Below are 113,727 nucleotides of genomic sequence, written 5' to 3'. Positions count from 1 at the left end.
CCTGCAGGCGAGCACCCGCCCCGCTGCGGCGCCGAGCACGTCGGGCCGCAGGGCCCAGCGGCGGGCCCGCTCCACGGCGGCGACGCCGCGCATCCGCTCGAAGGACTCGGCCGCGGCGTCCACGACGGCCCGTGACGGGCTCTGGACGGCTTCCTCGATCAGGTCGAACACGTCGGGATCGTGGGCGTCCGCGAGGTAGCGCAGGGCCGTGCCGCGCGCCCCGTCGGAGCCGTTGCGGGCGGCTTCGAGGATCTCGGCGCGGTCGTCGGGCCCGGCGACCGCGCTCAGGCAGCGGGCCGCGGGCACATGCAGGACGGCGCCGCGTTCGAGCCCTTCCTGCGCCCAGTCGAAGACGGCCTGGACGCTCCAGCCGGGGCGTGGCCCCGATGGCCGCATCTGGCGTTGCCAGCGGTCGAAGGATCCCTGCTCACGGGCGGCCCGCACGCGGGCGCCGACAGCCTGCCGCGGATCCTCCTCCCACAGCCGCCAGGGCCGGGGTTCGTAGGCGTCGCGCACGACGGCGGCAAGCTCTGCCTCGCCCTCCGCGTCCGAGGGGAATCTGGCGAGCACGGGCTCGGCGAGGGCGCGCAGGCCCGCGTCGTCGTCCCGCATCGCCAGCTCGTCCAGGGCCCAGGCCCAATTGGTGCCGAACGCCGCGTACCTTCGCAGCAGTTCGAGGGCGTCGTGCCTGCCGTAGGAGGCGAGGTGGCCCAGGACCGCGAGTGCGAGGCCGGTGCGTGAGTCGTCCGTGTTCAGGACGTCCTCGGCATCGAAGAGATGCCGCTCGATCTCGTCGATACCGCCACGCAGATCGAGATAGAGCCTGGCGTAGTACAGGGAGCGGTTCTCGACCTGCCAGTCGTGGCGTGGGTCGTGGAGCACACAGGTCTCAAGGGCGGCGAGCGCCTCGGATCGGGGTGCGGTGAGTGCGTGCAGGGTGCCGTCACCGCGGCCCCTCTGCAGCAGGCCGAGCAGCGTACCGCTGGGCGCTATGACCGGATCGAACATGGGAAACAGCCTCACATCAAGCGTCGACGCAACCGGGAATCGTGAATTACCTGGCCGTGCGCCAACACGTCGGGCCGCCCGCCGTCTCTTGCTTGGTGTAGACCATCTTCCTCTGCCTCTCGTCGGTGGCCCGTAGTGATCCCGGACGGGAGGTCCGGGGGCGAGCCGCTCACGGTCCGCGCGGTGCGGCGTCTCCTGCCCCGCCGTCGCGTCCGTGAATCACGTCGTCATGATGACCCAGCGGTTCAACCCGCCGCGACCACATTTCCAGCGCCCCCGTTGTTGCTGGTCAGCTACCCCGTTCAGGCCGCCCCGAACAGCTCGAGCAGCTCCGTCTTGGCGAACATCCGGGCGGTGTCCACCGCCGACGGTGTGCCCGCGGCCGGATCCGCGCCCGAGTCGAGCAGCGCCCTGACCACCGCGTCCTCGCCCTTGAATACGGCACCGGCGAGCGGGGTCTGCCCCCGGTCGTTGGCACGGTTGGCGTCGCCGCCCCGCTCCAGGAGGGCCCGTACCGCTTCCGCGTGGCCGTGGTAGGCGGCGAGCATCACGAGGGAGTCCCCGCTGTCGTTCGTGAGGTTCGCCGGAACTCCCGCGTCCACGTACGCGGCGAGGGCCGCGGTGTCGCCCTGGCGCGCCAGATCGAAGATCTTGGTCGCCAGCTCCACGACTTCCGGGTCGGGGGCTTCACTCATGGACCGGACCGCCTTTCGACTGCGGGGTGACTCGGGGGTCGTACGGCGACCGGTGCAGCCGTACGGGTGAACCGACAGGCTACTGCCCGTCCGGGCACATGACCGGGCACACCCGCGGCAAAGATCATCAAGGAACCCGAACACCCCCCGGATCCACTCCCGGGTGGCCCAGTAGACCCCCGCCATTCGAGGGAATTCCGGAAAAATTCCCCCATTTGCACCTTTTATCGTATGGATACATGCTGTGAACCTGGAACAACTCATGGTGACTGTCCCCACCAACCAGGAGAACCGTCATGATCCTTTCCATCTCGGGCGTCGTGCTGCTCGGCATCATCGTCTTCCTGTTCTTCCGCAAGGACGGCCTCAAGGCGTCCCACGCTCTGGTCTGCGCGCTCTTCGGCTTCTTCATGGCGGGCACCGCCATCGCCCCGAGCATCAAGGCCGGCAGCGCGAGCCTGGCGAGCCTCCTCGGCGGGATCAAGTTCTGACGCCTCCTGCCCCCTGTAGTACTTCGTTCGCACCAACTGGAGACTGACGTGGCCCGGCGCCCCCTCCCCCGCATCCTGAGCAACGGAACCGCCTCGATCGCCCGGAGCCGGGAGTTCGCACGGTCGGCCGCCGACAACGCCACCGACGTCCTCCACCCGCTGATCACGATCACTCGTGGACTGCGCCGGCTGGCAGCGGCCGGGCGGCGCAAGTGGGCCGACACCCCCAAGGACCGGCGCGGACCGCTGCTGTTCCTCGTGGCCTCCGTCGTCCTGGTCGTGGCCCTCATTCCGTACGGTCCGCTGCTCGCCGCCATCTGCCTGATGGCGGCCGCCGCGTGGACCGGCAGGGAACGCACGGCGCCGGCGCCCACCGGCCCCGACGAGGCGCAGACCCAGCGGCTGCAGTCCCTCTACGAAGCGCTCGTCCCGTACTTCTCCGTCCCCGAGGACCCCGCGCCGCTCTTCGCGCACGGCGGCGAGTGGGACAAGGCCCTCACGTCGTACGAGTTCGACGACAACGGACGTGTCTCCCGTCTGGTGGTGCGCTACCCCGCGTACTTCACGGACGGCGAGCCCGAATCGCGCGCACGCATCGAGCAGCTGCTGCACGCGAAGGCGGGCCGTGGCCGCGAGTACCACTTCGAGTGGGACGAGGAGGGCAACCAGCTCACGGTGAACGTGCTCCCCCCGCTGCCCACCGACATCGCCGCCCAGCGGTTCGTCACGGCCCCCGGTGAGACCGTGCTCGGCTTCACCGACCCCACCGGCGTCCAGCGCACCCTGCCCGTGACGGACGGCGACGAGCAGCGCGACGTACCCCCCGTCGTCTGGCGCACGGGCCCCCGCTCCACCGAGCCCCACCTCCTGGTGGTCGGCGAGCCCGGCAGCGGCACCACGACCCTGCTGCGCTCCATCGCCCTGCAGGCCCTGCTGCACGGCGACGTCCTGATCATCGAGGGCAGCGGCATCGGCGACTACGCCTGCCTGACCGGCCGTGACGGCGTCCTGGCCATCGAGTGCGGGCTCGCCGGAGCCCTGGCGAGCCTGGAGTGGGCCGCGCACGAGACGGAGCGGCGCCTGATCTCCGCCAACCGCGCCCGGCAGGCGGGCCACCCCGCCCCGGACGACACCAAACGGCCCCTGTGGATCATCCTGGACCGCCCCAGCGTGCTCGGTCACCTGGCCGCCGCTGACGGACGCAAGGACCCGCAGTCGCTGCTCCAGGTGCCGCTGCGGCACGGCAGGGCGGCCAGTGTCACGGTCGTCGTGGCCGACCAGTTCGACAGCCTGGAGGCGCTGAGCGATCCGGTGCGCCAGCACACACGCGCGCGCGTGGTCCTCGGCCCCACGACGCTCGACCAGGTCGAGGACATCCTCGGAGTACCGCCCCGCACGACGCCCACGTCCGACGTCCCGCCCGGCCGCGGCTACGCCCGGCTCGGCACGGGCCAGGTGCACCGGCTCCAGGTGCCCGCGACGCCCGATCCGTACGACGACGCGACGAGTGAGTCGCACCGGCAGGCGGTGACGGAGCTGCTGCCCGCACGGAGTGCTCCGGCCGACGCGGACGCCGACACCGAAGCGGGCATCGGCACCGGCACCGGCACCGGCACAGAGACGGCCGAGGCCGTGGAAGCAAACGAATCCGACACCGCGGCGACAGAATCCGCCACGAAGCCGGAGCCCGTGCCCGCCGAGAGCTGACCGGAGCCGGTCCTCAGGCCACGAAGGCCCGCGACGCGTCCACGCCCGAGCCCGCCCCCGTCTCCACCAGGCGCGCGGCCGCCGCGAGGCGCGCCGCCGCCTCGTCCGCCACCGCGCCTCCCACGGTGAACGGCAGCCGCACATACCCCTCGAAGGCCCCGTCCACCCCGAAACGCGGCCCTGAGGGGACCCTGACCCCCACCCGCTCGCCCACTTCGGCGAGGCGGGAGCCGGAGAGGCCTCCGGCGCGCGCCCACAGGGTCAGGCCGCCCGCCGGTACCGCGAACTCCCAGTCGGGCAGTTCGCGGCGGACCGCGGCGACCAGGGCGTCGCGGTTCTCACGGGCCTGGTCCCTGCGCACCCGCACGGCCGACTCCCAGCCGCCGGTGCTCAGGAGCCAGTTCACGGCCAGCTGTTCCAGGACGGGGGTGCCCATGTCGGCGTACGCACGCGCCGAGACCAGGCTCCGGATCACATCGGGAGCGGCCCGCACCCAGCCGATGCGCATGCCCGCCCAGAACGCCTTGCTCGCCGAGCCGACGGTGATGACGGTCGAGCCCGCCGGGTCGAAGCCGCAGACGGGGCGAGGCATCGTCAGGCCGTCGTCGAGCTCCAGCTCGACCATGGTCTCGTCCACGACGACGACCGTTCCCGCGGAGCGCGCGGCATCGACGAGCTTGCGCCGCTGGTCCTCGTCGGCGAGCGCGCCCGTGGGGTTGTGGAAGTCCGCGACCACATAGGCGAGGCGGGGGGCGGCATCGCGAAGGACCTGCCGCCACCGGTCCATGTCCCAGCCTTCGAGCCCCTCGGACATGGCGACGGGGACGAGGCGGGCGCCCGTCTCGCGCATCAGTTGCAGGATGTTGGCGTACGAGGGGGACTCGACGGCGATGCGTTCGCCGCGCGGCGCGAACAGGTGGCAGATCGCGTCGATGGCGCCCATCGCCCCGGTCGTGACCATGATCTGTTCGGGCATCGTCGGGATGCCGCGCGCGGTGTAGCGCTCGGCGAGCATCTGGCGCAGCGCGGGCAGACCGGCCGGGAAGTCTCCGTGGGTGTGCGCGTACGGAGGCAGTTCCTCCAGGGCGCCCTGCACGGCGCGGGTGAGCCAGGGCTCGGGAGCGGGCAGCGCCGCGCAGCCCAGGTCGATCATGGAGCCGAGCGCCTCGGGCGGAAGGGGTTCGAGCCCGCGCGCGGGGAGGGGGTTACCGGCCGGGACCGCGGTCCAGCTGCCCGCTCCCCTGCGGGACTCCAGGAAGCCCTCGGTGCGCAGTGCCTCGTAGGCGGCGGCGACCGTGGTCCGGCTGACGGCGAGGGACACGGCGAGCTCACGCTCGGCGGGCAGGCGCGCGGCGACCGGGACGCGGCCTTCGAGGACGAGCATGCGGACGCCGTCGGCGAGGGCGCGGTAGGCGGGCGGGCGGCGCGTGCCGGGGCCCGCGGGGCGCGTCTGCTGCGAGGTGAGCAGCCGGGCGAGCTGTGTGGCACCCACCGCTGAAGTCCACTGAGCCATGATTCCCAGTCCACCTTCCTGGAATTGGCCATGGTTGGCATCCCGTTACGAGCCACAGAGTGTCATGTGTCAGGCCACTATCACCAGCAGGGGGGCCATCTCTTGTCCACGCCGAAGCCACATAAGCCGTCGCACCTCGCACGCCGGCTGATCCAGCTGTACGTCGGTCTGGCGCTGTACGGCGCGAGCTCCGGGCTCCTGGTGGTGTCCGGCCTCGGTCTCGAACCGTGGAACGTGCTGCACCAGGGCCTCGCCGAGCTGACCGGGATGTCCATCGGCGTCGTCTCGATCTTCATCGGGGCCGCGGTGCTGCTCCTGTGGATCCCGCTGCGGCAGCGTCCCGGGCTCGGCACGGTGTCCAACGTCTTCGTGGTCGGCCTGGCGATGGACGGCACCCTGGCCCTGCTGCCGGACGCGCACGCGCTCGGCGCCCGCATACCGCTCCTCGTGGCGGGGATCGTCCTGAACGGCGTGGCGACCGGGCTCTACATCTCGGCGAAGTTCGGTCCCGGACCGCGGGACGGCCTGATGACGGGCCTGCACCAGCGCACCGGCCGTTCGATCCGGCTGATGCGGACACTGGTCGAGGTGGCGGTGGTCGCCACCGGCTTCGCCTTCGGCGGCACGGTGGGCATCGGAACGGTCCTCTACGCCCTTGCGATCGGCCCGCTGGCCCAGTTCTTCCTGCGCCTCTTCGCCGTCCCCGCTCCATCCGGGGAAGAGCCCGTGGTCGCCGACGGTCAATCGGAGCAGGCGATACTGCAGCGGTGACCACGCACGTACGCCATCCCTACCTCGACCATCCGGGGCCGCTCCCCTTCGCCCACCGCGGCGGGACGGCGGACGGCCTGGAGAACACCGCCGCCGCGTTCCGGCGCGCGGTCGACCTGGGGTACCGCTACATCGAGACGGACGTGCACGCCACATCGGACGGCCTCCTCGTGGCCTTCCACGACGCGACGCTCGACCGCGTGACGGACGCGGCCGGGCGGATCGCTGACCTTCCGTGGAACGACGTGCGCCACGCGCGCGTGGCGGGCAGCGAGCCGGTGCCCCTCTTCGAAGAGCTCCTGGAGACCTTCCCCGACGTCCGCTGGAACGTGGACGTCAAGGCCGAGCCCGCCCTGCTCCCGCTCCTCGAGCTGCTGCGCCGCACCGACGCCTGGGACCGCGTGTGCGTCGGCTCGTTCTCCGAGGCCCGCGTGGCACGGGCCCAGCGGCTCGCGGGCCCGCGCCTCGCCACGTCCTTCGGTACGCGGGGAGCGGCGGGCCTGCGGCTGCGCTCGTACGGCGTGCCCGCCCCCGTGCGCCGCTCGGCGGTGTGCGCGCAGGTGCCCGAGACGCATGCCGGGATCCGGGTGGTGGACCGGCGCTTCGTACGCGCGGCCCACGCGCGCGGGCTGCAGGTACATGTGTGGACGGTCAATGACGCCGATCGCATGGCCGCTCTTCTCGGCCTCGGAGTGGATGGCATCATCACTGATCACATCGAGACGCTGCGCGAAGTGCTGAAGGACCGGGGAGCCTGGGCCTGACCGCCTTGAGGGCGGCAGCGGACCACGGGGACCAATGAGGGGGCACGGGTGGGCACCGACACCGTGCGTACGGCACCACCGGACGACGAGAGCGCCGCCGCGCGGCGGCGCGAGCAGCACGGCTGGTACATCTACGACTGGGCGTGCTCGGTCTACTCGACCAGCGTCCTGACCGTGTTCCTCGGCCCGTATCTGACGGAGATCGCCAAGTCGGCCGCGGACGGCGACGGATACGTCCACCCGCTGGGCATCCCGGTCAGCGCCGGGTCCTTCTTCGCGTACGCGGTGTCGGCATCGGTGATCGTGTCGGTCTTCGTCATGCCGCTCGCGGGCGCCGCAGCCGACCGCACGGGCCGCAAGAAGCCGCTGCTCGCGGTGGCCGCCTATGTGGGGGCCGCGTCGACGGCCGGCATGTTCTTCCTGGACGGCGACCGCTATCTCCTCGGCGGCTTCCTGCTGATCGTCTCCAACGCCTCGCTCGCCGTCTCGATGGTGGTCTACAACTCCTATCTGCCGCAGATCGCGCCTCCGCACGAGCGTGACGCGGTCTCCTCACGCGGATGGGCGTTCGGTTACGCGGCGGGCGCGCTCGTCCTGGTGGCGAATCTGGTCCTGTTCCTGGCCCATGACACCTTCGGTGTCTCGGAGTCCACGGCCGTGCGCATCTGTCTGGCGTCGGCGGGTGTGTGGTGGGGCGCCTTCACGCTCGTACCGCTGCGGCGGCTTCGCGACCGCGAGGCGCCGCCTTCGTGGTCGTCCTCACAAGGATCGGCGCGCGGCTGGCGGCAGCTGGCGTCGACCGTGCGCGACATGCGCCGCCATCCGCACACCCTGGCGTTCCTGCTCGCCTATCTCGTCTACAACGACGGCGTGCAGACGGTGATCTCCCAGGCGTCCGTCTACGGCTCCGAGGAGCTCGGCCTCGACCAGTCCACGCTGATCGTGGCGGTTCTGCTCGTGCAGGTGCTCGCGGTGGCGGGGGCGCTCGCCATGGGGCGCCTCGCACGGACGTACGGAGCCAAGCGCACCATCCTCGGCTCGCTCGTCGCGTGGACGGTGACGATCGGGGCCGGGTTCTTCCTGCCCGCGGGCGCGCCGGTGTGGTTCTTCGTGCTCGCGGCGGGCATCGGTCTGGTGCTCGGGGGTTCCCAGGCGCTCTCACGGTCCCTGTTCTCGCATCTGGTGCCTGCGGGCAAGGAGGCCGAGTACTTCTCCGCGTACGAGATCAGCGACCGCGGCATGGCCTGGCTCGGGCCGCTGATCTTCGGCCTGACGTACCAGCTCACGGGCAGCTACCGGGACGCGATCGTCTCGCTCGTGGCCTTCTTCGTGATCGGTTTCGCCCTGCTCGCGCGGGTACCCGTACGGCGCGCGATCCGCGACGCGGGAAATCCCGTACCCGACAGGATTTAGCAACTGAAGCCAAAGGGCGGTAGTGTACGCGTTTGGCTTACCAGGCGGACCGTTACTGCGCGCTCAAGATTGAGAAACGCAGGGTGACATCCTCTGTCAGATGTGACATACCGGGCGCTGGTGGGTACAACAAGGGGCGGCATACGACGGCGACGCATGACCCTTAACGGGAATCTTTACCGCCGACCGGACGTTGACCGGATGACGACGACAGCGACACCTGTCCTGTGGGCGACAAGCCCGGGAGGCACGATTCATGAGTGAGCGAGCTCTTCGCGGCACGCGCCTCGTGGTGACCAGCTACGAGACCGACCGCGGCATCGACTTGGCTCCGCGCCAGGCCGTGGAGTACGCATGCCAGAACGGACATCGATTTGAGATGCCGTTCTCGGTAGAGGCAGAAATCCCGCCGGAGTGGGAGTGCAAGGTCTGCGGGGTCCAGGCACTCCTTGTAGACGGCGACGGACCTGAGGAGAAGAAGGGCAAGCCTGCGCGTACGCACTGGGACATGCTCATGGAGCGCCGTACTCGAGAAGAACTCGAGGAGGTCCTGGAGGAGCGCCTCGCGGTTCTCCGTTCAGGGGCCATGAACATCGCGGTGCATCCGCGGGACTCCCGCAAGTCCGCCTGACGGCGAACTGAACAACACCGCACACGAAGTCCGGGGCCACTGCTCAGCAGTGGCCCCGGACTTCGTGCTGTGCACGGACTTCATACTGTGTGCTCTCAGGCCGCCCGCGCGGGCGGCCTGAGAGCCAGCTCAACGCGGCGGGAGCTGCGGGTCGTCCGGGTGCCGGTAGCGGTCCTGCCGTTCGTCGTCCCTGATGACCTCGCCCTGGACGACCTTGCCGTCCGGGCGGTGCATGCGCGCCTGCTGGAACGCGTCGCCGAGACCGCCCTGTGCGGCCTCACGGACCTTGCGCTCGAAAGTCTTCTCCGCCGTACGACTGACAACCTTCTGGACGGGAGGGACGAGCAGGAGCAGTCCCAGGGCGTCGGAGATCAGTCCCGGCAGGATGATCAGCAGGCCGCCCAGCATCGTCAGGGCGTTGCCGCCGCCCCGCTCGGAGGAGTTGGGCGCCAGACCGCTCTGCTGCTGTTGCACGGCCTCGCTCAGCTCGCGGAAGGCCCTGCGGCCCGCGTGCTTGATGACCATGCCGCCGAGCACGACACCGGCCACGAGCAGCAGGAAGACCGTCAGTCCGCCCGCGGCGCCCGCCACCACGGTGAGCAGCCAGATCTCGAGGACCAGCCAGGCGGCGATGCCCAGCGGCAGGAACCTCAGGACGCGGGAGCGCCGGGGCCGGGCGGGTCTGGTGGGCGATGCGCCAGTCGTCATGGTTCCAGTGTGCCTGGGCCCGGCTCAGACCGGCGTAAGGAAATGATCAACAAGCGACCGCCGGAGCGGTGGTCAGGAGGTCTTGGGATCCCTCGGAGGCTCCTGCGCCCCCGCGGTCTCCTTGCGGCCCAGCGGTTCGGCGTCCTTGCGGTCCGGCACTTCGGTGTCCTTGCGGTCCGGTGCTTCGGTGTCCTCGCGGCTCGGCGGCTCGGCATCCTTGCGGATCGGCGCTTCGGCGTCCTTGCGGCCCAGCGGCTCGGCATCCTTGCGGCCGAGGGCGTCGGTGTCCTTGCGGCCCAGCGCGCGTCCCACGCGGCCCACCCGCTCCCCCACCCCCCACGCCGTGACGCGCCACAGCGCCTCGGCGACGATGTCCTGGCTCATCTTGCTGTCGCCGAGCTCCCGCTCGACGAAGGTGATCGGCACCTCGACGACGTGATAGCCCGACTTGATCGCCCGGCGGGCCAGGTCGACCTGGAAGCAGTAGCCCTGCGAGGCGACCTCGCTGAGGCCGATGCCTTCGAGGGTCTCGCGGCGGAAGGCGCGGTAGCCGCCCGTGACGTCGCGGATCGGCACGTCGAGCATCATCCGGGAGTACGTACTGCCGCCGCGCGAGATGAGCTGGCGGTACTTGGGCCAGTTCACGATCCGGCCGCCCGGCACCCAGCGCGAGCCGAGGACCAGGTCGGCGCCCTTGAGCGCGGTGAGCAGCCGGGGCAGCTCCTCGGGCTGGTGGGAGCCGTCGGCGTCCATCTCCACGACCACGCCGTAGCCGTTGTCCAGGCCCCACTGGAAGCCCGCGAGATAGGCCGCGCCGAGGCCTTCCTTGCCCTTGCGGTGCAGTACGTGGACGTGGTCGTCCTCGACCGCGAGCTCATCGGCGATCTTGCCGGTGCCGTCGGGGCTGTTGTCGTCGGCGACGAGGATGTGTGCCTCGGGCACGGAGACCCGGACACGGCCGACGATGGACTGGATGTTCTCCGCCTCGTTGTAGGTCGGAATGATCACCAAGGCCATGCCGAGCGGGCCGAACTGCCTCCCCTGGTCACCGGTTTCGGAGACCCCACCGCCGTCGTTCACTACTGCCCCTTCGTTCGTACGCAGAGGACCACCATAGTGGCCGCTTCCCGCACGGCCACGACGGCACGGGTGGTTGAGGGGGAGTACTACGGATCGGGGCCCGGCGCCCTTCGGGCCGACCTGGGGCCCGCTGGCTGCGGGTCGACCGAAAGCCGTTGTCTACTGAGCGTCCGGGCCCGACCCGGGTCACACCTGCCGACCCGGTGGAACGTTCCCTCGCATCCGCGGCGCGGGCGCTGGACCTGGCTCCCAGTGGTGGTGCGCCGGTGCGGCACACCACCCATGGCCCAGCGGCGTTCGACGTTTGCGTGGAGATTCTCCGGTCGGACGTCCTTTGGTGGACCCGGCCGAACCTACCGGCCTACGGCGGCGTTCTGTCAATAGCCGTTTGACCTGGGGCGATTCCAAAAACAGCCAGGTCAGTGCCGAGGATACCCAGGTCGCGCGACGCGACAACCGACCGCGATCGGCGGTACGCACCGCCGGGACATCACTCGTCCGGCCCTACGAAGACCGGTTTTCCGAAGACGACCGTGCGCAGGCAGACGGGGAGTTCGACGCCGGGGGTCAGGTCGGGCAGACCGGGGGTTCCGGAGCGCGGGTCGGTCGACCAGCGCGCGACACGGTCGTCCGGCGCCTGAACCACCAGTTCCGGGGTACGCCAGACGGCGTAGTCGGCGGGAGCCCCCGGCACCAGGACGCCCCCGTCGTCCCGGCCGACGGCCCGCCAGCCGCCCCGGGTGTGGGCGGTGAACGCGGCCCGCACCGAAACACGGTGTTCGAGGTTCTGATGGAACGCGGCGGCACGCACGGTGCCCCAGGGGTCGAGCGGCGTGACCGGGCTGTCGGATCCGAAGGCGAGCGGGACGCCGGCGCGCAGGAGGGCCGCGTACGGGTTGAGGGTGCGGGCCCGCTCGGCGCCCAGGCGTTGGACGTACATACCGTCCTCGCCGCCCCACAGGGCGTCGAAGGCGGGCTGCACGGAGGCGGTGAGGCCCAGTTCGGCGAAGGCGGCGATCGTCTCCGGGGTGAGCATCTCGGCGTGCTCCACGCGGTGCCTGGCGGCCCGGACGCGGGCCAGGCCGACCTTCTCGGCGGCCGCGCGGACGCCCTCCACGACCGAGGTCACCGCGGCGTCGCCGATGGCGTGGAAACCCGCCTGGACCCCTGCCTCGGTGCAGGCGACGACGTGCGCGGTGACGGCGGCGGCGTCCAGGTAGGCGGTGCCGGTGTGGCCGGAGTCGCTGTACGGCTCGTGCAGACAGGCGGTGTGCGAGCCGAGGGCGCCGTCGACGAAGAGGTCACCCGCCGCCCCGACGGCCCCCAGTTCCTTTGCACGGGCGACGCCTTCCTCACCCTGCTGCGCCCAGTAGCCGACGACGCGAGGACCGGCCTCGTCGGCGGCGAGACGAAGCAGACCCGTCAGGTCGTCCTCGCTGGAGATCTCAGGACCCGCGCACTCGTGCACGGAGCCGATACCGAGGGACGCGGCGTGCTTCAGCGCCGCGCGCTGGGCCTCGGTGCGCTGCTGCGGGGTGACGGCGCCGAGGGCGGTGGCGCGCACGGCGTGGTGGGCGTCGGCGGTCAGCGGCGCGTCCGCGTGGAAGCCGGTGCGCCCGGTGACGCCGGGGACGAGGTCGAGAAGGGCCGTGGTGACGACGGCCGAGTGGACGTCGATGCGGGAGAGGTAGAGAGGACGGCCGCCGGTCGCCTCGTCCAGCTCCGCGCGCGTGGGCGGGCGGCCGTCGGTCCAGCGGGCGGCGTCCCAGCCGTGCCCGAGGAGCACGCGGTCGTGCGGCCGGGCGGCGGCGTGTCCGCGTACGAGAGCGAGCGCGTCGTCGAGGGAGCGGGCACCCGTCAGGTCCAGTCCCGTCAGGGCGAGTCCGGTCGCCGTGGTGTGCACGTGCGCATCGGTGAACGCAGGGGTGACGAGTGCTCCTTCGAGGTCGACGACCTCGTCCACGCCGTCGGCGAACGCGTCGGCCGCGCCCTCGGATCCCACCCAGGCGACGTGCCCGCGTTCGACGACCATGGCCGTGGCGAACGGATCGGCGGGGCTGTGGACGTCTCCGCCGCGCAGCAGCACGGTGCGGTGGCCCTCAGGGCCGTTCTGGGGGGTGGTGCTCAGGCTCATGGGACCAGTTTGGCCCCTCCTTGTGCGGGCCCCGCGCAGGGGTCGCCCACGGGCGGCTCAGACCTGCGGGGGCCTGGCCTCGTACGGAGTGGAGAGCACGACCGTCGTCCGGGTGGAGACGCCGGCGAGTGCGCGCAGGCGGCTCAGCAGGTGTTCGAGGTCCAGGGGGGTCGCGACGCGCACCTTGAGGATGTAGTTCTCTTCGCCCGCCACGCTGTGGCACGCCTCGATCTCCGGGACGCCCGCGAGGCGTTCGGCGATGTCGTCGGGCGCGCTGGGGTCGAACGGCTTCACCGAGATGAACGCCGTGAGCGGCAGGCCGACGGCCTCCGGGTCCACGACCGCGGCATAGCCGCGCACGACACCGCGCTGCTCCAGGCGGCGCACACGCTGGTGCACGGCCGATGTGGACAGGCCCGTGGCCTTGCCCAGGTCGGTGTAGCTCATCCGCCCGTCCTTGACGAGCAGCTGCACGATCTGTCGGTCCAGCTCCTCCATGCGCTGAACCTACAGGGCTCTTGATCCCTCCGGATACCTGTTGGCACGACGGCGGCATCTTCTCCGGGCATGTGACGAACGCCACATACCTGTGACCGTGTCCAAAGGGATGCCACGATTACCTCTACGACGGGACGGGAAGTGCTTGCTGTGGTCGAGGCCGCAGCGCCTTCTCGGCCCACCCAAGGGGGAGAATCCCATGCAGAACTTGAAGCGCCCCGGTCGCTCTGCCCGCAGTAAGCAGCAGCGCTCCGATGAATCCGCGTCGGCACTCGTATCGGAGGGCGTCGAACCGGTTGAATCCGAGTTCGACGCGTACGACACCTTCGAGATGTACCGGGTGACGTGCCCGGACTGCGCGCAGCCGATCGCGCTCCTCGCCGACGAGGACGTCCTGCCCGAGCACGCGCTGTGCGCCACCCGGTGGAACCCGTTCGGCCTCACGGTGTGTGCGGGCACGGGCCGCGCCGCGGCCGAGGCGGAGCCCGCGGACGAGTCGATGGAGGCTCAGGAGCAGGACACGGCGCTGCTGTTGACGCTCCCTCAGGGACTCGACTGGCGCACCCAGCCCTTCTCGCACGTCGGCGGCCAGAGCTCGCGCCCGCGTCGCGTGCCCGAGCAGGACCGGCGCTCCGCGGCCTGACGCCTACCAGTAGCTGCCCTGCACCATGGCCGCCAGGCTGGCGTGGTGCAGGATCAGCGTGTCCGGATGCTCGGGGATCGCGGCCTCGCCGAAGTGCACCTGGCGGTAGGCGACGCGCAGCATGACGACGGCGTGCCGCAGCGCCGCGTACAGCGTGTGGAAGTCCATGGACCGCGGTGTGTGGCCCGTGAGCCGTGCGTAGCGCTCCTCGATGAGGTCGCGGCGCAGGAAGCCGGGCAGGCCCTCCTGCCCGAAGCTCACCGTCAGGTCCTGGAAGAAGCGGTGCAGGTAGACCATCCAGCCGAGGTCGACCTCGCGGGGTGCGAGCGCCGCCATCTCCCAGTCCAGTACGGCCGCGGGGTCGAAGCCGTCGTAGATGACGTTCCCGATGCGTGCGTCGCCCCAGTTGAGTACGGTCCCGCCCTCGTCGTCCGGCCACCACTCCTCAAGGCGCTCGAAGGCGCTCTCGATGAGGGGTGAACGGGGCAACCCCTCGACCACCCAGTCGTAGTAGGCGCGTTGGGCGGTGACGTGGCGGCGCAGCGGGCTGCCTTCACCGGGCAGGGTGAGGAACTCGGCCTCCGCGACGGGCGCTTGGTCGTGGAGGTGTGCGATCAGGCGGATCGAGGTTTCTTCCAGGTGAGCGCGTTCGGCGTCGCTCGCCGCGTGGAGCCAATTCCCCTCGTACGTATAGGGCATGACGTCCGGCGGTACGCGCCCCTCGACTCGTTCCATGACGAAGAAGGGCGCGCCGAGCGGCTCCGGATCCTCCTCGAGCCACAGCACGCGCGGCACGGGCAGGTCGGTGTGCTCGGCGACGAGTCGCATCGTGCGGTGCTGGCGCGGCAGGTCGTAGACCGGGAAGATCGTGTACGCGGCCGGGTCGGCGGCGACGCGCAACGCGCATGCTCTCAGGGGTGGTTGCGGGTGTTCGATGTCGAACAGGAGGGTCTCGCTCGACATGCCGTTGGACTCGGGGACCCGTACGCCGGTGGCCTTGGCGCCGGGCAGTCGCGCGCCGAGCCAGGCCGTGAGCCTGCGGGCGAGCTCCTCCGGGTCGCGGGTGGTGGTGCGGGGGCGGGGCTGACGGGGTGCTGTCGGCATCGCGGGACTCCTCTCAGGGCGCGACCGATTCGAAGCCGGTGAAGCCGCTCGGGTCGTGGCGGCCGAAGCTGCCGTGCTCGAAAATGCCGTACCCCGTACGCCCGTTGAGCGTGAAGCGGGCGGCATGGTCGATGACCCCGTACGCGGCCCTCGGGTGCGCCGCGGGGTCGGACAGGTCGTAGTCGCGGCGGTCGGTCCAGCCACGCCCCTGCCAGGTGCCGTGCTGCCAGTCGTCGGCCGGCGGATAGCCCGCGCCCACGGCGAGCGGCAGGGAGGCGAGTACTTCGACGCCGAGCTCCACGGGCTTGCGGTCGTCGGGGTCGGTGAGGTGGATGACGGCGCGCTCGGGGTGGCGGGTGCCGGGGCGGTAGGTGATGTCGGTCTGGGGCCAGCCGAGTTGGCGGTCACGCACGCCATGCCGGACGAGTGTCGCCTCGTTGAGGGACCGGTGGCCGTCCGCGTCCTCCTGGGCGATGACCATCAGGAAGCGGTCGTCGAAGCGCACCGGGCTCCAGATCCAGTGGAAGCCCTCGGTGCCGAACTCCTCCTCCAGGCGCCCGCGTTCCTCCCCGAGGATCGGCCGCACGCCCCAACTGCGATCGCGGGTCGCGGTCCACTGCCCCGCCGTCACCGTTATGTCCTCGCCGCCGACCCGGATCACACCGGAGCAGCCACCCGCCTGGACGAAGCGACGCCCTTCGAGGGAGAGCCGGTCGCCGCGCCGCTGAATGTGGTGCGGCTCCCAGAGGGCAGGGAAGTCCGCGGTCCACGTGATGTCGTACGAGAGCGACGCGGGGTCGTCGGGATCGGCGGCGCACCTCAGGCGCAACCGCCGCAGCGGTTCCTCGACGGTGATGGTCAGCGGGCCCACCGAGAGGTTCATCCGGTCGTCGCCGAGCGCGTCCGACGCGCGCACGGCATGGAGTGTGTCGCCTCTGCGCAGAGTGGCGTACGCGTCGATCACACCCACGTTCGGGTAGACGCCGAGCCCGAGGATGAGGAGGGAGCGCCCCTCGTGGTCGAAGAGGTGGAAGATGCAGCGGTCGTAGGCGTTGCGGTCGCCCGTCGCGACCTGCTTCATGGACAGCGGCACCTGATGGATCGGGTACTCGTCGAGCGGGACGGGACGGTCGTCTGCCACGGTCAGCCTCCCTGGGCGCACGGCAGTTCGCGAACGCGGGGCGAATTCCACTGCCCCGACAAGGAGTTGACGGTACGTCAGACTGCCTGACGGAGCCAGAGACGTGCCGGTCCGCGTCCACCGGGCCGCGGGCGCGCGCGGATCGCGCGCACGCGGAGGGTCGCACGCATGGCGCGGATGCCGGGTGACGCGGGGCGCCCCGGGCGTGCCGCGAACTGACGCTCGAATCCGACGGGCGGTGACCTGTCCCCCGCGGGGCGCGTTGGCCGCATATGACCACCCCCACGCCGATGCCCATGGCGCACCCGCCGACCGGCCGACGCAGGCGCACCCTCCTGACGGTTCCCCCGGCCGCCGAAGAATCGGTTCCCCAGAATCCTCAACCGCCGCAGCATCCCCATCCGCCGCAACACCATCAACCGCCCCAGCAGCACCCGCAGTCCCAACAGCCGCACCCCCAGGACCCGCCGATCTACCGCGCCCTCATCCGCAACTGGGCCGAGCGCGGCAAGACCCTGCCGGGCCGCCACGACCCGGAGTGGGCGAGGCTCGCGGCGCCCCCGGTCAGGCTCGGTCAGTTCAACGCGTTTCGGGACCCGCGAGGTGACGGGCGATGACCATCCGCTGGATCTGATTGGTGCCCTCGACGATCTGCAGCACCTTGGCCTCGCGCATCAAGCGCTCCACCGGGAAGTCCGCGGTGTAGCCATAGCCGCCGAGCACCTGCACGGCGTCCGTCGTGACCTTCATCGCGGCGTCCGTGCACAGCAGTTTCGCCATGGCCGCCTGCTTGGAGAACGGCCGGCCCGCGTCGCGCAACCGCGCCGCGGAGAGATAGAGCGCCCGCCCCGCCTCGATCTGCGTCGCCATGTCCGCGAGCATGAACCGAAGGCCCTGGAAGTCCGCGATCGGCCGCCCGAACTGCCGCCGCTCGGTGGCGTATCGAAGCGCCTCGTCGAGCGCCGCCTGGGCCACTCCGACGGCACAGGCCGCGATGCCGAGCCGCCCCGAGTCGAGCGCGGAGAGCGCGATCGCGAAGCCCTGTCCCTCCTCCCCGATGCGGCGGGCGTCGGACACCCGCACCCCGTCGAAGTGGATCTGGGCGGTGGGTGAGCCCTTCATGCCCATCTTCTTCTCCGGCTGCGCCGCGTTCAGGCCCTCGGCGTCGCCCGGCACGAGGAACGCGGAGATGCCGCGGGCGCCTTCGCCGCCGGTGCGGGCAAGGACGGTGCAGAAGTCGGCGACTCCGCCGTGCGTGATCCAGGCCTTCGTGCCGCTGATCACCCAGTCGTCGCCGTCACGGACGGCCTTCGTCCGCAGGGACGCGGCGTCCGAGCCGGACGCGGGCTCGGAGAGGCAGTACGCCCCGAGCAGTCCGCCGCCGAGCATCGCGGGCAGGTGCTCGGCCTGCTGCTCCTTGGTGCCGTAGCCCGCGAGCGCGTGGCAGGACAGGGAGTGGACGCTGACGCCGAGGCCGACGGTGAGCCGGGCGGCGGCGAGCTCCTCAAGGACCTGGAGATAGACCTCGTACGGCTGGTCGCCGCCGCCGAACTCACTCGCGTACGGAAGTCCGAGCAGTCCGGAATCGGAGAGGAGGGTGAAGACCTCGCGCGGGAAGTGCCCGGCCTCCTCCTCCTCGGCCGCGCGGGGGGCTATCTCCCGCTGGACGAGATCACGGACGAGCGAGAACAGGTCTCGCGCCTCGTCTGTGGGCAGCTGACGGTCCACCGGCTGCTGCAACGTTCGCTCAGGCATGGCGCTCGCATCCTCCCTTTCGGCACTGCGGCGGACCCGCGGGGTAGTGCGGGCGCCACCGTGTCTCACGGCCCGGCCAGTGGTGCCCTTCCGGGTCGCGGAAGGCGCTGTGACCAGCGGCTCTGGCGCGTTGAGTATGCCCGATCGGGGGCTGCCAGTCACTAGTTAACGACCGCTTACTCAAAAGATAGCCGACGTCCGCAAGAGGGGCGCGGAATTGGTCCGAACCATTGACCCCACTGGTCTAGTCCTCCTAGAGTCCAGCCGAGCGCTTTACCGCGTTCATGCCAATTCAACGTTCACTGACGTCGGCTGGCACCCGCAGGTCAACAGCACCATGTCCCCCCATGCGCCCTCTCCCCCCACGAGGAGAAACGATGCTCAGACCGCACCTTCCCCGCGCCCCCTTCCGGGCGCTCATCGCCACCGCGTGTTGCGCCGTGCTCGGCGGAGGTCTGCTCGCCGGAGCGGGCACCGCCGCTGCGGGGCCCGACAACGGATCCGTCAAGGCCGCGAGCTCGCAGGCCGCTGTCGGTTCCAAGGCCGCAACCGGTGCGAAGGCCGCAGCCGGTTCCAAGGTCGTCGGGTACTTCACCGAATGGGGTGTCTACGACCGGAATTACCACGTCAAGAACATCGAGACGTCCGGCTCGGCCGACAAGCTCACGCACATCAACTACGCCTTCGGCAACGTCCAGGGCGGCAAGTGCACGACGGGCGACGCCTACGCGGCGACCGACAAGGCGTACACCGCCGACCAGTCCGTGGACGGCGTCGCCGACACCTGGGACCAGGACCTGCGCGGCAACTTCAACCAGCTGCGCAAGCTCAAGAAGCTCCACCCCGACCTCAAGGTCCTGTGGTCCTTCGGCGGCTGGACCTGGTCCGGCGGCTTCACCGAGGCCGCCAAGAACCCGGCCGCGTTCGCCCAGTCCTGCTACGACCTGGTCGAGAACTCCAAGTGGGCCGATGTCTTCGACGGCATCGACATCGACTGGGAGTACCCCAACGCCTGCGGTCTGACGTGCGACACCAGCGGGCGCGCCGCGTACAAGGACCTGATGTCCGCGGTGCGTTCGAAGTTCGGCGGCGACAACCTCGTCACCGCGGCCATCCCGGCCGACGCCGAGGAGGGCGGCAAGATCGACGCCGCCGACTACGCGGGCGCCGCCCAGTACGTCGACTGGTACAACCCGATGACGTACGACTACTTCGGCGCCTGGGACGCGAAGGGCCCGACCGCCCCGCACTCACCGCTGAAGGCGTACGAAGGCGCGCCCAAGGCGACCTGGAACACGGACTCCACGATCAAGAAGCTCCAGGGTCTCGGCGTCCCGTCCGACAAGCTGCTGCTCGGCATCGGTTTCTACGGCCGCGGCTGGACGGGTGTCACGCAGAAGGAGCCCGGCGGCACCGCGACCGGGGCCGCCGCGGGCAAGTACGAGGCGGGCATCGACGACTACAAGGATCTCAAGGCCAAGTGCCCGGCCAACGGCACGGTCGGCGGGACCGCGTACGCGCACTGCGGGAACGACTGGTGGAGCTATGACACCCCGGCGACCATCGCGGGGAAGATGGACTACAAGAACCAGGCGGGCCTGGGCGGCACCTTCTTCTGGGAGCTCAGCGGCGACACGGCGAACGGCGAGCTGATCAAGGCCATCAACTGATCTGCCGCGCAGGGTGATCGGGGCGGGAGCCGGATGGCTCCCGCCCCTTCCTCATGGCCGCGGCGGGGCGGGGAACGACGGCTCGAACTCCTCGATGACGCGCAGGGTGTCGCCCAGGGTCCGCACGAGCAGGTCGCAGACCGTCTCGCGCGCGAGGCCCCGCACGCCGATCCAGTCGAGCGTGACGCCCTCCACACTGCACAGCCAGCCGAGCAGTGCCGTGCGTGCGAGGTCCGGGATGTCGCGGCGGCCGTACGCGCCGTCGGCGATCGCCCCGATCAGGGCCGCGCGCACACCGTCGCGGATGGCCTGCACCTCGGCGTCGAAGCCGACACCGCCGCTGACGATGGTGCGGTACGCCGCCTGATGGTGTTCGGCGTAGCGCAGATAGCCGTCGATGGTGCTGTGCACCCGCTCCACGGGCGGCAGGTCGTCGTGGCGTCCGGCGCGCGCGACCAGTTCCGCGACCGAGTCCTCGATGATCGCGAGGTAGTAGCCGCGCTTGGACTTGAAGTAGTAGTAGATCAGCCCCTTGGCGACGCACGCCTGTTTGGCGATGTCGTCCATCGAGAGTGCGTCGTAGGACGTGTCGGCGAACAACTTCCGCCCGATGGTGATGAGTTCGGCGCGGCGCGCCACGGAGCGATCGGTGCCGCGCGCCTGCGGGCGGGCGTCCACGGGACGGTCGGCGCCGCACTGTTGACTATTATTCAATTTCGGCCCTAGTCTCCAACTGCCTCGGGTATCCGCAGTATGGCAGAAGCACGCCACCTGCCGGTTCTGCGTCCTTGGGCGCTCTCTCACGCACTCCCCCTACGCACGTGGACCGACGTACGGGAGAAGACTCATGAGCGCAGCGCGCACCCCTTCGCGCGAAGGCAGAACCTCCTGGAAGAAGACGGCCGTCGTGGCCCTGCCGGCCGTTCTGGCCGTCGGCGCGATGGCCTCCGTGATGGCCGAGGGCGCGCTCGCCGCCTCCTTCGCCGTCTCCGGCACCAGCTTCCAGGTGTCATCCGGCAAGCTCACAAGCCAGGGCCTGTCCTCCTACGTACAGACCGACCGGGACATCGACGGCAAGGGGCACCCCGTGGCGCTCCTCGGAATCGGTGACGCGACCCTCTCCGACATCTGCCAGGCGGCCGAGGTCAAGACCCCGGTGGGCACCGTGGTGTTCAAGCTGACCGCGGGCGGCTCGGCGGGCGAGGTCACCGCGAGCAGTCTCATCATCGACGGCGAGGACCTCCAGGGCGACGCCCGCTTCGGCACCGCCGAGATCGGCCGGGACGCCTCGACCCTCGACGAGGTGTCCGGAGTCAAGGGCGAGAAGGGGAAGTTCGGACTCCAGGCCGGGGACATCACCGTCTCCGGGGTGAAGTCCCACGCCTGGTCGGCGACCGGCGGGAACTTCCGGCTCAAGGGCATGAAGCTCGACGTCAGCGTCGGCGGCAAGAAATGCTTCTGACCGGCGGCCGAAGAGCCAAAACCGCAGCCAGAACCGCAACCGGAACCGCGGCCGGATTCGGCATCGGCGCGTGGCGCAGGGACGGCGGCGGCTGGCTCGACGAGCGCCTGCCCCTGCCGGAAGCACGCCGGGTGCTGCGCGGGTGGCGGCGCACCCGGCCGTTCTGGGGCGGTCTTCTGCTCGTCCTGGGCGGCGCCGAGCTGCTCCTCGTGCCGCTGTCGCCGCTGACGGTCCTGGTCAGCCTGGGGCTCGGCGGACTCGCGGCGATCGGCATCGGGCTCGCCCTGATCGCCGCCGGGATCTTCCTGTGGCTCCTGCCGCACGCCCATCACTATGTGAGCGTCAACGCCCTGATCCTGTCGGTGCTCTCGTTCGCCGCCACGAATCTGGGCGGGTTCCTGGTGGGCATGGTGCTCGGCATCGTGGGCAGTGCGATGGGCTTCGGCTGGACGCCGATGCCCCAGGAGACAGGCGAGGACACGAACGAGGACCCTGAGCGGCCCAAGGTGCGGGACGGGCAGGGCGTACGCACGCTCGGTGTGCTGCTTCCGGTGGTCATCATCGGGGCGACGCTGTGGGATGGCACTCCGGCGCGTGCGGAGCCCGGCGACGCGATCGTGGCGGCGCGGACCCCGCCGACGGTCACCACCACGCTCTTCTCGCCGCAGGGTTTCCTGCTGGCAGGCGTACGCGAGATCCCCACGGCCGACGGGCCGTTGAAGGTCATGGTGCTGCGGATGAAGGCCGCATCGCTCACCGACTACCGGCTCACGACGCGCGACGGGAGCGATGAACTCGCCCTGGACGCCGACACCTTGGACCTGAGCGGCTCCGTCACGCTCTACCTGACGAAGTTCAAGGGCTGCCTGGAAGGCCTGCTCTGCCTGACCTTCACCCCCGACAGACTGCCGGTGCCGCCCGTCGTGCCGCCGTTCGTCTTCATGACCGACGTACAGGCCGAACAGGCCCTGGTCACATCGGACTCGATCGTGGCGGGCGGACTCACCCTGAAGGCATCGGCATGATCCAGATCCAGGCCGCCCTCTTCTGGGCGTACGCGATCGGCGCGACGTTCGCTCTCTCGGCGGGCCGGCAGTTGCAGGTGTGGGAGCGGATCAACGCGGGCGAGGGGCCGCGGACGCGCAGTCGCGCCGCCCATCCCTATCTGGCGCTCACCACGCTGTTCGCGGCGGTCCTGATGGTGCCGACGGGGCTGTTCCTGCTCTGGCAGAACCCCGCGTGGGCGACGATGCACGTCGCGGACGGGCACGACGGGGTGTGGGCGGGGTTCGTGCTCTTCTACGCGGGCGGCATCCCCGTGGCCGCGATCCTCGGGTTCCTGGTGGCGCAGGGGCTCGTCCTGGTCGGGGCGGGCTACTGGGCGTATCTCCAGTGCGTGGGCGGGTACTTCCTGCTCTTCGGAACCCTGATCCACGGCTGGGACGGCAGGGGGTACGAGCGGTTCCTCTCCCCGTCGGCACGGGACTTCGCCGGCTGGCGGCAGGACAGCGTGGTCAACCACGTACTGGACTTCCTGACGTCAGGGACGTTCCTCGCCCTGCTCCTCTTCGGCGCGGCCGTGATCGGCACGATGCTGTTCACGGAGATCGGCTGGCTGATGGAGGGCTGGTCGCTGCCCGGTGCGGACGAGGACCGCAAGGTGCACCGGTTCCTGGCGATCGCCATCGCGGCGGCCGGGGTCTACGGCCTGCCGTTCGTCGGGGCACTGATCGCCAACGTCCTGGTACGGCTCCTGGGCGGGTGGCTCGGCCTGCCGCTGTTCGCGGTCCTCGCGGGGCTCGCGCTGCTGTCGCGGCGCTCGCCCGTGCGATGGCTCTACGGCCTGGTGGGTGTGCCGCACCGGCACTGGCGGGCGGACCTCGATCCGGCCCCGGACCGCGACACCCGAGAAGATCCTGAGACCTGGGTCACAACAGACCGGTCTGCGTGACGAGCATGGCGAGGACGACGACGAGCGTCCAGCCGAGGACGTGCTCAAGGACCTTCGGGCCGTCTTCCTCGGGGCCGCCGGTGCGCGTGGTCGCGCGGGTCCGTGCGGTGGCGGTGGCTGTGGCAGCGGTCATGGCATCACTCGATACGTATGCGTCACGCCTCTCGACGCGACGTCCGGCGGTGGACTCCCCCCACTGACCCATCCACCTTGCCATCGGATTCCGCGGTCGCGGGAGAGAGGTTGGTCACTTACCCGCCGGATCCCGTACAACTCGGGCCCTGGGTCGTGCGTCTCACTAACTGCGGCGGGGGCACACCCCCAGGCGCACCCCCGCCGACTCGTTCGCGCGACCTTCTGACCGAAAGGTTCCCGATGAGCAGCACGTACCGGACGCACCGCCCCAGAGCACGGATCGCCCTCGCGGCCGCCGTCACCGTGACCGCGGCCCTGACCGGCACGGTGTCGCAGGCCGCTCCGTCCGCGTCCTCGGCACCCTCTGGATCCGGGGCACCCACGCCCGGCGCACCCGGCCTGGGCGACCCGATGTTCCCGCTGGACGGGAACGGCGGGTACCGCGTCGACCACTACACCCTGGACTTCGACTGGCAGGCCCCGAAGACGCCGTTCGAGGCGACGGCGACGATCAAGGCCACCGCCACGCAGTCGCTCTCCCAGTTCAACCTGGACTTCGGGGGCAACACCCTGCACGGCGTGAAGATCGACGGCACGACCGCGCGCACGTCCCGCGCCGGGGACGAGCTGACGGTCACGCCCAAGTCCCCCCTCGCCAAGGGCCGTACGTTCACGGCCAAGGTCACGTACACCGCCGACCCGACACAGACGCGGCACCGCGACGACGCCATCGAGGACTACGGCTGGATACCCACCGCCGACGGCACGGTGGTCTATCCCCAGCCGAACGGAGCGCGGCTGATCTTCCCGGCGAACGACCACCCCAGCCAGCGGGCGCCGATCACCTTCCGCATCACCACGCCGAAGGACCGGACGGCGGTCGCGAACGGCAAGCTGGTCGACCGTTCGGAACGCCCGGGTGACCGGGTGCGCTGGACGTACGACTCCGAACAGCCCCTTTCCACGCAGCTGGTGCAGATGGCGGTCGGCAAGTTCCAGCTGGTCGAGGGCAAGGGCCCGGGCGGTCTGCCGCTGCGGGACGTCGTCCCTGACGCGCTGGTCGAGCCGACGGCCGAGTACCGCAAACTGACCCCGGACCATCTCGCCTGGCTCCAGGAGAAGCTCGGCCCCTACCCCTTCAACCGCTACGGCCTCCTGGTCGGCGACACGGACCTGGGTGTCGCCCTGGAGACGCAGACGCTCTCGCTCATCCCGAAGGCCGACCTTCTGGGCACGAAGGTCGACGCCGAGCGGAACATGGTGCACGAGCTGACCCACCAGTGGTTCGGCGACAGCGTCGCCCTGAAGAGCTGGTCCGACCTCTGGGTGAGCGAAGGTCACGCCCGCTTCTACGAGCGGATGTACTCGCAGGAGCACGGCGGCGACAGCTTCGAAGCCGCCATGAAGACCGCCTACGCGGCCCACGACCAGTGGCGCCACGACTACGGCGCCCCCGCCGAGCCGACCGAACCGAACCTCTTCAAGCGCATGCGCTACGACGGCTCGGCCCTGGTCCTGTACGCCCTGCGGGAGCGGGTCGGCGACGCCACGTTCCAGAAGATCGAGCGGGCATGGGTGACCGGCTTCCGCGGGAAGACCGCGAGCACCCAGCAGTACATGACCCTGGCGTCGAAGGTCTCCGGCCAGGACCTGGACGGCTTCCTGCGTCCCTGGCTGTACGGCTCGAAGACACCGCCCATGCCGGGTCACCCGGACTGGGTGGTGGACCCGGTCCAGAGCTGAGGCGGCTGCCCGCCATCCGGCGGCGGCGTTCGTGTGAAGTACGCGCTCGGACGCTTGTGCGGCGGAATCCGCGGCTGCTCCACGGGTACGGTGGTGCCTCGTCGAGCTGGGAGGTCTTATGACGGACGACGAGCAGGAGCAAAAACGCCCCGAGTTGCTGGGGACGGAGATGCGCGAGGCAACGCTGCCCGACGGCTCTCACGCGGTGATCGTCGTGAAGGCGGGCACACCCCAGAACGAGGTGGACGAGAAGGCGGCCCGACTCCGGCGGGGCGCACCCGAGGGCAAGTAGCCCCGCTGATCACTCGATGGCCCCTTCCCACGTGGGAAGGGGCCATCGGCGTTCCCGTCAGTGAATCCCCACGTCGGCCAGCGCCGCCTTCTGCTTGGCGGAGAGCTTCACCGGGAAGTACAGGTAGCAGACGCCACCCGTCCCGGAGACGACCTTGCCCGCGGCGTTCTTGCGCTTGGTCCTGAGCCAGATGTTCTCCCACTCGCGCCGCTTGTAGACCCGGCGCACCGCCGTGTTGCTGGGCGACGCCGGATCGTTGGCGATCACGTCTCCCTTCGACGTGAACCCGATCACCGTCATCAGGTGGCCCGCCGTGCCGTAACCGGCGCCCGTCAGCTCCTCCTTGAGGAACGACTGGGACGTTATGGCCGGGATGCCCGCGGCGATCAGTGACTCCAGTTCGGTGAGTGAGGTGAGGCGGGTGACGACGCCCTGGAGGTCCTTGTACGTCGACGCGTAGGCCGCGTTGAAGGGCCAGTTGCCGCAGCCCTCGTACTGGTAGTCGAAGGTGTAGCGGGCCGCGTGGCACACCTGGGGGTCGGCGTAGGACGGGTCGACCCAGGCGAGGTCGGCGGGGGTCGGTTTGCGGCCCCAGGACTCGATGATCATCTGCGAGGAGGTGGGACTGCACCAGGCCTCGCCGCCGTTGTCGTACTCCGGATACTGCCCGGCGTGGGTCTCCTGGGAGTAGCGCGGGACCTTCAGCTCCTTGGTGAGCTTCGGCTTGGACGCCGGGACGGTGAAGCGGTCGGGGACGGCGGACGCCATCGCGCCGAGCCGCCACACGGTGGGGGTCACCGTGGCGTCCGGCTTGCGGTACAGGGTCAGGCGCAGGCGGTACGAGGCCAGGCGCAGGCCCGTCGTCGTGTCGTTGATGGAGAAGGTGTCCGTCCAGATGCTCGACTTGTTGTCGCTCTGGCCGTCGACCGACGTGCGGCGGATGTCCTTCTCCAAGTCGTCGCCCGAGGTCCAGCGGCCGAGGACGTACCAGGGAGTCTTCGCCTTGTCCGAGTACGTTCCCTGGAGCTCCACCTGGAGCCACGTCCCGGTGGGCGTGCGGGCGTTCCAGGAGGCGACGACCTCCGTGGCGGGGACGTCCGGACGGTGCACGGGCGAGGTCCACTGGGCGTACTCCCAGGTGGCGGTCTTGCCGGTGTGCGGATCGGCGTAGTCGGTGCGGCCCGCCGCCTCGGCGATCTCCACGCCGGGGCGGGCGCCGGACACGGCACGGGTGCCGTTCGCGGTACCCGCGCTCCAGTCGGCGTGCGAGACCCAGAAGCGGTTGCTCACCGGCCGTTTCGCGCGCGCGGCGCCTTGGCGGCCGCCCGCGGCGAGCGCGGGGCTCACCGTGGCGGCCACCGCTGCCACGGCCGCGGCAGCGGAGAGGACGGTTCTGCGGGACATGTCATCAGCTCGGTCCATGGCGGGACCCCCAGTCGACGTGGGTTCCGGACGGATCCGGAAGGGGCAGGTCAGATGCACGGCGGTAGGCCAACTATGGCTGCTCCACGCCGACTTCTGCCAGCGCTGTGACCACCACCGCGTCCGCCAATATTGGCCTCGACCACTGGCGTGAGCAGGGATGGCGCGCGGAATGGACAATTCCGCACCCGTACGCTGGATGCGCCGCGCCCGTACGCTGGACGCGATGACCGCACACGCCACTCCCCTGCCCCGTGTCGCCGAGGACCTGCTGCGCCTGCCGCCCTCCTGCGGCCCCGTCCGCCTCGTCGCCGTGGACGGACACGCGGGCTCCGGCAAGTCGACCTTCGCCGACCGCCTCGCCGAGGCCCTGGGCGGCGCGCCCGTCCTGCGGCTCGACGACATCGCGAGCCACGACGAGCTGTTCGGCTGGACGGACCGGATGAGACAGCAGGTCATCCTGCCGCTCTCGCGCGGCGAAGCGGCGCGCTATGAGACGTACGACTGGCACGCTCGCCGCTTCGGACCCGCGACCCGCACCCTGCCGCCCGCGCCCGTGGTCCTCATCGAGGGCGTCGGCGCGGGCCGCCGCGCGTTGCGCCCGTTCCTCGCGCGGCTGCTGTGGATGGAGTTGCCCCGCGAAGAGGCCTGGGGACGGGGGCGCCATCGGGACGGGGCGGTCCAGAGCGACTTCTGGGACGGATGGGAACCCGCGGAGCGCCGGCACTTCGCGGAAGACCCTTCACGACCTTTTGCTCAGTCTTTGGTGCGACAGTGCCGCAAGGGATATGAGGTGCTACAGGGCCCGAATGAGACGGATACACAGCGTCAGTCCGTCACACAGAGTGAGGGACCAGAGGCAGTGTGCTGAACCTGCGGAAAGCGACTTCCGGAAGTTCTGGCGAGTTTCCATGAGTGCCTCAACTCGGCTTGACCGAGGGCCCTTACAGGACTTACGTTCTCAATGTGCGGCCTTTCGAGACCGCCCGCAGACTCGAAGCCCCCGGTTGTTCCCCCGTGATCGGGGGCTTCGTTCTGCCCTCCGGCCCCACATTCCGGGCGCCGTGAGCCGTCTTTTGCTCACCCTCGGTGACGACGAGGTCCCCCCTCACCTGCCCGATCCCGCAGTGCGGCACCCTACGGCCGAGCACTCCCTCGCAGGTACGATGCCTTTCGGTGCGACTTACGGACGGCTGCTCTGCGCACCGGTTCAACGTCCGTCCGCAGCACGGCGGTTCAGCGAAGTTGCCGACGGACACCGGTCCGGCGGTACACAAACGGGGGCACGGTTTGTGGGGGACGTGATGGACTTCGACGCGGTGGGCTCACCCGCCCCGGCCGACCTCGCCTGGCTGAGGGGCGTCGACGCCTACACGATGGGCGCCTATCCGCAGGCGGAGGAGGAGTTCCGGGCGGCGGTGCGGATGGATCCGGGGATGGCCGACGGCTGGCTCGGACTGCACGCGCTGCGCATCGACACGACGACGGCGCTGCTCCGGATGTTCCAGCACCGGGACAGGTTCGGGGAACAGCGCACCCGGCACGGGCGCACGCTCAACTCCTGGTACTGGCTCGGCTGGTGGGTCCAGCCCGTCCTGGAGAGCACGCGCGATCTGCTGCTCGCGCACGCCTCGCACTGGCTGGACGGACGCCACGTCCCTGAGCTCGACCGGGCGTTGGCCGGTCTGCCGCCGGTCGACGCGGATCCGCAGGTGCGGTTCCTGCACGCCTGCCGCTCCTACCTGGTCAAGGACTGGGAACAGTTGGTCCGGCACACGGACTCGCTGATCGACGACGCGATGCTGGGCATCGAGGCCGGCCTCTTCGGCGGCATGGCCCGCGTACGCCTGGAGATGTACGGCCAGGCCGAGCCGCTCCTGTCCGCCGCGCTGATGCGCTGTCGCAGCGAGCAGCCGCAGCGCAAGGAACTGCGCTACTGGCTCGCCCGCGCGCACGAGGGCACGGGCCGCTCGGCTGCGGCCCTGCCGCTCTACCGCGCGGTGCACCGCGTCGATCCCTCCTTCATGGACACCTCCGCGCGGCTCGCCGCGATCTCGGAGGGCGACGGGTACGACGAGGTCACCGACCTGGCGGCGATCGCCCTGACCGGCTTCGGGCAGGACGCGATGGAGGGACCCGACGGGATCGATCCGCTCTTCGGCACCGAAGGCCGTGATCTGAAGGTCACCGAGCCCGACCTGCCCGCGGGAGGCGGCCCCTCCGAGTCCGACTCCGTGCGCGAGAAGGCCGTGATCCCCGTCCAGCCAGGACCGCGGCTGCCGCCGGGCCCCACCGATCCCGCGCTCCTGGAGGCCGCCCTGGCCGAACTGGAGGGGATGGTCGGCCTCGAACCGGTGAAGCGCCAGGTCAAGGCGCTCTCCGCACAGCTGAACATGGCTCGTCTGCGGGCCGCGCAGGGGTTGCCCGTACAACCGCCGAAACGACACTTCGTTTTCTCCGGCCCCTCCGGCACCGGCAAGACCACGGTGGCCCGGATCCTGGGAAGGGCGTTCTACGCCCTGGGCCTGCTCGGCGGCGACCATCTGGTGGAGGCGCAGCGCGCGGACCTGGTCGGCGAGTACCTGGGCCAGACCGCCGTGAAGGCCAATGAGCTGATCGACTCGGCGATCGGCGGCGTCCTCTTCGTCGACGAGGCGTACTCCCTCTCCAACTCGGGCTACGGCAAGGGCGACGCGTACGGCGACGAGGCCCTCCAGGTGCTGCTCAAGCGCGCCGAGGACAACCGCGACCACCTGGTGGTGATCCTCGCGGGCTACCCCGAGGGCATGGACCGTCTCCTTGCCGCCAACCCCGGACTGTCGTCACGCTTCACGACCCGCGTGGACTTCCCCTCGTATCGCCCCCTGGAGCTCACCTCCATCGGCGAGGTCCTGGCCGACGAGAACGGCGACGTGTGGGACGAGGAGGCCCTTGACGAGCTGCGTTCCATCAGTGGGCATGTCGTCGACCAGGCGTGGATCGACGAGCTCGGCAACGGCCGCTTCCTGCGCACGCTCTACGAGAAGAGCTGCGCCTACCGCGACCTGCGGCTCACCGGCTATCCCGGCGATCCGAGCCGTGACGACTTGTCGACTCTGCGGCTCCCGGACCTGATGCAGGCGTACGGCGAGGTGCTGTCGGGGCGGGGGCCGCAGGACCCGCCGAGGGTCTGAGGCTCCCCGCCCCGGCCGCTCACACCAGGGCGCCGTCCCTGGTCTTCTCGGGCTTCCGGGGCGCCGAGATCCGGTGCGCCGGGTCGCGGACCTCGCCGACCAGGAGCTCCAGTACGTCCTCGAGGGCGACGAGGCCGAGCACCTTGCCCGACGCGTCGGCGACCTGCGCCAGATGCGTCGCGGCGCGGCGCATCACCGTCAGGGCGTCGTCCAGGGGGAGTTCGGCGCGCAGCGTCGTCATCGCGCGCCAGACCTGCTGCGGCACCGCGCGGTCCGTCTCTTCGAGGTCAAGTACGTCCTTCACGTGCAGGTAGCCCATGAAGGCGCCGTTCTCCGCGCGCACCGGGAAACGGGAGAAGCCGGTGCGCCCGGTGAGCTCGATGACCTGCTCGGGGGTGACCGACGCGCCCACGGTGACCAGGGACGCCCGGTCGAGCAGCACGTCCGTCACCGGGCGCGAGCCCAGCTCCAGGGCGTCCTCAAGGCGCTCCTGCTCCTCGGGTTCGAGCAGTCCCGCCTGGCCCGAGTCGCCGACGAGCCGGTTGAGCTGCTCGCTGGTGAAGACGGCCTCGACCTCGTCCTTGGGCTCGACCCCGAAGAGCTTCAGGACGAGCCGTGCGCACGCCCCGAGCGCCACCGTGACCGGACGGCAGAGGCGGGCGAAGGCGACGAGGCCGGGGCTGAACCAGAGCGCGGTCTTCTCCGGGGCGGCCATCGCGAGGTTCTTGGGGACCATCTCGCCGACGACGAGGTGGAGGAAGACCACCACGGCGAGCGCGATGGCGTACCCGAGCGGATGGATCGCCCCCTCGGGGATGTGCGCCGCCTCGAAGACGGGCTCCAGGAGATGCGCGACGGTGGGCTCGGCGACCGCGCCGAGCGTCAACGAGCACATGGTGATGCCGAACTGGGCGGCCGCCATCATCTGCGGCAGGTGTTCGAGGCCGTAGAGGACCTGGCGGGCCCGCTTGGTGCCGAGCGGCTCGATCTGGCTGCGGCGCACGGAGACGAGCGCGAACTCGGCCCCCACGAAGAAGCCGTTGGCGAGGACGAGGAGGAGGGCGAGCAGGAGTTGGAGCAGACTCATCGGGCGGCCTCCGCCACGCTCATGGCCTCTGTGGCCTCTGTGGCTTGCGGGGCATCCGTGGCTTGTCGGTTGTCCGTGGCTTGTGGGTCATCCGTGGCTTGCGGGGCCCGTACGAGCCGTACCCGCTCGGCGCGGTAGTGGTCCACCTGGCGCACCGCGAGCCGCCAGCCCGGGAGTTCGGCCCGGTCGCCGGGGACGGGGATGCGGCCGAGCAGATCGGCGACGAGTCCGGCCACGGTCTCGTAGGGCCCCTCGGGGACGTCGAGTCCTATCCGCTGGAGTGTGTCGACGCGGCAGCTGCCGTCGGCGTCCCACGCGGGTCGGCCGTCCTCGGCCGGCGCCACGGCGAGTTCGGGCAGGTCGAGGAGGTCGTGCTCGTCACGGACCTCGCCGACGAGCTCCTCGACGATGTCCTCCAGGGTGACCACGCCTGCGGTGCCGCCGTACTCGTCGACGACGACGGCTATCGGCTGCTGGCTGCGCAGCCGCTCCAGGAGCTGCCGCACGGGCAGGGTCTCCGGGACCAGGAGCGGCGTCTGGGCGATGCGGCTCACGGGCGCTCTCAGGCGCTCGTGGGCGGGGACCGCGAGGGCGTCCTTGAGGTGCACCATGCCGACGATCTCGTCGATGCGCTCGCGGTAGACGGGGAAACGCGAGAGCCCGGTGGCGCGGGTCAGGTTCACCACGTCCTCGGCGGTCGCCGACGTCTGCAGCGCGCTGACCTTCACCCGCGGGGTCATGACGTGCTGCGCGGTCAGCTCGCCGAGGGAGAGCGTGCGGACGAACAGCTCCGCGGTGTCCTGTTCGAGGGTGCCCGCCTGCGCCGAGTGCCGGGCGAGTGAGACCAGTTCGCCGGGGGTGCGGGCCGAGGCCAGCTCATCGGCGGGCTCGACGCCGAACAGCCGGACGAGCCGGTTGGCCGTGGTGTTCAGGAGGGAGATCACGGGCCTGAAGAGGCGCGAGAACACATGCTGCGGGCCCGCGACGAACCGCGCGACCTGGAGCGGCTTGGAGACCGCCCAGTTCTTCGGGACCAGCTCGCCGATCACCATCTGCACGGCGGACGCGAGGAGCATGCCGACAACCACGGAGACGCCCGGTACGGCGCCTTTGGGAAGGCCGGTCGCCGTGAAGGGGCCCGCGAGCAGATGCGCGAGGGCCGGTTCGGCGAGCATGCCGACCACGAGTGAGGTGATGGTGATGCCGAGCTGGGTGCCGGAGAGCTGGAAGGACAGCTCCTTGAGGGCGCCGACGACCGTACGGGCCCGTCGGTCGCCGTCGGCGGCGGCCTTCTCGGCGTCCGGGCGCTCGACGGTGACGAGCCCGAACTCGGCGGCCACGAAGAAGCCGTTGGCGAGAATCAGCAGGAATGCCGCCCCGAGAAGCAGCAGGGAGGTGGTCATGCCGCCGCCTCCCTGGTCTGACCTGTCCCGGTGTGTCGGGAGGGGGCGGCGCATGTACTACAGGACGAACCGTCCATCGCCGGAGGGAGTCACTCCTCGGGTAGCAGGAGCCCCTGTGGACCGGGCGGGCCCGACAGAGGCGGGGCGGCACACCATGCGTGCCCCGCCACCAGATTAATCAAGACCCGGCCATAAACGTCAGCCCTGCGGGGCGCGGGCCTCGGCGAGGGCACGCAGCGCACGGGCGTCGCTGATGGCCCGCTGCTTGGCGATGCCCGGCTGGATGCCCATGACGGGGAGGCTGGTGCCGTCACTGAGGTTGAGGAACACCCACGGGTCGCCCGGGCGCAGGTTGACCTGCACGATCTCGGCCCAGTCGAGGCGCCTACTGGTCGCGATGTTGACGACCGTCACACCGGATTCCTCGGCGACGACCTTGGGCCTGCTCAGGAGCGCGAGCACACCGAAGAGCAGCGCCCCGGTGAAGATGAAGCTGATCCGCTCCCCCGTGCTGAGGCCCGGGATGAGCTGGGAGATCACCGTGAGGACCACGAGGATCGCGGCGCCCGCGATGAGCAGCACGGCCCTGGTCCGGCCGGGCCGGAAGGTGACGGGCAGGGCGGGGGTGTCGGTCTGGTCGGTCTGGTCTGTCATCGCCGGGGTCTCCTGCCGGGTCATCAGAGGCGGCAGGCGTGGATGGCCGTGGTCAGGATGGCCCGCGCCCCGATGGCGTACAGGTCGTCCATGATCCGCTGGGCCTCCTTGGCCGGGACCATGGAGCGGACGGCGACCCAGCCCTCGTTGTGCAGGGGCGAGATCGTCGGCGACTCGAGGCCCGGGGTGAGGGCGACGGCCTGCTCCAGGTGCTCGGCACGGCAGTCGTAGTCCATCATCACGTACGCCCGGGCGACCAGGACGCCCTGCAGGCGGCGCAGGAACTGCTGCACCTTCGGGTCGTCGGTGTCCGCGCCGGTGCGCCGGATGACGACCGCCTCGGACTTCATGATCGGCTCGCCGAACACTTCGAGGCCCGCGTTGCGCAGCGAGGTGCCGGTCTCCACGACGTCCGCGATGACCTGGGCGACGCCCAGCTCGATGGCGGTCTCGACGGCGCCGTCCAGGTGGACCACGGAGGCGTCGACGCCGCTGTCCGCGAGGTGCTTGGCGACGATGCCCTCGTACGAGGTGGCGACGGTCTTGCCCGCGAGGTCCGCGATGGTGTTCGCGACGCCGGGCTTCCCGGCGAAGCGGAAGGTGGAGCGTGCGAAGCCGAGCGGCAGGATCGTCTCGGCGTTCGCGCCGGAGTCGATCAGGAGGTCCTGGCCGGTGATGCCGATGTCGAGCTTGCCGGCCGAGACATAGATCGCGATGTCCTTGGGCCGGAGGTAGAAGAACTCGACTTCGTTGTCCGGGTCGACGAGGACGAGCTCCTTGGACTCCTTGCGCTGCTGGTATCCGGCCTCATGGAGCATCGCCGACGCAGGTCCGGACAGTGAACCCTTGTTCGGGACGGCGATGCGCAGCATGAGGACGGATTCCTTCGCGTTGAGGGGAGTTGGGGTACGGCGGGCGTACGGCTACGGCTCAGAGGTGGGCGTACACGTCGTCGAGGGAGATGCCGCGGGCGACCATCATCACCTGCACGTGGTAGAGGAGCTGGGAGATCTCCTCGGCGGCGGCTTCCTTGCCCTCGTGCTCGGCGGCCATCCAGACTTCGGCGGCCTCCTCGACGACCTTCTTGCCGATGGCGTGGACGCCCTTCTCGACGAGCTCGGCGGTGCGCGACGTGGCGGGGTCGCCGTTGGCGGCCTTGTGTTGGAGCTCGGTGAAGAGCTCCTCGAAAGTCTTCTTGGACATGATGGCGCTTACTTTACGCGGCTTCCCCGCTCCGTTCACCGCCAGGGTTCGGAGATCGTACGCAGCGTGGTCGCGGTGGCGACGGCGGCGGTGACCGCCTCGTGCCCCTTGTCCTCGTGCGAGCCCTCGATGCCCGCCCTGTCCAGGGCCTGCTCCTCGGTGTCGGTGGTGAGGACACCGAATCCGATGGGCACCCCGGTGTCCACCGAGACCTGGGTCAGGCCCTGGGTGACGCCCTGGCACACGTACTCGAAATGCGGGGTTCCGCCGCGGATGACGACGCCGAGCGCGACGATCGCGTCGTAGCCGCGTCCCGCGAGGACCTTGGCGACGACCGGCAGCTCGAAGCTGCCGGGCACGCGCAGGACGGTGGGCTCGTCGATGCCGAGCTCGTGCAGGGCGCGCAGGGCGCCGTCGACGAGGCCGTCCATGACCTTCTCGTGCCACTGGGCGGCGATCACCGCGACCCGCAGGTCTCCGCAGTTCTTCACGCTCAGTTCGGGTGCACCTTTGCCGCTCACGCGCTTCTCCTGGTTCTTGGTTCTCGTGTGCCGGTACTTACTGGTTGCCGCAGGCGGACACCTCAGGGGTGTCGAGCCAGGGCAGGTCGTGCCCCATCCGGTCCCGCTTGGTGCGCAGGTAGCGGAGGTTGTGCTCGCCCGCCTGGACCGGCATCGGCTCGCGTCCGGTGACCTTCAGGCCGTGCCGGATCACCGCGTCGGTCTTGTCGGGGTTGTTCGTCATCAGGCGCACGCTGCGGACGCCGAGGTCGTCCAGGATCCGCGCGCCCGCTCCGTAGTCCCGGGCGTCGGCGGGCAGGCCGAGTTCCAGGTTGGCGTCCAGGGTGTCGCTGCCGCGCTCCTGGAGCTCGTAGGCGCGCAGCTTGGAAAGGAGGCCGATGCCGCGCCCCTCGTGGCCACGGAGGTACACCACGATGCCGCGTCCCTCGTCGGTGATGCGCCGCATCGACGCTTCGAGCTGCGGGCCGCAGTCGCAGCGCAGGGAGTGGAAGACGTCGCCGGTCAGGCACTCGGAGTGGATGCGGACCAGGACGTCGTCGCCCTCGCCGATCTCGCCGTGGACGAGGGCGACGTGCTCGACGCCGTCGACGGTGGAGCGGTAGCCGTACGCCGTGAACTCGCCGAAGGCGGTCGGCAGGCGGACCTCGGCCTCGCGGCGGACCGTCGGCTCTGAGCCGCTGCGGTAGGCGATCAGGTCCTCGATGGAGATGATCGTCAGGCCGTGCTTGCGGGCGAACGGGATCAGCTCCGGCAGACGGAGCATCGTGCCGTCCTCGCCCGCGATCTCGACGATGGCCCCCGCGGGGCGCAGACCGGCGAGCCGGGCCAGGTCGACCGCGGCCTCCGTGTGGCCGTTGCGCACCAGGACGCCGCCCGACTTGGCGCGCAGCGGGAAGATGTGGCCGGGGCGTACGAAGTCGGTGTGCTGGTACGTGCCCGACGCGAGCATCCGGAGCGTCGTGGCGCGGTCCGCGGCCGAGATGCCGGTGGTGACGCCGTGCGCGCCGCTCGCGTCGACGGAGACCGTGAAGGCCGTCCGCATCGACTCGGTGTTGTTCTCGACCATCTGCGGGAGCTGGAGGCGGTCGAGCTCGTCGCCCTCCATGGGTGCGCAGATCAGGCCGCGGCACTCGCTCATCATGAAGGCGATGATCTCGGGCGTCGCCTTCTCGGCCGCGATGACGAGGTCGCCCTCGTTCTCGCGGTCCTCGTCGTCGACGACCACGACGGGCCGTCCGGCGGCGATGTCGCGGATGGCCGCCTCGACGGGGTCGAGGGCGAGGTCCGAGGCGTCTTCTTCGTGACCCGTGCTGTACCAAACAGGTGCCGCAGTCATGCCGGGGCTCCTTCCATGACGGGCTGCGAGGACGCGGTGCGCGACCGCAGCCACCAGTCGCGCATGCCCCACAGGACGAGCGCGAGGTAGATGACGTACACGAGGCCGGAGAAGGCCAGACCACTGCTGAACGCGAGCGGGACGCCGACCACGTCGACGAGGAGCCAGGCGAACCAGAACTCGACGAGCCCCCGGGCCTGGGCGACCATCGCGGCGAGCGTGCCGACGAAGATGTAGGCGTCGGGCCAGGGGTTCCAGGACAGGTCGGGTACGGCGGCGAACAGGGCGCCGACCGCGAGCGTGCCGACGGCCGTGCCGCCGAGCAGCACCCCGCGCTCCTTCCAGGTCGCGAACCGGACGGCGATGGAGCCGTCCTGCGCCTGCTGCTTGCCGTTGGTCCACAGACGCCAGCCCCACAGGGCCACGCCGATGACGAGCAGCTGCTTGCCGACACCGCCGGAGAGGTGGGCGGAGGCGTAGGCGCCGACGAGGATGACGCCGGAGAGGAACTGGGCGGGCCAGGTCCATATGGAGCGCCGCCAGCCGAGCGCGAGGGCGATCAGGCCGACGGTGTTGCCCACCATGTCGGACCAGATCACGTGCTGCCCGAAGGCCGTGAAGGCTTCGGAGTTGAGCCAGTTCACTTCGTGGCCTCCTGAACGGGAGCGGCAGCCGGAGCAGCGGGGGTGACGCGGTCGCCGAGCATCCGCTCGACGTACTTCGCGATGATGTCCACCTCGAGGTTGACCGGGTCGCCCGGCTGCTTGATGCCGAGCGTGGTCAGGGCGAGGGTGGTGGGGATGAGGCTGATGGTGAAGTAGTCGTCTCCGGCGTCGACGACCGTGAGGCTGACGCCGTCGACGGTGATGGAGCCCTTCTCCACCACGTAGCGGGAGAGGTCCGCGGGGAGCGAGATCTTGACGATCTCCCAGTTCTCGGAGGGCTTGCGGTCGACGACGGTGCCGACGGAGTCGACGTGTCCCTGCACGATGTGTCCGCCCAGGCGGTCGCCCACGGCGGTGGGCCGCTCCAGGTTGACCCGCGATCCTGCCGCGAGCGCGCCGAGGCTGGACCGGTTCAGGGTCTCGGCCATCACATCGGCGGTGAACTCCGCGCCCTCGTGCTCCACGACCGTCAGACAGACGCCGTTGACCGCGATGGAGTCGCCGTGCTTCGCGCCGTCGGTGACGACGGGGCCACGGACGCGGAAGCGCGATGCGTCGTCCAGGTTCTCGACGGCGGTGATCTCGCCCAGCTCTTCGACGATTCCGGTGAACACTTCAGTGCTCCTTCGCTACGAGGGTCGCGGTGACGCGCAGATCGGGGCCGATGCGGACGGTCTCGCTCACGTCGAGCCGCAACGCTTCGGTGATGGTCTTGATTCCGCCGCCGGTGAGAGCTGCGGGGCCCGCGCCGAGCAGGACGGGGGCGAGATAGGCGATGACGCGGTCGACGGCGCCCGCGGCGACGAAGGCTCCGGCGAGCGTCGGTCCGCCTTCGAGGAGCACGGAACGCACCCCGCGCGTGTGGAGCTCGTCGAGGAGGGCCGGGATGTCCAACCCGCCGTCCGCGCGCGGGAGTCGCACCGTCTCGGCGCCGCCTTCCGGGGTGACGTTCTCGGCGACGGCGATGAGCGTGGGTGCCGCGTCGTCCAGGACGCGGGCGCCGGGCTCCACCGCGGTGCCGTTCGTGTCGACGACGACGCGCAGCGGCTGTACGGCGCCTTCGACGCCCCGCACGGCGAGGTGCGGGTCGTCGGCGCGCTGGGTGCCGGAGCCGACCACCACCGCGTCGCACTCGGCGCGCAGCCGGTGGACGTCGGCGCGGGCCTGGGAGGAGGTGATCCAGCGGCTGCTGCCGTCGGCTGCGGCGATACGGCCGTCGAGCGACGCGGCGTACTTCCAGGTGACGTGCGGGCGGCCGAGCCGCACGGACGTCAGCCAGGCGGCGTTGCCCGCCGCGGCCTCGTCCGCCAGGAGGCCCGATCGCACGTCGACTCCGGCGGTACGCAGTCGCTGCGCTCCCCCGGTGGCGGCGGGGTTCGGGTCGCCGACCGCGTAGACGACGCGGGCGATCCCGGCGTCGATGAGCGCCTGGGCGCAGGGGCCGGTGCGTCCGGTGTGGTTACAGGGTTCGAGGGTGACCAGTGCGGTGGCGCCGCGGGCCTGTTCGCCGGCCGCGCGCAGGGCGTGGACCTCGGCGTGCGGGCCGCCCGCGCGCTGGTGGTAGCCCTCGCCGACGGTCTCTCCGGAGGCGTTGATGATCACGCATCCGACGACCGGGTTGGGGCTCGTGGCGCCGAGACCGAGCGATGCGAGCTCGACGGCGCGACGCATGGCCGCGTGCTCGGGCTCGTTCGCTGCTACTGCGGCTGCGGTGGCCACCGGGTCCTCCTGCCTCAAGGGGCACGGACTCCGGGGCCTGTCGATGACGACAGAATGTACGGACTGCGACACCGGGAGCGACGCCGGAAACGAGACCTCTCCCTGGAAACCCGGAAACCGGGTATCCCAAAAACAAGCCACTCGGCGACGAACACGAATGCCCGCCCGCCGCGCACTGCCTCCCATCCGGACTTTCACCGTCGGTCCAGGAATTTCACCTGGTCAACCGGCCGCTGGAAGCGGTCGGGTCGCGGACTATAACCGCCGGTTCGGAATTACACCGACCCCGGAGTGCGCTGCTTTTGGTACAGAGCCAGTCTGCCACGCCTGATCGGCGCCCATGCGGGCAAGCCCCTGTGGCCTGGCTCACAGCGGCCGGGTGGCGGCCCGGTCAGTGGCGTGGCCCGAAAAGCTCGTCCTGTGCCGCGTCCCGTGCGGCGAGCAGCGCGCCCCGCAGTACGGCGGCTCCGCCGAGGGCGCTCGCCCTGATCTCCGTGTGCAGCGGCGACATCGCGGTGACGCGCTTCATCACCCGGGCGGCGAGTACGTCGCCGCCCGCACGGCCCACCTCGCCGCCCAGGACCACGCAGCCGGGGTCGAGGATCGCGGCCATGGCGGCGGCGCCGACGGCGATCCGGTCGGCGGCCGCGTCGAGGAAGGCCTCATGTCCGGTCTCGACGGCGTGGCGGACCACGTCGGCGGCGCTCGCGCCCGGCTCCAGGACCCTGTGTGCGGCGCCGAGCTCACACAGCGCGGCGGCGCCGACCAGCGAGTGGAGGCCGCCCTCGCAGGCGGTGGCGGACGGCAGCATGTCCGTACCGGGCACCGGCAGGAAACCGATCTCCCCCGCGCCGCCCGACGCCCCGCGGCGCAGTTTCCCGTCGAGTACGACGGCGGCGCCGACGCCCTCACCGAGCCAGAGGAGCACGAAGGTGTCGCGGTCGTGGGCGGCGCCGTCGCGCTGTTCGGCGCGGGCGGCGAGGTTGGTCTCGTTCTCCACGAGCACGCGTGCCGGGAGCCGCTCCTGGAGGGCGCCCGCGAGTCCTCGGTGCCAGGCGGGCAGCGAGGTGGTGTCGCGCAGTTCCCCGGTGGCGGGGTCGATGAGGCCGGGCGCGCCGATCCCCACGGTGTGCAGCCGCCGGACGCCGCCGTCCCGTGCGGTGCGCTCGACGAGGGCGACGGCCCGCTCGACGGCGGGTCCGGTGCCGCTGTCGCCGCCGATGGGCGCGGAGGCCTCGGCGAGCACCGCGCCGAGCAGGTCGGTGACGACCACGGAGACGCCTTCGGTGCGTACGTCGAGCGCGGCGAGGTGAGCCCGGTCGGCGACGATCCCGTACAGCCGGGCGTTGGGCCCGCGGCGCTGGGCACCCGCCTCCCCCACGACCGCGATCAGGCCGGAGCCCTGGAGGCGCTCGACCAGGTCGGCGACCGAGGGCCTCGACAGGCCGGTCAGCTGCTTCAACTGGTTGGCCGTCAGCGGTCCTTCGCGCTGCAGAAGCCCCAGGGCGAGCCGGTCGTTGATGGCCCGGGCGGTGCTCGGTGATGCGGGCATGCCGGGATCCTTCCATAAACCTGCTAACTATCAGGCAGGGTTCCTGATAGTTTACGTCGCCGTAGCGGGACGGTACCTCGGGAGGGGCGGAGCATCGATGAGTGAAGTGGTCCTTGACGCAAGGCAGTTGAAGCGGGCGCGGTACGCCGTGGCCGCCGTTTTCTGTGTGCACGGCGCCGTCACCGGCTCCTTCGCGACACGCGTGCCCTGGATCCAGGAGCACGCGGGGCTCAGCGCGGGGCTCCTCGGCCTCGCCCTCGCCTTCCCCGCGATCGGCGCCTCCCTCGCGATGCCGCTCGCGGGCTGGGTCAGCCACCGCTTCGGCGCGCGGACGGCGCTGCGCGGCCTTCTCGCCCTGTGGACGATGGCCCTGATCCTGCCCTCGCTGGCGCCGAATCTGCTGACCCTCTGCCTCGCCCTGGCCGTGTACGGCGCGACGGCGGGCATGTCGGATGTGGCGATGAACGCCCTCGGTGTCGAGGTCGAGACCCGCATGAAGAGGTCGATCATGTCGGGCCTGCACGGCATGTGGAGCGTCGGCGCCCTGATCGGCTCCGCGGCCGGCACGGTCGCCGCCCACCTGGGCGCGGACGCCCGCCTGCATCACGCGCTCGCCGCCGTGGCGCTCACCGCGATCGGCCTCGTCGCCTGCCAGGGCGTGCTCGATCTGCAGGCGGCGCCCGAGGAAGTGGCGCCGCCACGGTTCTCGCTGCCGCCCAAGTCGGCGCTCCTGATCGGTGCGGTCGGCTTCTGCGCGGTCTTCGCCGAGGGCGCGAGCCTGGACTGGTCGGCGGTCTATCTGCGGGACGTCCTTGACACGTCGGCCGGTGTCGCCGCCGCGTCCACCACCGGCTTCACGCTCACCATGGCGATCGCGCGGCTCGCGGGCGACGCGGTGGTCAACCGCTTCGGCTCGGTCCGCACGGTGCGCGTGGGCGGCGTGGTCGCGGCGCTCGGTGGCCTTCTCGTGGTGGTGGCGCCACATCCGGCGATCGCCATGTGCGGGTTCGCGATGCTCGGGCTCGGCATCGCGGTCGTGGTGCCCCTCGCGTTCGCGGCGGCCGGGCGCAGCGGCCCGAATCCGAGCCAGGCCATCGCGGGCGTCGCCACCATCACGTACACATCGGGCCTGATCGCCCCGTCGGCGATCGGCACGCTCGCCGACGCGACGAGCCTGGTGGTCTCCTTCGGCCTGGTGACGGTGCTCGCCTGCGGGCTCGCGGTGTTCGCGGGGGTCCTGCGTACGGAGGGCGGCAAGGCCACGGCGGTCGAGCACGCGGACGCGGCGGCGCCCGGCCCGCGCCCCTGAGCCCGCCGCCGCATCCGCCCCGACGGGTAGCCGAACTTACGCGGCACTAACATTGCGCTGATCTTTCAGGTCATTCTCACGGGTCGTTCCCGGACACGGGCCATACCCCGACACGGGTCAGCCCCGGTCACGGGGCATACCCACAGCTCGGCGCATAGAAGGCGGAACAGAACCATGGATCTCGGCGTGCGCTGGAGACTGCACGGCGACGGGCGCACCCCCGCGCCCGGAGCCGTCGTCCGTCCCGACGAGCGGCTCTCGTGGCCGCGGACCATCGGGCTCGGCGCCCAGCACGTCGTCGCCATGTTCGGCGCTTCGTTCGTGGCGCCCGTCCTGATGGGCCTCGACCCGAACCTCGCGATCATGATGTCGGGCGTCGCGACCGTCATCTTCCTGCTCGCCACGCGCGGTCGGGTGCCCAGCTATCTGGGCTGTTCGCTCTCCTTCGTGGGCGTGGCCGCCGTCATCCGCGCGCAGGGCGGCTCCTCCGCGACGGTGACGGGCGCGGTCTTCGTGGTCGGCGCCGCGCTGTTCCTGGTGGGCCTCGCCGTCCAGAGGTTCGGGGCGCGGATCATCCATGCCGCGATGCCCCCGATCGTCACCGGCGCCGTCGTCATGCTGATCGGCTTCAATCTGGCGCCGGTCACCGCTTCCACGTACTGGCCGCAGGACCAGTGGACGGCGCTCCTGGTGATGCTGTTCACCGGTTTGGCCGTGGTGTGCCTGCGCGGATTCTGGTCGCGCGTCGCGATCTTCCTGGGGCTGATCTTCGGGTACGTCCTGTCCTGGGTCCTCGACCTGACCTTCGGCAAGATCAACTCGGCGGACGGCTCGGGCAAGGTCGTCGACCACTGGCGCCTCGACCTCTCCGCCGTCGGCAACGCCGACTGGATCGGACTGCCGTCCTTCCACGCGCCGAGCTTCGAGTGGTCGGCGATCCTCGTCGCGCTGCCCGTCGTCATCGCGCTGGTCGCGGAGAACGCCGGGCACGTCAAGGCGGTCGGCGAGATGACCGGCGACAACCTGGACGGCAAGCTCGGCACGGCGATCTCCGCCGACGGCGCCGCGTCCATGCTCTCCACGGCGGTCGGCGGCCCGCCCAACACGACGTACTCCGAGAACATCGGCGTGATGGCGGCGACCCGCGTCTACTCCACGGCCGCGTACTGGGCCGCCGCGGGCTTCGCCCTGCTCTTCGGCCTCTGCCCCAAGTTCGGCGCGGTCGTGGCGGCCATCCCGGGCGGCGTGCTCGGCGGCATCACCGTCATCCTCTACGGCATGATCGGCCTGCTCGGCGCCCAGATCTGGATCAGCGCCGGGGTGGACCTGCGCAATCCGCTGAACCTGGTGCCTGCCGCGGCGGGCATCATCATCGGCGTCGGCGGTGTCTCGCTGAAGATCACGGACAACTTCGAGCTGAGCGGCATCGCGCTCGGCACGATCGTCGTGATCACGGGCTATCACGTCCTTCGCGCCTTCGCCCCGCCGCACCTCAAGTCGCAGGAACCGCTCCTCGACTCGGGCACGTCCTCGTACGACGACGCCGACGAGGTCCCGGAAACGGGCGCCGACGACTCTCAGCCGGGCGCCAAGTAGCAGGCCCTCCCCCAAAGGCACACACGGTCGCCGTTCCCTCGTTCTGGGGAAGCGGGCGGTGCGGCGGCACTCCGGCCCGCCCCGTGCTGGGAACCTGCCACCATGGCGCAGCTGGAGCGGTTCGCGGAGTGCACAGGCCCGGCACACGGGGTTGACGGCGTGGTGACGCGGATGCGCGCGCTGGGCGCCGGCTTCCCCTCGGGCGACGGGGTCGGGGTCTTCAACCGGGTCTATCTCTCGGTCACCGAGGAGGTCGCGCGGCAGGTCGAGAGCGGCCGTTTCCCGGACGCCGGAGCCGCGATCACGCTGGACGTCCTGTTCGCCGAGCGCTACCTGACGGCGGTCGACACGGTGGCCGCGGACCGCCGGCCGCCCGCCTGCTGGCGGCCGCTGTTCGAGCTCCGGCGCCATCCCGGCGTACGTCCCCTGCAGTTCGCGCTCGCGGGCATCAACGCGCACATCGGGCACGACCTTCCGCTGGCCGTCGTGGACACCTGTCGCGCACTCGGCTGCGAACCGGCGGACCTGGAGGACGAGTTCGACCGCGTGGGCGACATCCTCGTCTCACTGGAGGAGCGCATCCGCGAAGACCTCATGCCGGGCCCCGACCTCTTCCAGGTCGCCGACCCGCTCACCCATCTGCTCGGCTCCTGGAGTCTGGAGCGGGCCAGGGACAGCGCCTGGGCCACGGCACTGGCGATGCGTGCCCTGCACGACCTGCCCTCCGTCGCCGGGGCGTTCCGCGACCGCCTTGACGGAGCGGTCGGCCTGGTCGGCCGGATGCTCCTCACGCCCCTACCGGACTGATTCGGCCGCTTCGCGAGGGTCGCCGGATAACTCCCTTCCTGCCGCTGTACGTTGACGGCAGCGACCCCGGATGTGAAGGAGCACCAGCATGCCCACACGACTCGGACTCAGCCTCCCGCAGGGCCGGCAGTACAGCATCGGACGTGACGTCCCGGCGGTGGCCCGCGCGGCCGAGGAGATCGGGTACGAGAGCCTGTGGGTCTATGAGCGCGTCCTGTTCCCCGAGCCCGCGACACAGGGTCTGTACGGCATCGAGGGCCTGCCCTGGCCGGACACGTACCGCTCGGTGCCCGACCCGCTGATCACACTGACGCTGGCGGCGGCGGCCACGGAGCGGGCGCGCCTGGGCACCAGCGTCCTGGTCGCCCCGCTGCACGTGCCGTTCCAACTGGCGCGCTCCCTTGCCACGTTGGACGCGGCGAGCGGCGGCCGCGTCGTCGCGGGCCTCGGCACGGGCTGGTCGCACGACGAGTACGCGGCAGCGGCAGTGGCCCCCTTCAACAAGCGCGGCAAGGTCCTGGACGAGCTGATCGACGTCTGCCACGCGGTCTGGGGCCCGGACCCGGTGTCGTACGAAGGGGAGCTGACCACGATCGCGCCCTCCGTGGTCGGCCCGAAGCCCGCCCGTCCCATCCCGATCCTGCTGCCCGCCAACAGCCCCCGCGCCCAGCGCAGGCTCGTGGACCGCGCCGACGGCTGGATGCCGGTCGCCATGGGCGCCAAGGCGCTGGCCGAGCAGGCTCAGGCGCTGAAGGAACTGGCCGCCGAGCGGGGGCGCACCGCACCGGTCCAGAGCGTCCTGCGGGCCAACGCGCAGTACACCGCGAAGGCGCACGAGGGCGAGAAGCGCTCCCCCTTCCAGGGCAACGTCGCGCAGATCGTCGAGGACCTGGAGGCACACGCCTCGGTGGGCGCGGTCGAGGAGATCCTCATCGAGCTCCAGGGCAGCACGCGGGACGCGCAGGAGCTGAAGGATCTGGCGGCGGAGGTGTACGAGGCGGCGCGGGCGGCCGGGGTGTAAAGCGCCCCATAGGGGCGCGGGGAACCGCGCGACAGCCACGACCGGACCGCCCGGCGGATTCCCCCCGCGCCCCAAGGTGGGGCGGCGCTGCCTGTCAGTCCTCCGGCAGCTCGACGGGAGCGATCTCGTCGTACACGTCGCCGGGCCCGGGGTTGGTCGCGTCGGTCGCACCGCCGAAGTGGTGCATCACGCCCCACACCGCGTTCAGCGCCGTCTGCACAGCGCCCTCGGCCCAGCCCGCGGTCCAGGAGATGTCGTCACCGGCGAGGAAGATGCCCCGCTTGTCCTCGGGCAACGAGCCCTGCATGAAGTGCGTGAACAGGCGCCGCTGGTAGCGGTAGTGACCGGGCAGGTTCGCCTTGAAGGCGCCCATGAAGTAGGGCTCGTTCTCCCAGGACACGGTCACCGGGTTGCCGATGATGTGCTTGCGGATGTCGACCTTGGGATAGATCTCGCCGAGCGACTTGAGCATGACCTCCATGCGCTCCTGTCCCGACAGCGGCAGCCACTTGAGGCTGTCGTCGCACCAGGTGTAGGAGAGGCAGATGACGGCGGGCTTGTCCGGCCCGTCGTCGAGCAGGTAGGTACCGCGCGTCATCCGGTCGGTGAGCGTCATCGACATGACGTCACGGCCGGTCTGCTCGTCCTTGTCCAGCCAGAAGGGCCGGTCGACCGGCACGAAGAGCTTCGAGGACTCCATGTAGTGGGTCCGCTCCATCGCCGTCCAGTGGTCGATGGGGAAGAGCGTGTCGTCGCACGCGATCTTGGAGAGCAGCATCCAGGACTGGGCGGTGAAGATCGCCGCCCGGTAGGTGCGGATGTCGCCCGAGGAGTCGGTGACGGTGACGCGGTTGCCCGCGGTGCGGTCCAGACGGGTCACGGCGGGCTTCGGCACACCGCCCTCGTGCAGCGAGCTCAGGGACGTGCCGAGCCCCCAGTGCACGATCTTCTGCGGCTCGCGGTCCCACATCCGCAGCGGCAGCTGCTGGCTGCCGCCGACGATGCCGCGGTGGTGGTCGTCGGCCTCGGTGTAGACGACGCGCAGAATCTCCAGGATGGAGTTCGGGAAGTCGGTGTCCCAGCCGCCCGTGCCGAAGCCGACCTGGCCGAAGATCTCGCGGTGCCGGAAGGACTTGAAGGCCTCGGAGTCGCAGAGGAAGCCGTAGAAGGTCTGGTTGTCGAGCTTCTCGACGAGCTTGGACCAGATCTCGCGGATCTTCGGTACGTCGCGCTCGCGCAGGGCGCGGTTCATGTCGGAGAAGTCGGCGCCCTCCTCCAGGCAGGAGTTCCAGGCGTTCATCACGTCGCGGTAGACCTGCGGCAGGTCGTCGACGGAGGTGGCGTAGTGGGACTCGCCCTTGAGGTCGACGACCGTCGAGGGGGTCGACTCCGCGAGGGGGTTGGGGAACGGCTGGGTCTTGAGGCCCACCAGGTCGATGTAGTGCTGGAGCGCCGTCGAGGACGGCGGGAAGCGCATCGCGCCCATCTCGGCGGTCAGGTCGCCGTCACAGCCCTCGAACCCGACGGTGCGCAGCCGGCCGCCGATCTGGTCGGCCTCGTAGACGACGGGCTTGAGGCCCATCTTCATCAGTTCGTACGCCGCCACGATGCCGGAGAGGCCACCGCCGATGACCGCGACCTCCGTGCCGTGCTCGGTCGCGGGTATCTGGCCCAGGCCCGCCGGGTGGGCGAGGAAATCGTCGTACGCGTACGGGAAGTCCGGACCGAACATGGTGATCGGCGGCTGCGCGTCGGTGTGCTGGACGGCGGTGGGCACCGTGGACGTCATGGGGTACGGACTCCTTGCGGGAACGGCAGAACAGAAGAAGAAGGGGAGGCTCGGGGCTTCGCGAGGGGAGGGTCAGGTCAGGGACGCGTACAGCCCCGGGCGGCGGTCGCTCAGATAGGGGTTGGCCTCACGCGACGCGGCGAGGAAGACCGGGTCCGCGTCGGCGAACACCAGCTGCTCTTCCCGGCCGGCACGCGTGCGCGCGACTCCGTCGGGTCCTGCGAGCGTGGAGAGCCCGACGAACTCGAACTCCCCCTCCTTGCCGACCCGGTTGACGTAGGCGACGTACATCTGGTTCTCGAAGGCCCGCACCGGGACGACGGACTCGGCGACGAACTGGAAGGGGTGCATCTGGGCCGTGGGCACGAGCAGCAGGTCGGTGCCCGCGAGGGCGTGCGCGCGGACGTTCTCGGGGAACTCCACGTCGTAGCAGATCATCAGGCCGATCCGCAGACCGCCCAACTCGGCCTGGACGACGGCCTGTTCACCAGGGGTGAAGGAGTCGCGCTCGAAGCAGCCGAAGAGGTGGGTCTTGCGGTAATTGGCCAGGCGCGCGCCGTCGGGGCCGATCAGCTGGACGGAGTTGAAGACCTGCTGGCCGTCCCGCTCCGGGTAGCCGTAGGCGATCGCGACGCCGTGGCGTACGGCGCTCTCGGCGATCGCGGCGGCCGATGCCCCGTCGGCGGCCTCGGCGAGGCGCGGCACGTCGTCGCCGATGGCGTACCCGGTGAGGTACAGCTCGGGCGCCACCAGGAGGCCCGCGCCCGCCTCGGCGGCACGGGCGGCCGACTCGTCGAGCGCCTTCAGGTTGGCGGCGACGGAGCCGGGGCGGCCCGAGCTCTGGAGCAGGGCGGTGCGCAGCGGGGGCATGGCGGACCTCGGGGCGTACGAAGGGGCTGATGGGGATCGTTTAGACGGTACGGTCGACGGCCCTGGCCCGACAAGGCGCGAGCGTTGCGGGCCGCTGCTCGATCTGTTGCGCGTGTGGGGCCCTGATCGGTGATTCGTTGCGTGGCGGCATGCGACCGGGGTCGTAGCGTTGTCCACCGCCCGGCGCAGGGTGCGTGGGTGCCGCCCCCGCCGCATGGGGGAGGCGGATTGCCGCCCGTGGCCGGACGTGCCGGGACCCCCTGCCGCGAGAGCGTGATCTCGCCCGGAAGGACCGGGTGAACGGCCCGCATCAGGAGGCCACCAGTGAGCCGCGACGCAAGCACCGGCAGCCACACCCCTGCCCGCTTCACCAGCACCAGCACCCGCAGCCGCAGCCGTGTGATCGCCATCGGAACCGCCCTGCTGATCTGCGCCGGAGCCGCGGGAGCGGCCGTCGCCGCGGACGACGACGGACACGGCAACGGCGGACACGGCGACGGCGGGGCGCGCCAAGCCGCCGAGAGCCGCCCGCACATACAGAAGCGTGAGGCCGCCGCGCTCACCGGCACCGCGAAGCTGTACCGCAGGACCACCGAGGACGTGACGTTCACCTTCGACGCCCACCTCGCGCGGCGCCACAATATGCGCCCGGACAAGGCGACGGGCACCTTCCGCTTCGTCCACCTAGACAAGCCGGGCGGCAAGGGCGGCTGGGCCGAGGGACGTATCGACTGCCTGATGACGGGCGGCAAGGTCGCCACGGCCACCGGGATCATCACCGGCACCAACCTGAAGGACATCAAGGGCGGCCGGGTCGGCTTCAGCGTCCACGACCAGGGCAGGCACGACCGCGTGGGCTACAGCTGGGCCGCGGTGGGCGGCCCCGACGGGACCAAGAAGCTGACCAAGTGCACGAGCTCGGCGCCCTTCGAGAAGGTCAAGAAGGGCACGGGCGACTTTCGCGTGCGGCCCTGGCACCTGACGTACCCGACCGGCTGACAGGCGCCGGGCCCACCCGTACGGGGGTCGGGCGGGCCCGGCGTCTCCGCCTCACGAACCAGCCGTTCCCCGCCGCGCGGCGGAGGCGGACACCCCTCTCGCGCACGATGCACCGGGCGCCGGTCCAGGGGAGTGTGGATCACGCCCGGGAGGACCGGGCGGACCACAGCCAGACGGGGGCCACACATGCACCGCCGCTCCACTCTCATCCGGATCGTCGCCGTAGGCGCCACGTTCCTCGCGCTCGCCGGAGCCGCGGGCTCCGCGACAGCGTCGGACGCACCGCATCCCGGGCGCGAGGCCGCCGCCGTGACCGGAACCGCCAAGCTGGACCGGCCTCCCGGCGACAACGCCACCATCACGTTCGACGCCCATCTGGACGCGACGGACAAGAACGACCCGGGCAAGGCGCACGGCACCGTCAAGCTCAGCCACTACATGGAGAACCCCGAGTTCGGCGGCTCCGCCGAGGCCCGCGTGGACTGTCTGCTGACCGGCGGAAAGGTCGCCACGGTGTCGGCGGTCATCACGAAGGCGGACGGCGGCCTCAAAGGGGCGGTCGGCAAGCGCGTCGGCATGACCGTCCACGACCAGGGCGAGCAGGACCGCTTCGGCTACAGCTGGGCCATGGTCGGCATCCCGAACGACCTGCCGGACGACATGCCCAAGTGCGTGAGCGCGGCCCCGTTCGACAAGACCAAGCCGGGCAGCGGCGATCTCCACGTACGCCCGATGGATCCGCGTCCTTAAGGGGCGCGGGGAACTGCGCCACAAGCCACAGCGGACCCGCCCGCGGCCCAGGGTCTAAGCAGGCGCCCCGGAAGAGAACCGCCGCATCAAGGGCGAGAGGACGAGGACGGACTTCGTCCGCTCGACGAAATGCTCGCCCGCGATCCGCTCCAGTACGCGCTCGAAATGCCGCATGTCAGCGGCGAAGACCTGGACGACCGCGTCCGCCTCCCCGGTGACGGTGGAAGCGGACGCGATCTCCGGATACCTCTCCAGACCCCGCCGAATCGCCTCCGGCGAGGTGTTGCGACGGCAGTAGATCTCGATGAACCCCTCGGTCTCCCAGCCGAGCGCGGCCGGGTCGACCCGCACGGTGAATCCCGTGATGGCGCCCGTCTCCCGGAGCCGGTCCACGCGCCGCTTGACGGCGGGCGCGGAGAGCCCGACCAGCTGGCCGATGTCGGCGTAGGAACGGCGGGCGTCCTCGGCGAGGGCGTGCACGATGCGTTCGTCGAGATCGTTCAGTCGCACTGGGGGTGGATCACTTCTCTGCGGAGGCCAATCGGGAGCGGCTCATGCCGTAAAGGAAGTAGAACACGAGGCCGACGGCCATCCAGACACCGAAGACGATCCAGGTGATGGAGTCGAGGCTGAACATGTTGTACGCGCAGAATCCGAAGCCGAGCACCGGGAAGAGCCAGCCGAGCGGCACCCGGAACGTGCGCGGCATGTCCGGGCGTGTCCGGCGCAGCACGATGACCGCGATGTTGACCAGGCCGAAGGCGAAGAGCGTACCGATGCTGGTGGCGTCGACGAGCTTGCCGAGCGGGATCACGGAGGCGAGCGCGGCGCAGAACAGCGACACGATGACCGTGTTCACGCGGGGCGTGCCCGTCTTCCTGCTGACCTTGCCGAACACCTTGGGGACCAGGCCGTCGCGGGACATGGCGAACAGGACGCGGGTCTGGCCGTAGAGGACGGTCAGGACGACGGACGCGATGGAGATGACCGCGCCAGCGGCGAGCAGCGTGCCCCAGAAGCTCTGGCCGCTGACGTCGTTCATGATCGCGGCGAGCGTGGCCTCCGAGCCCTCGAAGTCCTTCCAGTTCCAGGCGCCGACGGCGACGGCCGCGACCAGGACGTAGAGCGCCGTGACGATGATCAGCGACAGCATGATCGCGCGGGGCAGGTCGCGCTGCGGGTTCTTCGCTTCCTCACCGGCGGTGGAGGCGGCGTCGAAGCCGATGTACGAGAAGAAGAGGCTCGCGGCGGCGGCGCTGACGCCGGCCGTGCCGAGCGGCATGAAGTCGGAGTAGTTGCCGGACTTGAAACCCATGAAACCGATGGTGCAGAAGAGCGCGAGCGCCGCGATCTTCACGATGACCATGATCGTGTTGGCCCGCGCCGACTCCTTGGCGCCGCCGAGCAGGAACACCATGGCGAGCAGGACGACGATCAGGCCGGGCAGGTTGATGAAGCCGCCCTCGCCGGGTGCCGAGGAGAGCACGTCCGGGATGGTGACGCCGATGGTGCCGTCGAGCAGCTCGTTGAGGTACTCGCCCCAGCCGACGGCGACGGCGGCGACCGAGACGCCGTACTCCAGGACCAGGCACCAGCCGCAGACCCAGGCGACGAGTTCACCCATCGTTGCGTACGCGTACGAGTACGAGGATCCCGCGACCGGGATGGAGCCCGCCAGCTCGGCGTAGGAGAGCGCGGAGAAGAGAGCCGTGAGGCCCGCGAGCACGAAGGACAGGGTCACGGCGGGCCCGGCCTTGGGGACGCTCTCGCCGAGGACGACGAAGATGCCGGTGCCGAGCGTGGCGCCGATGCTGATCATCGTCAGCTGCCACATGCCGAGGGAGCGCCGCAGCGAGCCGCCTTCACCCTGGCCGCCCTCCGCGACCAGGAGTTCCACCGGCTTGCGCCGCATCAAGCGGCCGCCGAACCCCCTGGCCCCCGAGGGGTTCGGGCGGCCTTGCGGGGGTGCGCCTTGGTCGAGCACGCGTGGCTCCTTCATCGCTGCCGGTCAGGGGCGGCGGGACCCGCGGCAGCTCCCACGCATGATCGGGGACCGCCGAGCAGGCGGGCCCCGCCACACCACGTACAGCGGATGACTCTATGAGGCGAGCTTCACATACGTAATGGAGCAACCTTGCGCGGCCCCGCACGATCGTTGCGTACTTCCCCTCCCCGCGGGTCTTCGTTGCGCGGTCCGATTCGTCCGTTGCGTGCCGGGGCGCCCGGCACGTGGTTGACACTTCGTCAGATCTGCCTCATCGTGCACCCCGGTCGAGCCGAGCGCGCACCGCAGGACGGTCGAGAGGGAGGCAGCAGGCCATGGACCTCGATGTGCTGTACGAGATCGACGTACCGAAGCCCTGGCACGGACCCCATCCGCACGGCCAGCGCACCGCCGAGCAGCGTGCCTACCGCGAGGCCGTGGAACAGATCCGGCTCGCGGACCGCGTCGGCTTCCGCACGGTGTGGGCCGTGGAGCACCACTTCCGCGAGGGCCGCTCGCACTGCCCCGCGCCCGAGGTCCTGCTCGGGCATCTCGCGGCGCTCACCGAGCGGATACGGCTCGGCTTCGGCGTCACGCTCACCCCCTTCGGCTTCACTCCCCCGCAGCGGATCGCGGAGAAGGTGGCGGCGGTGGACGTGCTCTCGGACGGGCGCGTGGAGTGGGGCACGGGACGGTCGACGCCCATGGAACAGACGGCCTTCGGCGTCGACCGCGAGCAGTCGCGGTCCGACTGGCGCGAGGCGATCGAGATCGTGACGGGCATGTGGCGCGAGGAGTACTTCGCCTACGAGTCGGAGCGCTTCACCTTCCCCCGGCGGATGGTCACCCCCAAGCCGGTCCAGGACCCGCACCCACCCTGCTGGATGGCGGCCACGTCCCCCGGTTCGGCGGAGGTGGCGGGCGCGGCGGGCCTCGGTCTGCTCTCCTTCTCGATCATGCAGCCGCTCGACGCGATGGCCCGCCAGGTCGCCGCCTACCGCGCGGCGGCGCGCACACCCGCGCCGATCACGGACGTCACCACGGACCGCGTCAGCGCGTACACGCTGGTGCACGTGGCGGACCGCCCCTCGCAGCGGGTCTGGGACTCGGTGGCCTGGTGGTACCGGAACCTGGCCCAGTTCACGCTCGACTGGGAACTTCCACACCTGACCCCCGACGAGCGCGAGCGGACCTTCCCTCTGCTCACCCCGATCATCGAAGGGAGCGTCCCCGTCGAGGAGTTCAACGACGGCGACATGATCCTCATCGGCGACGCGCAGACCATCGTCCGCAAGGCCAAGCGCTACGCCGACCTCGGCATCGACCAGCTCATCTGCTACGTCCAGTGGGGCTACCTGGAGCACCAGGAGATCCTGCGCACGATCGAGATCCTGGGCAAGGAAGTCATCCCGGAGCTCGCGTCGTACCGGCCCCGGCGGGCGACACCGTGAGCGAACCGCTCGACACCTCCCCCGTCCCCGACTACGCCGCCCTGCACCGCCTGGACGGCCGCGCGTTCATCCTGCTCGGCGCGGGCAACGGCATCGGCCGCCAGACGGCGCACGCGCTCACGGCGGCGGGCGCGCGGGTCCTGTGCGTGGATCTCGACAAGGGCCGCGCCGAGGCGGTCGCGGCCGAGACGGGCGGCATCGCGTACGTCGCCGACGTGACGCGGCGCGAAGAGATGCGGGATCTCTTCACTTACGCGCGCCGGGAGTTGGGCGAGATCGGCGGTGTCGTCGACATCGTCGGCATGGCCCGCTACACGCCGCTGGACGAACTCGACGACGCGTCCTGGGACTGGCACTTCTCCCTCGTCCTGCGGCACGCCTGGCTCGCGGTCCAGTACGGCGGCGAGGCGCTCGCCGAGGCGGGCGGCGGCCCCCTGGTCTTCGTGGCGTCGGTCTCGGGCCTGACGGCGGCGCCCCTGCACGCCGCGTACGGCGCGGCCAAGGCGGGCCTGATCTCCCTGGTCCGCTCGGCGGCGGTGGAGTACGGCCCACGCCGGGTGCGGGTGAACGCGGTGGCGCCCGGCGTCGTCTGGACGCCGCGTGTGGCGGGCCTGATCGGCGAGGAGGGCCGCGCGCGGAACGCCCGCAACGCCCCGCTCGACCGCGTGGCCGAGACCTCGGACATCGCCTCCGCCCTGCTCTTCTTCGCCTCGCCGCTCTCCTCCTACGTCACCGGACAGACGCTCGTCGTGGACGGCGGGGTCGGCGTGAAGTTCCCCTATCCGACCATCGGGGGCGCGCGGTGAGGGAGTTCGTGCGCGGTGCGGCCTGGTGGACCGAGGACGGCCGGGTGGTGCGCGCCGACCCGGCCGACCGGGAGCGGCTGCCCGGGGACACGTGGGAGCGGGCGGGTGTCCCGGCCGGGGTGCGGCTCGAGTTCACGGCGCGCGGAGTGAGCGCGGTGGAGATCGCGTACACCGCCACTGCGCCATCCACAGCGGACTCGTATCGCACGGCGCCCGCGGTGTTCACGCTCCTCGCGGGCGAGGCCGCCATCGACACGCCCGCGTGCCCCGGCGACCAGCGCCGGACGCTGATCCATCTCCCTCACCCCGACGGCGAGTTCACCCTGCACCTGCCGGAATCGCTCCGACCCGCCCTGCACGGAGTGCGCCCGGTCGACGGCACCTTGACGCCTGCCGCCCGTCGTCCGCGCTGGCTCGTCCACGGCGACTCGATCGCGGAGGGCTGGTCGGCCACGCGGCCCCATCTGGCGTGGCCCGCGCTGGCGGGACGGGTGCTCGGCGTGGATTCGGTGAACCTCGGATACGCGGGCGCGGCGCGCGGAGAGCTCGCGACGGCCGAGCAACTCGCCTCGCTGGAGGCCGACTTGCTCACCGTCGCCTTCGGCACGAACTGCTGGTCGCGTACGCCGCATTCGGCGGGGCTGCTGTACGAGACGGCGCGGGCGTTCCTGGACCTGGTGCGCCAGGGCCACCCGGACGCTCCCCTCCTGGTCGTCTCCCCGGTCGTGCGCCCGGACGCCGAGACGACACCGAACACCCTCGGCGCCACACTCGGGGAGCTACGGACCGCCGTGGAGCGGGCTGCACGGGACGCGGGGGCGGACCTGCTGCCGGGCGCCGGGCTGCTGCGCGCCGGGCACTTGGTGGACGGGGTGCATCCGGGCGACGCGGGCCACGAGCTGCTGGCGAAGGCGGTCGTATCAGCGCCCCGCGAGAGCGCGGGGCGCTGCGCGACCGGTCACAACGAACCCGCGGACGAGTGGCACAGCTCCCCGCGGGCCCGGCCTGACCCGAACGAGAGGCCCTAGCTCCAGCTGGCGTGCAGAGGCTTGCCCTCCGCGTAGCCCGCGGCGCTCTGCACACCCACGGTCGCCCGCTCGGCGAACTCCGCGAGCGAACCGGCACCGGCATACGTGCAGGAGGAACGGACACCCGCGATGATCGAGTCGATCAGGTCCTCGACACCGGGACGCTCCGGGTCCAGGAACATCCGCGAGGTCGAGATGCCCTCCTCGAAGAGCGCCTTGCGGGCACGGTCGTACGCCGACTCCTCGCTCGTGCGGTTCTTCACAGCACGCGCCGACGCCATGCCGAACGACTCCTTGTAGAGGCGGCCGTTGGCGTCCTGCTGCAGGTCGCCCGGGGACTCGTACGTCCCGGCGAACCACGAACCGATCATGACGTTCGACGCACCGGCGGCCAGCGCCATGGCGACGTCACGGGGGTGCCGGACACCGCCGTCGGCCCACACGTGCTTGCCGAACTTGGCGGCTTCGGCGGCGCATTCGAGCACCGCGGAGAACTGCGGGCGGCCGACGCCGGTCATCATGCGCGTGGTGCACATGGCACCGGGGCCCACGCCGACCTTGATGATGTCGGCACCGGCCTCGATCAGGTCGCGTACGCCCTCGGCGGCGACGATGTTGCCCGCGACGATCGGCACCTGCGGGTCGAGCGCGCGCACGGCCTTCACCGCGGCGATCATCGACTCCTGGTGGCCGTGCGCGGTGTCCACGACGAGCGTGTCGGCGCCCGCGTCGAGGAGCTGCTTGGCCTTGGTCGCGACGTCGCCGTTGATGCCGACGGCGGCGGCGATGCGCAGCTTGCCGTTGGCGTCCAGGGCGGGCGAGTAGAGGGTCGCGCGCAGGGCGCCCGTGCGGGTCAGGATGCCGGCGAGGCGGCCGTCCTTGCCCACGGCGGGGGCGTAGCGGCGGTTGGCGGCGTCCAGCTTGTTGAAGGCGTCGCGCGGGTCGATGTCCGCGTCGAGCAGCACGAGGTCCTTCGACATGACCTCGGAGATCTGGGTGAAGCGGTCGACGCCGTTCAGGTCCGTGTCGGTGACGACGCCGACCGGCTTCTGGTCGGCGTCCACGACCACGGCCGCGTTGTGCGCGCGCTTGGAGAGCAGGGCGAGCGCGTCGGCGACGGTCTGCGTGGGGGCCAGGACGATGGGGGTGTCCAGGACGTGGTGGCGCGTCTTGACCCAGGAGATGACCTCGGTGACGACCTCGATCGGAATGTCCTGCGGGATCACGACGAGACCGCCGCGGCGGGCGACCGTCTCGGCCATCCGGCGCCCGGCGATCGCGGTCATGTTCGCGACGACCAGCGGGATCGTGGTGCCGGTGCCGTCCGGGGCGGAGAGGTCCACACCCTGACGCGATCCGACGGCGGAGCGCCGCGGCACCATGAAGACGTCGTCGTACGTCAGGTCGTACGCAGGCTGGATGTCATTGAGGAAACGCACGTGCTGCTCATCCCAGTCGATCAGAGGTGGCCCCCGGACAGTTAGGCCGAGGGAAAAGCACGTACTTCAGTGTCCCATGTCCGGGGCGATGTGCCGCCTGGGATGATCACCCAGGCGGGGCGCAGGAGCCCTGGTCGGATCCTCCAAGAACCGGCCACGACGGTCACCGTCCGCTCAGGCGTGCGTGCCGAGCGCGAGGACGACCTCCAGGCCCGTCCCGCGTTCGCGCGCGTACGCCACCGCGTCGGTGAACACCTCCTGGGCGACGATCCACTCCTGGGGGGCCGCTTCGGCGTACTCCTGCCAGCCGGTGACGACGAGCAGCCGGCCGGGTGCGGTGGGCGCCCACCCCAGGTCGGTGAGGCAGTCGGCGAGCGCGTCCCAGTTGCGCCCGAACCAGTCGGGGAGCTCCAGCGCGCGGGCGCAGCGGTCCATGAAGGCCGCCTTGTCGCTCACCCCGCTCAGGTCGAGCGAGACGGTGCTCAGGCCGGCGGCGCGTACGGCATCGAGGACGGGTGCGAGCGGTTCGGGGGCCTGTGGTTCGGGGGCCTGTGGTTCGGGCGTCATCTCAGTACCGCCTTGAAGGACGCGTAGTGGTCGTCGGTGTAGTAGGTCTCGCCGTCGCTCCCGGTGACGATCCGCCGTGCGCCCCGGTCGCGTTCGCCGGGGGTGCGCACGGTGTACTCGCGGTAGTGGCCGCGCCGCTGCCTGGGCAGCTCTCCCTCGAAGTTGCCGAAGACGGAACCGTCCTTGGCGTACGGGAAGGGCCCGCCGTCATCGATGAGCCGCAACGTCCCCCGGGCCTCGGCGGGCAGCCGGTCGACGGGGACGGTGGCCATGCCTTGGGCCCAGGCGGGCGCGGAACGCCGCGCCTCCCCGCCACCGTCGGAGGAACATCCCGTGACGAGGACCGCGAGGCAGACGAGCAGCGCGGCCAGCACGCGAGGGACCAACCGGGTCAGCATGCGACAGATGCTGCCACGAGCCCCCGCCAGGGGCGCGGGGAACCGCGCGCCCGGCCACAGCGCACCCGCAGCAGCTCAGCTGCCGTCCGGGTCTTCCCGATCCAGCGCGGGATGCGGAGTAGCCCCCCTGACCAGCAGCTGATCAGCGGCAGCGGTATCGGTGACCAAGCTGGTGACAAGCCCGGAACGCAGCACCGCGTCGATCGCGGCGGCCTTCCGCTGCCCACCGGCGATGGCGACCACCTCGGGAATCCGCCGGAGCCGGTCCGCCTCGACGGTGATGCACCGCTCCCCCAGATCACGCCCGACCCGACGCCCCTGGGCGTCGAAGAGGTGCGCGGACATCTCCGCGGCCACGCCGAGCGACGCGTAGTGCGCGCGCTCCTCGTCGCTGAGCATGTCGTGGACGGTGGAGATGCCGGGCTCCCAGGAGCCGATCGAGACGGCGGCGACGGTGACCTTGTCGAAGTACTCAAACGCCCGCGCGATCCCGGTCTGGTTCCGCAGCGCGGCGGCCGTGGCCGGGTCGGGAAGCAGCATCGGCGCGTAGATGGGGTGGGCCTCGCCGCCGGACACCTGCGCGGCACGCCGTACGGCCTCGACCGAACCGCGTTCGGCGGTCCCGGCGTCGTACACGCCCGTCAGCTGCACCACGGTGCACGGCGGCAGCTGGTCGAGGGCAGCCGCCATGTGGATGGTCGAGCGCCCCCACGCGAGACCGAGGACATCGCCTTCGTTGACCAGCTCGCCGAGCAGATCGGCCGCGACCTCGCCGAGGTTCTCGGGATCGGGCGACTCGTCGACCTCGTCGACCGCGGTGGGCGACTCGACGACGACCGCGTGCCGCAGGCCGTAGCGGGCGCGCAGCGCGTCCGAGCGCTCCGCGTCCAGCTCGGCGGGCACACGGATCTCGATCCGTACGAGATCACGCTCGAGGGCCGTCTCCAGGACCCGGGCCACCTTGAAGCGGCTCACGCCGAACTCCTCGGCGATCTGGATCTTGGACTTGCCCTCGAGATAGAAGCGGCGGGCCATGGCCGCCGCCTGCACCAGCTCCGCGGGTCCCATCCGCATGGCTGACCGGCCGCCCGTCGACACGACGATCTCCTCACTGTCATTTAAAGACTGTCAATTCAAGCAACTGCCGTTCACACATTCACACGCATACGCATTCACACCCGTTGGTGCGGCTTCGCGCGCATGGCCGCAGCACAACGGGGTTCGCCGTTCATCCTTGCAGATCCGACGTACTTGATCAGCCCCGGAGGACGGCGTTCATGTTCTTGTGGCTCAGTGGCCGCACGCCCATGCCGCCCCGGCCGTCGCCCCCGCCGCTTGGGTGCGCAGTGCACGTACCGCCGCCGCCGGGTCGTCCGCCCCGTACACGGCGGAGCCCGCCACGAAGACGTCGGCGCCGGCCTCGGCGCAGCGCTCGATGGTCGCCGCCGAGACCCCGCCGTCGACCTGGAGCCAGAGTTCGAGGCCGTGCTTGCTGATCAGCTCACGGGTGCGGCGAATCTTCGGCAGCATGATGTCGAGGAACGCCTGCCCTCCGAAGCCCGGCTCGACCGTCATGATCAGCAGCATGTCGAGCTCGGAGAGAAGATCCTCGTACGGCTCGATGGGCGTCGCGGGCTTCAGCGCCATGGAGGCGCGGGCGCCCTGGGCGCGGATCTCACGGGCCAGACGGACGGGTGCGGCGGCGGCCTCCGCGTGGAAGGTGACCGATCCGGCGCCCGCTTCGACGTACTGCGGAGCCCAGCGATCGACGTCCTCGATCATCAGATGGCAGTCCAGCGGCGTATCCGTCGCCCGTGCCAGGGACTCTACGACCGGTACCCCCAGAGTGAGGTTCGGGACGAAGTGGTTGTCCATGACGTCGACATGAAGCCAGTCGGCGCCTTCGACCGCTGTTGCCTCCTCGGCAAGACGGGCGAAATCCGCGGACAGGATGCTGGGGTTGATCTGCACGGCCATGCCCCAAGACTGCCATGCCTGGCGCCGGTTGCCCTCCGCGGTCCGAAGCGTGAGCCCACGGACTCCTCTGACCATGGACCGCGTGCCATGCTGGGCGGTCCACCGGCACCACGTGGGGCAGCGGGGGTAGCCATGCCAGACGAACGGTCGGACGGACAGCGCCAGGCGGGACGGGGCGCGGCCCGGCTGGTGTGCGGGCGGCGCGCCAAGTGGCTCGTGGTGCTCTTCTGGCTGGTGGTGATCGTCGCCGCCGCGCCGCTCGCCCAGAAGCTCACGGACGCCCAGGACAACCAGGCGTCGTCCTGGCTGCCCGGTTCCGCGGAGTCCACGCGAGTCCTCAAGACCTCCGACGAATTCCGGCCCGAACAGATCCCCGCGATCGTCGTGTACGCCCGCGAGAGCGGGCTCACGGTCAAGGACCGGCTGCAGATCGCCAAGGATGTCCGCCGGCTCGGGCACCTGCGCGCGCACGGCATCCGCGGCACGGAGACGCGCGGCCCCCTCTTCGACACGAAGCAGATCGCGGGCGCCGACGCCGCCAGGGCGGCGCAGGTCTTCGTGCCCATCACCATGGGCACGAAGGGCTGGGAGCGGATCGCGCCCGCCGTCGACTCCATCCGTGCGGGCGTGGGCGGAACCGGCGAGAGCGCCGACGGCCTGGAGGTGCATGTCACCGGGCCCGGCGGTACGTCCGCGGACTTCTCCGAGGCGTTCGACGGCCTCGACTCGACGCTGCTCCTCGCGGCGGGCGGCGTCGTCGTCGTGATCCTCCTGATCACCTACCGCAGTCCGGTACTCCTGATCGTCCCGCTGGTCTCGGTGGTCGTCTCCCTCTTCACCGCACAGGCGCTGATCTACCTGCTCGCGGAGCACGCGGGCCTGACGGTCAACGGCCAGAGCGCGGGCATTCTGACGGTCCTCGTCTTCGGGGCGGGGACGGACTATGCCCTGCTCCTGGTCGCCCGCTACCGCGAAGAGCTGCGCCGGCACGACGACCGGCACGAAGCGATGCAGCTGGCCCTGCACCGGGCGGGCCCCGCGGTCATCGCGTCGGGCGCCACGGTCGTCGTCAGCATGCTGATGCTGCTCGCCGCCGACATGAACTCGACGCGGGGCCTGGGCCCCGTCGCCGCCATCGGTGTCGCGGTCGCCCTGATCGCGATGCTGTCGCTGTTCCCCGCGCTCCTGGTGGTCTGCGGCCGGTGGCTGTTCTGGCCGGTGATCCCGCACAACGGCTCGGCCGAGCCCACCGAGCGCGGTGTGTGGGCCCGCACGGGCAGCCGCATCGCCCACCGTCCCCGCCTGACCTGGACCATCACGGCCGTGGCGCTGGCCGCCCTGGCGCTCGGCCTGACGCAGCTGCGGGCCGAAGGGATCAGCAACGCGGACTCGTTCACGGACAAGCCGGACTCGATCGTGGGCCAGGAGGTGCAGGCCGAGTACTTCGACGCGGGCAGCGGTGACCCGCTGGTGATCGTGGCCAACGCGGACCAGGGCGACGCGGTCCGCGCCGTGGTCGCCCGGACCAGCGGGGTGGTCCCGTCGAGCATCGTCGTACCGCCGGGGACGAAACCGGAGTACGAGGGCAAGGTCCTGTTCGAGGCGACGACGACCGACGCCACCGACAGCGGGGCGGCCAAGCGGACCGTGGAGCGGGTGCGCGACGCGGTGCACGCGGTGCCCGACGCGGACGCGCGGGTGGGCGGCAACACGGCGGCCATCCTCGACATGGACCGCGCCACCACCCACGACAACAAGCTGGTGATCCCGCTCGTCCTCGCGGTCGTCCTGCTGATCCTCACCCTGCTGCTGCGCGCCCTGGTCGCGCCGCTGCTCCTGATCTCGACGGTCGTTCTCTCGTTCGCCGCCGCGCTCGGGATCAGTGCGCTCGTCTTCCGCCACGTCTTCGACTACGCGGGCGAGTCCACGGACTTCCCGCTCTTCGTCTTCGTGTTCCTGGTGGCGCTCGGCATCGACTACAACATCTTCCTGTCGACCCGCATCCGTGAGGAGGCGGGCCGACAGGGCACCCGTGCGGGCGTCCTGACCGGCCTGGCCGCGACCGGCGCGGTCATCACGTCGGCGGGCCTGGTCCTCGCGGGCACGTTCGCCGCGCTCGGCACGCTCCCGATGGTGGGATTCGCCGAGATCGGCTTCGCAGTCGCGATCGGCGTCCTGCTCGACACCTTCATCGTACGGTCCGTCCTGGTCACGGCGTTGTTCCTGGACGTGGGGCCGAAGGTGTGGTGGCCGCATGCCCTGAGCAAGGACCCGGCGCTCCGCACTCCGGCGGCGACGGCGGGCAGTCCGAACTCAGGCAGTCCGCACTCAGGCGGTGCTGCGAACTCAGGCGGTGCGCCGGATCAGCGCTAGGTACATCGCGTCCGTGCCGTGCAGATGCGGCCACAGCTGGAGGTCGGGGCCATCACCCAGGGCCGGGACGCCGGGCAGCAGCGGGCGCGCGTCGATCAGTTCGGCGGCGCCCCCGTGCTGCTTGAGCACGTCGTCGACGACGGCGCGCGTCTCCGCGAGATGCGGTGAACAGGTGGCGTAACCGACCACGCCCCCGACGCGCACGGACTCCAACGCGGTACGCAGCAGACCCCGTTGGAGCGGCGCGAAGCCCTCCAGGTCCTCCGGGCGGCGCCGCCAGCGGGCCTCGGGGCGGCGGCGCAGGGCACCGAGCCCCGTGCAGGGCACGTCCATCAGGACACGGTCGAAGGTGCCGGGCTGCCAGGGCGGCCGGGTGCCGTCGGCGGCGATGACCTCGTACGGGCCGGGGTTGCCGCGCAGGGCCTGCGCGACGAGGCGGGCCCGGTGCGGCTGCTTCTCGGCGGCGAGCAGGGCCGCGCCGCGCTGGGCGGCCAGACCGGCGAGCATGGCGGCCTTGCCGCCGGGGCCCGCGCATCCGTCGAGCCACCTCTCGTCGCGCCCCTCGACCGGGGCGTTCGCGAGTGCGATCGCGACGAGCTGGCTGCCCTCGTCCTGGACCCCGGCACGGCCCTCGCGCACGGCGCCGATCGATCCGGGCTCGCCGCCCTCGCTGAGCCGCACGGCGTACGGCGACCAGCGTCCCGGCAGCGCGGAGTCCTCGCCGACCGCGTCGAGGAGTTCATCGGCGGTGGTACGTCCTGGCCGGGCCACCAGGGTCACTTCGGGCCGCTCGTTGTCGGCTTCCAGAAGATCCTCGATGCCCGCACGTCCGCCGCCGAGCGCGTCCCAGAGCGCGGAGACGACCCAGCGGGGGTGCGAGTGGACGACGGCGAGGTGGTCCTCGGCGTCCTCGTCGTAGGGCGGCGCGACCTTCTCCACCCAGCCGTCGAGATCGTCGGCGGCGACCTTGCGCAGGACCGCGTTGACGAACTTGGCCCGCCCGTCACCGAGCACCACACGCGCCAGCTCCACGGAGGCGGAGACGGCGGCGTGCGTCGGGATGCGCGTCCCGAGCAACTGGTGCACGCCCATGTTCAGGACGTCGAGGACCGGCGGGTCGACCTCGCGCAGCGGCCGGTCGATGCAGGCGGCCACGATCGCGTCGTACGTTCCCTGCCTGCGCAGCGTCCCGTAGACGAGCTCGGTGGCGAGCGCGGCGTCACGCGCGTCGAAATCGCCCTTGTCGCGGGCCTTGCGCAGGAGCGGCGGCAGGACGAGGTTCGCGTAGGCGTCGCGCTCGTCCACGGCCCGCAGCGCCTCGAAGGCGAGGAAACGGACGGGGTCCTTCTTGGGACGGCGGTGGGGCTTTCCGGGCTTGCCGGACTTGCCCTGCTTCTGGGGAGGCCGGCCGGGCTGGTCGTTCAAAGGTGCTCCGCTATTGGATGGGGCGAACTGATTCAGCGTACGTCGGTGGCGCCGAGGCGCTCGTCCGGGGCGATCCGCACCCCGCGCGCCCAGTCGGCGCCGCGCATCGGCTTCTTGCCCTGCGGCTGGACCCAGAGCAGCTCGACGGCGTGCGAGCCGGTGCCGACGTAGACGTTGTTCTTGGCGGCGGCGAGCTCGCCGGGCGCGAGGTCGGTGCGGTCGGCGACGGGAGCGGCCTGGATGATCTTCAGGCGCTCCCCGCGGAACACGGACCAGGCTCCGGGCGCCGGGGTGCAGCCGCGCACGACGCGGTCGACGCGGAGTGCCGGGGCGGCCCAGTCGACCTGGGCGTCCTCGACGGTGATCTTCGGGGCGAGGGTGATGCCGTCGGCGGGCTGCGGTACGGCCTTCAGGGAGCCGTCCTCGATGCCGTCCATGGTGGCGGCGAGCAGTCCGGAACCCGCGAAGGCGAGGCGGGTGAGCAGGTCACCGCTGGTGTCGGTGGTCCTGACGACCTCGGTGACGGTGCCGTACACCGGCCCGGAGTCGAGTCCCTGCTCGATCAGGAAGGTGGAGGCCCCCGTGATCTCGTCCCCCGCCATCACGGCGTGCTGGACGGGCGCGGCACCGCGCCAGGCGGGCAGCAGCGAGAAGTGCAGGTTGACCCATCCGCGGGCCGGGACGTCCAGGACGACCTTGGGCAGCAGTGCGCCGTAGGCGACGACCGGGCAGCAGTCGGGCGCGATCTCGCGAAGGCGCGCCAGGAACTCCTCGTCGCGCGGCTTCGCGGGCTTGAGCACCTCGATGCCGGCTTCCTCCGCGCGCTGGGCGACGGGGCTCGCGATGAGCCTGCGGCCACGCCCCGCGGGAGCGTCGGGCCGGGTGACGACGGCGGCCACCTCGTGCCGGTCGGAGGCGATCAGGGCGTCCAGGGCGGGGACGGCGACCTCGGGGGTGCCTGCGAAGACGAGCTTCATCGGTGGCTGTCGGCCTCTCGGACGGAAACGTGCGGGCAGCGCACCAGTCTATGAGCCGCTCCGCCGGGCCGCTCCCCGCGGGGCCGCCCGTGCATGACCGGCTTGTCCTCGGTGCCGCTCACCTGGGGGCGTACGCGCGGACACGCGCCCCGTGCATATGCACATACGCCCCTGCACCGTGACCCCACACGAACTAGCGCGTTGGTCAAGAAAGAGTTGACCACAACGGGCCGCTGACGGGCCCGATCCTTTTCAACGCCGGTTCGAGAGGCTTGTTCATGGCCGACCACGCAACCCACGACGCCCAGGCACGGGCCAGCCTGCATCTCCTGGTTCGGGACATCGAGCGGGTCCGCCGGCAGGTGGACGCATTGCGTACGCTCACCGCCCAGCTCGGCAACGTCTACCGCCCGCGCCGCTCGAGCCCCTCGGCGGGCTTCGTCGTGTACGGGCGCGCCCCCGCCCCGACCGTCCGCCTCGCCCAGGAACTGCGGGACAGCGTCGAGACGCTGGTCACCGCCGCGGTGGACTTCGACCGCTCGCTGGGCTTCTCGTGGGACGCGGTGGGCTCGGCCCTCGGGGTCACCAAGCAGGCGGTGCACCGCCGTTACGGCGCCCGCCGGGCCACGGCCCAGGCGGCGGCGGACGCGGAGCGCGCCACGGAGGTGGTGCCCTCTCCCACGACCGCCCGGCCCCCGGTCCCGGTCGGCGCCCCGCTCCCCTCGGTCCCCGCGGCCCGCGCGATGCCGACCCAGCCCACCGCAGGCAGCCCCGCCCTCCGCGAGGACCCCCGCCCCAACGCGTTCCCGGGCCCACGCAACGGCTGACCACACCAACGGCGACGGCTGTCTCCACCGGGTCCCCCACCCGGCGGGGGCAGCCGTTGCCGTTGAGGCCCTATGGCGGACCGCCCCGCGGCGGTCAGGCAAGCCAGCCTCAGAGCACAGGCGCAGGTTCACCCCAGGCCCAGACCCCTACCCCCCTCCCCCGGAAGGGGCGACAAGACCTATCCAATATCCAGGGGGTCGACCCGAATCCGAACCGGCTCAACGGCCCCCCGGGCCATCCGCGCGGCCTGCGCCACCTTCAGCGAAGCGGCGAGCGCGGCCCCGCTCCCCGGCGGCACCCGGATCAGCACCCGCTCCCACCGCTCCCCGACCGGCGCCGACCCGGCCCGCCGCGCGGGCCCGGGCCCCGCGTCCGGCACCGGAACGGGCCCCAACACCACCGCGTCCCCCGGAAGTTCGGCCCCGGCGAGAAACCCGGAGAGCGCCTCCGACGTCCCCGCCACCGAGGCCATCCGCGACACGGGCGGAAACCCGAGCTCGGCCCGCTCGGAAAGCTCGCGCACCGCGTGCCCCACGGGATCCCACCGCACAAGCGCCTGCACGGGCCGCAGAGTCGGCTCGGCGACGACCACCACGGTCCCGCCAGCCCCCTGCGGCCGCACCAGCGAGGCCGCGCCGATCCACCGCCGCAACGCTTCCTCCCCGGCCCGCAGATCGGGCCGCCCCAGCATGGCCCACCCGTCGAGCAGCAGAGCCGCGGCATAGCCGCCCTCGGCGACAGGCTCCGCCCCCGGCGTACTCACCACCAACGCGGGCGTCCCCGCCACGGTGTCGAGCACCTGCTCCCGCCCCGAGGTCCGCACCGGCACCGCGGGAAACGCCCGCCCCAACTCCTCGGCCGTACGCCGCGCCCCCACCACCTGCGCCCTCAGCCGGAACCCCCCGCACTCCCCGCAGTGCCAGGCGCCTTCCTCCACGCCGCACCAGCCGCACCACAGCCCACCGCCGTCCCGCGCCTCCAACGGCCCCGCACAGCGCCGGCACCGGGCGGGCTCCCGGCACCTGTCGCACGCGAGCCGGGGCACATATCCCCGCCGAGGCACCTGTACAAGGACGGGCCCGTGCTTCAGGCCCTCCCGCACCACGTTCCAGGCAAGGGTCGGAAGCCGCGCGGCCCGGGCGGCCTCGTCCCGGGCGAGGTCTCCGTCCCCCACGGTCCGTACGAGCGGCGCGGCCCCCCGCACCTGCTCACGATCGGCGACGAGCGGCGCGGCCCAGCCACTCTCCACCAGCTGCGCCGCCTCGACCGTGCAGCTCCAACTCCCCAACAGAAAACCGCACTTGTCCCGCGAGGCCCGCAGCTCGAGCACCTCACGGACATGCGGGAAGGGAGCATTGTCGTCGCTGTGACTGGCGTCGCCGTCGTCCCACACGGCGACGAGCCCAAGATTCCGTACGGGGGCGAACATGGCGGCCCGGGTGCCCACCACGGCCCGCACGGCCCCGCGCCGCACGGAGAGCCACTCCCGATACCGCCGCTCCTGCCCCACATCAGCGGTGAGCAGTGCGTGCTGTCCCGCCCCCATCAGCCGGGTCAGCGCCGCATCGACCCGCGCGGCGGGCCGCCCGGCGGGCACCACGACAAGGGCGCCCCGCCCCGAGGCGAGAGTCGCCTGCACGGCCCTGGCGATCTCCTCGGCCCACTCCGGCCCGGGAAGAGCGGTCCACACGGCCCGCGGCGCACCCCCCGAGGCGAGCGCCCCGAGAAACTCCGCCCCATGCCCGTACCGCCGCCAGGACCCCACTTCAGGCGCACCCGGAGGAGCCGGAACCTCCCCGGCCTTCCGCGCCTCAGCCCTCGCGTGCCGGGGCGGAACGGCCAGCTGCAACACATCGGCAAGGCTGCCCGCGTACCGATCGGCCACAGCCCGAGCAAGCCCGAGCAACTCAGCCTCAAGCACAGGCTCAGGCGAAACGACCTGCGCCAGAGCGGCCAGGGGCCCGGAGTAATCCGACTCGGCGACCCTCTCCACGAGGAACCCGTCGATCAGCCCCCCGCCCTCACGCCGCCCACCCCGCACATTCCGCGCCCCGGCCCCGAACCGCACCCGAACCCGCACCCCGGGCTGCGCCTGCTCGTCCAACTCCTCGGGCACCGCGTAGTCGAAGTACCGATCGAGATGCAGCACACCTTTGTCCACGAGCACCCGAGCCACAGGCAAGCTCTTGGCCAACGGAGCCCCCCGCCACGTCCGCGGCTTGGCCCGGGGCACATCGGCCTTGCGCACCGCTTCCCGAATGAGCGCAAGCTGCTCGTGCTCAGGCGCTCCGCCCCCGGCGCCCTCAGCCTCACCCGACCCGTTCTCCCTGCTCACAGCTGCATTCCTACCAGACCGCACTGACACCCGGCCGGTCGCAGGCACCGATACGGACGGCCAGGACCGGCCACCCCGGTGGCCGGTTAAGCCCTCTCGACAGAGATCCAACCGTCGGGTTGCCTTCCACATCGGAAACGGAAGCGCAGGTCAAAGAGGAAACGGGAAACACCGCCCACGGCCTTGCTCGTGTCACCGACTGGCACGACGCTGGCATCCGCCGACGGGTGCCCACGACACCACGAAGGCATGGGTCAGAAGGGGGTTCATGTGCAGGAACAGTCAGCGGGGTTCGGAGCCGAACTGCGCCGCCACCGCATCGCAGCCGGTCTCACGCTCACAGAACTGGCCGCGGCAGTCCACTACAGCAAGGGCCACATCAGCAAGGTCGAAACCGGCTGGAAACGGCCCACCCCAGAACTGGCCAGACTCTGCGACGTGGCCCTGCACGCCCGCGGGACCCTGGCCTCACTCGCCCCGGTGTTTCCGACGCCTCCGGGGGACGCGCGGGAGGAAGAGAGGGTGGACAGCGCCGCACCGCCGAGCAGGCGCCACGTCATGGCCACTGGCGCGGCATCTCTCCTGGGCATCTCGGAATTCTCCGGCCTCTCCAAGCCGCCCGACGCACTGGGGTCGAACCTCCTGGAGATCTCCTACGCCTTGTTCGACCAGTACCGGCGTCTGGGCCAAATGTCCCCGCCGAGCAGCGTCCTGCCCACCCTCGCCGAGCAAACGCACTCCTTGTACTCACTCGCCGTCCGCGCCGGCCCCCGCACGGCTCGGAAGCTACAGGGGCTCGCCGCCCGTTACGCGGAGTACGCGGGGTGGATGGCGGAGGAATCCGGAGACGACGAGGCTGCCCTGCGCTGGACGGACCATGCCGTCGACCTCGCCGAAGTCGCCGGCGATCACGACCTCGCCTCCTACGCACTCGTACGTCGCGCCTTGATCACGTACTACAAGGGAAACGCCGCGGACACGATCGCGCTGGCCGCGCGCGCACGCTCGCAGCGCCTCCCCGACCGGATCCGCGGACTCGCCGCCCAGCGTGAAGCACAGGGCCACGCCCTCGCGGGTGACTACGACGCCTGCATGCGCGCGCTCGACGAGGCCCGCGATCTCCTGTCCTCGGGCAGGCGCGACACCGATGCCCCGACCCTGGGCACCACTCATCTCGGGGACCCCGCCGCCATGATCACCGGCTGGTGCCTCGTGGATCTCGGCAGGCCGCGGGATGCGGCAGAGCATCTGGATCGCGAGTGCGCCGCCATTCCCGGGCACGCCCTGCGTACCCGGGCTAGGTACGGCGTGCGACGCGCCCTCGCACACGCCGTCGCAGGCGAGTTCGACCACTCCTGCGAGTTGACCGGCCGTCTTCTGCAGACCACGGACTGCGTGGGTTCGGCGACCATCGCCACCGATCTGCGTCGGCTGGCGCGCACTCTGGCACGCCATCCGCGCCGTCCGGCCTTTCTGGCCATCGCCCCCCAGCTCAACGCCTCGCTGACGCCCGTCGGGGCCTGAGGAGCACCTCCACCCACCCGCTGAGACGGAAAGGCCATTTCGCTATGTCCGATGTCTTCGTCAACTACCGCACAGGGGACGGCGATCAGACCGCCACCACCCTCCACAACGCGCTCACCGCGCGGTTCGGCACAGGCCGGATCTTCCGTGCCAACAAGTCCATCCCGCCCGGTGCGTTCTTCGACGAGGAGCTGACGCGCGGCGTGCGCCGCAGTGGCGTTCTCCTGGCCGTCATCGGCCCCGACTGGATCGGTCACCCCGCTCTGCAACGCCGGGAGGACTGGGTGCGCAAGGAACTCCTTGAAGCGTTCCGGTGCGGCATCCCCGTCGTACCCATCCTTGCCGGACGGCGCACCGAACGCCCCACGAGAGACCAGTTGCCAACGCCCCTGGCCCGCCTCGCCGACTGCCAGACGCTGCGGTACGACAACCAGAACGACGCGTACGACATCCAGCGCATCGGTGACGCGCTCATCGATCTGATCCCGGAACTCGCGAGGGCCGAACAGGCCGGGACAACCACTACCGCCGGGACGGACACCACGCAGAACAACGTGGGTACGGTGCAAGGCGGCACCGTCGTCCAGGCCGGCACCGTGAACGGCGACGCGGGCACTGTCATCAAGGGAGGAGCCCAGGGTCCGGTCCACACCGGCACCGGCAATCTGTACAGCAACTCGGCCCACGTGACCGGTGACAACGCGATCTCGACGTTTGTCGCGGGCGACAACCACGGCGGCATCCGGCAGGACTTCGACGCGTCTCGCCGACGGGACAAGGACGACGAACGGTGAGCGGCGACTCCCGTACGGATTTCTCCGGTCCGGCGCATGCCGTCAACAGCGGTTCCGGGAACATGAACGTCACGTTCAAGATGGAGAACCCGGCGGAAGGTCCAGCGGAGAACCTGCTCAAAACCCCACCCACCGCCCGTCGGCGTGTGGCCGAGAGTCAACTACGCCACCTGCAGCAGCAGTTCTCCCGCCCCGCGCACATCAACTCCGCGTACGACATCCTGGAGTCCAGGAACATTCTCTTCCTGGACGGGGAGCCGGGCAGCGGCAGGAGTTCCGCTGCTCGCGTCCTGCTGTGCGAACTTCCCCGCGGTACAGGGACGTACCACGAACTCACCACCGAGTCCGACGAGGGAAAGGCCCCGCACCTCCCGGTGGACTTGATCGGCGAGCAGGACAAGATGCTCCTCGATCTCTCCGCCGCGAACGAGCGGTTGTGGAACACCGTCCAGGCGCAGCTGTGGGATTTCTACCACGCGCTCCAGAGCAAGCACGCCCATCTGGCTGTGGTGCTCCCGAAACTGCGGCCGGACCAACTGGCCCCCGAGTTCATGACGTTCCGCAAGAGGATCGCGCCACCCGACCGGCTGGATGTCATCGTCCGCCACCTGCGCTGCGGCGGCCTCGACACCAGGATCTGCGACCCGCCTCCCCCGGCTCTGCTCTCCTTCATGGAGACGAAGCCCTCCATGCGGGAACTGGCACGGCTGGCGGTCCGGATCCTGGAGATGGACGCGGCCGAGCACGAAGCGGGCGCCTTCGGTGCCTGGTGCGAACAGGCCGTCGCGGAGCAGACCGATCGCGGCCCGGAGGTCGCCGAACTCGTTCCCCATGTGCGCAAGGGACCGCAGCGCGCCCTGCTCCTTACCTCAGCGCTGCTCCATGGTGCGCGGGCCGAGGCCGTGCACGTGGCTACGGCAGCCCTGCTCTCGGTTGCCAAGTCCCCTGCCGAGGTCCGCCCCCTCCTTGAGCATCCCGGACTCGACGAACGTCTGGAGAAGATCGACGCCGTCTCGGACGGTGCCTTCCGGGTCCGTTTCGAGAGGCGCGGCTTCGCTCAAGCCGTGCGGCGGCACTTCTGGACCACCAGGCCGGACCTCAGAGATCCTCTGCGTTCCTGGGTCTGCCAGATTGTCGGCCTCCCGGAACTCACCGACGCCGACCGCGAGCAGCTCGTCCGCCGCTTCACCGAACTGTGTCTGTCGACCGAAGACACCGGAGAGTTGATCCGCCTCGTCAAGGATTGGACCGATGCACCGGCACGGAACTACCACTTGCGAGCCGCAGCGCAACTGCTCGAACAGAGCATCCTCAGCGAAACTTGCGGCGGGGAATTCAGGTCCCGGATCTACGAATGGTCCAAGCAACGCCAACTCTCCGCCAGTCTGCGCCACGTACTCGTCGAAGTCTGCGAAAAGGTCATGTCGGTACGCCACCCGGAGGCCGCGCTGGTCCGGTTGCACCACTTGGCCCGTAACGAGCAGTGCCCGGGGATCGCTCGTGAAAGCCTTCTGCGCTACGTCACCAACGACCCTGAGGACCTGCGGCTCCACCTGCGTCTGTTGGACCGCCTCACTGTCCGGTCCTCCGACGCCCACCGGCAGCCGGACACCGATCTGTTCCTCGATCTGACGGCTCCGACAAGGCTCCCGAAGCCCTTCCTTCGCTCCTCGACAACCCGAAACTGGCTCACGGCGGGGTGGGCCGCCGCCTTCGACCACGCCGAGCCGGAGCGCTGGACCGCTTGCGCCGGGACATGGATCTCCGCAGCCGACGCCACAAGTGACCACGCCATAGCGAACCGGCTCTTCGATGTCCTGGTGGCCGCGGCGGGGACCCGGTACGCGCTTCTCAGTCGCCTCTACGCGTCGGCCCGGCAGCACACCCGGCCCGAGCTCTCGGCGCTGCTCCTGCGAAAGATCAACGAGGCCCAGGCCCAACGCGTGTCACGAGACTCGACCATGCCGCGACATCAGGAGGCAGCCCTCTCATGAGCACCGGACAGAAGACGGTTTCGACCTTCCTCACCCTCATCTGCGCACTGCTCGTCCTCATCCTCGGTCTCTGCCTCGACTGGCCGTTCTGGGTGTGGCCCACCGCCGTCGCCTTTCTGCTGTCCGTCCTGGCGGTGGCCGCAACAACCGCGGCACGGGCGCGCAGGCGGGACCCGTTCCCACCCGGCACAGTGCCCGAGCGGCCCGTGCCCCCGGTCGAGCGCCGCGAGGTGTACGTGGATCGGATCTCCCTGCCCAGCCGGTTCCCGGACTACGACTTCTTGTTCTCGGCCACCGTCCGTTGGTGCCCGGCGGACGCGTCGGCCGACGTCTCGCTCATCAATGCGGGCGCCCTGGCGATGGACGCTGTCATCGAACGTGCCCGCGCCGTGACGTCGTGCCGCAAGCCCTTCAGAAGCTCCCTTGTCCAGCACGAGCTCAGCGGTGCGCTGGGAGTGATGGAACCGGCCCCCGGCGGGCACATTCGCGCCATGGCCCTGGATGTCGTGCTCGTGCTCCCGGACGAGGACCAGCAGCGCCTGGACCGTCTCGCGGCCATTCGGAAGAACGAGGATCTCTGGGAACACGAGCGCAACTACGAGCGCAACAAACGCGAGTACCTCGGCGGTGACGTCCTGCGGGACACCGGCAGCGCTGTCGTGTGGTGGCTCGCGAAGAACGACGACCACGTGGAGAAGGCGGTCAACGACATCGGCATGCTGGCCCGCCTCACGTCCGCCGCCAACAACGAAGACGTCGCCGAGCCGTTCCGGCATCTCGTACCGGAGGCCTTCCCACCGATCACGCTCCCGGAGCCGGAATCTGACGCCTTCGGGAAGGCGTTCGAAGAGCCCCTCGCTCAGAAGGTCCCCACGGAGCCGAGCGCCGCGGAAGCGTTCACCGACTTCGTAGGACGGTTGGGACGCACTCCGGGCGACGAGGAATGCCTGATGCTGGCCGAGCTGGTGGCCATGAACATCGAGGACTGGGACGAAGAAACCGCCCAGGAGATACGTCGCCGCTTCGCCGCGCAGCCGGCCGCCGGGGCAGCGTCCCCGAACGGATCCGACCCGGCTGCGCCCTCGATCGGATCCTGACCACGCTGCCCCGTCGCCGCAACAGACCGGGGCCCGGCCCTCCCGTAGGAGAGCCGGGCCCCGAAGCCTGGAAGGGGGAGCCTTAGAGCCCCGCAGCCTTCCGCAGAGCATCCACCCGATCCGTCCGCTCCCACGTGAAGTCGGGAATCGCCCGGCCGAAGTGGCCATAGGCAGCGGTCTGCGCGTAGATCGGGCGCAGCAGGTCCAGGTCGCGGATGATCGCGGCCGGGCGCAGGTCGAAGACCTCGGCGATGGCGGCCTCGATCTTGTCGGTGTCGACCGTGGCCGTGCCGAAGGTCTCCACGAACAGGCCCACCGGCTCGGCCTTGCCGATCGCGTAGGCGACCTGGACCTCGCAGCGCGCGGCGAGGCCCGCGGCGACCACGTTCTTGGCGACCCAGCGCATCGCGTAGGCGGCCGAGCGGTCGACCTTGGACGGGTCCTTGCCGGAGAAGGCGCCGCCGCCGTGGCGGGCCATGCCGCCGTACGTGTCGATGATGATCTTGCGGCCGGTCAGGCCCGCGTCGCCCATCGGGCCGCCGATCTCGAAGCGGCCTGTCGGGTTGACCAGGAGGCGGTAGCCCTCGGTCTCCAGCTTGATGCCGTCTTCGAGGAGCGCCCGCAGCTCGGGCTCGACCACGAACTCCCTGATGTCGGGGGCGAGGAGCGAGTCCAGGTCGATGTCCGACGCGTGCTGCGAGGAGACGACGACCGTGTCGAGGCGGACGGCCTTGTCGCCGTCGTACTCGATGGTGACCTGGGTCTTGCCGTCGGGGCGCAGGTACGGGATGGTCCCGTTCTTGCGGACCTCGGAGAGGCGGCGCGAGAGGCGGTGCGCGAGGTGGATCGGGAGCGGCATCAGCTCCGGCGTCTCGTCGCACGCGTAGCCGAACATCAGGCCCTGGTCGCCCGCGCCCTGCTTGTCGAGCTCGTCCTCCACTTCTCCGCGGGAGGCACCCTCGACGCGCTTCTCGTACGCCGTGTCGACGCCCTGCGCGATGTCGGGGGACTGCGAGCCGATGGACACCGAGACGCCGCAGGAGGCGCCGTCGAAGCCCTTCTTGGAGGAGTCGTAACCGATCTCGAGGATCTTGTCGCGCACCAGCTGCGCGATCGGCGCGTACGCCTTGGTCGTCACCTCGCCGGCCACGTGCACCAGGCCGGTGGTGATCAACGTCTCCACGGCGACCCGGGACTTCGGGTCCTCACGCAGAAGGGCGTCGAGAATGGTGTCGCTGATCTGGTCAGCGATCTTGTCGGGGTGACCCTCGGTCACAGACTCCGAGGTGAAGAGACGGCGGGACACATCGCTCCCTGTGGTTGCAGCGGCTGCTGGCTGATCATTGGTGGACGGCCGGGAGCTGCGCCCGGCGTCGTCCGAGACCAGTTTATCGGTCGCACTCGGCCGCCGGAGCACGTGTCTCGCCACTTGGGAGCGCTGTGACCTGCGGCACTGCATTGTGCGGTACGACGATCGTTCTCCACCAGAGGGCCTCACGCCCGAATTTCCCGGGTTTGAGGCACCCAGTGGGACGAATCTGACATTCGAGCCCAGGTTTTCGTGCCTGTTTCAGTGAGGCTTGGGCAGGGGACTTCTTCTGGCTTCTTCCGGGCCCTTCCGGCTTGTCGCGGCTTCTTCCGGGGATCACCGGATCTTTTTCAGGAATTCTTCGGCAGGCGTTCAGCCACCAGATCCCAGACCGTGTCCGCGAGCGCTTCCTTGGGTCCGTACGGCACGGGGGTCTCGCTGCCGTCAGCGCCGAGCACGACCGCCTCGTTCTCCTCGGAGCCGAACGTCTTGCGCTCGCCCACTTCGTTGACGACGAGCAGGTCGCAGCCCTTGCGTTCCAGCTTGGCGCGGCCGTTGGCGAGCACGTCGTCCGTCTCGGCGGCGAAGCCGACGACGACCTGGCCGGGGCGCGGCCTCTCGCCCGCGATCTCGGCGAGGATGTCGGGGTTGCGGACCAGGGCGATGGGCGCCGGTTCCTGGCCGTCCTTCTTCTTGATCTTTCCTGCCGCGTACGTCTGCGGGCGGAAATCGGCCACGGCCGCCGCCATCACCACGGCATCGGCGTCCGCCGCGGCCTTGATGACCGCTTCACGGAGCTGGACGGCGGTGCCCACGGCCACGATGTCGACGCCCGCGGGCGCGGTCAGGGCCGCGTTCGCCGACACCAGCGTGACCCGGGCGCCGCGCGCCGCCGCGCTGCGGGCAAGCGCGTACCCCTGCTTGCCGGAGGAACGGTTGCCCAGGAAGCGGACCGGGTCGAGCGGCTCGCGCGTGCCGCCCGCACTGACGACGACGTGCCGACCCGTGAGGTCCTGGGCCGCGTCTCCGCGCGCCAGGACACGACGTACGACATCGAAGAGCTCCACCGGGTCCGGGAACCGGCCCTTGCCCGTGTCCACGCCCGTGAGGCGGCCGACGGAGGGCTCGACGACGAGGGCGCCCCGGCGGCGGAGCGTGGCGACGTTCTCCTGCGTGGCCGGGTGCTCCCACATTTCCGTGTGCATGGCGGGGGCGAAGATCACCGGACAGCGGGCGGTGAGAAGCGTGTTCGTCAGGAGGTCGTCGGCGAGGCCATGGGCCGCCTTCGCCATCATGTCGGCCGTCGCCGGGGCGACGATCACGACGTCCGCGGACTGTCCGATCCGTACGTGCGGCACCTCGTGGACGTCGGACCAGACCTCCGTCGAGACCGGGTTGCCGGACAGGGCCGACCACGTGGCCGCCCCCACGAAGTGCAGCGCCGACTCGGTCGGCACGACGCGTACGTCATGACCCGACTCGGTCAGCCGCCGCAGCAGCTCACAGGCCTTGTACGCGGCGATTCCGCCACTGACCCCCAGAACGACCTTGGGCTTGCCCACGGTGCCTCCCCGCACTCCTGATCCCCGTACTCGGGAACGTACGACTCCATCACACACCACAGGCCCGGCAGTCGCGCTGCCGGGCCTGAGATGAAGAAAGAACTACAAGAAAAGAACTGTGGCTACTGCGCCGGGCCCTCGATGGCCTCGGACGTCAGCAGACCCGCGTTGATCTCACGGAGCGCGATGGAGAGCGGCTTCTCGTGGACGTGCGTGTCCACCAGCGGGCCGACGTACTCCAGCAGACCCTCACCGAGCTGCGAGTAGTACGCGTTGATCTGGCGCGCGCGCTTGGCGGCGTAGATCACGAGGCTGTACTTCGAGTCGGTCGCTTCGAGGAGCTCATCAATCGGCGGGTTGATGATGCCCTCGGGCGCAGTGATGGAAGAGGACACTCTCTGCCTTCCGATGGGGATTGACCTTCGAATGGAGAGAGAAGATCAATCCGGGATTACTGAGGATGAAGAAGATCAAACAACTTTCATCAAGGCTAGCAGCTCGCGCGCCACGTCCTCGACGGAGGTATTGACCAGGGTGGTGTCGAACTCGGCCTCGGCCGCGAGTTCGATCTTTGCCGCGGCGAGCCTGCGCTCGATCACCACGGGCTCCTCGGTCCCCCGGCCGGTGAGCCGGCGGACCAGCTCCTCCCAGCTCGGCGGGGCGAGGAAGACCAGCTGCGCCTCGGACATCGACTCGCGGACCAGGCGTGCGCCCTGCAGATCGATCTCCAGAAGGACGGGCTCGCCCGCCTCCAGGCGCTCGATGACGGCCCCCCGAGGCGTGCCGTAGCGGTTGCCCGCGAACTCGGCCCACTCGAGCAGCTCGCTGTTGGCGATCAGCTTGTCCATCTCTTCGTCGGAGACGAAGAAGTAGTGCACACCGTGCTTCTCGCCGGGGCGCGGCTTCCGCGTGGTGGCCGAGACCGAGAGCCAGACCTCGGGGTGTTCCTTGCGCATATGAGCGACGACCGTGCTCTTGCCGACCCCGGAGGGGCCGGAGAGCACGGTCAGCCGCGGACGTACGTCCGGGGGCACGGGGGTCGTCCCCCGGGATGTTGCAGCCATGCAGCGATTATCCAGGTTCTCAGGAGTGCCTGAGAACGTCAGGCAGCGCCACCACCGAACTCACGCTCCAAAGAGGCGATCTGATTGGAGCCGAGACCGCGCACACGGCGGCTTTCGGAGATGCCAAGACGCTCCATGATCTGCTTGGCGCGGACCTTGCCCACGCCCGGCAGGGACTCCAGGAGAGCGGAGACCTTCATCTTGCCGATGACATCGTTCTCCTGACCCTGCTTGATGACCTCATGAAGGGAGGCGCCGGAGTGCTTGAGTCGATTCTTGACCTCGGCCCGCTCCCGGCGAGCCGCGGCGGCCTTTTCGAGCGCGGCTGCGCGCTGTTCAGGGGTAAGGGGCGGAAGAGCCACGCCTACGTCACCTCGGATGTCGAACTGTCGGATACGGACCGGTGAGGAACCTAGTCGCCCCACACCTGGTGAGCAACGTGCAAAGCGCTTGCCCGTTCGCTCTCGTCGGAGACTAGCGGGCATGGCCGCCAGAGTCAGCGAGAACAGACGAAAAGTCCTGGTCAGCCTCTACCGAGATGTACATTTCGGGCATTTCACCCCGGATTTGGCCCGGTGAGCCATCAGCGAAACGTGAGGACGTGGCCGGACACGTCCTTCGAAGGCGGAAAAACACCCTCAGGGCACCCCCGCGGACACCCTCATGCCGAGGCGACGGCCTCACGGATCTCGTCCGCGAACCGGCTCGCCGCGACCCGAAGGCCCACGACATCGGGACCCTCGCGCAGGACACCCCGGCTGACGCTGGGCACCACATTGCGTACGACGTCTCCGAAGACGCCCGGCAGATCCGCCGGGGTGGCACCCTGCGCACCGATGCCGGGGGCGAGCAGCGGACCGTTGACCGCGAGGTCGTAGGAGGAGAGGTCCCCCAGCGTCGCCCCGACGACGGCCCCGAAGGACCCCAGGGGCTCCGCACCCGCGTTCTCGGCCGCCAGGTGCCCGAGCATCGTCGCGCCGATCGTGCGGCCGTCCTCGCGCACCGCGTGCTGCACCTCGGCGCCCTCGGGGTTGGAGGTGAGGGCGAGCACGAAGAGCCCGGTGCCGTTCTCGCGCGCGAGGTCGACGGCCGGCTTCAGCGAGCCGTAGCCGAGGTAGGGCGAGACCGTGAGGGCGTCGCTGAAGAGCGGCGAGTCCTTGTGCAGGAAGGTCTCCGCGTACGCGGCCATCGTCGAGCCGATGTCTCCGCGCTTGGCGTCCATGACCACCAGGGCCCCGGCCGCGCGCAGCTCCTGCACCGCCTTCTCCAGGACGGCGATGCCGCGCGAGCCGAAGCGCTCGAAGAACGCGCTCTGCGGCTTGAAGACCGCCACCGTGCCGGCCAGCGCCTCGACGACCGTCGCCGTGAACTTCTCCAGGCCCGCGACGTCGTCGTTCAGGCCCCAGGCGGACAGCAGGGAGGCGTGCGGGTCGATGCCGACGCAGAGCGGCCCGCGCTCGTCCATGGCGTGGCGAAGGCGCGTACCGAAGGGTTCGAGGGCACTCTTGCTGGTCATGCGGGCTTCCTTACGTCTGCGCCGACGGCCTCGGCGAGCGTGGCGTACGGGGAGGTGTTCAGACGGGCGGCGAGCCCCTTGTGGATCGCGCGGCCCCAGAAGGGCCCTTCGTAGATGAACGCGCTGTAGCCCTGCACCAGGGTGGCGCCCGCGAGGATCCGCTGCCAGGCGTCCTCGGCGTTCTCGACGCCGCCGACGCCCACCAGCGTGATGCGGTCGCCCACGCGCGCGTAGAGGCGGCGCAGGACCTCCAGGGAGCGTTCCTTGAGGGGCGCTCCGGACAGGCCGCCGGTCTCGCCGTGGAGCGATGCCTCGGACCGCAGACCGAGGCTCTCGCGCGCGATGGTCGTGTTCGTGGCGATGATGCCGTCAAGGCCGAGGTCGACGGCCAGGTCGGCCACCGCGTCGATGTCCTCGTCCGCGAGGTCGGGGGCGATCTTCACCAGGAGCGGCACGCGCCGCCCGGTGACGCTCCGGTCGGCCGCCTCGCGTACGGCGGTGAGCAGCGGGCGCAGCGACTCCGTAGCCTGGAGGTTGCGCAGGCCCGGGGTGTTCGGGGACGACACGTTCACCACGAGGTAGTCGGCGTGGGCGGCGAGCCGCTCGGTCGACTTCACGTAGTCGGCGGCCGCCTCCTCCTCGGGGACGACCTTGGTCTTGCCGATGTTGACGCCCACGACCGTCTTGAAGACGGCCCTGCGGGCGCCCAGGCGCTCGGCTACGGCCGCCGAGCCCTCGTTGTTGAAACCCATGCGGTTGATCAGCGCACGGTCCGGCACGAGGCGGAAGAGACGCTGCTTGGGGTTGCCGGGCTGCGGCTCCCCCGTGACGGTGCCGATCTCGATGTGGTCGAAGCCCAGCATCGACATGCCGTCGATCGCGACGGCGTTCTTGTCGAAGCCCGCCGCGAGGCCGAAGGGCCCGTGCATCCGAAGACCGAAGGCCTCGGTGCGCAGCTCCTTGTGGCGCGGCGCGAGCACGGCCGCGACGAAGGTGCGCAGCACCGGGACGCGGGCCGCGAGCCGGATCCAGCGGAAGGCCATGTGGTGGGCCTGCTCCGGGTCCATGCGCTTGAAGACGAGGTTGAAGAAGAATTTGTACATGGAGATGTCCTCGGGGTCCTCAGGGGTCCTCAGCAGAAGGGGGACACCGGATCGGTGTCCCCCTGGTGGGCTGCTAGTCGCGGGCCGCGGTCAGATGCTCCGCGTGTTCCTGGAGTGAACGGACGCCCACGTCCCCGTGGTTGAGCGCGTCGATGCCCTGGACTGCGGCGGCGAGCGCCTGGACCGTGGTCAGGCAGGGCACGGAGCGGGACACGGCGGCCGTACGGATGTCGTAGCCGTCGAGGCGGCCACCCGTGCCGTACGGGGTGTTGATGATGAGGTCGACCGCGCCGTCGTGGATGAGCTGGACGATCGTCTTCTCGCCGTTCGGGCCCTCGCCCTCGCTCTGCTTGCGCACGACCGTGGCGTTGATGCCGTTGCGCTTGAGCACCTCGGCCGTGCCGGACGTGGCGAGCAACTCGAAGCCGTGCGCGACCAGTTCACGCGCCGGGAAGATCATCGAACGCTTGTCGCGGTTGGCGACGGAGATGAAGGCACGGCCCTTGGTCGGCAGCGGACCGTACGCGCCCGCCTGCGACTTGGCGTACGCCGTGCCGAACACCGAGTCGATGCCCATGACTTCACCGGTGGAGCGCATCTCCGGGCCGAGGATGGTGTCGACGCCACGTCCGTGGATGTCGCGGAAGCGCGACCACGGCATGACGGCCTCCTTCACCGAGATCGGCGCGTCCATCGGCAGCGTGCCGCCGTCACCGGTCGCCGGGAGCATGCCCTCGGCGCGCAGCTCGGCGACGGTCGCGCCGAGGGAGATGCGCGCCGCGGCCTTGGCGAGCGGCACCGCGGTGGCCTTCGAGGTGAAGGGGACGGTGCGCGAGGCACGCGGGTTGGCCTCGAGGACGTAGAGGATGTCCCCGGCCATCGCGAACTGGATGTTGATCAGACCGCGCACGCCGACGCCCTTGGCGATGCCCTCCGTGGAGGCCCGCAGGCGCTTGATGTCGTAGCCGCCGAGCGTGATCGGGGGCAGCGCGCACGCGGAGTCGCCGGAGTGGATACCGGCCTCCTCGATGTGCTCCATGACACCGCCGAGGTAGAGCTCGTGGCCGTCGTAGAGCGCGTCCACGTCGATCTCGATCGCGTCGTCGAGGAAGCGGTCGACGAGCACCGGACGCGAGGGGCTGATCTCGGTCGACTCCTCGATGTACGCGGAGAGGCGGGTCTCGTCGTACACGATCTCCATGCCGCGGCCGCCGAGCACGTACGACGGGCGGACGAGGACGGGGTAGCCGATCTCGTCGGCGATGGCCTTGGCCTCGTCGAAGGTGGTGGCGGTGCCGTGCTTGGGCGCGGGGAGACCGGCCTCGGCGAGCACGCGGCCGAAGGCGCCGCGGTCCTCGGCGGCGTGGATGGCCTCGGGCGGTGTGCCCACGACCGGGACGCCGTTGTCCTTGAGCGCCTGTGCGAGGCCGAGCGGGGTCTGGCCGCCGAGCTGGACGACGACACCCGCGATCGGCCCTGCCTGCGCCTCGGCGTTGACGATCTCCAGGACGTCCTCGAGCGTCAGCGGCTCGAAGTACAGACGGTCGGAGGTGTCGTAGTCCGTGGAGACGGTCTCCGGGTTGCAGTTGACCATCACGGTCTCGTAGCCCGCGTCGCTCAGCGCGAAGGAGGCGTGGACGCAGGAGTAGTCGAACTCGATGCCCTGGCCGATGCGGTTGGGGCCCGAGCCCAGGATGATGACCGCGGGCTTCTCGCGCTTGGCGACCTCGTTCTCCTCGTCGTACGAGGAGTAGAAGTACGGCGTCTTCGCGGCGAACTCGGCGGCGCAGGTGTCGACCGTCTTGTAGACCGGGCGGACCCCGAGGGCGTGCCGGACCTCGCGGACGACGTCCTCGCGCAGGCCGCGGATCTCGGCGATCTGGTGGTCGGAGAAGCCGTGCCGCTTGGCCTCGGCAAGGAGTTCGGCGTCCAGGCGCTCGGCTGCGGCGAGCTCGTCCGCGATCTCCTTGATCAGGAAGAGCTGGTCGACGAACCACGGGTCGATCTTCGTGGACTCGAAGACCTCCTCGGGGGTGGCGCCGGCGCGGATGGCCTGCATGACGGAGTTGATGCGCCCGTCGGTCGGCCGGACCGCCTCTTCGAGCAGCTCCGCCCTGTCACCGGGCTCGCCCACGAAGGTGAACTGCGAACCCTTCTTCTCCAGGGACCGCAGGGCCTTCTGCAGCGCCTCGGTGAAGTTGCGGCCGATCGCCATGGCCTCGCCGACCGACTTCATGGTGGTCGTCAGGGTCGAGTCCGCCGAGGGGAACTTCTCGAAGGCGAAACGCGGGGCCTTGACCACTACGTAGTCGAGCGTCGGCTCGAAGGAGGCCGGGGTCTTCTCGGTGATGTCGTTCGGGATCTCGTCGAGCGTGTAGCCGACGGCGAGCTTCGCGGCGATCTTCGCGATCGGGAAGCCGGTGGCCTTCGAGGCGAGCGCCGACGACCGCGAGACGCGCGGGTTCATCTCGATGACGATGACCCGGCCGTCCGTCGGGTCGATGGCGAACTGGATGTTGCAGCCGCCGGTGTCGACGCCGACCTCGCGGATGATCGCGATGCCGACGTCACGCAGCGTCTGGTACTCGCGGTCGGTCAGCGTCATCGCGGGCGCGACGGTGATCGAGTCGCCGGTGTGCACGCCCATCGGGTCGAAGTTCTCGATGGAGCAGACGACCACGACGTTGTCGTTCTTGTCGCGCATCAGCTCCAGCTCGTACTCCTTCCAGCCGAGGATGGACTCCTCCAGGAGCACCTCGGTGGTCGGCGAGAGCGTGAGGCCCTGCCCCGCGATGCGGCGCAGCTCCTCCTCGTCGTGCGCGAAGCCGGAACCGGCGCCGCCCATGGTGAAGGAGGGGCGGACGACCACGGGGTAGCCGCCGAGCTCGTCGACGCCCTTGAGGACGTCGTCCATGGAGTGGCAGATGTACGAGCGGGCGGACTCGCCGTGCCCGATCTTCTTGTTGACCTCTTCGACGACGCCCTTGAAGAGGTCGCGGTCCTCGCCCTTGTTGATCGCCTCGACGTTGGCGCCGATGAGCTCGACGCCGTACTTCTCCAGGACGCCCTGCTCGTGCATGGAGATCGCGGTGTTGAGCGCGGTCTGGCCGCCGAGGGTCGGGAGCAGCGCGTCGGGGCGCTCCTTGGCGATGATCTTCTCGACGAACTCGGGGGTGATCGGCTCGACGTACGTGGCGTCGGCGATCTCCGGGTCGGTCATGATCGTCGCCGGGTTGGAGTTCACCAGGATGACGCGCAGGCCCTCGGCCTTCAGGACGCGGCAGGCCTGGGTGCCGGAGTAGTCGAACTCCGCTGCCTGGCCGATGACGATCGGGCCGGAGCCGATGACCAGGACGGACTGGATATCGGTGCGCTTAGGCACGCTGGGCTCCTTCTGCGGTCATCAGGGATACGAAGCGGTCGAAGAGGTACGCGGCGTCGTGCGGGCCCGCGGCCGCCTCGGGGTGGTACTGGACGCTGAAGGCCGGCTGGTCGAGCAGCTGAAGCCCCTCCACCACCTGGTCGTTCAGGCACACGTGGGAGACCTCGGCGCGCCCGAAGGGGGTGTCCGAGACCTTGTCGAGGGGCGCGTCGACGGCGAAGCCGTGGTTGTGCGCGGTGACCTCGACCTTGCCGGTCGTGCGGTCCTGCACCGGCTGGTTGATGCCGCGGTGGCCGTACTTCAGCTTGAAGGTGCCGAAGCCGAGGGCGCGGCCGAGGATCTGGTTGCCGAAGCAGATGCCGAACAGCGGCGTCCTGCGTTCGAGCACGCCCCGCATGACGGAGACGGGGTGGTCCGCGGTGGCCGGGTCGCCGGGGCCGTTGGAGAAGAACACGCCGTCAGGGTTGACCGCGTACACGTCTTCCACCGTGGCGGTGGCGGGCAGGACGTGCACCTCGATGCCGCGTTCGGCCATGCGCTGCGGGGTCATGCCCTTGATGCCGAGGTCCACGGCGGCGACCGTGAACTTCTTGGTGCCGATCGCGGGGACGACGTACGTCTCCTTGGTGGCCACCTCGGCGGAGAGGTCGGCGCCCTTCATCTGCGGGGACGCCTGCACCTTGGCGAGCAGGGCGTCGTCGCCGACGCCGGCGAAGGCATCGCCGGAGAAGATGCCGACGCGCATCGCGCCGCGCTCGCGCAGGTGGCGGGTGAGGGCGCGGGTGTCGATGCCGGAGATGCCGACGACGCCCTGGTTCGCGAGCTGCTCGTCGAGCGAGCGCTTGGCGCGCCAGTTCGATGACACGCGCGCGGGGTCGCGCACGACGTAGCCGGAGACCCAGATGCGGGCGGACTCGTCGTCCTCGTCGTTCACGCCCGTGTTGCCGACGTGCGGGGCCGTCATGACGACGACCTGGCGATGGTACGAGGGGTCGGTGAGGGTCTCTTGGTAGCCGGTCATGCCGGTGGAGAACACCGCTTCGCCGAAGGTCTCCCCCACGGCCCCGTAGGCGCGGCCGCGGAAGATGCGGCCGTCCTCCAGGACGAGTACGGCGGGAACCTTGCTGGCTCCCCTTGTGGAGGTCGTCATCGTGCGGTGCCTTCCGTCGTGCTGGTCGTATGGATCATGTTGTTGATGGCCTCGACCCACTCAGCCTGTTCGGCCGCGTGGTCCGAGCGGAAGCCGGAGTCGAGTCGCTTCTCGCCGTGCTCCCAGGTGACGATCAGCAGACCGCCCTCCGCGAGGACCTTTCCCGCGATGCCCTTGTCGAGGCGGGCCTCGCGCAGCTGTGCGGCCGGGACGAAGAAGTCGGCTGCCCCGGGGCGTACGACATCGAGGCCCGCGTCCGTGAGCGTCAGCTCCACGCGGCTGCGGGTGCCGAGGCCGTGCGCCACGATGCGGTCGAGCCACTGCCCTGCCGTCGTGGAGCCGTGGTAGCGGCCGCTCAGCTCAAGTTTCGCCGGGCCCGGCTCGCTCGGCGCGCTGGGCAGCTCCGGCAGGTCGCCCTGGAGCGTGCCGCGCCATTTCCAGCCCTCGCGCATCAGCCAGTAGACGAGCGCGATGAAGAGCAGCAGGCCGACGACCCAGCCCGCGCGGGCTGCCCAGTCCGTCACGTCAGCCGACTTCTTCTCGGCGGCGAAGGTGACGGCACTTCCTGCGGCGGTGGAGATCAGAGATGTCACGCGAGCTTCCCGTCGACGACCGTGGCGCGGCCCCGCAGCCACGTGTGCGTCACGCGGCCCGGCAGCTCACGGCCCTCGTAGGGGGTGTTGCCGCTGCGCGAGGCGAAGCCCGCGGGGTCCACGACACCACGGTAAGCCGGATCGAGAAGCGTGAGGTTCGCGGGCTCACCTGCCGAGACGGGACGTCCGTGGCCCTTCGCCCGGCCGATCTCGGCGGGCTTGACGGACATCCGGTCGGCGACCGCGGCCCAGGTGAGCAGGCCCGTCTCGACCATCGTCTGCTGGACGACGGAGAGCGCGGTCTCCAGGCCCACCATGCCCATGGCGGCCGCGGCCCACTCGCAGTCCTTGTCCTCGTGCGGGTGCGGGGCGTGGTCGGTGGCGACGATGTCGATCGTGCCGTCGGCCAGGGCCTCGCGCAGCGCCATGACGTCGCGCTCGGTGCGCAGCGGCGGGTTGACCTTGTAGACCGGGTTGTACGAGCGGACCATCTCGTCGGTCAGGAGCAGGTGGTGCGGGGTGACCTCCGCGGTCACGTCGATGCCGCGCGACTTGGCCCAGCGCACGATCTCGACGGAGCCCGCTGTCGACAGGTGGCAGATGTGCACCCGCGAACCGACGTGCTCGGCGAGCAGCACGTCACGCGCGATGATCGACTCCTCGGCGACGGCGGGCCAGCCGCCGAGACCGAGCTCCGCGGAGACGACGCCCTCGTTCATCTGGGCGCCCTCGGTGAGGCGCGGCTCCTGCGCGTGCTGGGCGACCACGCCGCCGAACGCCTTCACGTACTCCAGGGCGCGGCGCATGATCACGGCGTCGTCGACGCACTTGCCGTCGTCGGAGAAGACGGTGACACCGGCCGCGGACTCGTGCATGGCGCCGAGCTCGGCGAGCTTCTTGCCCTCGAGGCCGACGGTGACGGCGCCGATCGGCTGGACGTCCGCGTATCCGCCCTCCTGGCCGAGGCGGTAGACCTGCTCGACGACACCGGCGGTGTCGGCGACGGGGAAGGTGTTGGCCATGGCGAACACGGCGGTGTAGCCACCGGAGGCGGCGGCGCGCGTGCCGGTCAGGACGGTCTCGGAGTCCTCGCGGCCGGGCTCGCGCAGGTGGGTGTGGAGGTCGACGAGGCCGGGCAGCAGGATCTTGCCCTCGGCCTCGACGACGGTCACGTCGTCACCGGTCTCGATGCCGGTCCCCACCTCGAGGATCGTCTCGCCGTCGATCAGGACGTCCTGCGGCTCGCCGCCGAGCACCTTCGCACCACGGATCAGGGTCTTGCTCATGGTTTTACTTCTCCTCGGAACCGGTGGGGCGCGTGTGGGTGACGGCGGGTTCGTTGCCGCCCAGGAGCAGGTAGAGAACGGCCATCCGGGTGTGGACGCCGTTGGCGACCTGCTCGATGACCGTGCAGCGGTCGGAGTCGGCGACCTCGGCGGTGATCTCCATGCCGCGGACCATCGGCCCGGGGTGCATCACGATGGCGTGCTCGGGCATCTTCGCCATGCGCTCGCCGTCGAGGCCGTAGCGGCGCGAGTACTCGCGCTCGGTGGGGAAGAACGCGGCGTTCATGCGCTCGCGCTGCACGCGCAGCATCATCACGGCGTCGGACTTCGGGAGCACACGGTCCAGGTCGTACGAGACGTCGCAGGGCCAGGTGTCCACGCCGACCGGCACGAGCGTGGGCGGGGCGACGAGGGTGACCTCGGCGCCCAGGGTGTGCAGGAGGTCGACGTTCGAGCGCGCGACCCGGCTGTGCAGGACGTCGCCGACGAGCGTGATGCGCTTGCCGTTCAGGTCCTTGCCCAGGCCCGCGTCCCTGCCGACGAGGCGGCGCCGCATGGTGAAGGCGTCGAGCAGTGCCTGCGTGGGGTGCTGGTGGGTGCCGTCGCCCGCGTTGATCACCGGGGCGTCGATCCAGCCGGAGGTGGCGAGGCGGTAGGGGGCGCCGGACGCGCCGTGCCGGATGACGACGGCGTCGACGCCCATCGCCTCCAGGGTCTGGGCGGTGTCCTTGAGGGACTCCCCCTTGGAGACGCTGGAGCCCTTGGCGGCGAAGTTGATGACGTCGGCGGAGAGGCGCTTCTCTGCGGCCTCGAAGGAGATCCGGGTCCGCGTCGAGTCCTCGAAGAACAGGTTGCAGATCGTGCGGCCGCGCAGCGCGGGCAGTTTCTTGATCGGCCGGTCGGCGACCCGGGCCATTTCCTCGGCGGTGTCGAGGATGAGAACGGCGTCGTCGCGGGTGAGGTCGGCGGCCGAGATGAGGTGTCGCATCATCTGGGTGTACTCCGTCATGTGGAGGTGTGCGGGCACGCGGGCGCGCAGGGGTGTGCCCCGGTGCCCCGTGGAGGAAGCCGGGCCTACGCGGAAGCGGGCTTGGCGCCGAGCAGCACGGCGTCGCGGCCGTCCTCCTCGGCGAGCTGGACCTTGACCGTCTCCCGCAGCGACGTGGGGAGGTTCTTGCCGACGTAATCGGCGCGGATCGGAAGTTCGCGGTGGCCGCGGTCGACAAGGACGGCGAGCTGCACGGCGCGCGGACGGCCGATGTCGTTCAGGCCGTCGAGGGCCGCGCGGATGGTACGGCCGGAGAAGAGCACGTCGTCCACGAGGACGACGAGGCGGCCGTCGATGCCGTCACCGGGGATCTCGGTGCGGGCGAGTGCGCGCGGCGGGTGCATGCGCAGATCGTCGCGGTACATCGTGATGTCGAGTGAGCCAACCGGGATCGTGCGTCCGGTGATTTCTTCGAGCTTCTCGGCGAGGCGCCGGGCGAGGAAGACACCGCGGGTGGGAATGCCGAGCAGCACCACGTCTTCGGCGCCTTTGGCGCGCTCGACGATCTCGTGTGCGATACGGGTCAACACCCGTGCGATGTCCGGGCCTTCGAGCACGGGCCTGGCGACATCGGATTCGTTCGTGTCGTGCGAGTCCATATGAAACGGACCTCCTTCTCCGCCTCACGGGACGGACCTTAAAGGACGTCGAAATTGCGCCATCCACGTTACCAGCACCGGCAACACCCCCGGTCACGACCCCCTGGGAGGGGGCGGTACGGACCATTCGGCTTGACGCACCCAAGTAACGCTGCGTAACCTCACAGTGAGTTACCGTTCTTCGTCCGGGGAGCTATATGTCCAGCGAATACGCCAAACAGCTCGGGGCCAAGCTCCGCGCCATCCGTACCCAGCAGGGCCTTTCCCTCCACGGTGTCGAGGAAAAGTCCCAGGGACGCTGGAAGGCGGTCGTGGTCGGTTCGTACGAACGCGGCGACCGCGCCGTGACCGTACAGCGCCTCGCCGAGCTGGCGGACTTCTACGGAGTCCCGGTTCAGGAGCTGCTGCCCGGCACCGCCCCGGGCGGTGCGGCCGAGCCGCCGCCCAAGCTCGTGCTCGACCTCGAGCGCCTGGCGCACGTCCCGGCCGAGAAGGCGGGACCGCTGCAGCGTTACGCGGCCACGATCCAGTCGCAGCGCGGTGACTACAACGGCAAGGTGCTCTCGATCCGCCAGGACGACCTGCGCACTCTCGCCGTGATCTATGACCAGTCGCCCTCGGTTCTCACCGAGCAGCTGATCAGCTGGGGCGTCCTGGACGCGGACGCGCGCCGCGCCGTCGCCCACGACGACGTCTGATCCCTCAAGGGAGAGCTGAGCAGAAACGTAACGCCGGGGTGGCCGGAACCGATGGGGTTCCGGCCACCCCGGCGTTCTACGTACGCCTCTGAGCCCTCAGAGGACACAGAGGCACCAGGGGCCCCAAGGAACGCCAGAGGGCCCGCAGCGCGTCGCTGCGGGCCCTCTGAGCGGCGTTGGAGGCTCGCGCCTCGCCGTGTCGCGGCCTTACGCCTCGTCGCGGCGCAGGGTCGGCTTCAGGTCCTTGAAGCGGCCGAGCAGTCCGTTCACGAAGGACGGCGAGTCGTCCGTGGAGAACTCCTTGGCGAGCTGCACGGACTCGTCCATGACCACGGCGTCCGGCGTCTCGTCGACCCAGATCAGCTCGTAGGCACCGAGCCGCAGGATGTTGCGGTCGACGACCGGCATCCTGTCCAGGGTCCACGCGACGGCGTACTGCGAGATCAGCTCGTCGATGCGGCGCGCGTGCTGCGCGTACCCCTCGACCAGCTCCATCGTGTACTCGCTCACCGGCGGCTGCCGGGTGTCGGACCGCGAGTGACGCACCCAGTCCGCGAGGACCGTCACTACGTCGGCACCACGCTGGTCGGCCTCGAAGAGGATCTGGAAGGCGCGCTTGCGGGCCGTATTCCGAGCAGCCACGGTTAGCTGTTCACCCGGCCGAGGTAGCCACTGTCACGGGTGTCGACCTTGATCTTCTCGCCCGTGGTGATGAAGAGCGGGACCTGGATCTGGTGGCCGGTCTCCAGCGTCGCGGGCTTGGTGCCACCCGTGGAGCGGTCGCCCTGGACACCGGGCTCGGTCTCCTGGATGACGAGCTCGACCGCGGCGGGCAGCTCGACGAAGAGGACCGAGCCGTCGTGCTGCGCGACGGAGGCCGTGAAGCCCTCGATCAGGAAGTTGGCGGCGTCACCGACGGACTTGCGGTCGACGTGCAGCTGGTCGTACGTCTCCATGTCCATGAAGACGAAGTAGTCGCCGTCCATGTAGGAGAACTGCATGTCGCGCTTGTCGATCGTCGCCGTGTCGACCTTGACGCCGGCGTTGAAGGTCTTGTCGACGACCTTGCCGGACAGCACGTTCTTGAGCTTGGTGCGCACGAAGGCGGGGCCCTTGCCGGGCTTGACGTGCTGGAACTCGACGACGGACCAGAGCTGGCCCCCGTCGAGCTTGAGCACCAGGCCGTTCTTGAGGTCGTTCGTGGAAGCCACGGTTGCGGAATCTCCTGGACTGACGTGGACGACCCCGGCGCACGCGCACAGCTCGAAAAGCTAGAGCGCGAGCAGCTCCTTGGTCGTGATGGTGAGTAGCTCGGGTCCGCCGTCCGCCTCGGGGCGCACGACGAGCGTGTCATCGATCCGGACACCACCCCGTCCCGGGATGTGAACCCCCGGTTCGACGGTGACCGGCACGCAAGCGTCCAGTTTACCCATGGCCGCGGGCGCCAACTGCGGGTCCTCGTCGATTTCGAGCCCCACCCCATGCCCCATCAACGCAGGGAGACCGTCCGCATACCCTGCGGAGTCCAGTACGTGGCGGGCCGCGCGGTCGATGTCGCGGTAGGGCGCACCTGGTGCGAGAGCCTCCCTGCCCGCCCGCTGAGCGGCGAAGACGAGGTCGTAGAGATCGATCTGCCAGTCCGCGGGAGACGTACCGATGACGAATGTACGTCCGATCTCGCAACGGTAGCCGCGGTAGCTGGCCCCCAGGCACACGGAGAGGAAATCTCCTTCCTCCACCCGCCGGTCCGACGGCCGGTGCGCGCCGCGGCCGGAGTTCGGCCCGGTGCCCACGGAGGTCGGGAAGGCGGGCCCGTCCGCGCCGTGGTCCACGAGACGGCGCTCGAGTTCCAGGGCGAGATGGCGTTCCGTACGCCCCACCAGAATGGATTCGAGCAGCTCACCGAGCGCCTGGTCGGCGATCTCGGAGCCGATCCGCAGGCAGGAGATCTCCTCCTCGTCCTTGACGAGGCGCAGTTGTTCGACCGCTCCCCCGAGGTCCGCGAGCCGCAGCCGCGGCGCGACGGAGCCAAGCGCGCGATGCCGGGCGACCGTGAGGTCGTGCTCCTCGATGGCCAGCGAATCGGCACCCTGCGCGGCCGCGAGATCGGCACCCGCGACGGCCGGATCCCCACTTGACGCGTCGAGCAGCTGCACCCGAAGACCCGCGTCGGGCCGCCCCTCGCCCTGCCCGTCACCGAGCGGACCGCCGCACAGCAGCAGATCCTCGCTGCTGCCCAGCAGGAGCACGGAGCCGTGCGGCGCCGCTCCCGCGAGATACCGCACGTTGGCGGGACGGGACACCAACGCCGACGCGCTGCCACCTGCGGCACAGCGCTCCCTCAGCCGCTCACGGCGGGCCGCGTACACCTCTGACATGGGACGAGCCTATGAGCGGCGGCGCGGGACGGCCGGTTCAGCGCGTCCGACCGAGCGGTCCAGGACTTTCCTGGGGGCATACCCGGGGGCATACGGAGGCGGACGGGCCTACCACTGCGGCGGGCTCGCGATGGAGCGTGCGAGCACGTCGTCCAGGACGCGGGCGGTGGCCGGGACGTCCAGCTGGGAATTGTCGATGATGGGAAGCCCGGAGCCGTACCAGCCCGCCATGCGGCCGTGGATGCGGGCCACTTCCTCGTCCGTGAGGCGGCGATTGCCGCTGCGCTCGGCGTTGCGCTCCAGGACGATCTCCAGGCCGGGCAGCAGGACCACCGGCAGCAGCCCTGGACCCACATGACGCTTCCAGCCGCCGAGGCCGACGACCGGGCGGTCGGGAAACACCGCATCGTCGAGGATGCACGAGATGCCGTTGGCCAGGAAGTTCCGTGCGGCGAAGCCGCAGGTGCGGCGGGCCAGGCGGTACTGCGCCTCGGAGTGGTCGTTCCAGCCGGACTGGGGGTCCGCGAACCCCGAGCGGACCCATTCGCGTACGTCGTCGAGGCTGATGTGGGCGGTCGGCACCCGGCGGTGCTCCGCCCAGAACTTGGCGACGCTCGTCTTGCCCGCGCCCGCGGGGCCGATCAGGAGGACGGCGAGGGTGGTGGCGCCGCTGTCCGCCTGGGCCGTGCCGGGCGGGGGGCTCGGCATGGCCACGGGGCCGCCGGGCGGCAGCTGGATGTGGCCCGTCGTGTCCGGGGTCGGCGGCACGGGGGCACCACCCGGCACGTGATGGTGCTGCGGGGCTCCCGGCACCGGGGCGTGCGGGTGCGCGGCCGGACCCTGCGGATGCGGGCCCGGTCCCTGCGGATGCGGGGCCGTGCCCGGTGGGTGCGGGGCGCCGGCGAAACCCGGCGCGGGAGGCGGTGGGCCGCCCGGCGCGGCACCCGGCGGCGGACCGCTCGGGTGGTGTGCGGCCGGGGACCAGCCGGTGGCTGATCCGTGCCCCGGCTGATGGGGCGGCGGCAGCGGAGACCCCACTGCGTGCTGCATCCGGTGCCACTCCGTCTCGTGCGACTGACGCTGGTCGGGCGGCGGCCGGGGCCACCCGTTACCGAACGGTACCGCCCCCGGCCGACGTTGTGTGAACGGCCGGGGAGGCCGCAGGGTGCCCGTGGCTTGTTCCGATGGGCCGATTCGGCGCTGCTGAGCGCTAGTTCGCCACTTCGCCGTACGCGGCGAGCAGCACCGCGGGGTCGGGTCCCTCCAGGACGGCGGGCTTGCCGAGGCCGTCGAGGACGATGAAACGCAGCAGGTCACCGCGGGACTTCTTGTCGACCTTCATGGTCTCCAGGAGCTTGGGCCACTGGTCGTAGCGGTAGCTCAGGGGCAGGCCGACCGACTCCAGGACGGCGCGGTGCCGGTCGGCGGTCGCGTCGTCGAGGCGTCCTGCGAGGCGGCCGAGTTCGGCCGCGAAGGCCATGCCCACGGAGACGGCGGCGCCGTGCCGCCACTTGTAGCGCTCGTTCTTCTCGATGGCGTGGGCGAGGGTGTGGCCGTAGTTGAGGATCTCGCGCAGGCCCGACTCCTTGAGGTCGCCGGAGACGACTTCGGCCTTGACCTTGATGGAGCGCTCGATCAGCTCGGCGGTGTGCGGGCCCTGCGGGCTGCGCGCCGCCTGCGGGTCCTCCTCGATCAGTTCGAGGATCGCCGGGTCGGCGATGAAGCCTGCCTTGATGATCTCCGCGAGGCCCGACACGAAGTCGTTGACCGGCAGCGAGTCGAGCGCGGCGAGGTCGCACAGCACGCCGGTGGGCGGGTGGAAGGAGCCGACGAGGTTCTTGCCCTCGGCGGTGTTGATGCCGGTCTTGCCGCCGACCGCGGCGTCCACCATGCCGAGCACGGTGGTCGGCACGGCGATCCAGCGGACCCCGCGCAGCCAGGTCGCGGCCACGAACCCGGCGAGGTCCGTGGTGGCTCCGCCGCCGACACCGATGATGATGTCGCTGCGGGTGAAGCCGGACTGGCCGAGCGCCTTCCAGCAGTACGCGGCGACCTCGGCGGTCTTGGCCTCCTCCGCGTTCGGCACCTGGATGGCGACGACCTCGAAGCCCTGGCCCGCCAAGTCCTCGCGCAGCGCCTCGCCCGTCTCGGCGAGCGCCTCGGGGTGGATGATCGCGACGCGCTTGGTGCGCTCGCCGATCAGGCCGGGCAGTTCACCGAGGAGCTGCCGTCCGACGAGCACCTCGTACGGCTCGGTGCCCGCGGTGCCGCCGACCTGGATGCGGGTGGGCGTCTGCCCCGACGTCTCGGCCATCTCCGTCATGCTTCCTTCAACTCCAGTGCGTCGAGGACCGCTTGGGCGACCTCTTCGGGGGTGCGGTCGTCGGTGGCGACGACGGCGCGGGCGACTTCGGCGTACAAGTGGCGGCGGGCGTCCATCAGTGCGCGCCACTGCTTGCGCGGGTTGACCGCGAGCAGGGGGCGCGCGACGTTCAGGCCGGTGCGCTTGACCGCCTCCTCGACGTCCATCGAGAGATAGACGACGGGGTGCGGTGCGAGAAGCGCGCGGGTCGAGTCGTCGAGGATCGCGCCCCCGCCGAGAGCGAGGATCCCCGCGTGCTCGGCGAGCGCCGTACGCACGGCCTCCCGCTCCAGGTCACGGAAGTGCGCCTCCCCCTCGTCCAGGAAGATGTCCGAGATCTCCCGGCCCTGTACGAGAACGATGTCGGCGTCGGTGTCGCGGTAGACGGTGCCGAGGCGCTCGGCGAGCAGTGCGCCCACCGTCGACTTGCCCACGCCCATCGGCCCGACCAGAACGATCTGCGGGCCGGTCACCGGATCTGCAGGTTGTCGAGGTACGACGCGACGTTCCGCCGGGTCTCGGGCACGCTGTCGCCGCCGAACTTCTCGGCGACGGCGTCGGCCAGGGTCAGCGCGACCATGGCCTCGGCGACGATGCCCGCGGCCGGGACCGCACACACGTCGGAGCGCTGGTGGTGGGCCTTGGTGGCCTCGCCGGTGGCGACGTCGATGGTGGCCAGCGCGCGCGGCACGGTCGCGATGGGCTTCATCGCGGCGCGCACGCGGAGCAGTTCGCCGGTGGTCAGGCCGCCCTCGGTGCCGCCGGAGCGGCCCGAGGTGCGCCGGATGCCGTCGTCGGTGGAGACGATCTCGTCGTGCGCCTTGGAGCCCGGCACCCGCGCCAGGTCGAAGCCGTCGCCGACCTCGACGCCCTTGATGGCCTGGATACCCATGAGCGCGGCGGCGAGCCGCGCGTCGAGCCGCCGGTCCCAGTGCACGTGCGAGCCGAGGCCGACGGGCACGCCGTACGCCAGGACCTCGACCACACCCCCCAGGGTGTCGCCGTCCTTGTGGGCCTGGTCGATCTCGGCGACCATCGCCTTGCTCGCGTCCGCGTCGAGGCAGCGCACCGGGTCGGCGTCGAGCTTCTCGACATCGGCCGGGGTGGGGTAGACGCCGTAGGGCGCCTTGGCCGCCGCCAGTTCCGTGACGTGGCTGACGATCTCGATCCCGGCCGTCTCCTTGAGGTACGAGCGGGCGACCGCGCCGAGCGCGACGCGGGCCGCGGTCTCACGGGCCGAGGCGCGCTCCAGGATCGGCCGGGCCTCGTCGAAGCCGTACTTCTGCATGCCCGCGAGGTCCGCGTGGCCAGGCCGGGGCCGGGTCAGCGGGGCGTTGCGGGCCAGGTCGGCGAGGATCTCGGGGTCGACCGGGTCGGCCGCCATGACCTGTTCCCACTTGGGCCACTCGGTGTTGCCCACCATGATCGCGATCGGCGAGCCCATGCTCAGGCCGTGCCGGACGCCGCCGAGGAAGGTGATCTCGTCGCGCTCGAACTTCATGCGCGCACCGCGCCCATAGCCGAGGCGCCGCCGGGCCAGGTGGTCCGCCACCATCTCCGTGGTGATCGGCACGCCGGCGGGAAGACCCTCCAGCGTCGCGACAAGTGCGGGTCCGTGGGACTCTCCCGCGGTCAGCCAACGCAACCTGCTCAACGGTGCTCCTCATGCTCGCGCCTGGAACTGCGTGGCGCGACCGGGTGCGCGGCCCTGGCCCGCCACCCTGATCCTCCCACGTCGGAGGGCGGGACCCGGCCTCCGGTCCAGAAAGCGGACGGCTCGGGGTCAGTCCTGGCGCGCGGCCAGCGCGTGTTCCCCGGCCTTGCGCATCGCGGCCAGCGGCGCGGACGCGTGCCCGGTCATCTGCTCGACCTGCAGCACGGCCTGGTGCACGAGCAGGTCGAGCCCGCTGACGACGGCACCGCCGTACATCGACCAGCGGGCCGCCAGAGTGGTGGGCCACGGGTCGTACAGGACGTCGAAGAGGGTCGCGGGGCGCTCCGGCACGGCGGCCGAGAGCGCGTCGGTCGCACCCGCCGGCGTCGTGGCGATCACCAGCGGCGCGCTCAGCGCGCGCTCGGCGTCCGCCCAGTCCTCCGTCCGCACCTCCACGTCGAGCCGCTCGCCCCACTGCCGCATCTCGGCGGCGCGCGCCTCGCTGCGTACGTACGCGACGACCTCGCCCGTGCAGATCCGCGCCAGCGCGGCGAGCGCGGACGACGCGGTGGCGCCCGCGCCGAGGATCGCGGCCGACTCGACCTGCTCGATGCCGCGTTCCCGCAGGGCGGCGACGATGCCGGGGATGTCGGTGTTGTCACCGACGCGACGGCCGTCCTCCGTGAACACGACGGTGTTGACCGCCTCGACGGAGGCGGCCGTCTCGCTGATCTCGTCGAGCAGCGGGATCACCGCGCGCTTGAGCGGCATCGTCAGCGAGAGCCCGGCCCACTCGGGACCGAGGCCCTTCAGGAAGACGGGCAGGGCCACCTCGTCGACGTCGAACAGGTCGTACGTCCAGTCGACCAGGCCCAGCTCCCCGTATGCGGCGCGGTGCAGCACCGGGGAAAGGGAGTGGGCGATGGGTGAGCCGAGGACTGCGGCTCGGCGTTTTGTGCTCATCAGCCGGAATTCTTCTTCTGTTCTTCGCGGTACTTCTTACGGTTCTGCTCGTGCTGCTCGTTCGTCTCGGCGAACAGCGTCTTGTCCGCGTTGATGGAGACGAAGTAGTACCAGTTCCCCTTGGCCGGACTGATCGCGGACTTGAGCGCCTCGTCTCCGGGGTTACCGATCGGCCCGGGAGGCAGGCCCTTGATCTTGTACGTGTTGTACGGGTCGTTGAACTTGCGCAGATCGTCGACCGTGCCGGTGTCCAGGGTACTTTCGGCCTTGGCGTAGTTCACCGTCGAGTCGAAATCCAGAAGCCCGTAGGTCTCGGTGTTGTTCGGCTTGAGCCGGTTGTAGACGACCGTCGCGACCTTCTCGAAGTCGTGCTTGTACTTGCCTTCCGCCTGGACCAGGCTCGCCACCGTGAGCACCTGCAGCGGGTCCTTCAGGTTCAGCTCGGCGGCCTTCGCCTTGAGGCCCAACTCGTCGTACCGCTCGGCCGAGTGGGAGACCATGTCCTTGAGGACGGCCTCAGGCTTCTGCCCCTTGGCGACCGGATAGCTGGAGGGGTAGAGGAAACCTTCGAGCGGATCCTTGATGTCCTTGTTGGTGTTCGCCCAGTCAGGAAGGCCGAGCGTCTTCCATTCCTTCTTGGCGACGCCCTCGGTCGTGCCTTTTTCGAGCTTCAGGCGCGTATCGATCTGCTTGTAGACCCACGAATTCCGCTTACCCTCGGGAATGATGAGGTTATTGCGGCTCTTCGGGCTGAGCATCAGCTCTACGGCGCTCTTGGCCGACATCTTTTTCTTCAGGGTATAGACGCCGGCCTGAATGGAAGTGCCACTGGAGTTCTGCGCCTGCGCGGACACAAAAGCGTCCACGCTCTTAACGACTCCGGCTTCCTTCAGTTTCTGGCCGATCACATAGCCGCCGGAATCCTTGGGGATGTCGACGGTGGCGGTTCCGGTGCCTTCGCCCGCGAAATCCGGCGCCGTACCGAATCGGTCCTGGTAGAACTGATAGCCGAAATAGCCGACCCCGCCGAGACCGCCACCGAAGACCAGCGTCACGACCAGGCACGCGCAGCCACTCCTGCGCTTCTTCGGTTTCTTGCCACCCCGTCCGCCTCGACGGTCCCCGCGCCCACCACGGCGCCCCGGCGGATCGTCGTCCTCGTCCTCGTCATCATCGGCGCCGGAGAAGAAGGCGTGTTCGCCCTGGTCCGGACCCGGATCCCAGTCCTGCTGCGGCTCAGGGTCGGCACGGCGGCGGGACGGCGGCTCCGGCGGGGGGTACGCGTCGGGGGTTCCGTAGTAGTCGGGGCTCTCCGCGCCGTAGCCGCCGGACTGGTTGCCGTAGGGGTCCGACGGATCGGCGCCGTACGGGACCTGGCCTTGGTGCCCGTTGTCCCAGCCGCCGTTGTACGGCTGCTCCGGACTCCCGCCGTACTGCGGCTCCGGGCCCCCGCCGTACTGAGGTTCGGGACTGCCGTTGTACTGCTGCTGCGGGCCCCCGCCGTACTGCTGCTCCGGATTGCCGTTGTACTGCTGCTGCCCGACAGGGCCGCCGTACTGCTGCTGGCCGTAAGCCTGCTGCCCGCCCGTGTTCCAGTCGTCGTACTGCGCATGCTGCTGCGGCTGCTGAGGGTAGTACTGCCCCTGGCCGCCGTAGGAGGACGGACCGGCGGAGGCCTGCTGTCCTCCCCATCCGCCGTCCCCGTACAACGGGTCCTCGGGATGCCACGGTTCGGAGCCTGGGCCCCGGCCATACTCAGTCATCGATCCCCTACATGCCGCGAGGCGGGGTCGCCGTCTGAGTGATCGGGCAACCGTTCCGCCTCTTGCTGCTGTGCGCCAGCTGTTCGAACACCGCCGCATCGCGCGGAACGTTACCGTATCGCGATCAGATGACCACTTCGACGCCCTCGCCCGGGGCATTGCCTGACGCCCGTTCGGACTCAAGGGCCTGCTGAAGGATGATGACGGCCGCCGCCTGATCGATGACAGACCTGCCCTTTTTGGACTTCACGCCTGAGGCGCGCAGCCCCTGACTGGCCGTCACTGTGGTCATCCTCTCGTCCACGAGCCTCACCGAAATGGGGGCCACCGAGCGGGCGAGGTCCTGGACGAACGCGCGGACCTTGGCCGCCGCCGGGCCCTCGCCCCCGTTGAGGGAGCGAGGGAGTCCGACGACGATCTCGATCGGTTCGTACTCGTCGACGAGCTGCTTCAGGCGGCGCCGCGCGGCCGGGACATCGCGTCCCGGCACCGTCTCCACCGGCGTGGCGAGGATCCCGTCGGGGTCGCACGAGGCGACCCCGATCCGGGCATCGCCGACATCGATGGCCAGCCGCCGGCCCCTGCGCATGCCCCCCTCGGAGTCGGACATCAGGCCGTCTCTGCCACGAGGCGTTCGACGGCGGCCATGGCGTCGCCGATGGCCGCGGCGTTCTGGCCGCCGCCCTGGGCGACGTCCGGCTTGCCGCCGCCACCGCCACCGAGGGTCTTGGCGGCCGTACGGACGAGGTCACCCGCCTTGAGACCACGCTCGCGGGCGGCTTCGTTCGTGGCGATGACCGTCAGCGGGCGGCCATTGGCCGTCGTGAACAGGGCCACCACGGCCGGGCGGTCGCCGGGGATGCGGTGGCGTACGTCGAGGACCAGCTTGCGCAGGTCGTCGGCGCCCGTGCCGTCCGGCACCTGACCGGTGACGAGAGCGATGCCTCGTACGTCCTTGGCCTGGTCGACGAGACCGGCGGCGGCCGCCAGGACCTTCTCCGCGCGGAACTTCTCGATCTCCTTCTCGGCGTCCTTCAGCTTGCCGAGCATGGCGGAGACCTTCTCGGGCAACTCCTCGGAACGGCCCTTGACCAGCTCCTGGAGCTGGGCGACGACGGTGTGCTCCTTGGCGAGGAAGTTGTACGCGTCGACGCCGACCAGGGCCTCGATACGGCGCACGCCCGAGCCGATGGACGATTCGCCGAGCAGCTTCACCAGGCCGAGCTGGGCGGTGTTGTGCACGTGCGTGCCGCCGCACAGCTCCTTGGAGAAGTCGCCGATGGTGACCACGCGCACCCGCTCGCCGTACTTCTCGCCGAACTCGGCGATGGCGCCCTGCTTCTTGGCATCGTCGATCGACATGACCTCGGCCTGCACGTCGAGTTCGTGCGCGAGTACTTCGTTGATCTTCTGCTCGACGTCCGTCATGACGGCCGTGGGCACGGCCGACGGGGAGCCGAAGTCGAAGCGGAAGCGGCCCGGCTGGTTCTCGGAACCGGCCTGGGCGGCCGTCGGGCCGAGTGCGTCGCGCAGCGCCTGGTGCGTGAGGTGCGTGGCGGAGTGGGCGCGGGCGATGGCACGACGGCGGTGCACGTCGATGGAGGCCCAGACCTGGTCGCCGACGGTGATCTCGCCGACCTGGACGACACCCTTGTGGACGTGCACGCCGGGGACCGGCTTCTGCACGTCACGGATCTCGACGACCGCGCCGTTGTCGAGGCGGATCCGGCCGGAGTCGGCGATCTGGCCGCCGCCCTCGGCGTAGAAGGGGGTGCGGTCGAGGACGACCTCGACCTCGTCGCCCTCGCGGGCGGCGGGGGACGAGACGCCGTTGACCAGGAGGCCGACGATGACGGCCTCGTTCTCGGTGAGGGTGTAGCCGGTGAAGTCGGTGGCGCCGGAGTTGTCGGCGATCTCGCGGTAGGCGTGCAGATCGGCGTGGCCGGTCTTCTTGGCCTGGGCGTCGGCCTTGGCCCGCTCCCGCTGCTCCTTCATCAGGCGCCGGAAGCCGTCCTCGTCCACGGTCAGGCCCTGTTCGGCGGCCATCTCCAGGGTGAGGTCGATCGGGAAGCCCCACGTGTCGTGCAGCAGGAAGGCCTTGTCGCCGGAGAGGACCTTGCCACCGGCGGTCTTGGTCTCGGTGACGGCGGTGTCGAGGATGTTCGTGCCGCCCTTGAGGGCCTTGAGGAAAGCGGCCTCTTCGGCGAGCGCGACCGTCTCGATGCGCTTGCGGTCGGATCGGAGCTCGGGGTACTGCTCGCCCATCGACTTGATGACGGTGTCCACGAGCTCGGCGGCGACCGGGCCCGTGGCGCCCATCAGACGCATGTTGCGGATGGCGCGGCGCATGATGCGGCGCAGTACGTAACCGCGGCCTTCGTTGCCGGGCGTGACGCCGTCGCCGATGAGCATCACGGACGTGCGCATGTGGTCGGCGACGACGCGCAGGGAGACGTCCGAACCCTGCTCGGCGCCGTACCGCACGCCGGTCAGCTCGGTGGCCGTGTCCATGATCACGCGCAGGGTGTCGGTCTCGTACATGTTCTGTACGCCCTGCAGGATCATGGCGAGACGTTCGAGACCGAGGCCGGTGTCGATGTTCTTGCTGGGCAGCTCGCCGAGGATCTCGAAGTCGTCCTTCGATGTGCCCTCACCGCGCTCGTACTGCATGAAGACCAGGTTCCAGATCTCCACGTAGCGCTCGTCGTTGACGGCCGGGCCGCCCTCGACGCCGAACTCGGGGCCGCGGTCGTAGTTGATCTCGGAGCAGGGGCCGCAGGGTCCGGGGACGCCCATGGACCAGTAGTTGTCCTTCTTGCCCAGGCGCTGGATGCGCTCGGCGGGGACGCCCACCTTCTCGCGCCAGATGGTCTCGGCCTCGTCGTCGTCGAGGTAGACCGTCACCCAGAGGCGCTCGGGGTCGAGGCCGTAGCCACCGTCCGCCACGGAGCTGGTGAGCAGCTCCCAGGCGTACGTGATGGCGCCTTCCTTGAAGTAGTCACCGAAGGAGAAGTTGCCGCACATCTGGAAGAACGTGCCGTGGCGCGTGGTCTTGCCGACCTCTTCGATGTCGGGCGTACGCACGCACTTCTGCACGCTCGTGGCGCGCGAGAACTGCGGCTTGACCTCACCCAGGAAGTAGGGCTTGAAGGGCACCATGCCGGCGGGGACGAGGAGCAGAGTCGGGTCGTCCGCGATGAGCGACGCCGAAGGGACGACGGTGTGCCCGCGCTCCTCGAAGAAGCTCAGCCAGCGGCGGCGAATCTCGGCCGACTCCATCAGTGGTCCTCATTCCGGTTGTACGAGTACTTCGAATGCGAGAGGTACTTGCCCTGCTTGTTCTTGTCGGTCTTGCTGGTCTTGGCGTTCTCGATGGCCACGACCACACGGCGCTGCCCGGGGAGTTCGTGGTCGACCGGGGCGTCGAGGCCGAGGGCCTCGCCCAGTTCGGCCTCGCGCTGGGCCATGCCGTCGCGGACGTCGAGAGCGAAGTCCTTGAGCTTGTGACCCGCCTCGACCGCCTTGTTCGCGGCCTGCGCCGCGAGGCTCTCGGGGGTCAGTTGCTTGATCTTGCGGTTGACCTTGGTGGTGGCCCACACACCGGCAGCGGCGCCCGCGGTGAACCAGAACGTACGGCGGAACATCGCTGCGTCAGTCCTTCTTCCGCTTGCCCCGCCGCCGCGCTGAGGGGAGGGTTCGCCCCACGATCACGGTACGTCGGGCGGGCGCCGGGGGCACATTGTTTGATTCGGGTCCTGCCTTGCGGCCCAGGGCCCTGCGCACCCCGTAACCGAACGCCGCGACCTTGACGAGGGGCCCGCCGAAGGTGGAGGCCACCGTCGAGGAGAGCGCGGACGCGTTCGACGTGACTTCCTGTACGTCGGAGGCGATGGCGTCGACCCGGTCGATCTGGGTCTGCGCGGAGCGCACCGCGGTGGAGGCGTCCGCGAGGAGCGGGACGGCCTGCTCGGTCACATCCGCGACGAGCTTGGTGGTCGCCTTGAGCGTCTGCGCCAGTCTCACCAGCGCCACGGCCAGGAAGGAGACCAGGATCGCCCAGAAGACGGCCACCAGGATCCCGGCCACCTCGCCACCCGACACTGTGCACCGCTCCCTGAACATCGGCCCTGAACATCGAAAAGTCGTCACCCGACCCTATCGCGCCGGGGCCGAGGCTCCGCACCGCATTACCGCGTCGGACCAGTCGGACCAAGGGAGTTACCTCTATTGATTGTACGGAGTGCATATGCGTGGGTACGCTCCGTAGATCATGCGACGCCATCAGCGCACGGGCGACCACCGGCACAGCTCCTCCGCACAGCCGCCGAGACCCGGCAATCTCCCTCTGGAGCTCAACGCCTTCGTCGGACGTTTCGACGAACTCGACTCTCTCGCAGCCGAGTTGGAGGCCGGACGCCTGGTCACGGTGACCGGTGTCGGCGGCGTAGGGAAGTCGCGCATCGCCGTCCGGGCCGCCGGTGAAGCCGCGCCGCGGGACGGCGCGTGGCTGGTGGAGCTCGCGGCGGTCCGGGACCCGGACCTGGTCGAACAGACGGTCGCCGACGCGCTGCGCCTGACGGATCACACGCACCGCACACCGCGCGAGGTGCTCATCGAGCATCTCGCGGAGCGGGAAGTCCTGCTCGTCGTCGACGGGTTCGAACACCTGGTGGAGGCGTGTGCCTCCCTGGTGGGGGATCTGCTGCTCCGCTGCCCCGGGCTCCGCGTGCTCGCGGTGGGGCGCCGCCCTCTCGACACCGGGGGTGAGCGGATCTTCCCGCTCGCGCCGCTGCCCACACCGGACGCGACCGCGCTCTTCGCCGACCGGGCGGCCGCTGGGCTCTCGGGGTTCGCCCTGGACGAGGGGAACGAATCCGACGTGGCGGAGCTGTGCCGCCGCCTCGACGGGATCCCGCTGGCCGTCGAGCTGGCGGCGGGGCGGCTGCGGGCGCTCTCGCCCGCGCAGCTCCTTTCCCGGCTCGACGACCGTTTCACGCTGCTCACCGGGACCCGGCGCGATGTGCCGCCGCGGCATCAGACCCTGCGTACGGCCATCGGCTGGAGCCATGAGCTGTGCACGGCGGGCGAGCGCCTGCTGTGGTCGCGCCTCTCCGTGTTCTGCGGCCCCTTCGACCTGGAGGCCGCCGAGTACATCTGCAGTGGGGACGGCCTGCACGCCGACGACGTGCTCGACGTACTCGACGAGTTGCTCGCCCAGTCCGTCGTGACCCGCGAGGAAGGACCGACGGGCGTCCGCTACCGCATGCTCGACACGGTCCGGGCCTACGGCGCCGACTGGCTGGAGGCGACCGGCGACTTCGCGCGGATGCGGCGTCGGCACCGCGACTGGTACATGGGGCTCGCCACCTGGTGCGAGCTGGACTGGTTCTCGCCGCGCCAGGCGCGGGTCGCCGAACTCCTCGACCTGGAGCTGCCCAATCTGCGGGGCGCCCTCGAGTACTGCCTGACCGAACCGGACGAGACCCATCTGGGCCAGTATCTGGCGGGCAGCCTGTGGTTCTACTGGGTCGGCTGCGGGCGGCTCGCGGAGGGGCGGCACTGGCTCGACCGCGCACTCGAACTGGACGGCGGCCACGACGACTCGCGCCTCAAGGCGCTGTGGGTCCTCGGCTATGTGGCGGTTCTGCAGGGCGACACGGTCGCCGCGCTCGCGGCGCTGCAGGAGTGCAAGGACGAGGCGGAGCGCACGGGCAGCGCCATCGCGACCGCGTACGCCGTGCACCGCATCGGCTGCCTCGCGCTCCTTGCCGACGACATGCCGCGCGCCGAGAGCCTGCTGCGCTCGGCCCTGGACCAGTACCACGAGATCGGCGAGCTCAACAGCAATGTCCTGATGGGCCAGGTCGAGCTGGCGATGGCTCTCGCCTTCCGCGGCGAGCTCGCCGACGCGGTCGTGCTCTGCGAGGACGTACGCCAGGTCTGCGAGGACCACGGCGAGCGCTGGACTCTCGCGTACGCCCTCTATGTCCTCGGCTTCGCGGCCTGGACGCGCGGTGAGGCGGCCACGGCACGGGAGCTGGTCATGCGGTGCCTGGCTCTGGACCACGCCTTCAACGATCTGCTCGGCACGGTGCTCGCGATCGAGCTGCTCGCCCTGTTCACCGCGGTGGAGGGCGACCCGGCCGAGGCCGCGGTACTGCAGGGCGCCGCGTCCCGCATCTGGCCGTCGGTGGGCCTTCCGCTGTTCGGCTCCGGATACTTCGGCGGACCGCACGAGCTGTGCGAGTCGAAGGCCCGCGAGCAGCTGGGTGACGCCCGTTACGAGGAGTGCGTCGCCACCGGGAACCGTCTGACCGCGGACGCGGCGGTGGCGCGGGCCCTGGGAACGGGCCCCAAGGAGAACGCAAAAACCCGTCGCCCGCCCCACCACGAAGGCAGGACGGGCGACGGGCTGAAGCAGGGAGAGCTACGTCCGGGTCAGCGGGCGTAGTACTCGACGACGAGCTGCTCGTCGCAGATCACGGGGATCTCCTTGCGGTTCGGGTCACGGTCCAGACGGAAGGCCAGGGCCTTCAGGTTCACCTGGAGGTAACGCGGGATCTCGCCGTCGGGGGCGAAGCCACCCTCACGCGAGACCACGAACAGCGGCTTCTCACGGCTGCGCTCGCGGACCATCACGACGTCGTCGGGACGGACGCGGAACGACGGCTTGTCGACCTTGCCGCCGTTGACCTCGATGTGGCCGTGGCTGACCATCTGACGGGCCTGGTAGATCGTGCGGGCGATGCCCGAACGAAGGATCAGGGCGTCGAGACGGCGCTCGAGCTCGATGACCAGAGCCTCGCCGGTCTTGCCTTCGGCCTTCTTGGCGCGGTCGTAGGCACGAGCCATCTGCTTCTCGCTGATGTCGTACTGCGCACGCAGACGCTGCTTCTCGAGCAGACGGACCTTGTAGTCCGAGTTCTGCTTGCGGCCACGGCCGTGCTCGCCGGGCGGGTAGGGGCGAGCCTCGAAGTACTTGACGGCCTTCGGGGTCAGCGCGATGCCGAGGGCACGCGACTTCTTGACCTTGGGGCGGGACTGGTTCGTCATGAACCAACCTCTCTGTTCCATGTGAAATCGGCTTCACCAGGGTTAGGGGAGGTCGCATCCGCAGCCTGGGAAACCCATCGGATCCGGTGGTTCTGGATCCGGCGGGCAGCCGCTCCCTGGTCTGGGCACTATGTGCAGCACGCGAGTGGCCCACCGACCGCTTCCCGGAGTACGAGATGGTGGTGGGCTGCCCGCGACACCTTCGACGGTGCGCGACGCTCCTGGAGATTCCTGGACCGTGAGGTCCGGGGCTCCGGCTGGATGTCCCGTTCTGGTGGTGCCGGTACGAGACCGGACACGGGACGCAGCACTTCGGGCAAGTGTACCGGGTGACGGGGGGTGCCTCCGACGCGGGCCGCGAGGGACAGCGGCGGACGGGGCTACTCGCCCTTGAGGCGCTCGCGGACCCGCTCGACCACGTCCGCGTACCTCGCCTCGGCGCCGTAGCGAGTGGGTTGGTAGTAACGCTTGGCGGCCACGGTGTCCGGTGCGTACTGCTGGGCGGCGATCGCGCCCGGCACGTCGTGCGGGTACACATAGCCCTGGGCGTGGCCGAGCTTGGCCGCTCCCTTGTAGTGACCGTCGCGCAGGTGGGGCGGGACGGGGCCAGCGAGTCCCGCGCGGACGTCGGCCTGGGCGGACTGGATGGCGATCGTCGCGGCGTTCGACTTCGGGGCCAGGGCGAGGGCGATCGTCGCGTGGCTGAGGGTGAGCGCGGCCTCCGGGAAGCCGATCATGGCGACGGCCTGGGCGGCGGCGACCGCCGTGGGCAGTGCCGTGGGGTCGGCGAGGCCGATGTCCTCGCTCGCGGAGATCATCAGGCGTCGTGCGATGAAGCGGGGATCCTCGCCCGCCTCGATCATCCGGGCCAGATAATGCAGGGCCGCGTCCACGTCCGAACCGCGGATGGACTTGATGAGGGCGCTCGCGACGTCGTAGTGCTGGTCGCCGTCGCGGTCGTACGTCACGGCCGCGCGGTCGACCGACTCCTCCAGGGTCTGGAGGGTGATCTCCTTCTCGCCCTTGGCGATGGCCGAGCCCGCGCCCGCCTCCAGAGCGGTGAGCGCGCGCCGGGCGTCGCCGCCCGAGATCCGCAGCAGGTGCTCCTCGGTGTCCTCGGGCAGCTCCACCGCGCCGCCAAGACCCCGCTCCTCGGTGAGCGCCCGGCGCAGCAGGCCGCGCAGGTCGTCGTCCGTGAGCGGTTCGAGCGTGAGGAGGAGGGAGCGGGACAGGAGCGGGGAGATGATCGAGAAGTACGGGTTCTCGGTCGTCGCCGCGATCAGGGTCACCCAGCGGTTCTCGACGGCGGGCAGCAGCGAGTCCTGCTGGGCCTTGCTGAAGCGGTGGATCTCGTCCAGGAAGAGGACGGTCTCCTTGCCGTGGCCGCCCATGGCCCTGCGGGCCCCCTCGATGACCGCGCGGACTTCCTTCACGCCCGCGGTGATCGCGGAGAGCTCCACGAAGCGCTTGTTCGTGGCCTTCGAGACCACGTACGCGAGGGTCGTCTTGCCGATGCCCGGCGGTCCCCACAGGAACACCGACGACGGTCCCGCCGGTCCTCCGCCGCCCTCGCCCACCAGTCTGCGCAGGGGCGAGCCCCGCTTCAGCAGATGCTGCTGGCCGACGACTTCTTCGAGGGTGCGCGGGCGCATCCGGACGGCCAGGGGACTTGTCGAAGGGTCCTTCTCCTGGCGGTCCTCGGCAGCTGCGGTGAACAGATCGGGCTCCACGCTTCGAACCCTACGTCAGCCCACTGACAACGCCGTCAGCGCTGTCAGCTGGTCCAGAAGTCCCACCAGCGCGTGAGGATCAGCATCCCGATGATGCCGACGTGCAGCACCGGAAGCACCCACGTGAACTCGCTGAAGAACGTGCGCAGCCAGGAGGGCGCGGGCAGCAGGCCGTTGCGGACGTTGAACGAGGTCACGTACCAGAACATGATGATCGTGGCGACCCAGGCCAGGCAGCACCACAGGCACAGCGAGTTGATCTCGTAGAGCGACTGGTACTGCAGCCACGTGCAGAAGCCGACCCCGAAGAGCGTGCCCGCGTTCAGCGTCAGCCAGTACCAGCGCGGGAAGCGCGCACGGCCGAGCAGGCTCATGCCGACACAGATCACGACCGCGTACGCGGCGATGCCCAGCATCGGGTTCGGGAACCCGAAGGCCGACGCCTGCTCACTCGTCATGATGTTGCCGCAGGAGACCACCGGATTGAGGCTGCATCCCGGCGTGAAGTCCGGGTCCTCAAGAAGCTTGAACTTGTCCAGCGTGATCACCCACGCCGCGAGCAGCCCCGCCGCACCCGTGATCACCAGGAGCAGCGCGAACGCACGGCTCCCGCCGACACCGCGTGGCGCGGCCGCGTCCGCCCCGCCCCGCTCGCGATCGTGGTCGGAGGGGCGGCTCTCGCTTGCCGGGGTCGTCTTGCTCATCACGCCGTTCCGTCGCTTGTGGGGGCCTACGGGCAGGGACATTGTGCCGCACGCGCGCGGGTGTCCACCGTTCGATGGACATAAGCAGGTACGCACGAAGGGCCCCGGGCGTTCGGTCCGCCGGGGCCCCGCGTCTTCGTTCTCGCGTGCGGCTAGGGCCTTTCGTTTGGATCAGGTCGGATCAGGGAGCGGGGGCTGGTGCGTGCAGCTGCAAGGCGGAGGAGGGCGTCAACGCGGAGCGAATGGGGCCTCCCCTGCTCGAGCGAAAGCCGAGAGCTTGGGGAAAACCGACGACAACGCCGCAGATGTGCGTGCCAGCCCCCGCGAGCCCGGCCTGATCCAAACGAGAGGCCCTAGGCCAGCTTGCCCTTCAGGACGTCCACGATGGAGTCCACCGCGACGGCGTCCTGCTCACCCGACTCCATGTCCTTGAGCTGCACGACGCCTTCGGCGAGGTCCCGCTCACCGGCGACGATCGTGAAGCGCGCGCCACTGCGGTTGGCGTTCTTCATGGCTCCCTTGAGCCCCTTGCCGCCGTACGAGAAGTCGGCCGCGACGCCCGCCCTGCGCAGCTCCGTCACCTTGGAGAACAGGACTCGCCTGGCCTCGTCGCCGAGCGGCACCGCGAACACGCTGGTCGCGGAGGGCAGTTCGAGCTCCACGCCCTCGGCCTCCAGGGCGAGGACCGTGCGGTCCACGCCCAGGGCCCAGCCGACCGACGGCAGCGAGGGGCCGCCGATCATCTCGGACAGGCCGTCGTAACGGCCGCCGCCGCCCACCGCGGACTGCGAGCCGAGGCCGTCGTGGACGAACTCGAAGGTCGTACGGGTGTAGTAGTCCAGGCCGCGGACCAGCTTCGGGTCGTCCTCGTACGCGACGCCCTCCGACGTCAGGAGCTCGCGCACCTGCTCGTGGTACGCCTTGCACGCGTCGCACAGGTAGTCGCGCAGCATCGGGGCGCCGACCAGCTGCTTCTGGACGTCGTCGCGCTTGTCGTCCAGGACCCGCAGCGGATTGATGTCGATACGTCGACGTGTCTCCTCGTCCAGGTCGAGCCCGCGCAGGAAGTCCTGCAGCGCGGCGCGGTAGACGGGGCGGCACTCCTTGTCACCGAGGGAGTTGAGCAGGATGCGGAACTGGGAGAGGCCGAGCGAGCGGTACGCCTGGTCCGCGAGGATGATCAGCTCGGCGTCGAGAGCCGGGTCCTCGGCGCCGATCGCCTCGGCGCCGACCTGCGAGAAGTGGCGGTAGCGGCCCTTCTGCGGGCGCTCGTAGCGGTAGTACGAGCCGGAGTACCAGAGCTTGACCGGGAGGTTGCCCGCCTTGTGCAGGTTGGCCTCCAGGGCCGCGCGCAGCACGGAAGCGGTGCCCTCGGGGCGCAGGGCGAGCTGGTCGCCGCCCTTGGTCTCGAAGGCGTACATCTCCTTGGAGACGATGTCGGTGGACTCGCCGACGCCGCGCGAGAACAGCTCGACGTTCTCGAAGCCGGGCGTCTCGACGTAGCCGTACCCGGAGTTCCGCAGCGGCGTGGCGATGGCCTCGCGCACCGCCAGGTACTTCGCTGAGTCCGGCGGAAGCAGGTCGTAGGTGCCCTTGGGGGCCTTGAAGGTGCTCACGGGTTTTCTCTCGTCACATTCCTCGTCGGGGAGCGTCGGCTCCCAGGCCGGCGGCCACCTGACGCAGATACGGGTTGGTGGCGCGCTCACGGCCGATCGTCGTGTGCTCGTTGTGACCCGGCAGGACCACGGTCGAGTCGTCGAGCGGCAGGCACACGCGCGCCAGCGACTCGAGCATCTCGTCCTGCGATCCGCCGGGCAGGTCGGTGCGTCCGATGGAGCCGGCGAAGAGCAGGTCGCCCGAGAAGAACACCGAGGGAACCTCGGCGGACTCGGGCAACTGGAAGGTCACCGACCCCTTCGTATGCCCCGGCGCGTGCGCGACGGAGAAGTCGAGACCGGCGAGCTTCAGGCGCGCGCCGTCGGTCAGTTCCTTGACGTCGGAGGGCTCCCCCACGGTCAGTTCACCGAGGAGCTGCGCGCCGAAGGAACGGCCTATGCCCTTCTCCGGGTCGCTCATCATGTACCGGTCGTCGGGGTGGATCCACGCGGGCACGTCATGCGCCCCGCAGACCGGGACGACCGAGGCGACATGGTCGATGTGGCCGTGGGTGAGGACGACCGCGACGGGCTTGAGCCGATGCTTCTTGAGTGCGTCCTCGACTCCCTCGGTGGCCTGGTGGCCCGGGTCGATGATCACGCACTCCTCGCCTGCGGCGGGGGCGACCAAGTAGCAGTTGGTGCCCCAGGCCCCGGCGGGAAACCCGGCAATGAGCACGATCGTCCTTCGTTCGTCGTCCGGCGGAGGTGGCCGCGCAGGATCGCGGCAGATCAGAGCCTACCGGCGCTCCCGATTCCACAGCTAACCCATATACGGTACGGGGCACACAGAAGCGGTCATCCACGCAGAGGAGAGATCACCCGGTGGTCAGCAACGATCAGCGGCGGCGTCAGCTCGCCCGGGAGAAGTTCTTGCGGCAGCAGCAGCGCCGGGAGGCGGCGCGGCGCAGGGCGCGGATGCGCAACGCGGTGATCGCCTCGGCGCTCGCGGTGGTCCTGGCCGGTGGCGCGGTGTCGTACGCGGCAGGCGCCTTCGACGACGACGGCAAGCCGACCGACGAGGCAGCGGCGAACCCCACCACCAAGGCGGACCCCTGCCAGAAGCCCGCGAGCGGCAAGGTGAAGCCGCTCAGCTTCAAGAAGGAACCGGCGCTCTCGATCGACAAGTCGGCGGACTACGCGATGAAGCTGAGCACGACCTGCGGCGACATCGGCCTCGACCTCTCGGCGGCGAAGGCCCCGCACACGGTCAACTCCTTCAACTTCCTGGTGAACAAGGGCTATCTCGACCACACCAAGTGCCACCGGCTCACCACGGGCGGCATCTACGTCCTGCAGTGCGGCGACCCGAAGGGCACCGGCGAGGGCGGCCCCGGCTACTCGATCCCCGACGAGAACCTCAAGGACAAGAAGCTCAAGGGGAACGTGTATCCGGCGGGCACGGTGGCGATGGCCAACCAGTACAACGCCCAGAAGAAGACGGGCCGCGACAGCGGCGGCAGCCAGTTCTTCCTGGTCTACCAGGACAGTCAGCTGCCGCCCGACTACACACCGTTCGGGACCATTTCCGATTCCGGGATGAAGGTGCTCAAGAAGATTGCCGACGCCGGCGAGAGCACCGGGCAGGGCGACGGCGCCCCGAACGCGACGGTCGTCATCAACAAGGCGACCGTGTCGAAATCCTGACCGCTGGCAGGCAAACTTCCCACGTGCGGGATGCGGACAGCCGCCCCGCCGGTCGCCTATGTTGGCGGTGACGAAACTGTGGACGATGCCGGGGGTCTCAAGGCCCTGCACAGGCATCATGTGGAGGAGGCGCTGTGAGCAGCGACCCGTGGGGCCGCGTCGACGAGACGGGGACCGTGTACGTGCGCAAGGCCGACGGCACCGAGCGCGAAGTCGGTTCGTGGAAAGCGGGATCTCCTGACGAGGCCCTTGCCTACTTCGAGCGCAAGTACGACGGTCTGGTCGTCGAGATCGGACTTCTCGAGCGCCGGGTGAAGACGACCGACCTGTCGGCCAAGGACGCCATGACCGCCATCGACCACCTGCGCACGCAGGTGGACGAGGCACACGCGGTCGGTGATCTGGACGCCTTGAGCAAGCGCCTGGACAAGCTCGTCGAGACCGTCGACGAGCGCCGGGAAGAGCGCAAGGTCCAGAAGGCCAAGCAGTCGGACGAGGCCAGGCACTCCAAGGAGGCGCTGGTCGTCGAGGCCGAGGAGCTCGCCCAGAGCGAGCAGTGGCGGGCGGCGGGCGAGCGTCTTCGCGCCCTGGTGGACACCTGGAAGGGCCTGCCGCGCCTCGACCGCAAGTCGGACGACGAGCTGTGGCACCGCTTCTCGCACGCCCGCTCGGCGTTCTCCAAGCGTCGCAAGGCCCACTTCGCCTCGCTGGACGCCCAGCGCGAAGAGGCCCGCAAGACCAAGGAGAAGCTGGTCGGCGAGGCAGAGTCCCTCTCCGGTTCGACCGACTGGGGTCCCACGGCCGCGCGGTACCGCGACCTGATGACCGAGTGGAAGTCCGCGGGCCGCGCCCAGCGCGAGCACGAGGACGATCTGTGGAACCGCTTCCGCGGCGCCCAGGACGTGTTCTTCGCGGCGCGCAGCTCGGTCTTCGCGGAGCGGGACGCTGAGCAGACGGAGAACCTGAAGCTGAAGGAGGAGCTGGCCGAGGAGGCCGAGAAGCTCGTCCCGGTGAAGGACCTCAAGTCGGCGCGCGCTGCCTTCCGTACGCTCAACGAGCGCTGGGAGGCCATCGGCCACGTCCCGCGTGACGCGCGGCCGAAGGTCGAGGGCCGGATGCAGGCGGTGGAGCGGGCCCTGCAGGACTCCGAGGAGGCCGAGTGGCGCCGGACGAACCCTGAGGCACGTGCGCGTGCCGCGGGTCTGACCGGTCAGCTGCAGGCCGCTGTCGACAAGCTGGTCGACCAGATCGACAAGGCGCGCACGGCGGGCAACGACGCCAAGGCCGACAAGCTCCAGAGGGAGCTCGACGGCCGCCAGGCTCTGCTCGACCAGGCTCTGAAGGGTCTGCACGAGTTCGGCGGCTGAGTTTTCCGCTGTCTACGTAGAGGGGCTCCCGTACGTGATGTACGGGAGCCCCTCTACGTAGTGGACCGGTTCACGGCCTGCGCGCGGACGTCACCCTGTACACGTCGTACACGCCTTCGACTCCCCTGACGGCCTTGAGCACGTGCCCCAGGTGCTTGGGGTCGCCCATCTCGAACGTGAAGCGCGAGGTGGCGACCCGGTCGCGGGAGGTCTGGACAGCCGCGGACAGGATGTTCACGTGCTGGTCCGAGAGGATGCGCGTGACGTCCGAGAGCAGGCGCGAGCGGTCAAGTGCCTCGACCTGGATGGCGACCAGGAAGACCGAGGACTGGGTGGGCGCCCACTCGACCTCGAGGATGCGCTCGGGCTCGCGGGAGAGCGAGTCGATGTTCACGCAGTCGCTGCGGTGAACCGATACGCCGCTGCCGCGCGTGACGAAGCCGATGATCGGGTCGCCGGGGACGGGCGTACAGCAGCGGGCCAGCTTGACCCACACGTCGTCGACGCCCTTGACGACGACACCGGGGTCGGCGTTGGCTCGGCGCTTGCTGCGGCCGCGTGAGGGCGGCGCGCTCTCGGCGATGTCCTCGTTGGCTGCTTCCTCGCCGCCGAGTGCCTGGACGAGCTTCTGCACGACGGACTGCGCGGTGACATGGCCTTCGCCGATCGCCGCGTAGAGGGACGAGATGTCGGGGTAGCGCATCTCGTGCGCGAGGGTGACCAGGGAGTCGCCCGTGAGGATGCGCTGGATCGGCAGGTTCTGCTTGCGCATGGCCCGCGCGATGGCGTCCTTGCCCTGCTCGATGGCCTCGTCGCGGCGCTCCTTGGAGAACCACGCGCGGATCTTGTTGCGCGCCCGCGGCGACTTGACGAAGCCGAGCCAGTCACGGGACGGGCCCGCGCCGGCCGCCTTGGAGGTGAAGACCTCCACCAGGTCGCCATTGTCCAGGGTCGATTCGAGCGGCACGAGCCGTCCGTTGACCCGCGCCCCTATGGTGCGGTGGCCGACCTCGGTGTGCACCGCGTACGAGAAGTCGACCGGGGTCGCACCCGCCGGGAGCGCTATGACGTCGCCCTTCGGCGTGAAGACGAAGACTTCGTTGCGCGACAGGTCGAAACGGAGCGATTCGAGGAACTCGCTGGGGTCCTCGGTCTCCTTCTGCCAGTCCAGGAGCTGGCGCAGCCACGCCATGTCGTTGAGGTGGTCGTCCTTGCCACCGGCCTTCTTCGGCACGTCGGTGCGCACCTTGGAGGCGCCAGCGGACGGCTCCTGCTTGTACTTCCAGTGCGCGGCGATGCCGTACTCGGCGCGGCGGTGCATGTCGAACGTACGGATCTGGAGCTCGACGGGCTTGCCGCTGGGGCCGATCACCGTGGTGTGCAGCGACTGGTACATGTTGAACTTCGGCATCGCGATGTAGTCCTTGAACCGGCCGGGGACCGGATTCCATCGCGCGTGGACCGTGCCGAGAGCGGCATAGCAGTCGCGGACCGTGTCGACGAGGACGCGGATGCCCACCAGGTCGTAGATCTCGGCGAAGTCGCGGCCTCGGACGATCATCTTCTGGTAGACGCTGTAGTAGTGCTTCGGGCGCCCGGTGACGGTGGCCTTGATGCGGGCGGCGCGCAGGTCGGCCTGGACCTCGTCGGTCACTATGGCCAGGTACTCGTCGCGCTTGGGGGCGCGCTCGGCGACAAGGCGCACGATCTCGTCGTACATCTTGGGGTAGAGGATCGCGAAGGCGAGGTCCTCCAGCTCCCACTTGATGGTGTTCATGCCCAGGCGGTGGGCCAGGGGCGCGTAGATCTCGAGGGTCTCGCGGGCCTTCTTCTCCTGCTTCTCCCGCTTGAGATAGCGCATCGTGCGCATGTTGTGCAGGCGGTCGGCGAGCTTGATGACCAGGACACGGGGGTCCTTGGCCATGGCGACGACCATCTTGCGCACGGTCTCGGCCTGCGCGGCCTCGCCGAACTTGACCTTGTCCAGCTTGGTGACGCCGTCGACGAGCAGGGCGACCTGGTCGCCGAAGTCGCGCTTGAGGGTGTCGAGGCCGTACTCGGTGTCCTCGACGGTGTCGTGCAGGAGGCCCGCCATGAGCGTGGCCGGGTCCATGCCGAGCTCGGCGAGGATCGTCGTCACGGCGAGGGGGTGCGTGATGTACGGGTCGCCGCTCTTGCGCTTCTGGCCGCGGTGCCAGCGCTCGGCGACCTGGTAGGCCTTCTCGATCTGGCGCAGCGTCGCCGTCTCGATCTTGGGGTCGTTGCTGCGCACTATCCGCAGCAGCGGCTCCAGGACCGGGTTGTACGGGTTGGAACGCTGGACGCCGAGGCGGGCGAGGCGGGCGCGTACGCGGTTGGAGGAGCCCGAGCGCTCGTTCTTGGCCGCGGTGGGCCGTGGCGTGGGGGTCGTGCTGCCCGCGCGGGCCTCGGTGGGGGGCTTGGGCCGCGACTGATCGGTGGCCGGCTTGTCGCGCTTGGCGGCGTCGCCGGGCGCGCTCGGTGCGGGCTTGGTGCCGGGAGGCGTGCTCTCCTGCTTCGCCGGTGTGGCGCCCTTGACGGGCGCCGCGGGCGTCGCACCCTTGGCGGGCGTGGCGCCCTTCGCGGACGCAGAAGAGGCCCCCGCCGCGCGCTGGGCCTGCTCTGCGGCCTTGGCGGCGGTGAGTGCCTTGGACTCGTCTGGCAAGAGGCGCTCCCTGTGCGTGCGCGATCCGGGTCCTTGGGTCAGGCCCCGAAGAGCCCATGGTATCGATCCTGGACCTTTGCCTCTCCCCCAGCCCGTGACACTGCTCACTACGGAAGAAACACCTGAGGTTTCCACACGGCGAACCCGAGCTCTCTACAGAAGAAACACCCGAGGCGGGGGGGGGGGGGGGGGGGGGGGGGGAGCGGGGGGGGGGGGGGGGGGGGGGGGAGGGGGGGGGGGGGGGAGGGAGGGGGTGATGCTAAGCAAGCCTATCCA

The 113,727-nt window shown here is 70.4% G+C and carries 102 protein-coding genes and 1 riboswitch (1 of these 103 running past the window's edge); of the genes, 34 read left to right on the top strand and 68 right to left on the bottom strand.

Annotation, left to right across the window (positions count from 1 at the left end; all coding sequences use genetic code 11):
* Positions 1 to 1,008: the 5' portion of a HEAT repeat domain-containing protein gene (locus ACZ5CR_RS09880; protein ID WP_468855460.1), read on the bottom strand. 411 nt of this gene lie to the left of the window's left edge; the window shows 1,008 of its 1,419 coding nt (coding positions 1–1,008); it begins with the start codon at positions 1,006 to 1,008; its stop codon lies off the left edge, out of view.
* Positions 1,009 to 1,310: 302 nt separating this feature from the next.
* Positions 1,311 to 1,703, bottom strand: a complete 393-nt coding sequence (locus ACZ5CR_RS09875; RefSeq protein WP_389916569.1) for an ankyrin repeat domain-containing protein — start codon at positions 1,701 to 1,703, stop codon at positions 1,311 to 1,313.
* Between the two features lie 296 nt (positions 1,704 to 1,999).
* On the opposite strand from ACZ5CR_RS09875, the gene ACZ5CR_RS09870 reads away from it, so the two are divergent.
* Positions 2,000 to 2,194: a hypothetical protein gene (locus ACZ5CR_RS09870; RefSeq protein WP_249591193.1), complete on the top strand. Its 195-nt coding sequence runs from the start codon at positions 2,000 to 2,002 to the stop codon at positions 2,192 to 2,194.
* Between the two features lie 48 nt (positions 2,195 to 2,242).
* On the top strand, positions 2,243 to 3,901 hold the full coding sequence (locus ACZ5CR_RS09865; RefSeq protein WP_468855458.1) for an ATP-binding protein: 1,659 nt from the start codon (positions 2,243 to 2,245) through the stop codon (positions 3,899 to 3,901).
* 13 nt (positions 3,902 to 3,914) lie between these two features.
* Here ACZ5CR_RS09865 and ACZ5CR_RS09860 read toward each other — a convergent pair whose 3' ends face one another.
* The gene (locus ACZ5CR_RS09860) at positions 3,915 to 5,414 is read right to left on the bottom strand and encodes an SCO1417 family PLP biosynthesis transcription factor (RefSeq protein ID WP_468855456.1); all 1,500 of its coding nucleotides are present in this window, start codon (positions 5,412 to 5,414) and stop codon (positions 3,915 to 3,917) included.
* Between the two features lie 102 nt (positions 5,415 to 5,516).
* On the opposite strand from ACZ5CR_RS09860, the gene yczE reads away from it, so the two are divergent.
* The 4 genes from yczE to ACZ5CR_RS09840 all read left to right on the top strand — a co-directional run bounded on the left by yczE (position 5,517) and on the right by ACZ5CR_RS09840 (position 8,993).
* On the top strand, positions 5,517 to 6,185 hold the full coding sequence (gene yczE, locus ACZ5CR_RS09855) for a membrane protein YczE (protein WP_468855453.1): 669 nt from the start codon (positions 5,517 to 5,519) through the stop codon (positions 6,183 to 6,185).
* Positions 6,182 to 6,949: a glycerophosphodiester phosphodiesterase gene (locus ACZ5CR_RS09850; protein WP_468855452.1), complete on the top strand. Its 768-nt coding sequence runs from the start codon at positions 6,182 to 6,184 to the stop codon at positions 6,947 to 6,949. Before yczE ends, ACZ5CR_RS09850 begins: the two co-directional genes overlap by 4 nt.
* A 48-nt stretch (positions 6,950 to 6,997) precedes the next feature.
* Positions 6,998 to 8,362 (top strand): MFS transporter, encoded by a 1,365-nt coding sequence (locus tag ACZ5CR_RS09845; RefSeq protein ID WP_468855449.1) that lies wholly within the window; start codon positions 6,998 to 7,000, stop codon positions 8,360 to 8,362.
* A gap of 256 nt (positions 8,363 to 8,618) precedes the next feature.
* Positions 8,619 to 8,993, top strand: a complete 375-nt coding sequence (locus tag ACZ5CR_RS09840; RefSeq protein WP_249591189.1) for an RNA polymerase-binding protein RbpA — start codon at positions 8,619 to 8,621, stop codon at positions 8,991 to 8,993.
* 129 nt (positions 8,994 to 9,122) lie between these two features.
* Here the strand turns inward: ACZ5CR_RS09840 and fxsA are convergent, their stop codons facing one another.
* The 4 genes from fxsA to ACZ5CR_RS09820 form a co-directional block, all read right to left on the bottom strand.
* Complete coding sequence (gene fxsA, locus ACZ5CR_RS09835; protein WP_468855447.1) at positions 9,123 to 9,701, bottom strand: FxsA family membrane protein; 579 nt, start codon at positions 9,699 to 9,701, stop codon at positions 9,123 to 9,125.
* Positions 9,702 to 9,773: 72 nt separating this feature from the next.
* Positions 9,774 to 10,781, bottom strand: a complete 1,008-nt coding sequence (locus ACZ5CR_RS09830; protein WP_468855444.1) for a polyprenol monophosphomannose synthase — start codon at positions 10,779 to 10,781, stop codon at positions 9,774 to 9,776.
* A gap of 490 nt (positions 10,782 to 11,271) precedes the next feature.
* Positions 11,272 to 12,915, bottom strand: a complete 1,644-nt coding sequence (locus tag ACZ5CR_RS09825) for an amidohydrolase (protein ID WP_468855442.1) — start codon at positions 12,913 to 12,915, stop codon at positions 11,272 to 11,274.
* A gap of 57 nt (positions 12,916 to 12,972) precedes the next feature.
* Complete coding sequence (locus ACZ5CR_RS09820) at positions 12,973 to 13,413, bottom strand: Lrp/AsnC family transcriptional regulator (RefSeq protein WP_389914637.1); 441 nt, start codon at positions 13,411 to 13,413, stop codon at positions 12,973 to 12,975.
* 199 nt (positions 13,414 to 13,612) lie between these two features.
* On the opposite strand from ACZ5CR_RS09820, the gene ACZ5CR_RS09815 reads away from it, so the two are divergent.
* Positions 13,613 to 14,056 (top strand): hypothetical protein, encoded by a 444-nt coding sequence (locus ACZ5CR_RS09815; protein WP_468855439.1) that lies wholly within the window; start codon positions 13,613 to 13,615, stop codon positions 14,054 to 14,056.
* 3 nt (positions 14,057 to 14,059) lie between these two features.
* On the opposite strand, the gene ACZ5CR_RS09810 is transcribed toward ACZ5CR_RS09815, so the two are convergent.
* From ACZ5CR_RS09810 to ACZ5CR_RS09800, 3 genes are all read right to left on the bottom strand, one after another.
* Entirely contained in the window at positions 14,060 to 15,160 is a 1,101-nt protein-coding gene (locus tag ACZ5CR_RS09810; RefSeq protein WP_468855438.1) for a phosphotransferase family protein, read from the bottom strand.
* A gap of 13 nt (positions 15,161 to 15,173) precedes the next feature.
* Positions 15,174 to 16,301: an Rv3169 family protein gene (locus ACZ5CR_RS09805; protein WP_468855437.1), complete on the bottom strand. Its 1,128-nt coding sequence runs from the start codon at positions 16,299 to 16,301 to the stop codon at positions 15,174 to 15,176.
* A gap of 579 nt (positions 16,302 to 16,880) precedes the next feature.
* Entirely contained in the window at positions 16,881 to 18,056 is a 1,176-nt protein-coding gene (locus ACZ5CR_RS09800) for an acyl-CoA dehydrogenase family protein (protein ID WP_468855435.1), read from the bottom strand.
* A gap of 377 nt (positions 18,057 to 18,433) precedes the next feature.
* Between ACZ5CR_RS09800 and ACZ5CR_RS09795 the strand changes: the two genes are divergently transcribed.
* Positions 18,434 to 19,726, top strand: a complete 1,293-nt coding sequence (locus ACZ5CR_RS09795; RefSeq protein WP_468855433.1) for a glycoside hydrolase family 18 protein — start codon at positions 18,434 to 18,436, stop codon at positions 19,724 to 19,726.
* Positions 19,727 to 19,777: 51 nt separating this feature from the next.
* Here the strand turns inward: ACZ5CR_RS09795 and ACZ5CR_RS09790 are convergent, their stop codons facing one another.
* Complete coding sequence (locus ACZ5CR_RS09790; protein WP_468855431.1) at positions 19,778 to 20,440, bottom strand: TetR/AcrR family transcriptional regulator; 663 nt, start codon at positions 20,438 to 20,440, stop codon at positions 19,778 to 19,780.
* Between the two features lie 133 nt (positions 20,441 to 20,573).
* Between ACZ5CR_RS09790 and ACZ5CR_RS09785 the strand changes: the two genes are divergently transcribed.
* The 3 genes from ACZ5CR_RS09785 to ACZ5CR_RS09775 are packed head-to-tail and all read left to right on the top strand — an operon-like array spanning position 20,574 to position 23,139.
* A complete protein-coding gene (locus ACZ5CR_RS09785) occupies positions 20,574 to 21,188 on the top strand; it encodes a DUF6230 family protein (protein ID WP_468855429.1) in 615 nt (204 codons plus the stop codon).
* On the top strand, positions 21,179 to 22,213 hold the full coding sequence (locus ACZ5CR_RS09780; RefSeq protein WP_468855426.1) for a DUF6114 domain-containing protein: 1,035 nt from the start codon (positions 21,179 to 21,181) through the stop codon (positions 22,211 to 22,213). The genes ACZ5CR_RS09785 and ACZ5CR_RS09780 overlap by 10 nt, the downstream gene beginning before the upstream one ends.
* On the top strand, positions 22,210 to 23,139 hold the full coding sequence (locus tag ACZ5CR_RS09775) for a hypothetical protein (protein ID WP_468855424.1): 930 nt from the start codon (positions 22,210 to 22,212) through the stop codon (positions 23,137 to 23,139). The genes ACZ5CR_RS09780 and ACZ5CR_RS09775 overlap by 4 nt, the downstream gene beginning before the upstream one ends.
* Here the strand turns inward: ACZ5CR_RS09775 and ACZ5CR_RS09770 are convergent.
* Entirely contained in the window at positions 23,117 to 23,272 is a 156-nt protein-coding gene (locus ACZ5CR_RS09770; RefSeq protein WP_468855422.1) for an SCO1431 family membrane protein, read from the bottom strand. The two genes, ACZ5CR_RS09775 and ACZ5CR_RS09770, sit on opposite strands and share 23 nt — an antisense overlap.
* A gap of 242 nt (positions 23,273 to 23,514) precedes the next feature.
* Here ACZ5CR_RS09770 and ACZ5CR_RS09765 point away from each other — a divergent pair, with 242 nt between their 5' ends.
* The gene (locus tag ACZ5CR_RS09765) at positions 23,515 to 25,017 is read left to right on the top strand and encodes a M1 family metallopeptidase (protein WP_468855421.1); all 1,503 of its coding nucleotides are present in this window, start codon (positions 23,515 to 23,517) and stop codon (positions 25,015 to 25,017) included.
* Between the two features lie 118 nt (positions 25,018 to 25,135).
* Complete coding sequence (locus ACZ5CR_RS09760) at positions 25,136 to 25,309, top strand: hypothetical protein (RefSeq protein ID WP_468855420.1); 174 nt, start codon at positions 25,136 to 25,138, stop codon at positions 25,307 to 25,309.
* Positions 25,310 to 25,366: 57 nt separating this feature from the next.
* On the opposite strand, the gene ACZ5CR_RS09755 is transcribed toward ACZ5CR_RS09760, so the two are convergent.
* The gene (locus ACZ5CR_RS09755; RefSeq protein WP_468855419.1) at positions 25,367 to 26,731 is read right to left on the bottom strand and encodes a peptidase C39 family protein; all 1,365 of its coding nucleotides are present in this window, start codon (positions 26,729 to 26,731) and stop codon (positions 25,367 to 25,369) included.
* Positions 26,732 to 26,957: 226 nt separating this feature from the next.
* Here ACZ5CR_RS09755 and ACZ5CR_RS09750 point away from each other — a divergent pair, with 226 nt between their 5' ends.
* Entirely contained in the window at positions 26,958 to 27,602 is a 645-nt protein-coding gene (locus tag ACZ5CR_RS09750) for a uridine kinase family protein (protein ID WP_468855533.1), read from the top strand.
* A gap of 433 nt (positions 27,603 to 28,035) precedes the next feature.
* The gene (locus ACZ5CR_RS09745; RefSeq protein WP_468855417.1) at positions 28,036 to 29,904 is read left to right on the top strand and encodes an AAA family ATPase; all 1,869 of its coding nucleotides are present in this window, start codon (positions 28,036 to 28,038) and stop codon (positions 29,902 to 29,904) included.
* Between the two features lie 19 nt (positions 29,905 to 29,923).
* On the opposite strand, the gene ACZ5CR_RS09740 is transcribed toward ACZ5CR_RS09745, so the two are convergent.
* The 11 genes from ACZ5CR_RS09740 to ACZ5CR_RS09690 all read right to left on the bottom strand — a co-directional run bounded on the left by ACZ5CR_RS09740 (position 29,924) and on the right by ACZ5CR_RS09690 (position 40,044).
* Positions 29,924 to 30,991 carry a hemolysin family protein gene (locus ACZ5CR_RS09740; protein WP_468855415.1) on the bottom strand — a complete coding sequence of 356 codons (1,068 nt, stop codon included), beginning with the start codon at positions 30,989 to 30,991 and terminating at the stop codon, positions 29,924 to 29,926.
* Positions 30,988 to 32,394 (bottom strand): hemolysin family protein, encoded by a 1,407-nt coding sequence (locus tag ACZ5CR_RS09735; protein ID WP_468855413.1) that lies wholly within the window; start codon positions 32,392 to 32,394, stop codon positions 30,988 to 30,990. Before ACZ5CR_RS09735 ends, ACZ5CR_RS09740 begins: the two co-directional genes overlap by 4 nt.
* A gap of 198 nt (positions 32,395 to 32,592) precedes the next feature.
* Entirely contained in the window at positions 32,593 to 33,048 is a 456-nt protein-coding gene (locus ACZ5CR_RS09730; RefSeq protein ID WP_468855410.1) for a PH domain-containing protein, read from the bottom strand.
* Between the two features lie 23 nt (positions 33,049 to 33,071).
* The gene (gene hisG, locus ACZ5CR_RS09725; protein WP_468855407.1) at positions 33,072 to 33,920 is read right to left on the bottom strand and encodes an ATP phosphoribosyltransferase; all 849 of its coding nucleotides are present in this window, start codon (positions 33,918 to 33,920) and stop codon (positions 33,072 to 33,074) included.
* A 58-nt stretch (positions 33,921 to 33,978) separates the two neighbouring features.
* The gene (locus ACZ5CR_RS09720; RefSeq protein WP_389914694.1) at positions 33,979 to 34,251 is read right to left on the bottom strand and encodes a phosphoribosyl-ATP diphosphatase; all 273 of its coding nucleotides are present in this window, start codon (positions 34,249 to 34,251) and stop codon (positions 33,979 to 33,981) included.
* Between the two features lie 35 nt (positions 34,252 to 34,286).
* On the bottom strand, positions 34,287 to 34,772 hold the full coding sequence (ribH, locus tag ACZ5CR_RS09715; RefSeq protein ID WP_468855405.1) for a 6,7-dimethyl-8-ribityllumazine synthase: 486 nt from the start codon (positions 34,770 to 34,772) through the stop codon (positions 34,287 to 34,289).
* A gap of 37 nt (positions 34,773 to 34,809) precedes the next feature.
* A complete protein-coding gene (locus ACZ5CR_RS09710) occupies positions 34,810 to 36,108 on the bottom strand; it encodes a bifunctional 3,4-dihydroxy-2-butanone-4-phosphate synthase/GTP cyclohydrolase II (protein WP_468855403.1) in 1,299 nt (432 codons plus the stop codon).
* Positions 36,105 to 36,692: a nicotinamide mononucleotide transporter family protein gene (locus tag ACZ5CR_RS09705; protein WP_389914900.1), complete on the bottom strand. Its 588-nt coding sequence runs from the start codon at positions 36,690 to 36,692 to the stop codon at positions 36,105 to 36,107. Before ACZ5CR_RS09705 ends, ACZ5CR_RS09710 begins: the two co-directional genes overlap by 4 nt.
* 56 nt (positions 36,693 to 36,748) lie before the next feature.
* On the bottom strand, positions 36,749 to 37,387 hold the full coding sequence (locus ACZ5CR_RS09700; protein WP_468855402.1) for a riboflavin synthase: 639 nt from the start codon (positions 37,385 to 37,387) through the stop codon (positions 36,749 to 36,751).
* Between the two features lies 1 nt (position 37,388).
* Positions 37,389 to 38,444: a bifunctional diaminohydroxyphosphoribosylaminopyrimidine deaminase/5-amino-6-(5-phosphoribosylamino)uracil reductase RibD gene (gene ribD, locus ACZ5CR_RS09695; RefSeq protein WP_468855531.1), complete on the bottom strand. Its 1,056-nt coding sequence runs from the start codon at positions 38,442 to 38,444 to the stop codon at positions 37,389 to 37,391.
* Positions 38,445 to 38,660: 216 nt separating this feature from the next.
* Positions 38,661 to 38,791: riboswitch (FMN riboswitch) on the bottom strand.
* 92 nt (positions 38,792 to 38,883) lie between these two features.
* The gene (locus ACZ5CR_RS09690; RefSeq protein WP_468855400.1) at positions 38,884 to 40,044 is read right to left on the bottom strand and encodes an ROK family transcriptional regulator; all 1,161 of its coding nucleotides are present in this window, start codon (positions 40,042 to 40,044) and stop codon (positions 38,884 to 38,886) included.
* A gap of 97 nt (positions 40,045 to 40,141) precedes the next feature.
* Here ACZ5CR_RS09690 and ACZ5CR_RS09685 point away from each other — a divergent pair, with 97 nt between their 5' ends.
* The 4 genes from ACZ5CR_RS09685 to ACZ5CR_RS09670 all read left to right on the top strand — a co-directional run bounded on the left by ACZ5CR_RS09685 (position 40,142) and on the right by ACZ5CR_RS09670 (position 44,777).
* The gene (locus ACZ5CR_RS09685; RefSeq protein WP_468855397.1) at positions 40,142 to 41,353 is read left to right on the top strand and encodes an MFS transporter; all 1,212 of its coding nucleotides are present in this window, start codon (positions 40,142 to 40,144) and stop codon (positions 41,351 to 41,353) included.
* A gap of 174 nt (positions 41,354 to 41,527) precedes the next feature.
* Positions 41,528 to 42,949 carry a uracil-xanthine permease family protein gene (locus ACZ5CR_RS09680; protein WP_468855394.1) on the top strand — a complete coding sequence of 474 codons (1,422 nt, stop codon included), beginning with the start codon at positions 41,528 to 41,530 and terminating at the stop codon, positions 42,947 to 42,949.
* Positions 42,950 to 43,051: 102 nt separating this feature from the next.
* Entirely contained in the window at positions 43,052 to 43,756 is a 705-nt protein-coding gene (locus tag ACZ5CR_RS09675) for a DUF5995 family protein (protein ID WP_468855391.1), read from the top strand.
* 88 nt (positions 43,757 to 43,844) lie between these two features.
* Positions 43,845 to 44,777, top strand: coding sequence for an LLM class F420-dependent oxidoreductase (locus ACZ5CR_RS09670; protein WP_468855390.1), 933 nt, complete (start codon positions 43,845 to 43,847; stop codon positions 44,775 to 44,777).
* Between the two features lie 94 nt (positions 44,778 to 44,871).
* On the opposite strand, the gene ACZ5CR_RS09665 is transcribed toward ACZ5CR_RS09670, so the two are convergent.
* Positions 44,872 to 46,566, bottom strand: coding sequence for a flavin monoamine oxidase family protein (locus ACZ5CR_RS09665; RefSeq protein WP_468855387.1), 1,695 nt, complete (start codon positions 46,564 to 46,566; stop codon positions 44,872 to 44,874).
* 72 nt (positions 46,567 to 46,638) lie between these two features.
* Positions 46,639 to 47,427 carry a carbon-nitrogen hydrolase family protein gene (locus ACZ5CR_RS09660; protein WP_468855530.1) on the bottom strand — a complete coding sequence of 263 codons (789 nt, stop codon included), beginning with the start codon at positions 47,425 to 47,427 and terminating at the stop codon, positions 46,639 to 46,641.
* Positions 47,428 to 47,760: 333 nt separating this feature from the next.
* Here ACZ5CR_RS09660 and ACZ5CR_RS09655 point away from each other — a divergent pair, with 333 nt between their 5' ends.
* Positions 47,761 to 48,435 (top strand): Repetin, encoded by a 675-nt coding sequence (locus ACZ5CR_RS09655; RefSeq protein WP_468855384.1) that lies wholly within the window; start codon positions 47,761 to 47,763, stop codon positions 48,433 to 48,435.
* Positions 48,436 to 48,621: 186 nt separating this feature from the next.
* Complete coding sequence (locus tag ACZ5CR_RS09650) at positions 48,622 to 49,185, top strand: Repetin (RefSeq protein WP_468855381.1); 564 nt, start codon at positions 48,622 to 48,624, stop codon at positions 49,183 to 49,185.
* A 54-nt stretch (positions 49,186 to 49,239) separates the two neighbouring features.
* Here the strand turns inward: ACZ5CR_RS09650 and ACZ5CR_RS09645 are convergent, their stop codons facing one another.
* Together ACZ5CR_RS09645 and ACZ5CR_RS09640 are read right to left on the bottom strand one after the other, a co-directional pair.
* Positions 49,240 to 49,695, bottom strand: a complete 456-nt coding sequence (locus ACZ5CR_RS09645; RefSeq protein ID WP_160503743.1) for an AsnC family transcriptional regulator — start codon at positions 49,693 to 49,695, stop codon at positions 49,240 to 49,242.
* A 10-nt stretch (positions 49,696 to 49,705) separates the two neighbouring features.
* Positions 49,706 to 51,169, bottom strand: coding sequence for an amino acid permease (locus ACZ5CR_RS09640; RefSeq protein ID WP_468855379.1), 1,464 nt, complete (start codon positions 51,167 to 51,169; stop codon positions 49,706 to 49,708).
* A 335-nt stretch (positions 51,170 to 51,504) separates the two neighbouring features.
* Between ACZ5CR_RS09640 and ACZ5CR_RS09635 the strand changes: the two genes are divergently transcribed.
* Genes ACZ5CR_RS09635 through ACZ5CR_RS09625 form a run of 3 tightly spaced genes read left to right on the top strand, consistent with a single transcriptional unit; the run spans position 51,505 to position 54,454 of the window.
* Positions 51,505 to 52,620 (top strand): LLM class flavin-dependent oxidoreductase, encoded by a 1,116-nt coding sequence (locus tag ACZ5CR_RS09635; RefSeq protein WP_468855377.1) that lies wholly within the window; start codon positions 51,505 to 51,507, stop codon positions 52,618 to 52,620.
* Positions 52,617 to 53,426 carry an SDR family NAD(P)-dependent oxidoreductase gene (locus ACZ5CR_RS09630; protein ID WP_468855376.1) on the top strand — a complete coding sequence of 270 codons (810 nt, stop codon included), beginning with the start codon at positions 52,617 to 52,619 and terminating at the stop codon, positions 53,424 to 53,426. The genes ACZ5CR_RS09635 and ACZ5CR_RS09630 overlap by 4 nt, the downstream gene beginning before the upstream one ends.
* Complete coding sequence (locus ACZ5CR_RS09625) at positions 53,423 to 54,454, top strand: GDSL-type esterase/lipase family protein (protein ID WP_468855375.1); 1,032 nt, start codon at positions 53,423 to 53,425, stop codon at positions 54,452 to 54,454. The genes ACZ5CR_RS09630 and ACZ5CR_RS09625 overlap by 4 nt, the downstream gene beginning before the upstream one ends.
* On the opposite strand, the gene ACZ5CR_RS09620 is transcribed toward ACZ5CR_RS09625, so the two are convergent.
* The 5 genes from ACZ5CR_RS09620 to rpe form a co-directional block, all read right to left on the bottom strand.
* Positions 54,451 to 55,893, bottom strand: coding sequence for a GuaB1 family IMP dehydrogenase-related protein (locus ACZ5CR_RS09620; RefSeq protein ID WP_468855373.1), 1,443 nt, complete (start codon positions 55,891 to 55,893; stop codon positions 54,451 to 54,453). The two genes, ACZ5CR_RS09625 and ACZ5CR_RS09620, sit on opposite strands and share 4 nt — an antisense overlap.
* Positions 55,894 to 56,067: 174 nt before the next feature.
* Positions 56,068 to 56,460, bottom strand: coding sequence for a barstar family protein (locus ACZ5CR_RS09615; protein ID WP_468855371.1), 393 nt, complete (start codon positions 56,458 to 56,460; stop codon positions 56,068 to 56,070).
* Positions 56,457 to 56,858: a guanyl-specific ribonuclease gene (locus ACZ5CR_RS09610; RefSeq protein WP_468855369.1), complete on the bottom strand. Its 402-nt coding sequence runs from the start codon at positions 56,856 to 56,858 to the stop codon at positions 56,457 to 56,459. The genes ACZ5CR_RS09615 and ACZ5CR_RS09610 overlap by 4 nt, the downstream gene beginning before the upstream one ends.
* Positions 56,859 to 56,933: 75 nt before the next feature.
* Positions 56,934 to 57,932, bottom strand: a complete 999-nt coding sequence (locus ACZ5CR_RS09605; protein WP_468855528.1) for a sugar-binding transcriptional regulator — start codon at positions 57,930 to 57,932, stop codon at positions 56,934 to 56,936.
* 216 nt (positions 57,933 to 58,148) lie between these two features.
* Positions 58,149 to 58,835: a ribulose-phosphate 3-epimerase gene (rpe, locus tag ACZ5CR_RS09600; protein WP_468855366.1), complete on the bottom strand. Its 687-nt coding sequence runs from the start codon at positions 58,833 to 58,835 to the stop codon at positions 58,149 to 58,151.
* 132 nt (positions 58,836 to 58,967) lie between these two features.
* On the opposite strand from rpe, the gene ACZ5CR_RS09595 reads away from it, so the two are divergent.
* On the top strand, positions 58,968 to 61,208 hold the full coding sequence (locus tag ACZ5CR_RS09595; protein WP_468855364.1) for an MMPL family transporter: 2,241 nt from the start codon (positions 58,968 to 58,970) through the stop codon (positions 61,206 to 61,208).
* On the opposite strand, the gene ACZ5CR_RS09590 is transcribed toward ACZ5CR_RS09595, so the two are convergent.
* Together ACZ5CR_RS09590 and fmt are read right to left on the bottom strand one after the other, a co-directional pair.
* A complete protein-coding gene (locus ACZ5CR_RS09590; RefSeq protein ID WP_468855361.1) occupies positions 61,182 to 62,633 on the bottom strand; it encodes an RsmB/NOP family class I SAM-dependent RNA methyltransferase in 1,452 nt (483 codons plus the stop codon). The genes ACZ5CR_RS09595 and ACZ5CR_RS09590 overlap by 27 nt on opposite strands.
* Before the next feature lie 32 nt (positions 62,634 to 62,665).
* On the bottom strand, positions 62,666 to 63,610 hold the full coding sequence (gene fmt, locus ACZ5CR_RS09585; protein ID WP_468855359.1) for a methionyl-tRNA formyltransferase: 945 nt from the start codon (positions 63,608 to 63,610) through the stop codon (positions 62,666 to 62,668).
* Between the two features lie 278 nt (positions 63,611 to 63,888).
* On the opposite strand from fmt, the gene ACZ5CR_RS09580 reads away from it, so the two are divergent.
* Positions 63,889 to 64,437: a hypothetical protein gene (locus ACZ5CR_RS09580; protein ID WP_389914749.1), complete on the top strand. Its 549-nt coding sequence runs from the start codon at positions 63,889 to 63,891 to the stop codon at positions 64,435 to 64,437.
* Positions 64,438 to 64,616: 179 nt separating this feature from the next.
* On the opposite strand, the gene ACZ5CR_RS09575 is transcribed toward ACZ5CR_RS09580, so the two are convergent.
* Positions 64,617 to 66,773 (bottom strand): primosomal protein N', encoded by a 2,157-nt coding sequence (locus tag ACZ5CR_RS09575; protein ID WP_468855355.1) that lies wholly within the window; start codon positions 66,771 to 66,773, stop codon positions 64,617 to 64,619.
* A gap of 270 nt (positions 66,774 to 67,043) precedes the next feature.
* Here ACZ5CR_RS09575 and ACZ5CR_RS09570 point away from each other — a divergent pair, with 270 nt between their 5' ends.
* The 4 genes from ACZ5CR_RS09570 to ACZ5CR_RS09555 are packed head-to-tail and all read left to right on the top strand — an operon-like array spanning position 67,044 to position 72,182.
* The gene (locus tag ACZ5CR_RS09570; protein WP_468855353.1) at positions 67,044 to 68,297 is read left to right on the top strand and encodes a helix-turn-helix domain-containing protein; all 1,254 of its coding nucleotides are present in this window, start codon (positions 67,044 to 67,046) and stop codon (positions 68,295 to 68,297) included.
* 44 nt (positions 68,298 to 68,341) lie between these two features.
* Entirely contained in the window at positions 68,342 to 69,091 is a 750-nt protein-coding gene (locus ACZ5CR_RS09565) for a toll/interleukin-1 receptor domain-containing protein (RefSeq protein ID WP_468855350.1), read from the top strand.
* A complete protein-coding gene (locus tag ACZ5CR_RS09560) occupies positions 69,088 to 71,085 on the top strand; it encodes a hypothetical protein (RefSeq protein WP_468855347.1) in 1,998 nt (665 codons plus the stop codon). The genes ACZ5CR_RS09565 and ACZ5CR_RS09560 overlap by 4 nt, the downstream gene beginning before the upstream one ends.
* Positions 71,082 to 72,182, top strand: coding sequence for a hypothetical protein (locus tag ACZ5CR_RS09555; RefSeq protein WP_468855345.1), 1,101 nt, complete (start codon positions 71,082 to 71,084; stop codon positions 72,180 to 72,182). The genes ACZ5CR_RS09560 and ACZ5CR_RS09555 overlap by 4 nt, the downstream gene beginning before the upstream one ends.
* 82 nt (positions 72,183 to 72,264) lie before the next feature.
* Here the strand turns inward: ACZ5CR_RS09555 and metK are convergent, their stop codons facing one another.
* From metK to pyrR, 13 genes are all read right to left on the bottom strand, one after another.
* Positions 72,265 to 73,488: a methionine adenosyltransferase gene (gene metK / locus ACZ5CR_RS09550; RefSeq protein ID WP_468855342.1), complete on the bottom strand. Its 1,224-nt coding sequence runs from the start codon at positions 73,486 to 73,488 to the stop codon at positions 72,265 to 72,267.
* A gap of 353 nt (positions 73,489 to 73,841) precedes the next feature.
* On the bottom strand, positions 73,842 to 75,053 hold the full coding sequence (coaBC, locus tag ACZ5CR_RS09545; RefSeq protein ID WP_468855341.1) for a bifunctional phosphopantothenoylcysteine decarboxylase/phosphopantothenate--cysteine ligase CoaBC: 1,212 nt from the start codon (positions 75,051 to 75,053) through the stop codon (positions 73,842 to 73,844).
* 122 nt (positions 75,054 to 75,175) lie between these two features.
* Positions 75,176 to 75,448, bottom strand: coding sequence for a DNA-directed RNA polymerase subunit omega (gene rpoZ, locus ACZ5CR_RS09540; RefSeq protein ID WP_005319902.1), 273 nt, complete (start codon positions 75,446 to 75,448; stop codon positions 75,176 to 75,178).
* Positions 75,449 to 75,523: 75 nt separating this feature from the next.
* Complete coding sequence (gene gmk, locus ACZ5CR_RS09535) at positions 75,524 to 76,117, bottom strand: guanylate kinase (protein WP_468855339.1); 594 nt, start codon at positions 76,115 to 76,117, stop codon at positions 75,524 to 75,526.
* A gap of 38 nt (positions 76,118 to 76,155) precedes the next feature.
* Positions 76,156 to 76,479: an integration host factor gene (locus ACZ5CR_RS09530; protein WP_005319887.1), complete on the bottom strand. Its 324-nt coding sequence runs from the start codon at positions 76,477 to 76,479 to the stop codon at positions 76,156 to 76,158.
* 299 nt (positions 76,480 to 76,778) lie between these two features.
* Entirely contained in the window at positions 76,779 to 77,633 is an 855-nt protein-coding gene (gene pyrF / locus ACZ5CR_RS09525; RefSeq protein ID WP_468855337.1) for an orotidine-5'-phosphate decarboxylase, read from the bottom strand.
* Positions 77,630 to 78,736: a quinone-dependent dihydroorotate dehydrogenase gene (locus ACZ5CR_RS09520; protein WP_468855335.1), complete on the bottom strand. Its 1,107-nt coding sequence runs from the start codon at positions 78,734 to 78,736 to the stop codon at positions 77,630 to 77,632. The genes pyrF and ACZ5CR_RS09520 overlap by 4 nt, the downstream gene beginning before the upstream one ends.
* Before the next feature lie 73 nt (positions 78,737 to 78,809).
* Positions 78,810 to 82,118: a carbamoyl-phosphate synthase large subunit gene (gene carB / locus ACZ5CR_RS09515; RefSeq protein ID WP_468855334.1), complete on the bottom strand. Its 3,309-nt coding sequence runs from the start codon at positions 82,116 to 82,118 to the stop codon at positions 78,810 to 78,812.
* Positions 82,111 to 83,268: a glutamine-hydrolyzing carbamoyl-phosphate synthase small subunit gene (gene carA, locus ACZ5CR_RS09510; protein WP_468855331.1), complete on the bottom strand. Its 1,158-nt coding sequence runs from the start codon at positions 83,266 to 83,268 to the stop codon at positions 82,111 to 82,113. Before carA ends, carB begins: the two co-directional genes overlap by 8 nt.
* Positions 83,265 to 83,861, bottom strand: coding sequence for a PH-like domain-containing protein (locus ACZ5CR_RS09505; RefSeq protein WP_468855329.1), 597 nt, complete (start codon positions 83,859 to 83,861; stop codon positions 83,265 to 83,267). Before ACZ5CR_RS09505 ends, carA begins: the two co-directional genes overlap by 4 nt.
* The gene (locus ACZ5CR_RS09500; protein WP_468855327.1) at positions 83,858 to 85,147 is read right to left on the bottom strand and encodes a dihydroorotase; all 1,290 of its coding nucleotides are present in this window, start codon (positions 85,145 to 85,147) and stop codon (positions 83,858 to 83,860) included. Before ACZ5CR_RS09500 ends, ACZ5CR_RS09505 begins: the two co-directional genes overlap by 4 nt.
* Positions 85,148 to 85,151: 4 nt before the next feature.
* Positions 85,152 to 86,138, bottom strand: coding sequence for an aspartate carbamoyltransferase catalytic subunit (locus tag ACZ5CR_RS09495; RefSeq protein WP_453531144.1), 987 nt, complete (start codon positions 86,136 to 86,138; stop codon positions 85,152 to 85,154).
* An 83-nt stretch (positions 86,139 to 86,221) separates the two neighbouring features.
* Complete coding sequence (pyrR, locus tag ACZ5CR_RS09490; RefSeq protein WP_160503767.1) at positions 86,222 to 86,794, bottom strand: bifunctional pyr operon transcriptional regulator/uracil phosphoribosyltransferase PyrR; 573 nt, start codon at positions 86,792 to 86,794, stop codon at positions 86,222 to 86,224.
* Between the two features lie 197 nt (positions 86,795 to 86,991).
* Between pyrR and bldD the strand changes: the two genes are divergently transcribed.
* Entirely contained in the window at positions 86,992 to 87,492 is a 501-nt protein-coding gene (gene bldD / locus ACZ5CR_RS09485; RefSeq protein WP_135330908.1) for a transcriptional regulator BldD, read from the top strand.
* A gap of 207 nt (positions 87,493 to 87,699) precedes the next feature.
* Here bldD and nusB read toward each other — a convergent pair whose 3' ends face one another.
* The 13 genes from nusB to ACZ5CR_RS09420 all read right to left on the bottom strand — a co-directional run bounded on the left by nusB (position 87,700) and on the right by ACZ5CR_RS09420 (position 100,713).
* A complete protein-coding gene (nusB, locus tag ACZ5CR_RS09480; protein ID WP_468855324.1) occupies positions 87,700 to 88,134 on the bottom strand; it encodes a transcription antitermination factor NusB in 435 nt (144 codons plus the stop codon).
* A 2-nt stretch (positions 88,135 to 88,136) separates the two neighbouring features.
* Positions 88,137 to 88,703, bottom strand: a complete 567-nt coding sequence (gene efp / locus ACZ5CR_RS09475; RefSeq protein WP_389914786.1) for an elongation factor P — start codon at positions 88,701 to 88,703, stop codon at positions 88,137 to 88,139.
* A gap of 60 nt (positions 88,704 to 88,763) precedes the next feature.
* Positions 88,764 to 89,870 carry a M24 family metallopeptidase gene (locus ACZ5CR_RS09470; protein WP_468855321.1) on the bottom strand — a complete coding sequence of 369 codons (1,107 nt, stop codon included), beginning with the start codon at positions 89,868 to 89,870 and terminating at the stop codon, positions 88,764 to 88,766.
* 108 nt (positions 89,871 to 89,978) lie between these two features.
* Positions 89,979 to 90,920 carry a Pro-rich N-terminal domain-containing protein gene (locus tag ACZ5CR_RS09465; protein ID WP_468855318.1) on the bottom strand — a complete coding sequence of 314 codons (942 nt, stop codon included), beginning with the start codon at positions 90,918 to 90,920 and terminating at the stop codon, positions 89,979 to 89,981.
* Positions 90,921 to 91,080: 160 nt separating this feature from the next.
* Positions 91,081 to 92,193 carry a 3-dehydroquinate synthase gene (gene aroB, locus ACZ5CR_RS09460; protein ID WP_468855316.1) on the bottom strand — a complete coding sequence of 371 codons (1,113 nt, stop codon included), beginning with the start codon at positions 92,191 to 92,193 and terminating at the stop codon, positions 91,081 to 91,083.
* On the bottom strand, positions 92,190 to 92,705 hold the full coding sequence (locus ACZ5CR_RS09455) for a shikimate kinase (protein WP_468855315.1): 516 nt from the start codon (positions 92,703 to 92,705) through the stop codon (positions 92,190 to 92,192). Before ACZ5CR_RS09455 ends, aroB begins: the two co-directional genes overlap by 4 nt.
* A complete protein-coding gene (gene aroC / locus ACZ5CR_RS09450) occupies positions 92,702 to 93,886 on the bottom strand; it encodes a chorismate synthase (protein WP_389914797.1) in 1,185 nt (394 codons plus the stop codon). The genes ACZ5CR_RS09455 and aroC overlap by 4 nt, the downstream gene beginning before the upstream one ends.
* A gap of 129 nt (positions 93,887 to 94,015) precedes the next feature.
* Positions 94,016 to 94,849 carry a shikimate dehydrogenase gene (locus ACZ5CR_RS09445; protein ID WP_468855311.1) on the bottom strand — a complete coding sequence of 278 codons (834 nt, stop codon included), beginning with the start codon at positions 94,847 to 94,849 and terminating at the stop codon, positions 94,016 to 94,018.
* On the bottom strand, positions 94,849 to 96,612 hold the full coding sequence (gene mltG / locus ACZ5CR_RS09440; RefSeq protein ID WP_468855309.1) for an endolytic transglycosylase MltG: 1,764 nt from the start codon (positions 96,610 to 96,612) through the stop codon (positions 94,849 to 94,851). Before mltG ends, ACZ5CR_RS09445 begins: the two co-directional genes overlap by 1 nt.
* A gap of 124 nt (positions 96,613 to 96,736) precedes the next feature.
* A complete protein-coding gene (ruvX, locus tag ACZ5CR_RS09435) occupies positions 96,737 to 97,222 on the bottom strand; it encodes a Holliday junction resolvase RuvX (RefSeq protein ID WP_468855308.1) in 486 nt (161 codons plus the stop codon).
* Positions 97,222 to 99,891: an alanine--tRNA ligase gene (gene alaS / locus ACZ5CR_RS09430; protein WP_468855305.1), complete on the bottom strand. Its 2,670-nt coding sequence runs from the start codon at positions 99,889 to 99,891 to the stop codon at positions 97,222 to 97,224. Before alaS ends, ruvX begins: the two co-directional genes overlap by 1 nt.
* Entirely contained in the window at positions 99,891 to 100,256 is a 366-nt protein-coding gene (locus tag ACZ5CR_RS09425) for a DUF6167 family protein (RefSeq protein WP_468855302.1), read from the bottom strand. The genes alaS and ACZ5CR_RS09425 overlap by 1 nt, the downstream gene beginning before the upstream one ends.
* 7 nt (positions 100,257 to 100,263) lie before the next feature.
* Positions 100,264 to 100,713, bottom strand: a complete 450-nt coding sequence (locus ACZ5CR_RS09420) for a DUF948 domain-containing protein (protein ID WP_389914812.1) — start codon at positions 100,711 to 100,713, stop codon at positions 100,264 to 100,266.
* A 169-nt stretch (positions 100,714 to 100,882) separates the two neighbouring features.
* Between ACZ5CR_RS09420 and ACZ5CR_RS09415 the strand changes: the two genes are divergently transcribed.
* Complete coding sequence (locus ACZ5CR_RS09415) at positions 100,883 to 103,063, top strand: ATP-binding protein (protein WP_468855299.1); 2,181 nt, start codon at positions 100,883 to 100,885, stop codon at positions 103,061 to 103,063.
* Here ACZ5CR_RS09415 and rpsD read toward each other — a convergent pair.
* The 5 genes from rpsD to ACZ5CR_RS09390 all read right to left on the bottom strand — a co-directional run bounded on the left by rpsD (position 103,051) and on the right by ACZ5CR_RS09390 (position 108,433).
* On the bottom strand, positions 103,051 to 103,665 hold the full coding sequence (rpsD, locus tag ACZ5CR_RS09410; protein WP_361834513.1) for a 30S ribosomal protein S4: 615 nt from the start codon (positions 103,663 to 103,665) through the stop codon (positions 103,051 to 103,053). The genes ACZ5CR_RS09415 and rpsD overlap by 13 nt on opposite strands.
* A 380-nt stretch (positions 103,666 to 104,045) precedes the next feature.
* On the bottom strand, positions 104,046 to 105,395 hold the full coding sequence (locus ACZ5CR_RS09405) for a replication-associated recombination protein A (RefSeq protein WP_389914818.1): 1,350 nt from the start codon (positions 105,393 to 105,395) through the stop codon (positions 104,046 to 104,048).
* Positions 105,396 to 105,439: 44 nt separating this feature from the next.
* Positions 105,440 to 106,099, bottom strand: coding sequence for a vitamin K epoxide reductase family protein (locus ACZ5CR_RS09400; protein ID WP_468855296.1), 660 nt, complete (start codon positions 106,097 to 106,099; stop codon positions 105,440 to 105,442).
* Between the two features lie 353 nt (positions 106,100 to 106,452).
* Complete coding sequence (gene hisS / locus ACZ5CR_RS09395) at positions 106,453 to 107,715, bottom strand: histidine--tRNA ligase (protein WP_468855294.1); 1,263 nt, start codon at positions 107,713 to 107,715, stop codon at positions 106,453 to 106,455.
* Between the two features lie 13 nt (positions 107,716 to 107,728).
* Complete coding sequence (locus ACZ5CR_RS09390) at positions 107,729 to 108,433, bottom strand: MBL fold metallo-hydrolase (RefSeq protein WP_468855292.1); 705 nt, start codon at positions 108,431 to 108,433, stop codon at positions 107,729 to 107,731.
* A 146-nt stretch (positions 108,434 to 108,579) separates the two neighbouring features.
* Here ACZ5CR_RS09390 and ACZ5CR_RS09385 point away from each other — a divergent pair, with 146 nt between their 5' ends.
* Positions 108,580 to 109,401, top strand: coding sequence for a peptidylprolyl isomerase (locus tag ACZ5CR_RS09385; RefSeq protein ID WP_468855291.1), 822 nt, complete (start codon positions 108,580 to 108,582; stop codon positions 109,399 to 109,401).
* Between the two features lie 134 nt (positions 109,402 to 109,535).
* Complete coding sequence (locus ACZ5CR_RS09380) at positions 109,536 to 110,768, top strand: DUF349 domain-containing protein (protein ID WP_468855289.1); 1,233 nt, start codon at positions 109,536 to 109,538, stop codon at positions 110,766 to 110,768.
* Between the two features lie 70 nt (positions 110,769 to 110,838).
* Here ACZ5CR_RS09380 and ACZ5CR_RS09375 read toward each other — a convergent pair whose 3' ends face one another.
* On the bottom strand, positions 110,839 to 113,451 hold the full coding sequence (locus ACZ5CR_RS09375; RefSeq protein WP_468855288.1) for a RelA/SpoT family protein: 2,613 nt from the start codon (positions 113,449 to 113,451) through the stop codon (positions 110,839 to 110,841).
* Positions 113,452 to 113,727: the final 276 nt, after the last annotated feature.

The sequence above is a fragment of the Streptomyces sp. NPDC031274 genome, assembly GCF_055570235.1.
This window is presented reverse-complemented; position numbering and strand designations above follow the sequence as displayed.

Bases quoted from the DNA above. Each gene is read 5' to 3' on its own strand.
- ACZ5CR_RS09780 (WP_468855426.1), top strand. From the start codon at position 21,179: ATGCTTCTGACCGGCGGCCGAAGAGCCAAAACCGCAGCCAGAACCGCA.
- ACZ5CR_RS09675 (WP_468855391.1), top strand. From the start codon at position 43,052: ATGGCGCAGCTGGAGCGGTTCGCGGAGTGCACAGGCCCGGCACACGGG.
- ACZ5CR_RS09820 (WP_389914637.1), bottom strand. From the start codon at position 13,413: ATGGAGGAGCTGGACCGACAGATCGTGCAGCTGCTCGTCAAGGACGGG.
- gmk (WP_468855339.1), bottom strand. From the start codon at position 76,117: ATGGCTGCAACATCCCGGGGGACGACCCCCGTGCCCCCGGACGTACGT.
- ACZ5CR_RS09595 (WP_468855364.1), top strand. From the start codon at position 58,968: ATGCCAGACGAACGGTCGGACGGACAGCGCCAGGCGGGACGGGGCGCG.
- ACZ5CR_RS09415 (WP_468855299.1), top strand. From the start codon at position 100,883: ATGCGACGCCATCAGCGCACGGGCGACCACCGGCACAGCTCCTCCGCA.
- ACZ5CR_RS09860 (WP_468855456.1), bottom strand. From the start codon at position 5,414: ATGGCTCAGTGGACTTCAGCGGTGGGTGCCACACAGCTCGCCCGGCTG.
- aroB (WP_468855316.1), bottom strand. From the start codon at position 92,193: ATGACGGAGATGGCCGAGACGTCGGGGCAGACGCCCACCCGCATCCAG.
- fmt (WP_468855359.1), bottom strand. From the start codon at position 63,610: ATGAAGCTCGTCTTCGCAGGCACCCCCGAGGTCGCCGTCCCCGCCCTG.
- alaS (WP_468855305.1), bottom strand. From the start codon at position 99,891: ATGGAGTCGGCCGAGATTCGCCGCCGCTGGCTGAGCTTCTTCGAGGAG.
- ACZ5CR_RS09795 (WP_468855433.1), top strand. From the start codon at position 18,434: ATGCTCAGACCGCACCTTCCCCGCGCCCCCTTCCGGGCGCTCATCGCC.
- ACZ5CR_RS09730 (WP_468855410.1), bottom strand. From the start codon at position 33,048: ATGACAGACCAGACCGACCAGACCGACACCCCCGCCCTGCCCGTCACC.
- rpe (WP_468855366.1), bottom strand. From the start codon at position 58,835: ATGGCCGTGCAGATCAACCCCAGCATCCTGTCCGCGGATTTCGCCCGT.
- bldD (WP_135330908.1), top strand. From the start codon at position 86,992: ATGTCCAGCGAATACGCCAAACAGCTCGGGGCCAAGCTCCGCGCCATC.
- ACZ5CR_RS09690 (WP_468855400.1), bottom strand. From the start codon at position 40,044: ATGCCCGCATCACCGAGCACCGCCCGGGCCATCAACGACCGGCTCGCC.
- ACZ5CR_RS09720 (WP_389914694.1), bottom strand. From the start codon at position 34,251: ATGTCCAAGAAGACTTTCGAGGAGCTCTTCACCGAGCTCCAACACAAG.
- ACZ5CR_RS09705 (WP_389914900.1), bottom strand. From the start codon at position 36,692: ATGGTGGGCAACACCGTCGGCCTGATCGCCCTCGCGCTCGGCTGGCGG.
- ACZ5CR_RS09580 (WP_389914749.1), top strand. From the start codon at position 63,889: ATGGCCGACCACGCAACCCACGACGCCCAGGCACGGGCCAGCCTGCAT.
- ribD (WP_468855531.1), bottom strand. From the start codon at position 38,444: ATGCGTCGCGCCGTCGAGCTCGCATCGCTCGGTCTCGGCGCCACGAGC.
- ACZ5CR_RS09425 (WP_468855302.1), bottom strand. From the start codon at position 100,256: ATGTTCCGCCGTACGTTCTGGTTCACCGCGGGCGCCGCTGCCGGTGTG.
- ACZ5CR_RS09445 (WP_468855311.1), bottom strand. From the start codon at position 94,849: ATGAGCACAAAACGCCGAGCCGCAGTCCTCGGCTCACCCATCGCCCAC.
- ruvX (WP_468855308.1), bottom strand. From the start codon at position 97,222: ATGTCCGACTCCGAGGGGGGCATGCGCAGGGGCCGGCGGCTGGCCATC.
- ACZ5CR_RS09680 (WP_468855394.1), top strand. From the start codon at position 41,528: ATGGATCTCGGCGTGCGCTGGAGACTGCACGGCGACGGGCGCACCCCC.
- ACZ5CR_RS09750 (WP_468855533.1), top strand. From the start codon at position 26,958: ATGACCGCACACGCCACTCCCCTGCCCCGTGTCGCCGAGGACCTGCTG.
- pyrF (WP_468855337.1), bottom strand. From the start codon at position 77,633: ATGACCAGCAAGAGTGCCCTCGAACCCTTCGGTACGCGCCTTCGCCAC.
- carA (WP_468855331.1), bottom strand. From the start codon at position 83,268: ATGACGACCTCCACAAGGGGAGCCAGCAAGGTTCCCGCCGTACTCGTC.
- ACZ5CR_RS09810 (WP_468855438.1), bottom strand. From the start codon at position 15,160: ATGCCGACAGCACCCCGTCAGCCCCGCCCCCGCACCACCACCCGCGAC.
- ACZ5CR_RS09735 (WP_468855413.1), bottom strand. From the start codon at position 32,394: ATGACCACCTCCCTGCTGCTTCTCGGGGCGGCATTCCTGCTGATTCTC.
- ACZ5CR_RS09520 (WP_468855335.1), bottom strand. From the start codon at position 78,736: ATGTACAAATTCTTCTTCAACCTCGTCTTCAAGCGCATGGACCCGGAG.
- ACZ5CR_RS09800 (WP_468855435.1), bottom strand. From the start codon at position 18,056: ATGCCTGAGCGAACGTTGCAGCAGCCGGTGGACCGTCAGCTGCCCACA.
- ACZ5CR_RS09710 (WP_468855403.1), bottom strand. From the start codon at position 36,108: ATGACTGCGGCACCTGTTTGGTACAGCACGGGTCACGAAGAAGACGCC.
- ACZ5CR_RS09555 (WP_468855345.1), top strand. From the start codon at position 71,082: ATGAGCACCGGACAGAAGACGGTTTCGACCTTCCTCACCCTCATCTGC.
- ACZ5CR_RS09665 (WP_468855387.1), bottom strand. From the start codon at position 46,566: ATGACGTCCACGGTGCCCACCGCCGTCCAGCACACCGACGCGCAGCCG.
- ACZ5CR_RS09470 (WP_468855321.1), bottom strand. From the start codon at position 89,870: ATGTCAGAGGTGTACGCGGCCCGCCGTGAGCGGCTGAGGGAGCGCTGT.
- hisG (WP_468855407.1), bottom strand. From the start codon at position 33,920: ATGCTGCGCATCGCCGTCCCGAACAAGGGTTCACTGTCCGGACCTGCG.
- ACZ5CR_RS09685 (WP_468855397.1), top strand. From the start codon at position 40,142: ATGAGTGAAGTGGTCCTTGACGCAAGGCAGTTGAAGCGGGCGCGGTAC.
- rpsD (WP_361834513.1), bottom strand. From the start codon at position 103,665: ATGACGAACCAGTCCCGCCCCAAGGTCAAGAAGTCGCGTGCCCTCGGC.
- ACZ5CR_RS09785 (WP_468855429.1), top strand. From the start codon at position 20,574: ATGAGCGCAGCGCGCACCCCTTCGCGCGAAGGCAGAACCTCCTGGAAG.
- ACZ5CR_RS09650 (WP_468855381.1), top strand. From the start codon at position 48,622: ATGCACCGCCGCTCCACTCTCATCCGGATCGTCGCCGTAGGCGCCACG.
- ACZ5CR_RS09745 (WP_468855417.1), top strand. From the start codon at position 28,036: ATGGACTTCGACGCGGTGGGCTCACCCGCCCCGGCCGACCTCGCCTGG.
- ACZ5CR_RS09755 (WP_468855419.1), bottom strand. From the start codon at position 26,731: ATGGACCGAGCTGATGACATGTCCCGCAGAACCGTCCTCTCCGCTGCC.
- ACZ5CR_RS09605 (WP_468855528.1), bottom strand. From the start codon at position 57,932: ATGCGGATGGGACCCGCGGAGCTGGTGCAGGCGGCGGCCATGGCCCGC.
- ACZ5CR_RS09500 (WP_468855327.1), bottom strand. From the start codon at position 85,147: ATGAGCAAGACCCTGATCCGTGGTGCGAAGGTGCTCGGCGGCGAGCCG.
- ACZ5CR_RS09875 (WP_389916569.1), bottom strand. From the start codon at position 1,703: ATGAGTGAAGCCCCCGACCCGGAAGTCGTGGAGCTGGCGACCAAGATC.
- ACZ5CR_RS09670 (WP_468855390.1), top strand. From the start codon at position 43,845: ATGCCCACACGACTCGGACTCAGCCTCCCGCAGGGCCGGCAGTACAGC.
- ACZ5CR_RS09400 (WP_468855296.1), bottom strand. From the start codon at position 106,099: ATGAGCAAGACGACCCCGGCAAGCGAGAGCCGCCCCTCCGACCACGAT.
- ACZ5CR_RS09775 (WP_468855424.1), top strand. From the start codon at position 22,210: ATGATCCAGATCCAGGCCGCCCTCTTCTGGGCGTACGCGATCGGCGCG.
- ACZ5CR_RS09495 (WP_453531144.1), bottom strand. From the start codon at position 86,138: ATGATGCGACACCTCATCTCGGCCGCCGACCTCACCCGCGACGACGCC.
- ACZ5CR_RS09565 (WP_468855350.1), top strand. From the start codon at position 68,342: ATGTCCGATGTCTTCGTCAACTACCGCACAGGGGACGGCGATCAGACC.
- ACZ5CR_RS09870 (WP_249591193.1), top strand. From the start codon at position 2,000: ATGATCCTTTCCATCTCGGGCGTCGTGCTGCTCGGCATCATCGTCTTC.
- fxsA (WP_468855447.1), bottom strand. From the start codon at position 9,701: ATGACGACTGGCGCATCGCCCACCAGACCCGCCCGGCCCCGGCGCTCC.
- pyrR (WP_160503767.1), bottom strand. From the start codon at position 86,794: ATGGACTCGCACGACACGAACGAATCCGATGTCGCCAGGCCCGTGCTC.
- mltG (WP_468855309.1), bottom strand. From the start codon at position 96,612: ATGACTGAGTATGGCCGGGGCCCAGGCTCCGAACCGTGGCATCCCGAG.
- ACZ5CR_RS09465 (WP_468855318.1), bottom strand. From the start codon at position 90,920: ATGCAGCACGCAGTGGGGTCTCCGCTGCCGCCGCCCCATCAGCCGGGG.
- ACZ5CR_RS09615 (WP_468855371.1), bottom strand. From the start codon at position 56,460: ATGACGCCCGAACCACAGGCCCCCGAACCACAGGCCCCCGAACCGCTC.
- ACZ5CR_RS09770 (WP_468855422.1), bottom strand. From the start codon at position 23,272: ATGACCGCTGCCACAGCCACCGCCACCGCACGGACCCGCGCGACCACG.
- ACZ5CR_RS09635 (WP_468855377.1), top strand. From the start codon at position 51,505: ATGGACCTCGATGTGCTGTACGAGATCGACGTACCGAAGCCCTGGCAC.
- ACZ5CR_RS09760 (WP_468855420.1), top strand. From the start codon at position 25,136: ATGACGGACGACGAGCAGGAGCAAAAACGCCCCGAGTTGCTGGGGACG.
- ACZ5CR_RS09610 (WP_468855369.1), bottom strand. From the start codon at position 56,858: ATGCTGACCCGGTTGGTCCCTCGCGTGCTGGCCGCGCTGCTCGTCTGC.
- ACZ5CR_RS09765 (WP_468855421.1), top strand. From the start codon at position 23,515: ATGAGCAGCACGTACCGGACGCACCGCCCCAGAGCACGGATCGCCCTC.
- ACZ5CR_RS09840 (WP_249591189.1), top strand. From the start codon at position 8,619: ATGAGTGAGCGAGCTCTTCGCGGCACGCGCCTCGTGGTGACCAGCTAC.
- ACZ5CR_RS09740 (WP_468855415.1), bottom strand. From the start codon at position 30,991: ATGAGTCTGCTCCAACTCCTGCTCGCCCTCCTCCTCGTCCTCGCCAAC.
- ACZ5CR_RS09815 (WP_468855439.1), top strand. From the start codon at position 13,613: ATGCAGAACTTGAAGCGCCCCGGTCGCTCTGCCCGCAGTAAGCAGCAG.
- ACZ5CR_RS09825 (WP_468855442.1), bottom strand. From the start codon at position 12,915: ATGAGCCTGAGCACCACCCCCCAGAACGGCCCTGAGGGCCACCGCACC.